108 protein-coding genes, 1 tRNA gene and 4 pseudogenes (2 of these 113 running past the window's edge) are annotated in these 111,895 nt (G+C 64.5%); 40 read left to right on the forward strand and 73 right to left on the reverse strand.

Annotated elements, in window-relative coordinates; translation table 11 throughout:
- Together ACVMB0_RS33675 and ACVMB0_RS33680 are read right to left on the reverse strand one after the other, a co-directional pair.
- On the reverse strand, window positions 1-844 hold the 5' portion of the coding sequence (locus ACVMB0_RS33675) for a hypothetical protein (protein WP_456753546.1). 251 nt of this gene lie to the left of the window's left edge; 844 of the gene's 1,095 nt are visible here — the first part of the coding sequence; the start codon lies at window positions 842-844; its stop codon lies off the left edge, out of view.
- A gap of 110 nt (window positions 845-954) precedes the next feature.
- Window positions 955-1,530, reverse strand: a complete 576-nt coding sequence (locus ACVMB0_RS33680) for an invasion associated locus B family protein (protein ID WP_456753545.1) — start codon at window positions 1,528-1,530, stop codon at window positions 955-957.
- A 161-nt stretch (window positions 1,531-1,691) separates the two neighbouring features.
- Here ACVMB0_RS33680 and ACVMB0_RS33685 point away from each other — a divergent pair, with 161 nt between their 5' ends.
- Window positions 1,692-1,820: a hypothetical protein gene (locus ACVMB0_RS33685; RefSeq protein WP_456753544.1), complete on the forward strand. Its 129-nt coding sequence runs from the start codon at window positions 1,692-1,694 to the stop codon at window positions 1,818-1,820.
- A 64-nt stretch (window positions 1,821-1,884) separates the two neighbouring features.
- On the forward strand, window positions 1,885-2,349 hold the full coding sequence (locus ACVMB0_RS33690; RefSeq protein ID WP_461348945.1) for a GNAT family N-acetyltransferase: 465 nt from the start codon (window positions 1,885-1,887) through the stop codon (window positions 2,347-2,349).
- 241 nt (window positions 2,350-2,590) lie between these two features.
- Here ACVMB0_RS33690 and ACVMB0_RS33695 read toward each other — a convergent pair whose 3' ends face one another.
- The 6 genes from ACVMB0_RS33695 to xoxF5 form a co-directional block, all read right to left on the reverse strand.
- Complete coding sequence (locus ACVMB0_RS33695) at window positions 2,591-3,733, reverse strand: epoxide hydrolase family protein (RefSeq protein WP_461348946.1); 1,143 nt, start codon at window positions 3,731-3,733, stop codon at window positions 2,591-2,593.
- 75 nt (window positions 3,734-3,808) lie between these two features.
- Window positions 3,809-4,762, reverse strand: coding sequence for a hypothetical protein (locus ACVMB0_RS33700; protein ID WP_461348947.1), 954 nt, complete (start codon window positions 4,760-4,762; stop codon window positions 3,809-3,811).
- A 183-nt stretch (window positions 4,763-4,945) separates the two neighbouring features.
- On the reverse strand, window positions 4,946-5,509 hold the full coding sequence (gene gfa, locus ACVMB0_RS33705; RefSeq protein ID WP_461348948.1) for an S-(hydroxymethyl)glutathione synthase: 564 nt from the start codon (window positions 5,507-5,509) through the stop codon (window positions 4,946-4,948).
- Between the two features lie 33 nt (window positions 5,510-5,542).
- Complete coding sequence (locus tag ACVMB0_RS33710) at window positions 5,543-6,652, reverse strand: S-(hydroxymethyl)glutathione dehydrogenase/class III alcohol dehydrogenase (protein WP_456753539.1); 1,110 nt, start codon at window positions 6,650-6,652, stop codon at window positions 5,543-5,545.
- A gap of 49 nt (window positions 6,653-6,701) precedes the next feature.
- Window positions 6,702-7,178, reverse strand: a complete 477-nt coding sequence (locus ACVMB0_RS33715; RefSeq protein ID WP_456756482.1) for a c-type cytochrome, methanol metabolism-related — start codon at window positions 7,176-7,178, stop codon at window positions 6,702-6,704.
- 123 nt (window positions 7,179-7,301) lie between these two features.
- Complete coding sequence (gene xoxF5 / locus ACVMB0_RS33720; RefSeq protein WP_456753538.1) at window positions 7,302-9,107, reverse strand: lanthanide-dependent methanol dehydrogenase XoxF5; 1,806 nt, start codon at window positions 9,105-9,107, stop codon at window positions 7,302-7,304.
- Window positions 9,108-9,528: 421 nt separating this feature from the next.
- Between xoxF5 and ACVMB0_RS33725 the strand changes: the two genes are divergently transcribed.
- Complete coding sequence (locus tag ACVMB0_RS33725) at window positions 9,529-10,503, forward strand: helix-turn-helix domain-containing protein (protein WP_456753537.1); 975 nt, start codon at window positions 9,529-9,531, stop codon at window positions 10,501-10,503.
- 25 nt (window positions 10,504-10,528) lie between these two features.
- A pseudogene (locus ACVMB0_RS33730) lies at window positions 10,529-10,949 on the forward strand (YkvA family protein).
- On the opposite strand, the gene ACVMB0_RS33735 reads toward ACVMB0_RS33730, so the two are convergent.
- Window positions 10,946-12,310, reverse strand: coding sequence for a histidine kinase (locus ACVMB0_RS33735; protein WP_456753535.1), 1,365 nt, complete (start codon window positions 12,308-12,310; stop codon window positions 10,946-10,948). The pseudogene ACVMB0_RS33730 and the gene ACVMB0_RS33735 sit on opposite strands and share 4 nt — an antisense overlap.
- A 194-nt stretch (window positions 12,311-12,504) precedes the next feature.
- Here ACVMB0_RS33735 and ACVMB0_RS33740 point away from each other — a divergent pair, with 194 nt between their 5' ends.
- Entirely contained in the window at window positions 12,505-13,125 is a 621-nt protein-coding gene (locus ACVMB0_RS33740) for a response regulator (protein WP_456753534.1), read from the forward strand.
- A gap of 24 nt (window positions 13,126-13,149) precedes the next feature.
- Complete coding sequence (gene fghA, locus ACVMB0_RS33745; RefSeq protein ID WP_461348949.1) at window positions 13,150-13,995, forward strand: S-formylglutathione hydrolase; 846 nt, start codon at window positions 13,150-13,152, stop codon at window positions 13,993-13,995.
- Window positions 13,996-14,177: 182 nt separating this feature from the next.
- Here the strand turns inward: fghA and ACVMB0_RS33750 are convergent, their stop codons facing one another.
- Entirely contained in the window at window positions 14,178-14,690 is a 513-nt protein-coding gene (locus tag ACVMB0_RS33750) for a DUF3280 domain-containing protein (RefSeq protein ID WP_461348950.1), read from the reverse strand.
- 187 nt (window positions 14,691-14,877) lie between these two features.
- Here ACVMB0_RS33750 and ACVMB0_RS33755 point away from each other — a divergent pair, with 187 nt between their 5' ends.
- The 6 genes from ACVMB0_RS33755 (at window position 14,878) to ACVMB0_RS33780 (ending at window position 19,730) form a co-directional block, all read left to right on the forward strand.
- The gene (locus ACVMB0_RS33755; protein WP_461348951.1) at window positions 14,878-16,059 is read left to right on the forward strand and encodes an ABC transporter substrate-binding protein; all 1,182 of its coding nucleotides are present in this window, start codon (window positions 14,878-14,880) and stop codon (window positions 16,057-16,059) included.
- Window positions 16,060-16,064: 5 nt separating this feature from the next.
- A complete protein-coding gene (locus tag ACVMB0_RS33760; protein WP_461348952.1) occupies window positions 16,065-17,042 on the forward strand; it encodes a YVTN family beta-propeller repeat protein in 978 nt (325 codons plus the stop codon).
- A complete protein-coding gene (locus ACVMB0_RS33765; protein ID WP_461348953.1) occupies window positions 17,039-17,854 on the forward strand; it encodes an ABC transporter ATP-binding protein in 816 nt (271 codons plus the stop codon). Before ACVMB0_RS33760 ends, ACVMB0_RS33765 begins: the two co-directional genes overlap by 4 nt.
- Window positions 17,851-18,699, forward strand: coding sequence for an ABC transporter permease (locus ACVMB0_RS33770; RefSeq protein WP_461348954.1), 849 nt, complete (start codon window positions 17,851-17,853; stop codon window positions 18,697-18,699). Before ACVMB0_RS33765 ends, ACVMB0_RS33770 begins: the two co-directional genes overlap by 4 nt.
- Complete coding sequence (locus ACVMB0_RS33775; RefSeq protein ID WP_461348955.1) at window positions 18,696-19,313, forward strand: hypothetical protein; 618 nt, start codon at window positions 18,696-18,698, stop codon at window positions 19,311-19,313. Before ACVMB0_RS33770 ends, ACVMB0_RS33775 begins: the two co-directional genes overlap by 4 nt.
- A gap of 120 nt (window positions 19,314-19,433) precedes the next feature.
- Complete coding sequence (locus ACVMB0_RS33780) at window positions 19,434-19,730, forward strand: copper-binding protein (protein WP_461348956.1); 297 nt, start codon at window positions 19,434-19,436, stop codon at window positions 19,728-19,730.
- Window positions 19,731-19,754: 24 nt separating this feature from the next.
- On the opposite strand, the gene ACVMB0_RS33785 is transcribed toward ACVMB0_RS33780, so the two are convergent.
- Together ACVMB0_RS33785 and ACVMB0_RS33790 are read right to left on the reverse strand one after the other, a co-directional pair.
- A complete protein-coding gene (locus ACVMB0_RS33785; RefSeq protein WP_461348957.1) occupies window positions 19,755-20,309 on the reverse strand; it encodes a PQQ-dependent catabolism-associated CXXCW motif protein in 555 nt (184 codons plus the stop codon).
- On the reverse strand, window positions 20,306-21,187 hold the full coding sequence (locus ACVMB0_RS33790) for a substrate-binding domain-containing protein (RefSeq protein ID WP_461348958.1): 882 nt from the start codon (window positions 21,185-21,187) through the stop codon (window positions 20,306-20,308). The genes ACVMB0_RS33785 and ACVMB0_RS33790 overlap by 4 nt, the downstream gene beginning before the upstream one ends.
- A 167-nt stretch (window positions 21,188-21,354) precedes the next feature.
- On the opposite strand from ACVMB0_RS33790, the gene ACVMB0_RS33795 reads away from it, so the two are divergent.
- Window positions 21,355-22,281: a quinoprotein relay system zinc metallohydrolase 2 gene (locus ACVMB0_RS33795; protein ID WP_461348959.1), complete on the forward strand. Its 927-nt coding sequence runs from the start codon at window positions 21,355-21,357 to the stop codon at window positions 22,279-22,281.
- A 44-nt stretch (window positions 22,282-22,325) separates the two neighbouring features.
- Window positions 22,326-23,150 carry a quinoprotein dehydrogenase-associated SoxYZ-like carrier gene (locus ACVMB0_RS33800; RefSeq protein ID WP_456753522.1) on the forward strand — a complete coding sequence of 275 codons (825 nt, stop codon included), beginning with the start codon at window positions 22,326-22,328 and terminating at the stop codon, window positions 23,148-23,150.
- 41 nt (window positions 23,151-23,191) lie between these two features.
- Here the strand turns inward: ACVMB0_RS33800 and ACVMB0_RS33805 are convergent, their stop codons facing one another.
- Complete coding sequence (locus ACVMB0_RS33805; protein ID WP_456753521.1) at window positions 23,192-23,533, reverse strand: hypothetical protein; 342 nt, start codon at window positions 23,531-23,533, stop codon at window positions 23,192-23,194.
- Between the two features lie 149 nt (window positions 23,534-23,682).
- Between ACVMB0_RS33805 and ACVMB0_RS33810 the strand changes: the two genes are divergently transcribed.
- The 4 genes from ACVMB0_RS33810 to ACVMB0_RS33825 are packed head-to-tail and all read left to right on the forward strand — an operon-like array spanning window position 23,683 to window position 26,450.
- Window positions 23,683-24,615 carry an ABC transporter substrate-binding protein gene (locus ACVMB0_RS33810; RefSeq protein ID WP_456756481.1) on the forward strand — a complete coding sequence of 311 codons (933 nt, stop codon included), beginning with the start codon at window positions 23,683-23,685 and terminating at the stop codon, window positions 24,613-24,615.
- A 2-nt stretch (window positions 24,616-24,617) separates the two neighbouring features.
- Window positions 24,618-25,355: an ABC transporter permease gene (locus ACVMB0_RS33815; RefSeq protein WP_456753520.1), complete on the forward strand. Its 738-nt coding sequence runs from the start codon at window positions 24,618-24,620 to the stop codon at window positions 25,353-25,355.
- Window positions 25,345-26,055, forward strand: a complete 711-nt coding sequence (locus ACVMB0_RS33820; RefSeq protein WP_461348960.1) for an ABC transporter ATP-binding protein — start codon at window positions 25,345-25,347, stop codon at window positions 26,053-26,055. The genes ACVMB0_RS33815 and ACVMB0_RS33820 overlap by 11 nt, the downstream gene beginning before the upstream one ends.
- Window positions 26,056-26,096: 41 nt before the next feature.
- Entirely contained in the window at window positions 26,097-26,450 is a 354-nt protein-coding gene (locus tag ACVMB0_RS33825; RefSeq protein ID WP_461348961.1) for a hypothetical protein, read from the forward strand.
- A 4-nt stretch (window positions 26,451-26,454) separates the two neighbouring features.
- Here ACVMB0_RS33825 and ACVMB0_RS33830 read toward each other — a convergent pair whose 3' ends face one another.
- The gene (locus ACVMB0_RS33830; RefSeq protein WP_456753517.1) at window positions 26,455-26,691 is read right to left on the reverse strand and encodes a hypothetical protein; all 237 of its coding nucleotides are present in this window, start codon (window positions 26,689-26,691) and stop codon (window positions 26,455-26,457) included.
- A gap of 259 nt (window positions 26,692-26,950) precedes the next feature.
- On the opposite strand from ACVMB0_RS33830, the gene ACVMB0_RS33835 reads away from it, so the two are divergent.
- Together ACVMB0_RS33835 and ACVMB0_RS33840 are read left to right on the forward strand one after the other, a co-directional pair.
- A complete protein-coding gene (locus tag ACVMB0_RS33835; RefSeq protein WP_461348962.1) occupies window positions 26,951-27,970 on the forward strand; it encodes an efflux RND transporter periplasmic adaptor subunit in 1,020 nt (339 codons plus the stop codon).
- Entirely contained in the window at window positions 27,963-31,091 is a 3,129-nt protein-coding gene (locus ACVMB0_RS33840; protein WP_461348963.1) for an efflux RND transporter permease subunit, read from the forward strand. The genes ACVMB0_RS33835 and ACVMB0_RS33840 overlap by 8 nt, the downstream gene beginning before the upstream one ends.
- Before the next feature lie 259 nt (window positions 31,092-31,350).
- Here the strand turns inward: ACVMB0_RS33840 and pqqA are convergent, their stop codons facing one another.
- Together pqqA and ACVMB0_RS33850 are read right to left on the reverse strand one after the other, a co-directional pair.
- The gene (gene pqqA / locus ACVMB0_RS33845) at window positions 31,351-31,431 is read right to left on the reverse strand and encodes a pyrroloquinoline quinone precursor peptide PqqA (protein ID WP_009031067.1); all 81 of its coding nucleotides are present in this window, start codon (window positions 31,429-31,431) and stop codon (window positions 31,351-31,353) included.
- 342 nt (window positions 31,432-31,773) lie between these two features.
- Window positions 31,774-32,172: an EF-hand domain-containing protein gene (locus ACVMB0_RS33850; RefSeq protein WP_456756480.1), complete on the reverse strand. Its 399-nt coding sequence runs from the start codon at window positions 32,170-32,172 to the stop codon at window positions 31,774-31,776.
- 218 nt (window positions 32,173-32,390) lie between these two features.
- Between ACVMB0_RS33850 and ACVMB0_RS33855 the strand changes: the two genes are divergently transcribed.
- The 4 genes from ACVMB0_RS33855 (at window position 32,391) to ACVMB0_RS33870 (ending at window position 35,817) form a co-directional block, all read left to right on the forward strand.
- On the forward strand, window positions 32,391-32,636 hold the full coding sequence (locus tag ACVMB0_RS33855) for a hypothetical protein (protein WP_461348964.1): 246 nt from the start codon (window positions 32,391-32,393) through the stop codon (window positions 32,634-32,636).
- A 229-nt stretch (window positions 32,637-32,865) separates the two neighbouring features.
- Complete coding sequence (locus ACVMB0_RS33860; protein ID WP_461348965.1) at window positions 32,866-34,530, forward strand: methanol/ethanol family PQQ-dependent dehydrogenase; 1,665 nt, start codon at window positions 32,866-32,868, stop codon at window positions 34,528-34,530.
- Window positions 34,531-34,543: 13 nt separating this feature from the next.
- Window positions 34,544-34,894 carry a c-type cytochrome gene (locus tag ACVMB0_RS33865; protein ID WP_461348966.1) on the forward strand — a complete coding sequence of 117 codons (351 nt, stop codon included), beginning with the start codon at window positions 34,544-34,546 and terminating at the stop codon, window positions 34,892-34,894.
- A complete protein-coding gene (locus ACVMB0_RS33870) occupies window positions 34,891-35,817 on the forward strand; it encodes a substrate-binding periplasmic protein (protein ID WP_461348967.1) in 927 nt (308 codons plus the stop codon). The genes ACVMB0_RS33865 and ACVMB0_RS33870 overlap by 4 nt, the downstream gene beginning before the upstream one ends.
- A gap of 9 nt (window positions 35,818-35,826) precedes the next feature.
- Here the strand turns inward: ACVMB0_RS33870 and ACVMB0_RS33875 are convergent, their stop codons facing one another.
- The 11 genes from ACVMB0_RS33875 to ACVMB0_RS33925 form a co-directional block, all read right to left on the reverse strand.
- Complete coding sequence (locus ACVMB0_RS33875) at window positions 35,827-36,735, reverse strand: flagellin (protein WP_461348968.1); 909 nt, start codon at window positions 36,733-36,735, stop codon at window positions 35,827-35,829.
- A gap of 16 nt (window positions 36,736-36,751) precedes the next feature.
- Window positions 36,752-38,533, reverse strand: a complete 1,782-nt coding sequence (gene flgK / locus ACVMB0_RS33880; protein ID WP_461348969.1) for a flagellar hook-associated protein FlgK — start codon at window positions 38,531-38,533, stop codon at window positions 36,752-36,754.
- Between the two features lie 27 nt (window positions 38,534-38,560).
- Window positions 38,561-39,016, reverse strand: coding sequence for a flagellar protein FlgN (locus ACVMB0_RS33885; protein WP_456753508.1), 456 nt, complete (start codon window positions 39,014-39,016; stop codon window positions 38,561-38,563).
- A gap of 19 nt (window positions 39,017-39,035) precedes the next feature.
- On the reverse strand, window positions 39,036-39,287 hold the full coding sequence (locus ACVMB0_RS33890) for a hypothetical protein (RefSeq protein WP_461348970.1): 252 nt from the start codon (window positions 39,285-39,287) through the stop codon (window positions 39,036-39,038).
- Entirely contained in the window at window positions 39,287-40,576 is a 1,290-nt protein-coding gene (flgE, locus tag ACVMB0_RS33895) for a flagellar hook protein FlgE (RefSeq protein WP_456753506.1), read from the reverse strand. The genes ACVMB0_RS33890 and flgE overlap by 1 nt, the downstream gene beginning before the upstream one ends.
- 19 nt (window positions 40,577-40,595) lie before the next feature.
- Window positions 40,596-41,267, reverse strand: a complete 672-nt coding sequence (locus ACVMB0_RS33900; RefSeq protein WP_461348971.1) for a flagellar hook assembly protein FlgD — start codon at window positions 41,265-41,267, stop codon at window positions 40,596-40,598.
- 250 nt (window positions 41,268-41,517) lie between these two features.
- Window positions 41,518-42,036 (reverse strand): hypothetical protein, encoded by a 519-nt coding sequence (locus tag ACVMB0_RS33905; protein WP_461348972.1) that lies wholly within the window; start codon window positions 42,034-42,036, stop codon window positions 41,518-41,520.
- Between the two features lie 94 nt (window positions 42,037-42,130).
- Window positions 42,131-42,574, reverse strand: coding sequence for a flagellar export chaperone FliS (locus ACVMB0_RS33910; RefSeq protein WP_461348973.1), 444 nt, complete (start codon window positions 42,572-42,574; stop codon window positions 42,131-42,133).
- Window positions 42,574-44,274, reverse strand: coding sequence for a flagellar filament capping protein FliD (fliD, locus tag ACVMB0_RS33915; protein ID WP_461348974.1), 1,701 nt, complete (start codon window positions 44,272-44,274; stop codon window positions 42,574-42,576). Before fliD ends, ACVMB0_RS33910 begins: the two co-directional genes overlap by 1 nt.
- Window positions 44,275-44,337: 63 nt before the next feature.
- Complete coding sequence (locus tag ACVMB0_RS33920) at window positions 44,338-45,162, reverse strand: flagellin (RefSeq protein WP_212016051.1); 825 nt, start codon at window positions 45,160-45,162, stop codon at window positions 44,338-44,340.
- A 140-nt stretch (window positions 45,163-45,302) separates the two neighbouring features.
- On the reverse strand, window positions 45,303-46,004 hold the full coding sequence (locus ACVMB0_RS33925; RefSeq protein WP_456753501.1) for an RNA polymerase sigma factor: 702 nt from the start codon (window positions 46,002-46,004) through the stop codon (window positions 45,303-45,305).
- A 667-nt stretch (window positions 46,005-46,671) separates the two neighbouring features.
- Here ACVMB0_RS33925 and ACVMB0_RS33930 point away from each other — a divergent pair.
- From ACVMB0_RS33930 to ACVMB0_RS33945, 4 genes are read left to right on the forward strand one after another with little or no spacing between them, the layout of a single operon-like run.
- Window positions 46,672-49,059: a hypothetical protein gene (locus ACVMB0_RS33930; RefSeq protein WP_461348975.1), complete on the forward strand. Its 2,388-nt coding sequence runs from the start codon at window positions 46,672-46,674 to the stop codon at window positions 49,057-49,059.
- 58 nt (window positions 49,060-49,117) lie between these two features.
- Window positions 49,118-49,291: a hypothetical protein gene (locus tag ACVMB0_RS33935; protein WP_461348976.1), complete on the forward strand. Its 174-nt coding sequence runs from the start codon at window positions 49,118-49,120 to the stop codon at window positions 49,289-49,291.
- Window positions 49,248-50,477, forward strand: a complete 1,230-nt coding sequence (locus tag ACVMB0_RS33940) for a hypothetical protein (protein WP_461348977.1) — start codon at window positions 49,248-49,250, stop codon at window positions 50,475-50,477. The genes ACVMB0_RS33935 and ACVMB0_RS33940 overlap by 44 nt, the downstream gene beginning before the upstream one ends.
- Before the next feature lie 35 nt (window positions 50,478-50,512).
- On the forward strand, window positions 50,513-51,238 hold the full coding sequence (locus ACVMB0_RS33945; RefSeq protein ID WP_456756479.1) for a formyltransferase family protein: 726 nt from the start codon (window positions 50,513-50,515) through the stop codon (window positions 51,236-51,238).
- An 18-nt stretch (window positions 51,239-51,256) separates the two neighbouring features.
- Here the strand turns inward: ACVMB0_RS33945 and ACVMB0_RS33950 are convergent, their stop codons facing one another.
- From ACVMB0_RS33950 to ACVMB0_RS33965, 4 genes are all read right to left on the reverse strand, one after another.
- Complete coding sequence (locus ACVMB0_RS33950) at window positions 51,257-52,210, reverse strand: aliphatic sulfonate ABC transporter substrate-binding protein (RefSeq protein ID WP_461348978.1); 954 nt, start codon at window positions 52,208-52,210, stop codon at window positions 51,257-51,259.
- A 24-nt stretch (window positions 52,211-52,234) separates the two neighbouring features.
- Window positions 52,235-52,465 carry a hypothetical protein gene (locus tag ACVMB0_RS33955; protein WP_461348979.1) on the reverse strand — a complete coding sequence of 77 codons (231 nt, stop codon included), beginning with the start codon at window positions 52,463-52,465 and terminating at the stop codon, window positions 52,235-52,237.
- Between the two features lie 372 nt (window positions 52,466-52,837).
- Window positions 52,838-54,292, reverse strand: a complete 1,455-nt coding sequence (locus ACVMB0_RS33960; protein WP_461348980.1) for a short-chain fatty acid transporter — start codon at window positions 54,290-54,292, stop codon at window positions 52,838-52,840.
- 51 nt (window positions 54,293-54,343) lie between these two features.
- Window positions 54,344-57,745: a molybdopterin-dependent oxidoreductase gene (locus ACVMB0_RS33965; protein ID WP_461348981.1), complete on the reverse strand. Its 3,402-nt coding sequence runs from the start codon at window positions 57,743-57,745 to the stop codon at window positions 54,344-54,346.
- A 143-nt stretch (window positions 57,746-57,888) separates the two neighbouring features.
- On the opposite strand from ACVMB0_RS33965, the gene ACVMB0_RS33970 reads away from it, so the two are divergent.
- The gene (locus ACVMB0_RS33970; protein ID WP_461348982.1) at window positions 57,889-58,566 is read left to right on the forward strand and encodes a GntR family transcriptional regulator; all 678 of its coding nucleotides are present in this window, start codon (window positions 57,889-57,891) and stop codon (window positions 58,564-58,566) included.
- 42 nt (window positions 58,567-58,608) lie between these two features.
- On the opposite strand, the gene ACVMB0_RS33975 is transcribed toward ACVMB0_RS33970, so the two are convergent.
- The 18 genes and pseudogenes from ACVMB0_RS33975 to ACVMB0_RS34060 form a co-directional block, all read right to left on the reverse strand.
- Complete coding sequence (locus ACVMB0_RS33975; protein ID WP_461348983.1) at window positions 58,609-59,769, reverse strand: acyl-CoA dehydrogenase family protein; 1,161 nt, start codon at window positions 59,767-59,769, stop codon at window positions 58,609-58,611.
- Between the two features lie 127 nt (window positions 59,770-59,896).
- Window positions 59,897-60,664: a crotonase/enoyl-CoA hydratase family protein gene (locus tag ACVMB0_RS33980; protein WP_461348984.1), complete on the reverse strand. Its 768-nt coding sequence runs from the start codon at window positions 60,662-60,664 to the stop codon at window positions 59,897-59,899.
- 31 nt (window positions 60,665-60,695) lie between these two features.
- Window positions 60,696-61,478, reverse strand: coding sequence for an SDR family NAD(P)-dependent oxidoreductase (locus tag ACVMB0_RS33985; protein ID WP_461348985.1), 783 nt, complete (start codon window positions 61,476-61,478; stop codon window positions 60,696-60,698).
- An 18-nt stretch (window positions 61,479-61,496) separates the two neighbouring features.
- Entirely contained in the window at window positions 61,497-62,747 is a 1,251-nt protein-coding gene (locus tag ACVMB0_RS33990; protein ID WP_456753490.1) for an acetyl-CoA C-acetyltransferase, read from the reverse strand.
- Window positions 62,748-63,011: 264 nt separating this feature from the next.
- A pseudogene (locus tag ACVMB0_RS33995) lies at window positions 63,012-63,269 on the reverse strand (helix-turn-helix domain-containing protein); the annotation flags it as partial.
- Between the two features lie 619 nt (window positions 63,270-63,888).
- Window positions 63,889-63,964, reverse strand: a tRNA-Lys gene (locus tag ACVMB0_RS34000).
- Between the two features lie 165 nt (window positions 63,965-64,129).
- Window positions 64,130-64,711 (reverse strand): Spy/CpxP family protein refolding chaperone, encoded by a 582-nt coding sequence (locus ACVMB0_RS34005; RefSeq protein WP_456753489.1) that lies wholly within the window; start codon window positions 64,709-64,711, stop codon window positions 64,130-64,132.
- A 238-nt stretch (window positions 64,712-64,949) separates the two neighbouring features.
- Window positions 64,950-66,233 (reverse strand): TRAP transporter large permease, encoded by a 1,284-nt coding sequence (locus tag ACVMB0_RS34010; RefSeq protein ID WP_456797810.1) that lies wholly within the window; start codon window positions 66,231-66,233, stop codon window positions 64,950-64,952.
- A complete protein-coding gene (locus ACVMB0_RS34015; RefSeq protein ID WP_456753488.1) occupies window positions 66,233-66,805 on the reverse strand; it encodes a TRAP transporter small permease in 573 nt (190 codons plus the stop codon). The genes ACVMB0_RS34010 and ACVMB0_RS34015 overlap by 1 nt, the downstream gene beginning before the upstream one ends.
- 200 nt (window positions 66,806-67,005) lie before the next feature.
- A complete protein-coding gene (locus ACVMB0_RS34020; protein WP_456753487.1) occupies window positions 67,006-68,010 on the reverse strand; it encodes a TRAP transporter substrate-binding protein in 1,005 nt (334 codons plus the stop codon).
- Window positions 68,011-68,068: 58 nt separating this feature from the next.
- Entirely contained in the window at window positions 68,069-68,299 is a 231-nt protein-coding gene (locus tag ACVMB0_RS34025) for a hypothetical protein (RefSeq protein ID WP_456753486.1), read from the reverse strand.
- 763 nt (window positions 68,300-69,062) lie between these two features.
- Window positions 69,063-69,635: a potassium channel family protein gene (locus tag ACVMB0_RS34030; RefSeq protein ID WP_456753485.1), complete on the reverse strand. Its 573-nt coding sequence runs from the start codon at window positions 69,633-69,635 to the stop codon at window positions 69,063-69,065.
- Complete coding sequence (cax, locus tag ACVMB0_RS34035; RefSeq protein WP_456753484.1) at window positions 69,632-70,735, reverse strand: calcium/proton exchanger; 1,104 nt, start codon at window positions 70,733-70,735, stop codon at window positions 69,632-69,634. Before cax ends, ACVMB0_RS34030 begins: the two co-directional genes overlap by 4 nt.
- Before the next feature lie 56 nt (window positions 70,736-70,791).
- Window positions 70,792-72,024, reverse strand: coding sequence for an HlyD family secretion protein (locus tag ACVMB0_RS34040; RefSeq protein ID WP_456753483.1), 1,233 nt, complete (start codon window positions 72,022-72,024; stop codon window positions 70,792-70,794).
- On the reverse strand, window positions 72,017-72,433 hold the full coding sequence (locus ACVMB0_RS34045) for a hypothetical protein (RefSeq protein WP_456753482.1): 417 nt from the start codon (window positions 72,431-72,433) through the stop codon (window positions 72,017-72,019). Before ACVMB0_RS34045 ends, ACVMB0_RS34040 begins: the two co-directional genes overlap by 8 nt.
- Window positions 72,434-72,551: 118 nt before the next feature.
- A complete protein-coding gene (locus tag ACVMB0_RS34050) occupies window positions 72,552-73,244 on the reverse strand; it encodes a glutathione S-transferase family protein (protein ID WP_456753481.1) in 693 nt (230 codons plus the stop codon).
- A 141-nt stretch (window positions 73,245-73,385) separates the two neighbouring features.
- Complete coding sequence (locus ACVMB0_RS34055; protein WP_456753480.1) at window positions 73,386-74,597, reverse strand: ABC transporter substrate-binding protein; 1,212 nt, start codon at window positions 74,595-74,597, stop codon at window positions 73,386-73,388.
- Window positions 74,598-74,698: 101 nt separating this feature from the next.
- On the reverse strand, window positions 74,699-75,337 hold the full coding sequence (locus tag ACVMB0_RS34060) for an exopolysaccharide biosynthesis protein (protein WP_461349761.1): 639 nt from the start codon (window positions 75,335-75,337) through the stop codon (window positions 74,699-74,701).
- 38 nt (window positions 75,338-75,375) lie between these two features.
- On the opposite strand from ACVMB0_RS34060, the gene ACVMB0_RS34065 reads away from it, so the two are divergent.
- Window positions 75,376-75,897 carry a hypothetical protein gene (locus ACVMB0_RS34065; protein ID WP_461348986.1) on the forward strand — a complete coding sequence of 174 codons (522 nt, stop codon included), beginning with the start codon at window positions 75,376-75,378 and terminating at the stop codon, window positions 75,895-75,897.
- A 264-nt stretch (window positions 75,898-76,161) separates the two neighbouring features.
- Here ACVMB0_RS34065 and ACVMB0_RS34070 read toward each other — a convergent pair whose 3' ends face one another.
- The 4 genes from ACVMB0_RS34070 to ACVMB0_RS34085 form a co-directional block, all read right to left on the reverse strand.
- A complete protein-coding gene (locus tag ACVMB0_RS34070; RefSeq protein ID WP_461348987.1) occupies window positions 76,162-76,872 on the reverse strand; it encodes a substrate-binding domain-containing protein in 711 nt (236 codons plus the stop codon).
- A 30-nt stretch (window positions 76,873-76,902) separates the two neighbouring features.
- Window positions 76,903-79,662, reverse strand: a complete 2,760-nt coding sequence (fdhF, locus tag ACVMB0_RS34075) for a formate dehydrogenase subunit alpha (RefSeq protein WP_461349762.1) — start codon at window positions 79,660-79,662, stop codon at window positions 76,903-76,905.
- A 184-nt stretch (window positions 79,663-79,846) separates the two neighbouring features.
- Window positions 79,847-81,559: an NAD(P)H-dependent oxidoreductase subunit E gene (locus ACVMB0_RS34080; protein WP_456753476.1), complete on the reverse strand. Its 1,713-nt coding sequence runs from the start codon at window positions 81,557-81,559 to the stop codon at window positions 79,847-79,849.
- Between the two features lie 203 nt (window positions 81,560-81,762).
- Window positions 81,763-83,016, reverse strand: a complete 1,254-nt coding sequence (locus ACVMB0_RS34085) for a molybdopterin molybdotransferase MoeA (RefSeq protein ID WP_461348988.1) — start codon at window positions 83,014-83,016, stop codon at window positions 81,763-81,765.
- Here ACVMB0_RS34085 and ACVMB0_RS34090 point away from each other — a divergent pair.
- Genes ACVMB0_RS34090 through mobA form a run of 3 tightly spaced genes read left to right on the forward strand, consistent with a single transcriptional unit; the run spans window position 83,015 to window position 84,691 of the window.
- Window positions 83,015-83,176: a hypothetical protein gene (locus ACVMB0_RS34090; protein ID WP_461348989.1), complete on the forward strand. Its 162-nt coding sequence runs from the start codon at window positions 83,015-83,017 to the stop codon at window positions 83,174-83,176. The two genes, ACVMB0_RS34085 and ACVMB0_RS34090, sit on opposite strands and share 2 nt — an antisense overlap.
- 20 nt (window positions 83,177-83,196) lie before the next feature.
- Window positions 83,197-84,081 (forward strand): formate dehydrogenase accessory sulfurtransferase FdhD, encoded by an 885-nt coding sequence (locus tag ACVMB0_RS34095; protein ID WP_461348990.1) that lies wholly within the window; start codon window positions 83,197-83,199, stop codon window positions 84,079-84,081.
- Window positions 84,074-84,691 (forward strand): molybdenum cofactor guanylyltransferase MobA, encoded by a 618-nt coding sequence (gene mobA, locus ACVMB0_RS34100; RefSeq protein ID WP_461348991.1) that lies wholly within the window; start codon window positions 84,074-84,076, stop codon window positions 84,689-84,691. Before ACVMB0_RS34095 ends, mobA begins: the two co-directional genes overlap by 8 nt.
- An 85-nt stretch (window positions 84,692-84,776) precedes the next feature.
- On the opposite strand, the gene ACVMB0_RS34105 is transcribed toward mobA, so the two are convergent.
- The 9 genes and pseudogenes from ACVMB0_RS34105 to ACVMB0_RS34145 all read right to left on the reverse strand — a co-directional run bounded on the left by ACVMB0_RS34105 (window position 84,777) and on the right by ACVMB0_RS34145 (window position 93,609).
- Entirely contained in the window at window positions 84,777-85,511 is a 735-nt protein-coding gene (locus ACVMB0_RS34105) for a hypothetical protein (RefSeq protein WP_461348992.1), read from the reverse strand.
- Between the two features lie 74 nt (window positions 85,512-85,585).
- Window positions 85,586-85,750: a hypothetical protein gene (locus ACVMB0_RS34110; RefSeq protein WP_461348993.1), complete on the reverse strand. Its 165-nt coding sequence runs from the start codon at window positions 85,748-85,750 to the stop codon at window positions 85,586-85,588.
- 91 nt (window positions 85,751-85,841) lie between these two features.
- Window positions 85,842-86,270 (reverse strand): GNAT family N-acetyltransferase, encoded by a 429-nt coding sequence (locus ACVMB0_RS34115; protein WP_461348994.1) that lies wholly within the window; start codon window positions 86,268-86,270, stop codon window positions 85,842-85,844.
- A gap of 444 nt (window positions 86,271-86,714) precedes the next feature.
- Window positions 86,715-86,855, reverse strand: a pseudogene (locus tag ACVMB0_RS34120) (ClpX C4-type zinc finger protein); the annotation flags it as partial.
- A 27-nt stretch (window positions 86,856-86,882) separates the two neighbouring features.
- Window positions 86,883-87,050 (reverse strand): annotated as a pseudogene (locus tag ACVMB0_RS34125) (glyoxalase superfamily protein); the annotation flags it as partial.
- A 277-nt stretch (window positions 87,051-87,327) separates the two neighbouring features.
- A complete protein-coding gene (locus tag ACVMB0_RS34130; protein WP_461348995.1) occupies window positions 87,328-88,938 on the reverse strand; it encodes a hypothetical protein in 1,611 nt (536 codons plus the stop codon).
- A gap of 34 nt (window positions 88,939-88,972) precedes the next feature.
- A complete protein-coding gene (locus tag ACVMB0_RS34135) occupies window positions 88,973-90,061 on the reverse strand; it encodes a LysR family transcriptional regulator (RefSeq protein WP_461348996.1) in 1,089 nt (362 codons plus the stop codon).
- A gap of 910 nt (window positions 90,062-90,971) precedes the next feature.
- A complete protein-coding gene (locus ACVMB0_RS34140; protein WP_456753470.1) occupies window positions 90,972-92,534 on the reverse strand; it encodes a 2-isopropylmalate synthase in 1,563 nt (520 codons plus the stop codon).
- A gap of 505 nt (window positions 92,535-93,039) precedes the next feature.
- A complete protein-coding gene (locus tag ACVMB0_RS34145) occupies window positions 93,040-93,609 on the reverse strand; it encodes a bifunctional transcriptional activator/DNA repair enzyme AdaA (protein WP_461348997.1) in 570 nt (189 codons plus the stop codon).
- Window positions 93,610-93,747: 138 nt separating this feature from the next.
- On the opposite strand from ACVMB0_RS34145, the gene ACVMB0_RS34150 reads away from it, so the two are divergent.
- Entirely contained in the window at window positions 93,748-94,182 is a 435-nt protein-coding gene (locus tag ACVMB0_RS34150) for a nuclear transport factor 2 family protein (protein WP_461348998.1), read from the forward strand.
- Window positions 94,183-94,538: 356 nt separating this feature from the next.
- Window positions 94,539-96,752 carry a spermine/spermidine synthase domain-containing protein gene (locus ACVMB0_RS34155; protein ID WP_461348999.1) on the forward strand — a complete coding sequence of 738 codons (2,214 nt, stop codon included), beginning with the start codon at window positions 94,539-94,541 and terminating at the stop codon, window positions 96,750-96,752.
- Between the two features lie 111 nt (window positions 96,753-96,863).
- Here the strand turns inward: ACVMB0_RS34155 and ACVMB0_RS34160 are convergent, their stop codons facing one another.
- The 6 genes from ACVMB0_RS34160 to ACVMB0_RS34185 all read right to left on the reverse strand — a co-directional run bounded on the left by ACVMB0_RS34160 (window position 96,864) and on the right by ACVMB0_RS34185 (window position 102,704).
- Window positions 96,864-97,802, reverse strand: a complete 939-nt coding sequence (locus ACVMB0_RS34160; protein ID WP_461349000.1) for a polyphosphate kinase 2 family protein — start codon at window positions 97,800-97,802, stop codon at window positions 96,864-96,866.
- On the reverse strand, window positions 97,768-98,778 hold the full coding sequence (locus ACVMB0_RS34165; protein ID WP_461349001.1) for a branched-chain amino acid ABC transporter permease: 1,011 nt from the start codon (window positions 98,776-98,778) through the stop codon (window positions 97,768-97,770). Before ACVMB0_RS34165 ends, ACVMB0_RS34160 begins: the two co-directional genes overlap by 35 nt.
- A complete protein-coding gene (locus tag ACVMB0_RS34170) occupies window positions 98,775-99,656 on the reverse strand; it encodes a branched-chain amino acid ABC transporter permease (protein ID WP_456753464.1) in 882 nt (293 codons plus the stop codon). Before ACVMB0_RS34170 ends, ACVMB0_RS34165 begins: the two co-directional genes overlap by 4 nt.
- Before the next feature lie 231 nt (window positions 99,657-99,887).
- Window positions 99,888-100,592 carry an ABC transporter ATP-binding protein gene (locus ACVMB0_RS34175; RefSeq protein ID WP_461349763.1) on the reverse strand — a complete coding sequence of 235 codons (705 nt, stop codon included), beginning with the start codon at window positions 100,590-100,592 and terminating at the stop codon, window positions 99,888-99,890.
- Window positions 100,593-100,597: 5 nt separating this feature from the next.
- Window positions 100,598-101,371: an ABC transporter ATP-binding protein gene (locus ACVMB0_RS34180; RefSeq protein ID WP_461349002.1), complete on the reverse strand. Its 774-nt coding sequence runs from the start codon at window positions 101,369-101,371 to the stop codon at window positions 100,598-100,600.
- Window positions 101,372-101,393: 22 nt separating this feature from the next.
- The gene (locus tag ACVMB0_RS34185; protein ID WP_461349003.1) at window positions 101,394-102,704 is read right to left on the reverse strand and encodes an ABC transporter substrate-binding protein; all 1,311 of its coding nucleotides are present in this window, start codon (window positions 102,702-102,704) and stop codon (window positions 101,394-101,396) included.
- Window positions 102,705-102,968: 264 nt separating this feature from the next.
- On the opposite strand from ACVMB0_RS34185, the gene ACVMB0_RS34190 reads away from it, so the two are divergent.
- Window positions 102,969-103,502, forward strand: coding sequence for a RidA family protein (locus ACVMB0_RS34190; RefSeq protein ID WP_461349004.1), 534 nt, complete (start codon window positions 102,969-102,971; stop codon window positions 103,500-103,502).
- A 75-nt stretch (window positions 103,503-103,577) separates the two neighbouring features.
- On the opposite strand, the gene ACVMB0_RS34195 is transcribed toward ACVMB0_RS34190, so the two are convergent.
- Together ACVMB0_RS34195 and ACVMB0_RS34200 are read right to left on the reverse strand one after the other, a co-directional pair.
- Window positions 103,578-104,279: an NUDIX hydrolase gene (locus tag ACVMB0_RS34195; protein ID WP_456753460.1), complete on the reverse strand. Its 702-nt coding sequence runs from the start codon at window positions 104,277-104,279 to the stop codon at window positions 103,578-103,580.
- A gap of 12 nt (window positions 104,280-104,291) precedes the next feature.
- Window positions 104,292-105,317: an ABC transporter substrate-binding protein gene (locus ACVMB0_RS34200; protein WP_461349005.1), complete on the reverse strand. Its 1,026-nt coding sequence runs from the start codon at window positions 105,315-105,317 to the stop codon at window positions 104,292-104,294.
- A 169-nt stretch (window positions 105,318-105,486) separates the two neighbouring features.
- Between ACVMB0_RS34200 and ACVMB0_RS34205 the strand changes: the two genes are divergently transcribed.
- Together ACVMB0_RS34205 and ACVMB0_RS34210 are read left to right on the forward strand one after the other, a co-directional pair.
- A complete protein-coding gene (locus tag ACVMB0_RS34205; RefSeq protein WP_456753458.1) occupies window positions 105,487-105,936 on the forward strand; it encodes a cupin domain-containing protein in 450 nt (149 codons plus the stop codon).
- Window positions 105,937-106,267: 331 nt separating this feature from the next.
- Complete coding sequence (locus tag ACVMB0_RS34210; protein WP_461349006.1) at window positions 106,268-107,593, forward strand: 4Fe-4S binding protein; 1,326 nt, start codon at window positions 106,268-106,270, stop codon at window positions 107,591-107,593.
- A gap of 83 nt (window positions 107,594-107,676) precedes the next feature.
- On the opposite strand, the gene ACVMB0_RS34215 is transcribed toward ACVMB0_RS34210, so the two are convergent.
- Window positions 107,677-108,402 carry an SDR family oxidoreductase gene (locus tag ACVMB0_RS34215; protein WP_461349007.1) on the reverse strand — a complete coding sequence of 242 codons (726 nt, stop codon included), beginning with the start codon at window positions 108,400-108,402 and terminating at the stop codon, window positions 107,677-107,679.
- Window positions 108,403-108,419: 17 nt separating this feature from the next.
- Complete coding sequence (locus ACVMB0_RS34220; RefSeq protein ID WP_461349008.1) at window positions 108,420-109,313, reverse strand: SDR family oxidoreductase; 894 nt, start codon at window positions 109,311-109,313, stop codon at window positions 108,420-108,422.
- Window positions 109,314-109,405: 92 nt separating this feature from the next.
- Between ACVMB0_RS34220 and ACVMB0_RS34225 the strand changes: the two genes are divergently transcribed.
- Window positions 109,406-110,254 carry a helix-turn-helix transcriptional regulator gene (locus tag ACVMB0_RS34225; RefSeq protein WP_461349009.1) on the forward strand — a complete coding sequence of 283 codons (849 nt, stop codon included), beginning with the start codon at window positions 109,406-109,408 and terminating at the stop codon, window positions 110,252-110,254.
- Window positions 110,255-110,453: 199 nt separating this feature from the next.
- On the forward strand, window positions 110,454-111,383 hold the full coding sequence (locus ACVMB0_RS34230; protein ID WP_461349010.1) for a phosphatase PAP2 family protein: 930 nt from the start codon (window positions 110,454-110,456) through the stop codon (window positions 111,381-111,383).
- 17 nt (window positions 111,384-111,400) lie between these two features.
- Here ACVMB0_RS34230 and ACVMB0_RS34235 read toward each other — a convergent pair whose 3' ends face one another.
- A protein-coding gene (locus ACVMB0_RS34235) for an ABC transporter permease (protein WP_461349011.1) crosses the window boundary here: on the reverse strand, window positions 111,401-111,895 show its 3' portion. 291 nt of this gene lie beyond the right edge of the window; the window shows 495 of its 786 coding nt (coding positions 292-786); its start codon lies beyond the right edge, outside the window; its stop codon occupies window positions 111,401-111,403.

Genomic DNA, 111,895 nt, shown 5'->3' on the forward strand with positions numbered 1-111,895 from the left:
ATGGCTTGCCCGCTAGGCCGCCCGGCGGCCGGCATTCGGCGAGATCGTATTTGGCAAGCTTGGCCTTGCGCGCCGCGCTGATCGCCGTCCCTTCATGATTGTCCGGATAGACATGGATGCCATACGCATCCACCAGCGTATCGAGACCGTGCGCACGCATGAAGCGCAGCGTGGTGTTGATGCCAACGACATCCCCCTTGGCCCAGTTCGGCAGCGGGCCATCGTCCTGGTCGTAGGTCCCGAGGCCTGCGGTGGTGATCGGCGTGTGCCGGTTCAGCGTGGAGTGGTCCCGCACATCCTTCAGCACCGCCATCACCTTGAGATATTGCAGGAAGCCCTTGGCGATCTGCTTGCCCTCCGGGTCATGATCGAGGTCGTCCAGGCTGAGCTGCCGCGCATTGCCGTGCCGGGCCACGAACTCCGGATTGGTGCCGGAGAGGTTGATCTCGTTGCCGAGCTCGAACGCGGCAAGGGTGATGCCCTTGGCTTCGATCGCCGCGAGGATTGGCGCGAAGGTCTCGCGGAACTGCTGCGGGTCCGCGGCAGACAACGGCTTTTTGCCGAACGGATCGTAGCCGCCGAAATGATAGATCAGCCACTCCACGCTGAGACCGTGTTGTGCCGCCCGCTCGGCGAAATCGACGCCCTTGGCGTCGAGCGTCAGGCTGGCACGGATCACCCGCACGCCGGCGGTGTGGATGTGGGCCAGCATCGCGTCCTGATCGGCAACGCTGAGCACATAGGGATTGATGACATTGACACCGACAGAGGCGCCTTGCGCGCGCGCATCCGCCGACCAGAGCGCCGCCAACAGTGCTCCGGCGGCAAGCAATCGAGCGATCACGCTAATCTCCTCTGTCCAGCCGCAAGTGGGTTCAGAGATTCGGATCGCGGCAACGCGACAATATGCCGGCCGGGTGAACCGGGGCTGAACGCAGACCTGGCGCCAGGCGGTCAGCTGCCAAGCTGGATGGTGCGCTCCAGCGCTGCAGCAAAACCGTTGAGGGGAACATTAAAGACGACAGCCTGCCCATTGCTGATGTTCTGCGCAGCGACGGTGAGCGTCTTCGCCTTGCTGATGGTATCGGTCACGGCAGTCGGAAACGAGACCGGAAGCAGGCAGCCTTGCGCCGTACACGTCGAGAAACGTGTCTGTTCCAGATCCTTGCCGTCGAGCTTGAGGACGGCGCCGGCGTCGAACTTCAGCCCGAACGGCATCAAGATGTTGCCTTCGGCTTTTCCCTCCCTGGCGATCAGCTCGATGGCGAAGATCTGCTGATTGGTCTCCTTGGAAAGCTGTGTCTGCCCGAGCGTGCACAGCTTGGCACCGCCGTCGAGCTGGCATTTGACGATCCAGTCTCCGTAAGTCTCGCTGATCGCGGAAGCGCCCTTGGGGAGCGGGACTGCCCGCACCGCACCATCCATCGCGGAGGTCTGGTGCCGCGAGTCGACTGGAATCGAGACGGTGTCGCCGGCGTCGGATTTATCGGAGGTGCGAGCCGCTTGCGCCGAACCGACGGCTGCAAGCACCACGAGAGCTGCGATGGCCCGAAGACGCCTGTCCGCTGTAACCCTCACCATGCACTCGCTCCGCCTCGTTAACGTCCCGAAACCGATTTCCGCTTTACGCGAACAATTCGTGGGTATAATTCCCACGTAACCGAGATAGGTCTACTTGGAGAACCGCGGACATGCAAGAGCTTATCGCCGCCAGCGTGATTGTTGCGATCGTTGCATTCTGCGGCGGGTATTTTTGGGCAATTGCACGCGAGGCCAAGGCATCGAACAGGGGTTCGAACAAGCAGCAGCGGAAGTGGTAGTCCTGCGCCTCCATTGCTCTTGCGAGATTTGCCCACCGGGCGCGTTTTCAACTAAGCTTGCCGGATGGACATGCTCGTCAAGCTCTACGCCCTGCCCGATTCCCGGCCCGCCTATGATCGATTGCAGCAGGGTGGAATCGTCATGCGCCGGGCGCTCGCGCCCGAAAAGCACAAGGTCACAGCCTGGGTGCGCGAGACATTCAGCGAGGCATGGGCGAGCGAGACCGATGTCGCGTTCAGCCGCCAGCCGGTATCGTGCTTCATCGCGACCCAGCACAAGACAATCGTGGGATTCGCCTGCTACGACGCGGCCTGCCGCAACTTCTTCGGTCCGACCGGCGTCGCGCCGAAAGCGCAACAGGTTGGAATCGGCAAGGCACTGCTGTTCGCCTGTCTCGAGGACATGAAGCACCAGGGCTTCGGCTACGCCATCATCGGCGGCGTCGGGCCGGCCGAATTCTATGAGAAGGCCGTCGGCGCGGTGACCATCGACGGCTCCGCGCCGGGGATTTATCGGGGACTGCTGTAGTTCGTGGCCTGTAGGATGGGTGGAGCGACTTGTCCGCCGTAGCTCGAAGAGCGAAGGCGGAAGCGATACCCATCAACTCAGATTCGAGGCGAGAATGATGGGTACCGCTTCGCTCCACCCATCCGCAGCTAAACCCATCGACCTCGCCCACGGGACCGATGATGGGTTTCGCTTCTGCCTTCCGCCTTCGCTATTCGAGCTACGGCGGACAAGTCGCTCCACCCATCCGCAGCTTCTATCTTCAACGCAGCGTGCCGAAGAACTTCCGCACCTCGCCGACGAACAGCTCGGGCTGTTCGAATGCGGAGAAATGTCCGCCCTTCGGCATCTCGCTCCAGTGCTGGATGTTGGTGAAGTTGGTCTCCATCCATTTGCGGACCGGCGTGACGATCTCCTTGGGGAATACGGCAACGCCGGTCGGCACGGCGACCTTGTGCGGGGTTCGCTTGCCCGGCCCAAAGCTTTCCCAGTAGAGTCGGGCCGACGACGCGGCCGTCGCGGTGACCCAGTACAACATGACGTTGTCGAGCAGTTCGTCGCGGCTCAGGATGTTTTCCGGATGCCCGTCGCAATCGGTCCAGGCCCAGAATTTCTCCAGGATCCAGGCCGCCTGCCCGCTCGGCGAATCCGTCAGGCCGTAGCCGAGCGTTTGCGGCCGGGTGGACTGCTGCTTCGAATAGCCGGAATCCCAGTCGGCGTAATATTTGATGCCGTCGAGCGCGCGGGTCTCTTCCGGCGTCGGCTGGCCCTCGACATTGGGCCGCGTCGACATCGCAAGCGTGATGTGGATGCCGCCGCAATGTGCCGCGTCCTGCGCGCCGATCGCGGTCGTGACCGCCGAGCCCCAGTCGCCGCCTTGCGCGAAATAGCTGGCGTAGCCGAGCCGCTGCATCAGGACGGCCCAGGCTTTTGCGATCCGGTCGACGCCCCATCCCGTCGCCATGGGCTTGGCGGAGAAGCCGAAGCCCGGCAATGACGGGCACACCACATGGAACGCGTCGGTCGCGCTGCCGCCATGCGCCGTCGGATCGGTCAGCGGCTCGATCACCTTGTGGAATTCGACCACCGATCCCGGCCAGCCGTGGGTGATGATCAGCGGCCGCGCCTCCGGATGCTTCGAGCGGACATGGATGAAGTGGATGTCGAGCCCGTCGATCTCGGTGGTGAACTGGCTGAAGCGATTGAGCCGCGCCTCGCGCTGCCGCCAATCATAGCTCTCGGCCCAATAGTGGCAGACGTCCTTGATCCATGTGAGCGGCGCGCCCTGGCTCCAGTCGGAGACCAGCTCGGCTTCCGGCCAGCGGGTCCGGCGCAGCCTGAAGCGGAGATCTTCGAGGACATCGTCGCTGACAGCGATGCGAAACGGGCTGATGGCGATCGTCATGGCGGCTCCCCGGGATGCAGGACTTTCCAGGGAAGATAGGGTCGGACGGTCAGCCGATCAAATCACCGCCTGACGCTACTTGCCGATTGCTACTTCGAGCAGCGCCTGGGCCTGCTTCGTGGCCTCAGTGAAAGCCGGCTGCTGTGGCGCCTGCTGAACGAAGCAGCGCTTGAAGGCATCGTCGCCCTGCTGGCGCAGGTCGCCGAGCTTGTCATATTCCTTCCTGGTGATCTGCTTGCGCGCGAGCTTGTCGGCCGCATCGTCGGCTTTCTTGTTGTAGTCGGCATGGATCGCCGTACACGCCGGGACTTTCACCGTCGGCTCGATCTCGCCATAGGCGATATAGAACTTGCCGTTGGCGAGAACAGCGACAAACACCTCGTCGGCGGCCTCGGGCGTCGAATCCTGGGTGCGGCCGGCCAGGAAGCCGTAAGTCAGACTGGCCGACGCCGGCTTGGTGACCGGCAGCGCGTTGAAATTGATCACCGCGGCATCGGTCGAGATCGCCTGGGTGTAGAGGCCTTCGAACTTCAGCGCCGCTTCGACCTGTTGCGGCACGTTCTTGCTGGCCTTGTCCCACCAGGTCTTGTGCTCATGCAGCCAGCGGGTGAACAGGGCCTCGGTGGTGACGACGATATGGGCCTTGGGCTCGACGAAACTGCCGTCGGCGCGCTTTTCGCCGATCCTGGTGCCGTCGCGGCCGGTGTCGGCATCGAAGCGCAGGCCGTCCAGCATGCCGAACCCCATGTCGCCCTTATATAGAGTATCGAGGTTGAGCTGGGCGGGTGCAAAGCCGGGCCGCGACGGCTCGGCCAGGATGGCCGCCAGCTGGGCCTTCAGCCCGTCGCGCGCGGCCGCCTCGGCCTTGTCGGCAGCCTCGTCGATCTTGTTGTCGTTCGACAGCTTGGCGAATTTGGCGATCGCGGCGTCGCGCGCGGCGATGTAGCGGTCCTCCGGCGACGCCGCGCGGGCGTGCGAGAGGACCAAGATCGGGGAAAGGACGAGGGCAAGGCGGAAAATAAAATGCATGCCCTGTGGTCGCCCGCAGGGCATGCAAGGTTCAAGGTCACGGGTACTACCAGCATATCCCTCGCCGGCAGGCCCGCTGCCGGCGCAGGATCTCTTCAGGGCCCGGCCATCAGGCCACAGCTGTCGGCTGCCTCTTCCTTAGGCCGCCCTCTTCTTTACGCCGCCTTGTTTACGCCGCCTTGTTTAGGCCGCCTTGGACTTCGCCACGTGGGTGGCGATCGCGTCCATCAGCGGCGGCGACAGGCAATCGTAAGGCTCGAGCCCAAGCTCCTTCAGCCGCGACCTGATCCCGGCCATATCGGCCGGCTTGACGCCGGATTCGATCACCGACGACACGAAGGCGGCAAATCCCGGAGCCGCCGAGCCGGACTCCTGGAACAGCTCGGGGTGGATGAAGTCGAGGCCGTAGAACGGATGGCCCTTGTTCTCGATCCGGCCGTACATGTGGGTGCCGCAGCCGGTGCAGGCGTGGCGCTGGATCACCGCCGCGCTGTCTACGATCTTCAGCTTGTCGCCGTTCTCCAGCACGGTGACGTTCTCGCGCGGCACCACCGCGACCACCGAGAAGGTGGCGCCCGACGGCTTCCAGCACTTGGTGCAGCCGCAGGCGTGGTTGTGGGCGACGTCGCCCTTGATCCCGACCTTGACCTTCTTGTCCGCGCATTTGCAGACCAGCGTGCCGCCGGCAAAACTGCCGGAGCCTTGCTTGACGCCATTGTCGACCGACGGGTGGATATGAACAGTCATTGACCTATCCTCCTAGTGCTTGGTGTTTTGATTTCAGAATACGACGACCGAACGGATCGATTTTCCCTCGTGCATCAGGTCGAAGCCCTTGTTGATCTCCTCGAGCTTCAGCACATGGGTGATCATCGGATCGATCTGGATCTTTCCGCCCATGTACCAGTCGACGATCTTCGGCACGTCGGTGCGGCCGCGCGCGCCGCCGAACGCGGTGCCCTTCCAGACCCGCCCGGTGACGAGCTGGAACGGACGCGTTGCGATCTCCTTGCCGGATTCCGCGACGCCGATCACCACCGAGACGCCCCAGCCGCGGTGACAGGCTTCCAGCGCCTGGCGCATCACGGTGGTGTTGCCGGTGCAGTCGAAAGTGTAGTCGGCGCCGCCGTCGGTCAGGCCGACCAGATGCTGGACGATGTCGCCCTGCAGCTTGGTCGGGTTGACGAAATGCGTCATGCCGAACTGCTTGCCCCAGGCTTCCTTGGAGTCGTTGATGTCGACGCCGACGATCTTGTCGGCACCGACCATCTTGGCGCCCTGGATCACGTTGAGGCCGATGCCGCCGAGGCCGAACACGACGACGTTGGAGCCCGGCGTCACCTTGGCGGTGTTGACGACCGCACCGACGCCGGTGGTGACGCCGCAACCGATATAGCAGCTCTTGTCGAACGGCGCGTCCTCGCGAATCTTGGCCACCGCGATCTCGGGCAGCACGGTGAAGTTCGAGAAGGTCGAGCAGCCCATGTAGTGGAACACCGGCTTGCCCTTGTAGCTGAAGCGCGAGGTGCCGTCCGGCATCACGCCCTTGCCCTGCGTCGCGCGGATCGCGGTGCAGAGGTTGGTCTTCTGGCTCAGGCAGCTTTTGCACTGCCGGCATTCCGGCGTGTAGAGCGGGATCACGTGATCGCCCGGCTTCACCGACGTCACGCCGGCGCCGACCTCGCGAACGATGCCGGCGCCTTCGTGGCCGAGCACCGAGGGGAAGATGCCTTCGCTGTCGAAGCCGTCCAGCGTGTAGGCATCGGTGTGGCAGATGCCGGTCGCCTTGATCTCGACGAGGACCTCGCCGGCCTTGGGGCCTTCCAGGTCGAGCTCGACGATCTCGAGCGGCTTCTTTGCTTCAAACGCGACTGCGGCGCGGGTCTTCATCTTGGTCTCCACTAGACGTCAAACAGGTTGTCATTCGCGCCGGTCACGCTCACTTCTTGTTGCCCATGCAGGCGTCTTCGGCCTTGCCATAGGCTTCCGACTTGTCTTCGTGCTTGGCCGGTCGAACGCGCCCAACCGCATCGTTGGCGCGGGCGCGCAGGTACACATAGAGGTCGTCCATGTAGCAGGCAACGTTCGGGTTATCGCCGAACGCCGGCATCACATTCTCCTGCGCCGTGGACACGTTCTTGCGTCCGCTCGCAACGATGCCCATGAAGTCGGGATAGCTCATGGTCTTCAGCGAATCCTTCAATGCCGGCGCATAAGTCGAGCCCATGCCATCGGGTCCATGGCAGACGTGGCACTCCGAATGATAGCGGCGGTAGCCCGAGTAGGTGTACCAGTCCACCGTGCCGTCGGCCGTAACCTTGAACGTCGGGTTTCCATCCTTGTCGAGCCATTTGCCGTCTTCGTTCTTGACGGCGGTCGGATCACCCACATCCTCGGCGGAGGCAACTCCGCCCATTGCCACGACCAAGATCGCAGCAGTCACAAACCAGATCTTACGCAAAAGCATATCCTCGCGTGCAGATTGAAGACGGACCGGCGCATGGAGTTCGCTCCATGCGCCGGAACGAGGTCGCTCAGCTCACTGCTGCGGCAGCGAGAACACGGTGAGCGTTCCACCGAGCGCGGTGTAGTTGCTCAGCGCGGCATAGCCGCCGACTGCACCGAGACCGGCCGTCGGATCGGTCAGACCAGCCGCGAGGCCGATGCCTGCCCAACCGCCAACACCCGACAGAACTGCGACATACTGCTTGCCGTTGTTCTCGTAGGTGGTGACGTTGCCGATGATGCCGGACGGGGTCTTGAACTTGTAGAGCTCCTTGCCCGTCTTGGCGTCGACAGCCTTCAGGTAGCCTTCCAGCGTGCCGTAGAACACCACGCCGCCGGCAGTCGCGAGTGCACCCGACCAGACCGAGAACTGCTCCTTGTTCGACCAGACGATCTTGCCGGTCTTGCCGTCCCAGGCGATGAAGTTGCCCATGTTGGTCTCACCGGGAGGCGGATACATCGACAACGTCGCGCCGACATAGGGCTGACCTGCGGTGTAGCTCACCTTGAACGGCTCGTAGTCCATGCAGACGTGGTTGGTCGGCACGTAGAACAGCTGCGTGTCGGGCGAGTAAGCCGCCGGCTGCTCGTCCTTGGAGCCGAGCGCTGCCGGGCAGATGCCCTTGACGTTGACGTCCTCGCCGGCCTTGTCGGTCGACGCTGCGTCAAGAACCTTCGGACGACCATAGGTCGGCGAGTCCTTCTTCATGTCGACGCCGGAGGTCCAGTTCACCTTCGGATCGTACTTCTCGGCGACCAGCAGTTCGCCGGTGGCGCGATCGAGGGTGTAGCCGAGGCCGTTACGATCGAAGTGGGTCAGGAGCTTGCGCGGCTTGCCATCGATCGACTGATCCGAAAGGATCATCTCGTTGATGCCGTCATAGTCCCATTCGTCATGGGGCGTCATCTGGTAGACCCACTTGGCGACGCCGGTATCCGGGTTGCGCGCCCAGATCGTCATCGACCACTTGTTGTCGCCGGGCCGCTGCTTCGGATTCCAGGTCGAGGGGTTGCCCGATCCGTAGTACACGAGGTTCAGTTCGGGATCGTAGGAGATCCAGCCCCAGGTCGCGCCGCCGCCGATCTTCCACTGATCGCCTTGCCACGTCTTCAGGCTCGAGTCCTTGCCGACCGGCTTGCCGAGCTCGGTGGTCTTGTCGTCGACCAGGATCTGATCATCCGGACCTTCCGAGAAGCCGCGCCAGACCAGCTTGCCGGTCTTGATGTCGTAGGCGCTCATATGCGCCTGCACGCCGAACTCGCCGCCGGAGATACCGATCAGGACCTTGTCCTTGATCACCATCGGTGCGGAGGTGCCGGTCGAGCCCTTGCTCGGATCGCCGTTCTTGACGCTCCATTCCACCTTGCCGGTCTTGGCATCGAGCGCGACCAGCGTGGTGTCGGCCTGGTGCAGGAAGATCTTGCCGTCACCGTAAGCGACGCCGCGATTGACGGTATCGCAGCACATCACCGGAATGACGTTCGGATCCTGCTTCGGCTCGTACTTCCAGACGATCTGGTTGTCCTTCGAAAGGTCAATAGCGTAGACCTTGTTCGGGAACGGCGTATGGACGTACATCATGTTGCCGATGATCAGCGGGCCGCCCTCGTGGCCGCGCAGCACGCCGGTCGAAAACGTCCAGGCGACCTGCAACTTTCCGACGTTCTGGGCGTTGATCTGATTCAGCTTCGAGTAACGCTGATTGGAGTAATCGCCGGTCGGCATCACCCAGTCTTTCGGGTTCTGCGCCATCTTGTGGAGTTCGTCATTGGCAGTGGCAGCTCCGGCGGCGAACACCGCCATTGCCCCAAGGCTGGTCGCGTATAGCAGCTTGCGCATCGTGGATTTCCTCCCAGGTTCAAGAGCTCAAGGGTTTCCGCCGAAACGGCCCCACTTCTTCCATTTTGGTGCCCCAGTCGTAGTCCGATCGAATCCGGCTGACTTGCCCAAAAGAGAAGAGCCGTTTGCTCAGAAGCGAACCTTCATGAGATTTTTCCAGCCCCGGTCGGAATTGGCAGCAAGGGTTGCTTCATGTTGCAGGGCATCAATCGCGGCTGACGCCATTCGAGCGCCAGTTTGACGCGTGCTAAGGTTGCGCTTGACGAGCCCAGAACTAAGTCGGAGGATCACCCGACATTGACCGGGAAGATGTCCCGTCGCCTCCCTAAGCTGTTCAGAATCAGGGAGAAGGCGCATCATCCCGGACCAGACTTAAGCTCTGTTGGCAGTCACGTTGGGGATCGAATCGGTGGCTGGAAAGATGTCCGATACAGTCCATTCACTCAGCACGAACGGATTGACGCCCAAGCGTCAGATCCAGCGCTGGTCGGATGCGCTCACTGACCTCTGCGGTCAGTTCGACGTCGATGCGCTGGAAGGATCCTCGCTTGAAGGCCGGATCAACTACACCACCGTGTCGCGGCTGAAGTTGTGCCAGATCGAGGCAAGCCAGCATCGCATCGCCCATGCGCTCTCGCGGATCAAGCTGAGCGAGCATCCCTACATCAAGATCGTCTTCCAGACCCATGGCGTCTCGCATTTCGAGCAGGACGGCCTGCACTTCGACATCATGCCGGGCGACTGCTTCGCCTATGACGTGTCGTGTCCGCATACGATCATCAGCCCGTCCCTGACGCGTCACGAGGTTGTCATCGTTCCAAAGGACCTGCTCAAGGAGCGCGGCTTCCAGCTCTCCAAGATGGCGCCATGCAAGCTGTCGGCGCGCAACGGCACCGGCCGCATCGCCTATGATTTCGTCCATGCTGCGTTCGGCGAGGCGCCGACGCTGACCCCGGTCAACGCGGTCGGCGTCGCCGATGCGCTGATCGACCTGCTGCTGCTGCCGCTGCGCGAGACCGGCGCGATGTTCGATCGCGGCAGCGCCGAGGCGACCTATGTGCGGGCCCAGGGCTTCATCCGCGAGCACCTGCGCGATCCCGATCTTTGCATCGACCGCATTTCCGCGGCGCTGGGCTGCTCCAAGCGCTATCTGCATATGCTGTTCAGCGATCGCGGCATGACTGTCAGCGACTACATCTGGAAGGCACGGCTGCAGAATTGCCGGCAGGAGCTGGAATCCCAGAACGGCAAGACCATCACCGATGTCGCGTTCTCGTGGGGCTTCTCGAGCTCCTCGCATTTCAGCCGCGTCTTCCGGAAGTATTTCGGCATCGCGCCCTCCTCCGTCCACAAGGGTCTGCACGGCGGCATACCGGTGGATGTGGTGCTGGAGTAGCGCTTCCGTCTGGCGTGCAGGCGCCATGCTGTCGGCCTTCAAACTCTCCTCACTCAAGCTGTCTTCGATCAGGCTTTGGGCGCGCAACCTCAAGCGTGACAGCGTTGCGCTCTACCTAGCATCGCGCGATCCACGCGTACCGTGGTACGCAAAGGCCCTTGCGATCGCCATTGCGGCCTATGCGCTCTCGCCGATCGACCTGATACCGGATTTCATCCCGGTGCTCGGCTATCTCGACGACCTGATCCTGCTGCCGCTCGGCATCTGGCTTGCGCTTTCGCTGATTCCGGACGAGGTCATGGCGGAATCCCGCACCAAGGCCGCAGCCATCTTGCAGCGCCCGATCAGCCGGGGCCGGCATGATCGCGATCGTCACGCTCTGGATCGCCGGCGCATTGGCGCTGGCATGGGCCGCCTTCACCTATTGGCCGCGGTCACCGGGCTAAGCGCGCACGGCCTTCGGCACCAGCGCCTCGACCGTCACACCATCATCGGCGGAATCGATCTTGAGCGTGCCGCCGAGCGCGAGGATTCGCTCCTGCATGCCGGTCAAACCGCGGCCAAGCCGGTGATCGGCGAGCAAGCCGCGGCCATTGTCGCGGACCCGCACCAGCGCGCAGCCGCGGCTGCCGCGCGCGCCCGCCTGCCGCTCCGCAGGTTCGATCGTGATATCGACCGAAGTCGCGCCGGCGTGGCGGAACACGTTGGTGAGCGCTTCCTGGACGATGCGATAGATCGTCAGATCGGCCATCTCGCCGGTATCGCCGAGCTCGGGCGATACGTTGCTGTCGATCTCCACCTCCGGGTGGGTTTCGCTCCACATCCGCACCAGCGCGCCGAGCGCCTCCGCAAGTCCGAGCTCGGCCAATCCGACCGGCCGCAATCGCTCCAGGATGCGGCGGGTGAACTGCTGCAGCGCGTTGACCTGCTCGAGGATGGCGTTGCCGTGCTTGCGCAGCGCCGCGGGATCGGGCTGTTCGACCTCCGCCAGCCGGGTCAGCGCGCCGGCATGCGCACGCAGGGCGAACAGATAGGGCCCGAACTCATCGTGCAGTTCGCGCGCGATTTCCTTGCGCTCGGAATCCTGCAGCGACACCGCGCGTTCGGCCAGCAGCCGCTTGCTGTCCACGGCTTCGCCCAGTGTCGCCGCCAGATGGTTCAGTTTGGCACAGATCGCGGCCAGTTCCGGCGACCCGCCAGGCTCGACGCGCGCGTCGTAATCGCCGGCCTCGATGCCGGTCATGGCCTGCGACAGCGCCTCCAGCGGCGCCAGCGCGCGGCCGACCACCAGCATGGTGACCAGCAGCAGCGCCACCGCGATCGCGGAGCCCACCTCGAGCTGGGTGACGATGCCATCCCAGATCTCGGCGATTTCATCGTCCGGATGCGAAGTGATGACAAGCGATTGCGGCTTGCCGTGAACCGAGATCGGTACCCGCACCGAGGTCTGCTCGGGATGGACCAGCGCGACGAACCATTCCGGCGCGGCGCGCAAGCCATCCGCGTCCTCGGGCCGTTCGGTGGACTTGGCGGTCGCGCCATCCTGTCGCGTGATGCTGACGTGACGCAGCCGGCTCAGGTCCTGGACGATCTGGTCGAGCCGCGCATCGGGGTCCGGTGCCTCGTCGAGACCGGCCACGATCGTCGCGACGAACTCGCGCGCCAGCCGGATCACGCTCTGGTCCTCGGCCTGGACGCGCGGACCTGCTTCGAGCACGAGCCGCGCAATATTGATGCCCAGCCCAAGCGCCAAGATCAGCGCCAGCAGCAGGTTGATCCGTGCGCGCAAGGATAGCTTTTGCCACATGACGTTGCCCCCGACCGCGATCCCTCCTCCGAGAGGATCGTTGACAGCCAAATTTGCCCGGCTATCTAATCGCACCCTATCGCAATCCCATGCGAGGTGCACAACCGGCCGGAACCGAGGTGTTCTTCGTGCAAGCCGATGTGATGAGCCGATGAGACGATGAGTGAACAGAAGCAGGTCGCCGGAACAACGCCATGCGCATTCTGATCGTTGATGATCATCCCATCGTTGCCTCCGGTTGCCGCACCGTGTTCGCCGACGATCCCGGGATCACCCTGCTCGAAGCCGCGGATGCCGAAAGCGGCGAGCGCGCGTTTGTCGCAGACAAACCCGATCTCTGCGTGATCGACATCAACCTGCCGACTGTCTCCGGCTTCGAGCTGGCGCGCCGCATCCTGACGCGCGATGCATCCGCACGCCTCATCATGTTCAGCATGAACGACGACCCGGTGTTCGCCGCCCGCGCCATCGACATCGGCGCCAAGGGCTACGTCTCGAAAACCGGCGATCCCAACGATCTGGTCGAGGCGGTGCGCGAAGTCGGCAATGGCGGCGTCTATCTGCCGCCGGCGATCGCACGCAACGTCGCGTTTGCGCGGCCGGGCTTTGCGCAAAACCCGCTGTCCAAGCTGACCTCGCGCGAGATGGAGATCCTGCGCCTGCTCAGTTCCGGCAAGAGCCTGTCGGAGATCGCCTGGCTGGTGCATTCGTCATACAAGACGGTCGCGAACACGTCATCGATCATGCGCCAGAAGCTTGGCGTGCGCACGTCGGCCGAGCTGGTGCGCCTGGCGATCGAGAGTGGCGTCGCCTGACGCTGCACTCCAACCGAGAGGAATATGGCAATGCAGACGGTTTCCCAGAACAAGTCGCATGGCGGTACGCAAGGTGTTTACCGCCATCCGAGCCGCGAGACCAAGACCGACATGACCTTCTCGGTGTTCGTCCCGGAACACGCGGCCGGCGCCAAATTGCCTGTGGTCACCTATCTCTCAGGCCTGACCTGCACCCACGCCAACGTCACCGAGAAGGGTGAATTCCGCCAGGCCTGCGCCGAGCTCGGCCTGATCTTCGTTGCGCCCGACACCAGCCCGCGCGGCGAAGGCGTTCCCGGCGATCCCGCCAATGCATATGATTTCGGCCTCGGCGCAGGCTTCTATGTCGATGCGACCGAACCGCCGTTCGCGACCAATTACCGGATGTGGAGCTACGTCACCGAGGAATTGCCCAAGCTGATCGCCGAGCATTTCCCGGTCGACACGACGCGGCAATCGATCCTCGGTCACTCCATGGGCGGCCATGGGGCGCTGACGGTCGCGTTGACCTATCCCGATCGCTATCGCGCGGCCAGCGCGTTTGCGCCGATCGTGGCGCCGTCGCAGGTGCCGTGGGGCAACAAGGCGCTCGGCGGCTATCTCGGCAACAACAAACAGGCATGGCGCAAGCACGACGCGGTCGCGCTGATCGAGGACGGCGCCCGCTTCTCCGACCTGCTGGTCGATTACGGCGATGCCGACGGCTTCCTTGCCGAGCAGCTGCGGCCCGAGCTGTTGAAAGTCGCCTGCGAGAAGGCCGGCATCCCGCTCACCCTGCGGCGTCAGCCGGACTACGACCACAGCTACTACTTCATCTCGACCTTCATGGCCGATCACCTGCGCTGGCACGCCGCACGGCTGAAGGCTTGAGCGTTCCCCGCGCGAAGTGTGAGTATCCGTCATCCTGAGGAGCCGCGCAGCGGCGTCTCGAAGGATGCACGGCCCGGCTGGTGGCCGTCGACCCTTCGAGACGCGCGCAAGGGCGCGCTCCTCAGGGTCACGGGGCTAAACTGGTGTCGCTCCATCAACGCTATTGCGAGCGAAGGGCTGATCTATCGGGCCTGCGGCAGGCCGTAGTTCGGCGCGAGCAGGCGGTTGCGCACGAGGTAATCGGTGGCCCGCGACCAGGATTCGTCGGTGTTGCCGCGCATGTCGGCGCTCGCGGCCGCCACCAATTGCCCGGTGTGCACGTCGCGCAGATAGAGATTGATGTTGAGGATCAGGTTGGAGACCTTCTGCACCACGCCGGTCATCGCAAGGTCAGCGCCGAGCTCGCCGGCCAGCTTCACGTCGCAGCCGCCGCAGGCCTGAAGATTGCTGCCGTGCGCCGCAACATTGACGGGCGCGATATCGAGCACACGGAACTTGCCGGAGTCCGCAAGCTCCTTGCGGACCTGATCGCCGGCCCGCAGCAGCCGTGCCTGCTCGTCGGTCCGCGGCCCGTTCACTTCCCCTTGCAGGCTTGTATCGATCATCTCGAGGTCGAACACCGCAAGCTTGGGCGGCTCGGCGCGGACCCCCGCAGACATCACCAGCAAAGATACGACGACGAACGCTGATCTCATGCAAACCCTGATCTCATGCAAAGCCTGATCTCATGATTGTGAACCAATCGAATATGTAACCTTGCAACGACAAAAAGCGGGGTTGCAAGCCAGGCCAATTCCGGCATCTTGCACATCAACGCTTGGCCAGAAAAGCGGAAGCTTTCGACAGTGCCATGCCGAGTGAGGAAAGACTGCGGGAGGAGTTATGTTCCGATGGCTGATCGGCACGATCGCGCTCAGCATGATGGCGACCGGAGCGCTGGCGGCTGATCCCGTCGAGATCCATATCGGCTATCTCGGCCATGCCGGCGTCAAATCGACGCTCTCGCTGGTCGAGCAACCGGCCGACAATGACGGCATCGCCGGCGCGCGGCTTGCGATCGAGGACAACAATACGACCGGCAAGTTCCTCAACCAGCGCTTCACGCTCGACGAGGTCAAGGTCAAGGACAGCGACGATGTCGCCAAGGCCGCGGCCGATCTCGCCGGCCGCAACGACTACATCATCACCGATCTGCCCGCCGATGCCCTGCTCAAGGTCGCCGACGCATTGCGCGATCGCGGCACCGTGCTGCTGAACGCGGGTGCGATCGACGACCGGCTGCGCGAGCAGGACTGCCGCGCCAACGTCATCCATGTCGCGCCGACCCGCTCGATGCTGGCGGACGCGCTCGGCCAGTACCTGGTATGGAAGCAGTGGAAACGCTGGCTGCTGGTGACCGGCTCGCATGATCAGGACAAGCTCTACGCCGATGCGCTGCGCCGCGCCGCCACGCGTTTCGGCGCCAAGATCGTCCAGGAGCGGACCTTCGAGGATACCGGCGGCGCCCGCCGCACCGACTCCGGCGTGACGCTGATCCAGCGCCAGATGCCGGTGTTCACCCAGCAGGCGCCGGCCTACGACGTGCTCGTCGCGGCAGACGAGAGCGAGGTGTTCGCGAACTACCTGCCCTACCGGACCTGGGACCCGCGGCCCGTGGCGGGCTCGGCCGGCCTGGTGCCGACCAGCTGGGACGCGGCACATGACCAATGGGGCGCGGTCCAGATTCAGAACCGCTTCGTCAAGCTGAACATGCGCCGCATGACGGCGCTCGACATGCAGGCCTGGACCGCAGCCCGCATGATCGGTGAAGCCACCTCGCGCACCAATTCGGGCGATCCCAAGAAGGTCACCGCCTTCCTCAAGGGCAAGGATTTCTCGATCGCCGCGTTCAAGGGCACGCGGTTGACCCTGCGCGACTGGAATTGGCAGCTCCGTCAGCCGATCCTGCTGGCCGATGGTCGTATGGTCGTTTCGGTCTCGCCGCAGGAAGGTTTCCTGCACCAGGTCTCCGAGCTCGACACGCTCGGAGTTGACCGGCCCGAAACGAAGTGCAAGCTGCAGTGAGGGAGATGAAACGTATGTGGCGCCGCTGTCTGTTGACCGGGATGCTCGTTTGGCTTGCCGCGACACCGGCGTCCGCCTTCGTTGCCTATGTCTCCAACGAAAAGGGCAACACCGTCACGGTGATCGACACCACCAGCTGGACGGTGACAAAGACCATCAAGGTCGGCCAGCGGCCGCGCGGCATCGAGTTCTCGCGCGACGGCAAGTTCGTCATGGTCGCGGTCGGCGACGACGACACCATCCAGGTGATCGACACCAAGACCCAGGAGATCGTCGACACCCTGCCCTCCGGCCCCGACCCGGAACTGTTCACCCAGGATGCGGCCGGCAAGACCATGTATGTCGCCAACGAGAACGACAACACGGTCACCGTGATCGATCTCGAGAAGCGCGCCCGGATCGGCGACATCCAGGTCGGCGTCGAGCCTGAGGGCATGACGATCAGCCCGGACGGCAAGATCCTGATCAACACGTCCGAGACCACCAACATGGCGCATTTCATCGATACGTCGACGCGCCAGATCGTCGCCAATGTGCTGGTCGATTCGCGGCCCCGTTTCGCCCAGTTCAAGCGCGACGGCTCCGAATTGTGGGTATCCTCCGAGATCGGCGGCACGGTGTCGATCATCGATCCGGTCAAGCACGAGGTCATCGGCAAGATCACCTTCGAGATCCCAGGCCTGCGCAACGAGGCGATCCAGCCGGTCGGCATCGGCATGACCAAGGACGGCAAGACCGCGTTCGTCGCGCTCGGACCCGCCAACCGCGTCGCGGTCGTCGACGGCGCGACCCACAAGGTGCTCAAATATCTCCTGGTCGGCCAGCGGGTCTGGCACATGGATTTCACGCCGGACGAGAAATATCTGATGGTCACCAACGGCGTCTCCAACGACGTCTCGGTGATCGATGTCGCATCCCAGAAGGTGATCAAGACCATTCAGGTCGGCGAACTGCCCTGGGGGATCACGATCGCGCAGCCATGACCGCAACCGACGCCCATATCGCGAGCCAGCCGTCGCCGGATACAGGCCCTGTAGCGGCGGTGCAGCCGGCACTGTCGATCGGCAATGTCAGCCACAGCTACGGTCCGCGACGCGCCCTGATCGACGTCAATTTCACGGTTCAGCCGGCAAGCTTCACCGCGCTGCTGGGCCTCAATGGCGCCGGCAAGAGCACGTTGTTCTCACTGGTGACGCGGCTGTTCGGCATCCAGAACGGCCAGATCAAGATCTTCGGCCACGACATCAGCCGGACACCGGGTGAAGCGCTGCGGCTGATGGGTGTCGTGTTCCAGCCGCGCACGCTCGATCTCGATCTCTCGCTGACGCAAAACCTGCTCTATCACGCCGCGCTGCACGGCATCTCGCGGCGCGAGGCGCGGCTGCGCAGCGCCGAGGTGCTCACGCGCATCGGGCTTGCCGACCGCGCCGGCAGCAAGGTGCGCGATCTCTCGGGGGGGCAGATGCGGCGGCTCGAGATCGCCCGCGCGCTGCTGCATCGGCCGCGGCTGCTGCTACTCGACGAGGCCACCGTCGGGCTCGATGTCAAGGCGCGCGCCGACATCCTCGACCATGTCCGCCAGCTCGTCACCGAACAGGGCATCGGCGTGCTGTGGGCGACGCATCTGTTCGACGAGATCATGCCGGGCGACGACCTCGTGGTGCTGCATCAGGGCCGGATGCTGGCGCACGGGCCGATGGCGCGCGTGATCGCCGATGCCGGCGCCCAGGACGTCAACACCGCGTTCATGCGCCTGACCGGAACGGCAACCCTCACCGGAAAGCCGCCCACATGAGCAGCACGACGGTCACGCCCGAGCGCAGCGGCTTCTCGCTGTCGCAATACATCGTCTGCCTGAACGGCATCGTGTGGCGCGAAGCGCTGCGTTTCCTGCATCAGCGCGAGCGCTTCGTCTCGGCGCTGGTCAGGCCGCTGGTCTGGCTGTTCATCTTCGCCGCCGGCTTCCGCCAGGTGCTCGGCATCTCGATCATACCGCCCTATGAGACCTACATCCTCTATGAGGTCTATATCGCGCCCGGCCTGATGGCGATGATCCAGCTGTTCAACGGCATGCAATCCTCGCTGTCGATGGTCTATGACCGCGAGATGGGCAACATGCGGACGTTGCTGGTCAGCCCGCTGCCGCGCGGCTATCTGCTGTTCTGCAAGCTGCTCGCCGGCACGGCCGTCTCGCTGCTCCAGGTCTACGCCTTCCTGCTGATCGCCTGGTTCTGGGACATCACGCCGCCGACCGTCGGCTATCTCACGGTGCTGCCGGCGCTGGTGCTGTCGGGCCTGATGCTCGGCGCCTTGGGCATGCTGATCTCGGCCAGCATCAAGCAGCTCGAAAACTTCGCCGGTGTGATGAACTTTGTCATCTTCCCGATGTTCTTCGCATCGTCGGCCCTCTACCCGCTCTGGCGGGTGCAGGAAGGCAGCCCGATGCTGTATTATGTCTGCCAGTGCAATCCGTTCACCCATGCGGTGGAGCTGATCCGGTTTGCGCTGTACGGCAAGATGAACTGGGTCTCCCTCGCGGTGGTCGGCGGCTGCACGGTGGTGTTCATGATCGGCGCGATCCTGGCTTACGATCCATCGCGCGGCCTGGTGCGCCGCGGTCCCGGCGGAGGCGAGGCATGACGATCTGGCGCATGGCACTGGGCGCGCTGCTCGCGATGGTTCTGTCGAACCAGGGCGCATCGGCTGCCGACCCGCGTTATCCGGACTGGCCCTGCCAACAGGCCAAGGTGCCGGAAATCTCGCTCGCCGCGGTGTGGGCCGGCCCGCCGCTCGGCGATGCCGAGACCAAATGGCGGGACGATCCGAAGGTCAGCGCGCTCGCAACCAAGCTTGCTGCGCGCCGCGTTCCGCTGGAGGACGCGCAGAAGGAGATCACCGAGTTCCTGCAAGCCTCCGCGGCCGACAAGGCCAATGCCGGAAAGCTGCTGTTCGCGGGCCTGTTCGATACGCTCAACGGCCAGCGCGCCTCGGTCATGAACGGGCTCGAGCGCGTGATGCGCAAGCAGCGCGAGGCCGCGGAAAAGATCCGCGACGATACGCTCGCGCTGCAAAAGCTGCAGGACGCCACCCCGCCGGACCAGGCCAAGGTCGACGAGCTCGGCAATCAGCTGGTCTGGGAGACGCGGATCTTCGAAGACCGCGGGCGCGTGGTGAAATTCGTCTGCGAGGTGCCGACCGCCATCGATCAGCGGCTGTTTGCGCTCAGCCGCACCATCCAGCAGGAGCTGGACTAAGGCTTGCCCCCGGTGATCACAGATACGCATCCCGACGCGCTCTTTTGGGCCGCGCTGTTGCGGAACCAACTGCGCTCGCCGCTCGTTGACTCCAACTATATCTGAAGTTGGGAGACCTCGATGAGAGCAGCCAAGATCGTCATGACCAGCCTCGCCGCCGCGAGCCTGATCACCTCAGCGGCTTTGGCCCAGCAACCGATGACCGGAATCGTCACCAAGATTGACCGATTGAGCGGAACCATCTCGCTCCAGCAGACGCAAAGCGGAACGGTGGGCGCAGCCGGCGGCGCGATGCAAGAATACAAGGTACCCAAGGGATTGTCGCTGGAGGACTTCCACGCCGGCGACAAGGTGACGTTCACCACCTCAGACAACGACGGCGGCAAGACCATCAACAAGCTCGACAAGCAAAAATAACCGGGACGACGTGTGAGGACGGGCTCAATGCTCGCCCTCGCGCGGCTCGGGCTCCGATTCCGCCAGCGGCAATTTGGCGCGCCCCCAGCCGTCGGTCCCCTCCGGATACCACGCCACGTTGCGGTAGCCGTAGGACAGCACGCGCTTGGCCGCGTTCCACGACATCCAGCAACTCTCCTGGCAGTAGATCACGAGCAATTTTGCCGTGTCGCCGCCGGAGGCGCGGACCAGACCGCGTCGCAGATAATCTTCGGTCGATGCGGCGAGCTTGCCGTAGCCGGTGTCGGGCAGCCAGATGCTGCCGGGGATGTTGAGATGCGGCCGCTCGCGCCACACCGTGCCGGCGGGAAGGTTCGGCTTCGGTGCGCGCGGCAGCACGTCGACGAAAGCGCCTGATTTGTCGCGCCAGATCGCTTCCGCCTCCGCAGTCGTGAGCACGCGTGCGCCGGCAAGCGATGTCGGCACTGGCGCACGGTAATCCTCGGTGCGATAGCCTTCCGGCTCTGGAGGCGGGTCCTGCGCGCGGACAGGCGAAGCGGCGACCAACATCACCGCAAGCATCGCCGCGAGGCGGATCATGGCGACTTGGTCGCGCTCTCCGGACCGATCGGACGGTCGTTCTCGTCGAGCAGCGGCACGCCGTAATCGAGCAGGATCTTGTTGATCGCCGGCTGGTTCTCCTGGATCAGGCGGTTGAGCTGCCGCTTCCAGTTCTGATCGGACCCGCGCACGCCCATGCCGATGCGATAGACCAGCTTCGGTCCGGTCGTCTCCTTCACCAGCGGCGTAATGTGCAGCGGCGGGTTCGCCTTCTTGGCATAGAAGCCCGCCATCGGTCCCCACAGGATGCCGGCATCGATCTCGCCCTTGGCGAGATCGTCCATCATGGCCTGGGCCGACGAATCGTAGCGGGTGTCGATCATCAGCGGATAGGGCTTCGCATTGCCCATCAGGCCGGCGGCGGCCATGTTGGTGGCGGGCGGCGTTCCCGCAACGATGCCGATATGCTTGCCCTTCAGCCGCTCGTCCTCGAGCGTCGTGACCTGATCGAGCTCGCCGCCCGCCTTGGTCACCAGCGCATAGGCCGTGCGGTAATACGGATTGGTGCCTTGGGCGAGGTCATCGCCCTGCGGAAAGCCCATGATCACGTCGCAGCGATGCGCCGCGAGCGTCATCCGCACGAAGCCGGTCGCCTGCGGAAAGAACATGTAGTCGAGCTTCTTCTGCAGCTTCTCGGCAAACAGCTCGCCGATCTTGTTCTCAAACCCCTCGCCCTTCTCGTTCGAGAACGGCAGGTTGCGCGGATCGGCGCAAATGCGCAGCACCTTGGCGTCGACCAGCTCGATCGAGAGTTCGCCCTGATCATTGATCTGCGCGCGCGAGATATCGCCGCCGGCGAGGCTTGCGATCAGGCCGGCAAGCGCGAGCAGAACAGGACGGCATCCGACAATTCTCATTACGTCGTCTCCTCGTGATCGGATCGATCGCCGCGATCCACCAATTGCCCGGCGCACCATGACGTGCAACAGGAATAATCATCGCGATTGCGCCGCGTTGCTTGCTGCAGCGCACACTGGCGCGCGGCGACATCGATCGCGCGCTCCGGAGAAACTGAGGCGGAAACATGGTTCATGGCGGATCGGTGCTTGCGCTGCTCCTGGTGCTTTGGACGCCGACCATAGCGTGGGCGCAAGAGGCGGAATTGCCTGTGAGCGAAGTCGCGCGCGGAATCTTCGTTCACAGCGGGGTCACCTCCTTGATGACGCGCGAGAATGAAGGCGCCATCGCCAATATCGGATTCGTGATCGGCGACAGCGCGGTTGCGGTCGTCGATACCGGCGGCAGCGTTCGCGAAGGCCGGCAATTGCTCGCCGCGGTCCGCAGTCACACCGACAAGCCGATCCGCTACGTGATCAACACCCACGCGCATCCGGACCACAGTTTCGGCAACGCGGCGTTCGTCGGTGACGGGACCCGTTTCGTCGGCCATAAGATGCTGCCCCGCGCGCTGGCGGCACGCGGGCAATTCTATCTCGACGGCTTTCGCCGGACGATGGGCGACGCCTTGATCGCCGAGGTGAAGATCATTCCGCCGACCGTGCTGGTCGAGGACACGCTTCAGCTCGACCTCGGCGGACGAAGCCTGACCTTGAAGGCCTGGCCGCCTGCCCATAGCGACAACGACCTCACCGTCTTCGACGCGCAGACCAGCACCCTGTTCGCGGGCGACATGGTGTTCCTGGTCCACATTCCCGTGGTCGACGGCAGCCTCAAGGGCTGGCTGCGTGCGCTCGACGACCTCGCGGCCATTCCCGCCGAGCGCGTGGTTCCCGGTCACGGACCCGTGAGCGCCTGGCCTGCGGGGCTCGCCGACGAGCGGCGTTATCTTGAGACGCTGGCCGCGGACGTTCGCGCCCTGGTCAAGAGCGGCAAGCCGATCACGGCCGCGGCCGAGCATGCAGCGGAGGCCGAGCGGCCGCGCTGGCAGTTGTTCGACGATTACAACGCCCGCAACGCAACTGCAGCATTTTCGGAAATTGAATGGGAGTAGCCGTTGGTCCTATAATGACGCGGCTCGCACAGGATCTCGCGAACATGACCGGACATCGCGCCCGCCTGCTCTGCATCGCCAGCCTCTTCACGATCGCGCTGGGCACACCGGCTGCGTCCGCGGCAGAGACCTATGATCCCTGGCCGGGCCTGGTCCAGGACATCTTCAGCAACCGCCCGATGAATGACGGCAACGACGTCATCGGCATCGAGATGCCGTCGCGGGCGGAAGATGCCGCGATCGTGCCGGTGACGCTGCGCAGCAAGCTTCAGCCCAGCGACAGTCGCCGCGTCGTCGCGATCACGCTCGTGATCGACGAGAACCCGGCGCCGATGGCCGCCAGGTTCACGCTTGGACCGGACGCCAACGTCACCGAGATCTCGACCCGCGTCCGGGTCAACAACTACACCAACGTTCACGCCGTCGCGGAGCTCAGCGACGGAAAGCTCTATGTCAGCAAGGTCTATGTCAAAGCCTCCGGCGGCTGCTCGGCACCGGCCGGCAAGAATGTCGAGGAAGCAAACAACCGGCTTGGCCAGATGCGCTACCGGCAATTCACCAGATCCGAACAGGGGCCGGCGAGCAGCACGCGGGACGCCCAGATCATGATCGGGCATCCGAACAATTCAGGCCTGCAGATGGACCAGGTCACGCAGCTCTATATCCCGGCCTTCTTCGTCAACGAGCTGCACATCTGGCAGGACGACAGCCCGGTGCTGGCGATGGAGGGCGGCATCTCGATTTCCGAGGATCCCAATATCCGCTTCACCTACGTCTCGAATGGCGCCAAGCGTTTCCGCGCCGAAGCCAAGGACACCGAAGGGCACGTCTTCGAGCACGAATGGAAGGTCGAGAATCCCGGGACCTGACCTGCCCGCTATCTGCCGATAGACTTTAGAAGCACCTGACTTCAGAAGCACCTGACTTCAGCCTCGGCCTGCGCGCGCCTGAGGTCGTTGAGCGCATTGGCGGCCTGCTCCGAGGAGCGGAACTGACCGCCCAGATTGCCGCGCACCTGCGCCATGCTCAGCACGGTCTCGGCGGTGACGTAGCGGTCATAGGGGATGATCGAGGCGACCACATCGATCGAGCAGGAACATTGCTCGATCGACTGCCGGGATTCGCCATTGGCCTTCATGCAGCCGAACACATATTCCGCCCGCGCCGAGGTCGGATAGTCATTGATCTCCTGGGCCCGCACGCCGATGGCGGTACCGGCGAGCGCCAGGACGGCGACAATCGGTCGTAGCATGCCAGCTCCTGCCATGGTCCTGCTTCCTCTTCTCTTTCCGCAAGCTATGCTATGGAGATTGATCAGAAAAGAAAACATTCGGGGAAGTGGCGCAAGAAACGATGATCATCTCTGTACGCACGGTGTTGGCTGCGGCAGTTCTGGCGGTCATGCAGTTCGGCACCTCGTGCAATGCGGAGACCGTCCGCGTTGCAGCGCAGAAGACCGGAACGCTGGCCTGGGAACTGGCCGTCATTCGCTCCCACGGTCTCGACAAGAAGGCCAATCTGTCGATCGACGTCGTCGAGCTCGCCAGCCCCGAGGCCGGCAAGATCGCGCTGCGCTCCGGCACGGCCGACGTGATGGTGTCGGACTGGCCCTGGGTGTCGCGCGAGCGCTCGCTCGGCGCCAGGCTGCAATTCTATCCCTATTCGAGCGCGCTGGGCGCCGTGATGGTCCCGGCCGCCTCGCCGCTCAAGACGCTCGCCGACCTCAAGGGGCGGAAGCTTGCGGTTGCCGGCGGCGCGATCGACAAGAACTGGCTGCTGCTGCAGGCCGCATTGAAGCAGGACGGCGTCGACCTGAAGTCGCAGGCGAGCATCGTCTACGGCGCGCCGCCGCTGCTCGCCGCCAAGACCCTCGACGGTGAGATGGACGCGACGCTCAACTACTGGAATTTCTGCGCCGCGCTTGAAGCCAGGGGTTTTCGCCGTCTTGCCGGCATGGAAGACGTGCTGAAAAAGCTGGGCAGCAAGGGCCGCATCGCGATGATCGGCTATGTCTTCGACGAAACCTGGGCCAACGCCAACAAGGACCTGGTGGCCCGCTTCATCGCCGTGACGCGTGCCGCGAAAGAGATTCTGGCGACCTCGGATGCCGAATGGGACACCATCGCGCCACTGACCGGCGCGCAGGATCCGGCGACGCTGCACGCCTACCGAGACCGCTACCGCGAGGGGATCCCGCGGCGTCCGATCGCGGACGAAGAAGCCGATGCACGCGTGCTGTACCGGGTGCTGGCGCAACTCGGCGGGCGTGATCTGGTCGGCACCGCGACCGAACTCGATCCCGGCACGTTCTACCAAGCGATCCCGGGAGACTAGCGGTGCTGCGTCTATTGTCCTTCGCACTGTTCATCGCGACCTGGTGGATTGCCTCGCTCGTGATCGGCGATGCCAAGCTGCCGGCCCCACCGGCGGTGCTGTCGGTGCTCGCAGCCGAGGCACGATCGGGGGCGTTGTTCGTCAATCTCGGCGCAACGCTCGCCCGTGTCGCGCTGGCCTTCACGCTTGCAATGGCACTCGGCTCGGCGATCGGCTATCTGATGGGCCGCGTCTCGCTCGCCAATCGCCTCGGCGATCCCTGGCTGATCCTTCTGCTCAATTTGCCGGCGCTCGTCGTCATCGTGCTGGCCTATATCTGGGCCGGCTTGACCGAGGTCGCGGCGATCGCGGCGATCGCCATCAACAAGCTGCCGACCGCCGTCGTCACGCTCCGCGAGGGCGCCCGCGCGCTCGATCCCGCGCTCGACGAGATGGCGACCGCCTTCGCCATTCCGCGCGGCCGCGCCTTCCGGCATGTGGTCCTGCCGCAGCTTGCACCCTATATCGCGGCGGCGGCGCGCTCCGGGCTCTCGCTGGTCTGGAAGATCGTGCTGGTCGCCGAATATCTCGGCCGCCCCAACGGCGTCGGCTTCGAGATCGGTGTCGCCTTCCAGCTGTTCGACATTCCCCTGCTGCTCGCCTATTCGCTGAGCTTTGCCGGCGTCGTGCTCATCATCGAGACCCTGATGGTGCAGCCGTTTGAAACCAGGCTAACCCGGTGGCGGCTCCGTGCAGCTTGAGGTCAATATTTCAGGCAAGAGTTTTGCGAGCGCAGCCGGCAAGCGGCACGACGTGCTCGACACCATCACCTTCACCTTGAACGCCGGCGAGGTTGGCGTGCTGTTCGGCCCATCCGGCTGCGGCAAGAGCACCCTGCTCCGGATCCTCGCCGGACTCGATGGCAACTACCAGGGCCACGTCACGCGCTCGCCCGGCATGCGCCTTGGCATGGTGTTCCAGGAGCCGCGGCTATTGCCCTGGCGCACCGTCGAGGAGAACGTGCGGCTCGCTGCACCTGATGTCGATGCCGGCACGCTATGCGCGCTGTTCGAAGTGCTCGAACTGGGCGCGCACAGCAACCACTTTCCCGGCGAGTTGTCGCTCGGCCTCGCGCGCCGCGTCGCGCTGGCGCGCGCCTTCGCCATCGAACCGGATTTCCTGATCCTCGACGAGCCGCTGGCCTCGCTCGACAATGCGCTGGCGGGGCGGCTGCGCGACCAGATCGCTACGCTGGTGGCCAGCCGGAAGATGATGACGCTGCTGGTCACCCACGATCTCGACGATGCCGTCCGCCTCGGCGACCGCCTGTTCTTCCTGTCGCCGCGGCCGGCGCGGATCCTTCACGTCGAAACCATCGCCGCGCCGCGCGCTGTGCGCGGCGAGGCCGAGATCGGCGACATCAAGCGGCAGCTCTCACAGTTGGACCTTGCAAATATGTGAGACGCCGTCATCCTTGGACAGAAACGGTAGGGAGAGATCGGATGTCGCGTGCGTTGATCGCTGTTGGTGTTGCGTTGCTGGTGCTGCCGGCAACCGTGCTCGCCCAAAGCAAGGGCAAGGGCATTCGGCTGTGGAATCTGACCAGCGCGACGATCTCGAGCTTCGAGCTGTCGCCGGCCGGCAAGAATGAGTGGGGGCCCAACCAGACGCTGAACGACAAGGACAAGGAAGTCGACCACGACGAGCGCCTGCGCATTACCGGCGTGGAGCCTGGCCGCTACGATGCCAAGGTCGGCTACAGCGGCGGCAAGCAGTGCGTCGCCCGCGACATCGAGATCAAGGCGGACGCCGTTTTTTCGGTTTCCGACAAGGATCTCAGGGATTGCAACAAATAAGGAGCTAGCCGGCCGGCGGTTCGCCGCCCGTGCTCGCACGATCATTGGTGTGCGGATATTCGCAGCGCCATCGCACCGCAGTCCATTTCGGATGTTCGCCGACCCATTGCGCGATGTACGGCGGCGCGGCCATGGCGCATTGCTGCAGCGAGCCGCTCCAGTTGAACACCAGATGCTGCTCCTCGCAGGTGGCGGGCGACAGCACGGCACATACAGTGACAATCAGATCAATCGGGTTCATGCATGAAACCTCGCGGGCGTCGTCAAAAGATAACATAAGCGCTACGCCCGCAGCAGCCGGAAGTTTCAACGCCGTGCGAGATCGAGCGGAACCAGGCGGTCACGGCCCCGCTAGAACGTCGACCTGGTCCGAGCCGGCAGCCGCAAGACCGGCGCCTTGCCGCCAGTTCATTTCGTCAATAAGCTGGTTCCCCACAACTGCTAACAGGCTGATGGCTCTTACGGAAACCTCCTGGCGTGGCGCCGCGATCGCTGTGTGCTTGCTGGCGCTCGCCGCAGGCGCTTGGCCTCTCACGGGTCAAGTCCGGCGTGCTGCTGCGGAGCCGCAACCGGACAAATCGGATTCGGGCCGTACCGAGCCCTCCCGCACCGCAAACAGCGACCAGGCCGTGGTCAAGCTGACGCCCAGCCAGCAGGGACAGATCGGACTCGAAACCGCGGTTCTGGAAGCCGCTCCGCATCCCGAGCAATTCCACGCATACGGCGCCGTGCTGGACATCTCCCGCATCACCGAGCTCACCAACAGCTACGCCAACGCACAGGCGCAGCTCCAGACCGCGCAGGCCAAGCTCGAAGTCGCGAAGAGCGCGTTCGACCGGACCAAGAACCTGGTCGACTCCGCCGCGCTGCCGAGAAAGGAAGCCGAAGCTGCGGAGGGAACGTTGCGGACCGACAAGGCCGCGCTTGCCGCCGCGGAATCGCAGCTCCGGACGCTGGCGGCGACGGCGCAGCAGGAATGGGGGCCGGTGATCGGCCGCGGCATCGTCGAGCGCTCGCCCGCCGTTGTCAGGCTGATCGAGCGCGATCAGTTTCTGGTCCAGGTGACGCTGCCGCCCGGCGTGAGCGTCACCGGGACTCCTGGAACGGCTCTGGCGCAGGCGCCGACACGAAATGCGAATATCGATCTTCAGTACGTCTCGCCGGCAACACGCACCGACCCCCGCGTTCAGGGACTGAGTTATTTCTTCTCGGCGCCGGGCGACAGCGGCCTGTTGCCCGGCATGAACACGACAGTCTATGTGCCGTCCGGCAACACGTATGAGGGCGTGTTCATCGAAGATACCGCGATCGTGCGATGGCAGGGCCGATCCTGGGTTTACCTGCGCGTGAGCTCCGACAGCTTCCGGCGGCTTCCGATCAGCACCGATCAGCCGGTCTCGGATGACGACTACGTCGTCCGGGATATCCCGTCGGGATCCGAAATCGTGATGCGGGGCGCGCAGGTCTTGCTGTCCGAGGAGGCCAAGAGCCAGCTTCGGGGCGGCGATGACAATGACTGACGGCATCGGCGCCAACAGGTCAGGGCCGCAAGCCGCTCTTGTCGCGTTCGCCATCCGCTTCCGCGGCATCGTGCTCGCGCTGTCGTTGGCGCTGCTGGGCTATGGCCTGTTCACGCTCGGCGAAGCCAAATACGGCGTCTTCCCCGAATTCGCTCCGCCTCAGGTTACGATCCAGACCGAAGCCCCCGGCCTCAGCCCGGAGCATGTCGAGCTTCTGGTCACCCAACCGATCGAAACGTCGATCAACGGCCTGGCCGGCGTCGAAAGCCTGCGCTCGTCGTCGATCCAGGGCCTCTCGGTGGTGACGGTCATCTTCCAGCCGGGTAGCGATATCTACCGGGCGCGGCAATTGGTGACGGAGCGTCTCGCGGTGGTGGCCGCGCGGCTGCCGCAGGGCGTGCAGCCGCCGTCGATGACGCCCTTGACCCCGCTGGCCGGCACGGTGCTGGTCATCGGCCTGACGTCCGACAAGCGCTCGCTGATGGATCTGCGCACCATTGCGGACTGGACCGTATCAAGACGGCTTCTGGCCGTACCGGGCGTCGCCCAGGTCGCCACCTACGGCAAGGATGTCAGGTCTCTGCAAGTGCAGGTCCGCCCCGACGACCTGATCCGGTTCAAGGTCGGCCTGAATGATGTACTGGCCGCCGCGCGCAAGGCCACCGGCGTGCGGGGCGCCGGCTTCATCGATACCGCCAATCAGCGCATCACGCTGCAAACCCAGGGCCAGTCTCTGACGCCCGAGCAGCTGGCCCGCACCGTGCTTCTGCACGAAGGCGGTGCTAGCGTGGTTCTCGGCGACGTTGCGACCGTCGTGACCGCGCCCGAGCCGCCGGTCGGGGCCGCCCTGATCGACGGCGTGCCGGGCATCATGCTCATGGTGAGCCAGCAATACGGCGCCAATACACGAGAGGTCACCACGCGCACCGAAGCCGCGCTGCAAGAGCTGCGACCGGGCCTTGAAGCCGACGGAGTTCGACTCCAGGCGGACATCTTCCGACCTGCCAATTTCATCGACGCGGCGACCGAGAACGTGCTCAACGCCCTGTTGATCGGCGGCGTGCTCGTGGTCGTCGTTCTCTTTCTATTTCTGTTCGACTGGCGCACCTCGATCATCAGCTGCACGGCCATCCCCCTGTCGTTGATCGCGGCCGTGCTCGCGCTGCAATGGATGGGTGAAACGCTCAACACCATGACGCTGGGCGGCCTTGCAATCGCGATCGGCGAAGTCGTCGATGACGCCGTGATCGGCGTCGAGAATGTCGTGCGCCGCTTGCGTGAAAACCGCCGGGCAATGGTGCCGAGATCCGAGGTTCGCGTCGTGCTCGACGCCTTCCTCGAAGTGCGTACCGCCGTTGCCTATGCGACATTTGCGGTGCTGCTGGTCTTCCTCCCGATCCTGACGCTCCCCGGCATTGCCGGCCGCCTGTTCGGACCGCTGGGCATCGCCTACATCTTCGCCGTGCTCGCCTCGCTCGCGGTCGCGCTTACGGTGACGCCGGCGCTCTCCATGCTACTCCTCGTCGGGAAGACCGGCGACCGGCGCCTGCATGAACCGCCTGCGGTGCGGTGGTCTCGTCGCTACTACCAGGCCTTGCTGCGCCGTATCGGCCGTTACCCGAAGCTGGTGATGACGTCGGCCGCCGCTTTGACGATCGCCGGCGCGGCGATGCTGCCTTTCTTCGGCGGGACGTTCCTGCCGGATCTGCGGGAAGGCCATCTGATCCTGCACGTCTCCGCGATTCCCGGCACCTCGCTCGACGAATCGCTTCGCATCGGCAAGCTGATGACGGATACGCTGCTGAAAATCCCGGGTGTACGCCGGGTGGCGCAGCATGCCGGCCGGGCCGAAGCCGGCATCGACACGGTCGGTCCGCATTCCAGCGAGTTCGAGGTCGACCTGGAGCCGGGGCTCTCGGGTAAGGCACAATCCGCGGCAGAAGCGCGCATCAGGGCCGCGCTTGCCGACTTCCCCGGGGTCTCCTTCTCGAGCAAGACCTATCTGACGGAACGCGTCGAGGAGACCGTCTCCGGCTTCAGCGCGGCGGTGGTGGTCAACATCTACGGACCCGATCTCGATGCGCTCGAGCGCGCGGCGCGCGACGCCGCGCGAGAACTGGATGAAGTCGGCGGTGCCGCCGACGTCCAGCAACGAACCCCATCAGGTATGCCGCAGGTCAACGTGACGCTGCGCCCGACTGACCTGCAACGCTGGGGGCTCGACGCGGTCGAAGTGCTCGAACTGATTCGGACCGCCTATCAGGGCGACGTCGTCGGCCAGGGCTACGAAGGCAATGCCGTCTTCAATGTCATCGTGATCCTCGACGCGCACGACCGCGCCCGGCTCACCCAGATCGGTGACCTGCCGGTGCGCACGCCGAGCGGCGCCTACATCCAGCTGAAGCAGATCGCCGACGTCTACGAGACGTCGGGCCGCTATCAGATCCAGCATCTCAATGCGCAGCGCGTTCAGACCGTGACGGCCAACGTCAGCGGACGCGATCTCGAATCCTTCGTGGCCGCCGCCAAACGCAAGCTGGCCCGCGAGGTCACGCTGCCGGCCGGCGCCCGTGTGGAATTTGCCGGGGCGGCCGAGGCTCAGGCCCGGTCGCGACACGATCTCATCGTCAACTCCTTGCTGGCCGGGACAGGCATCGTCGTTCTGCTCGCGATGGTGACCGGCCATTGGCGAAATTTATTGCTGGTCCTGATCAACCTGCCGTTCGCCTTTGTCGGCGGCGTGTTCGCATTGGCGCTGACCGGCGGCCTGCTTTCACTGGGATCGATGGTCGGCTTCGTCACGCTGTTCGGAATCACGCTGCGCAACTCCATCCTCATGATCTCGCACTACGAGCACCTTGTGCTGGTCGACGGTCGCGTGTGGGGACTGGATACCGTGATCGAGGGCGCAGCCGATCGGCTCGTCCCGATCCTGATGACGTCGCTCGTGACCGGCCTCGGATTGCTGCCGCTGGCGATCGGCGCGGGAGAACCGGGACGCGAGATCGAGGGCCCAATGGCGATCGTGATCCTGGGGGGCCTGATGACGTCGATGGCGCTTAGTCTGCTGGTACTGCCGACCCTCGCGCTTCGATATGCGCGCTTCAAGAGCCGCGCCTGAACACGTGCAAGGCGCGTGACGAGCTGGACCCGGTTTCGCTACACAAGCAGCGAACCGCGCGGGTCAGGCATTGGCCAGCGCGATCGGGCAATGACGGTTGAGCGATTTCTTTTTGGCGGGATCGCCGAAGCCGGTTCAGACCAGCTTTGCGCGCCGGCGCGGTCTATTCGACAGGCGCCCGGGGATCGAAAGACCCGCCGACACTGCCACGGCCTCCACTGCGTATGCCATCGAAGCCGCGGCAGGTCGTCAGGTGATGTTACTTGCGCGCTGCGCAGGCGTACATGTTGATTTCCATGCCCACCGGCACTTCGACGATCTTCGGTGTTTTCCAGGCCATTTCCTTCTCCCAAGTAAAAGTTGGCGCAAGCCTCGCGCCGCGCGGCAAGCTAAGACTGACTTTTCCAGGGCGCAAGCTGGGCTGGTCGGAACCCGACTTCGCTGCTGGACATGCCGACACGGGCGACGGCTCGCTGACGCCTGCCCGGCCTTGAGACGGCCGGGAAATCCCGACACTGATCTGTCAGGCATTTTCCGGCTGCCGGGCAGCGGCGCATCGATAAGCAAACCCGATTGCGCCGCGCCGGTCTTGCCCAAGAGCGAAATCGCAACTTTTTTTGTTATGCGCGGAATCCAGCATCGATATCCGGGATCCGCCCAGCCGGACTCGCCGGCAACGCGGCTATTTAAGCAGACGCAGCAGGGCCCGGCCGGCCCGCGACTTCAGCTCTTTCGCGTCCAGCGTTCCGTCACTGTCGGGATCGGCGGCCTTGAAGCGCTGCTCGACCACCGCGAGGTATTCGTCGAGCGTCAAGGTGCCGTCGTGATCCGGATCAGCCATCTTGAGTTCTTTCGCGGTGAGCCGTCCGTGCAACTCGCGCACGTCGAGCGTGCCGTCATGATCGGGATCGAGCTTCGCGAACAAATCGGCGGCAGCCTTCTTCGCTTCGGCAAGATCGACCGTGCCGTCATTGTCGGGGTCGAGCATCTTCAGCGCGTTGCGACTGCCGGATGCCGCCAATGCGGGGCCCGCGAGGGCGGCCATGGCCAAACTCAAAGCAAGCGATCGGCGCGAAATCATCATAGGTCTCCCTTGAGAGCCGCTCCTGCCGAGACTCCCGTCAAGACAAGAAACGGAGCCTGCCCTGCGTCGAACCCACCATAGCAGTTCCGACGAAGCTGCCTACCCGTCAAGGAGGCGGCAGACCGTGTCGGGTTTCGGGTGGAAAGCGATTGTCTCACGGATCATGTCTGGCATTCGGCAGATTGCATTGCACCGGGGATCAGCGAGGCGACCCCATGAGCGAGATTGACAGGACCACATTGGGCTCACTCGTAGCACTGATCCTGATCGCGCCGGTGTCCGCGCAGAACGCGGCCCCCGCCCCGACAACGGATGCGATCCAGCATCGCACCCTCACCGGCAAGGAGCGGCTCGGGCGCAAATGGACCGACGAGCAGCGCATCGACAACTGCAATGTGCCGCCGGACAAGCGCGGCACCAAGCCGCGGCCGAGCGCGTGTCCGCGTGCGCCGTCAAGCTGATCGAACGCTTCGCACTGCGACATAGCGACGGTCCCGCCTGGTGTTGAGTATTCCACACGACGGTAAGCCACGGACGCATTTGCGAAAAACCTGACGAGCTCAACCAGCCTCTCGAGCTTGGCTGGGGTTCGTTCACGTTTTCGTATTGACCCGTTTTGGTTTCAGGCGGATGGTTCCGCCCGCAACGTCAGGAATAGGCGTGCAGAAAAAGGTTCATTGGGAGGATAGGATGAGACGCATTGCGCTGGCCGCAAGCCTCGTGATTCTTGCATCGTATGGTGCAAGCGCCCAGACCAACGAGCAGTTGGTCAAGGGGGCGACCGATACTTCGAACGTTCTCAATTATGGAATGGGTTACAATCTTCAGCGCTTTTCGACGCTGAACCAGATCAACAAGGACACCGTCAAGAATCTGGTGCCGGTCTGGAATTACAGTTTGAACGACGACCGCAGCGAGGAATCGCAGCCGCTCGTCTACCAGGGCGTCCTTTACGTCACCACGCACAACGCGACGATCGCGGTCGATGCCAAGACCGGCAAGCAGATCTGGAAGACCAAGGTCGAGTATCCCGCCGAGACGCCGCGGATCGTCTGCTGCGGCATCATCAATCGCGGCGCCGCGCTGTATGACGGCAAGGTGTTCCGCACCACCCTCGACGCCAACGTGATCGCGCTCGATGCCAAGACCGGCAAGGAGCTGTGGCGCCAGAAGGCGGCCGACATCAAGGAAGGCTACTCGATGACGGTGGCGCCCTTGGTCGCCGACGGCGTCGTGATCACCGGCATCTCGGGCGCCGAATTCGGCACCCGGGGCTTCATCGACGGCTGGGATCCGGCCACCGGCAAGCAACTCTGGCGGACCTACTCGATCCCGACCCCGGACGAGCCCGGTGGCGACACCTGGAAGGGCGACACCTGGAAGCTGGGCGGCGGCTCGACCTGGATCACCGGCTCCTATGATGCCGAACTGAACACGGTGTATTGGGGCATCGGCAATCCGGGCCCGTTCAACTCGGCGGTGCGTCCCGGCGACAACCTCTACACCTGCTCGGTGCTCGCGCTCGACCCGAAGACCGGCAAGATCAAGTGGCATTACCAGTTCTCGCCGAACAATCCGTTCGACTATGACTCGGTGGCCGAGATGGTGCTTGCCGACATGAACGTCGAGGGCAAGCCGACCAAGGTGCTGATGGATGCCAACCGCAACGGCTTCTTCTACGTGCTCGATCGCACCAACGGCAAGCTGCTCGCGGCCAATCCCTATGTGAACGTCAACTGGGCCACCGGCGTAGACATGAAGACCGGCCGCCCGATCGAGACCGACGTCTCCAAGGATGCGCGTGACGGCAAGAAGGTCACGGTCTACCCGTCGATCCTCGGCGGCAAGAACTGGGAGCCGATGTCGTTCAATCCGCAGACCGGCCTCGCCTATGCCAACACGCTCGCCTTCGGCGGCCACTACAAGGCCGAGCCGGTGACGTTCAAGCAGGGCGAATGGTATCTCGGCATGGACCTCACCGATCCCTGGGAATGGGGCACCGGACCGCGCGGCCATCTCAAGGCGATCGATCCGATGACCGGCAAGGCGAAGTGGGAAGCGCCGAGCGACATTCCGCGCTTCTCCGGCGTGCTCTCCACGGCCGGCGGCGTGGTGTTCTCCGGTCAATTGACCGGCGAATTCGAGGCGTTCGACGCCGACACCGGCAAGAAGCTCTGGCAGTTCCAGACCGGCTCGGGCATCGAAGGACAACCCATCACCTGGCAGCAGGACGGCGTGCAGTATGTCGCCGTCACCTCGGGCTATGGCGGCGTCTATTCGCTGTTCTCCGGCGACGAGCGGCTTGCCAAGGTGCCACCCGGCGGCTCGCTGTGGGTTTTCGCGGTCAAGAACTGAGCGCGGAGCACACGTGACTGAACGCGTATCCCTGTTGACGGCGGCGATCTTCGCCGCCGTCGCGGCGACCTTGATCATATTGATCCCGGCGGCCGCACAGCAACCCAGTGCAATCGACCTTGAGGGTCAGGCCGACCAGGGCAAGGTCACCTACGCCAAGAACTGCTCGCATTGCCATGGACCCAACATGGTCAATTCCGGCACCATCACGCCGGATTTGCGCGCATTTCCCGACGACAAGACGCGCTTCGTGACCACCGTGAAGCAAGGCAAGAACGGCAAGATGCCGCCCTGGCTCGACATCCTGAGCGAGCAGGAGATCGCCGACGTCTGGGCCTTCCTGGTGACCCGGAGGCCGCAATGAGAGCAATCCTCGCGGGCACAGCGGCAGCCCTGCTGCTTGCGATGACGGCGGCGGCACATGCCGGCGACGCGCCGCTCAAGGTGTGCCTCGACGAGGATCTGCCGCCGCTGTCGGCGCATCATCGCGGCAAGCCGGATGCCGGCTTCGACGTCGCGCTCGCGCAAGCGGTTGCCGAGCGGCTCGGGCGGCCGCTCAAGATCCAGTGGTTCGAGAGCAAGCTCGACGAGGATTTGAGCCCGGCGCTCGAAGCCAACGCGCTGCTGTCGGACGGCCGCTGCGCGCTGGTCGGCGGCTACGCCCTCACCACCGACTCGCTGAAGGTGCCCGGCGTCACGACCGCAAAGCTGCCGGACTTCGACGGCGCGACGCGCGACGATCGCCGCCGGCGGATTCCGATCGGGGTGCTGGTGCCGAGCCAGCCCTACATCTATTCGCCGATGACCGTCGTGCTCGGGCCGAAAGCGAAACAGCGCAAGATCACTGATATCGGCGACCTCGCCGGGCTTCGGCTGACGATCGAAAGCGGCACGCTCGGCGATGCCATCCTGATGACGTTCGACAAGGGCAGACTGATCGAGGACATCACCCACCTGGTTCCCGGCCGCAGCGACCTGCTGGGCGAGCTCGAGCGCGGCGAATACGACGCCACGCTGCTCGACCTGCGCCGCTTCGACGCCTACCGCGCCGAGCATCCCGACACCAAGATCGCCGCCTCCGGCTATTACTATCCGATCGGCGCCAACCGCGGTTACGTCGCGCTCGACACCGACAAGGCGCTGCTGGAGGCCGTCAACAAGGCGCTGTCCGATCTGCAAGCCAAGGGCGCCATCGCCGAGCTCGGCAAGGCCGCCGGCCTCACCTGGCTCGCGCCGCGCGAGCCGATCGTCCTCGGCGATGTCTGGCTGAAGATCCTGAACCGCTGACGCCTGCGACTACCGCAGGTAGCTCGCCAGGTTCATGCTCTGGATCTTGGAGATCGCCGAATAGGACGCCGTCAGCTGGGCCTGATAGGTCGACAGCTGCGCCGTCACCGCGGCGACGTCGACGCTGGTGAGGTCGGTCGACAGGGTCTTGGCGAAGTTCTGGTAGTCGCTCTGGTCGGTGCTGGCGGTCTCGATCTGCGACGCCGCGGTCGAGAGCTTGGCCTGCACCGTCGACGTCGCATCCAGCGCGGTGCTGGCGAAGTCGAGCGCCTGCGAGATATCGCTCGACGACAGGCTCGAGCTGTTGCCGACATATTTCAACAGCCGCATGACCTGCTCGAACGCCGGATCATCCGCGGTGACGCCATAGGACACCGACTGGCTGTCGGAGACGCGCACGGTCGCGATCTCGCTGTCGCCCTTGTAGTAGCTGGTGTCCGATGTCGTCAGCGAGCCGGTGCCGGTGCCGAAGGTCGACATGTCCACCGGGGCGGTGTCGGTGCGGGCGCCGCTGAAGACGTATTCGCCGTCATACTGGGTGTTGAGCAGTCCCTGCATCTGCGCCATGGCCTGCTGGGCATAGTTGATCACCGATGCCGTCGCCGTGCTGCTCCCGGTGGTGGCCGCGCTGAGCTGGGTGCGCAGCTGGGTGATGATGTCGGTCACCGAGCCGACCGCCGAATACATCGCCTGCACCTTGTTGTCGGCGAGATTGGCGGCGTCGATATAGGACTGGGCGCGCGTCACCGAGACCTGCAGATTAATCACGCGCCCGGCGCCGGATCCGTAGCCGCCGAAATCCTCCGATTGCATCCCGGAGGATTCCTGCACCTGCTCGTTGGCCATCGCCGCCTGCAGCCGCAGCGCGCTCGTGATCATCTGGTCCGACTGCGCGAAGGTGGCAACACGCATCAACATGACGACGGCCTCACACTCAGCTTGCGGTCATCGCGGTCATCAGCGCCGAGAACATGGCGTTGATGGCCGTGATGATCTGGGACGCGGCGGCGTATTTGTTCTGCAAGGCACTCAGATTGGCGCTTTCCTGGTCGATGTTGACGCCGGATTGCGACGACAGCGAATTCGCATAGGTCGACTGCGCGGTCTGCTTGGCGGTGTAGGTCGACGACGCCTGGGTCGCCTTGCCGGCGACGTTGGCGACGATCGCAGCCGCATAGTCAGTGAACGAGCCTGTGGTGGCGCCGAGCCCGCCCGCCATCGCGAAATTGGTCGATCCCGTCAGCGCGCTCGAGAGCGCGTTGATCACCGTCGCCGAGCCGGGCGACAGCACCGAGTTTCCGGTCGTCAGCGTCGATGACGCATCGAGCGTCGCGGTCGGCAGCGCCGACGTGCCGTTGAGGATGTCGCTGCGCACCGCGATGTCGGAGGCGCTGGTCCCGTTGATCAGGTCGTTGAGTCCGAAATAGTCCGAAAATCCCTCGCCGGGACTGCCGACCGAGCTCGTCATCTCGTTGATGGCGACGCCGTAGCCGGAGCCGTTCGCCGAGATCGTCAAATGTCCGTTGGCATCGAGCGAAGCCGTGACGCCTGGCACCTTGCTGTTGATATCGCTGACGAGCGCGCTGACCGTGGTATCGGACGCGAGATCGAGATCCTTGTAGGACACCAGATTGCCACTCTTGTCCGTAACCGCAATCCGCACCGTGCCAGTCGCCGACAACGGCGTCGAATTGCTCACGGTCGCGGTTCCGGTCAAGGTCGCCGGCGGCGGCAGCGATGTGCCCTGGTTGGAGACGGCGTTGACGGTCGCGGTCAGCTGCTGGGCGAGCTCGTCGAGCTGCGACTGCGCGGCCGGCAGCGTCTGGTCTCGCAACGTGATCAGTGCACTGACCTTGCCGGACGTGATCTGCGAGGTGATGTCGACCCCGTTGACGGTGATCGCGCTGAAGCCGCTCGTCGCCGATCCCGCGGTGTAGGTCGTTGCCGCCGTGACACTGGACGCCGGCGTGTAGCTCAACGGATGCGCCGTGCTGTCGACCAGGGCCTGTCCCGAGCCGGTATAGACCTGCACGTCGCCGCTCGAGTTGGTGAAGTAGCTCACATTCATTTGCGATGCGAGGTCTTGCAACGCGCTGTTGCGCTGGTCCTCGAGATCGGCGGTCGGCTGGCCTGCGGCGGCTTCCTGCTTGATCTGCTTGTTGAGGTCCGAGATCTGCTGCAGATCGGAATTGATGTCGGTGACCGACGACGCGATATCCTGGTCCGCGTTGGAGCGCAGCTTCTGGATCCCGCTCGAGGTCTGCTGCAGCTGGTCGGTGACCGCGTTCAGCGCACTGACGGCGTTCGCCTGCAACGACGCGCTGCTCGGCGTGCTTGCCAGCGACGACAACGCCGACTCGAATGCCGCGATCGTGTTCGCCAGCGAGGTGCCCGTCGTCGAGCTGTCCGAGCTCGAGGTCGAGCCATAGAGCTGCTGAAGCTCGGTCAGATAGCTGTTGTTGGTGTCGGCGGCGCCGAGATCGGAATCGGCGCTGACCAGAGACTTCAGCAGCAGCTTGTCGACCGAGCTGGTAATCCCCGTGATCGTGACGCCGGTGCCGACACCGGCGGTAACGCTGCTGCTCTGGTTTGCGGTTTTCTCGGTATAGCCCTTGGTGTCGGCATTGGAGATGTTGGCCGAGGCTATGCTGATCTGCACCTGCGTGGCTGACAGCCCGCTGAATGCGATGCTTCGTGCGATATCGAGCGACGACACGGCCTACTCCCTCCGGCGCCGGCCCGATCAGGCCCGCACGTTGGTACCATAGGACATCGCGGGCGTAACGCGACGGCCGCCGGCCCCATACGGCGATACGTTGGCGATCTGCTCGCGGATCGCCTGCATGATCGCCTCGATCCGGCGGTTGCTGGCATCGATCGCCGCGCGCAGCCGCATCACGTTCTCGTCCATTGCGACACGCAGCTTCAGGATCCGGTCCATCAGCTGCTCGCGCAGCGCACGGTCCTGAACGTTGAGATTGGCGGCCTTGCCGACCGCCTCGGCCACACACTGCTCGAACAGGATGGCAAGGCGGTTCTTCTCGTCGACCTGCTTCAGTCGCGAGGCCGGCAGGCCCTTGGCGAGCTCGACGTTCTCCTCGTTCACGATCGCGATCAGATTGTCGATCAATGCGATCAACGACCTGGCGCGTTCGTCATTGCCCGCGGGATTGATCTTGATGTTACGTTCCGGTGTCATGTCATCACTCCCGTTCAAGCTAGTGTCCGCGGCGCAGGTCGCGAACCGATTGTGCGCTGCGCCCGTATGCGGTGATCGCGGTTATCCGGGCCGTGGCCCGGTTGAATTCCTGGTCGAGCCGCGCGCATTCGCGCATCAGCAAGTCGTGCAATGTTCCGATATCGTCGAGCAAAGCGATGATGTGCGCCCGATCGTTCGGCTGGACCGCAGCGGCCTTCGCCTTCAGCCGCCGAAGCCTGACCAGCAGGCGGTCATTGTTGTTGTCGGTCATCATCGCGACACCGCCGAGATCAGCGTATCGAACATCTTGTCGACGGTGGTGATCACCTGCGACGCCGCCGAATAGGCCTGCTGCGCCGAGATCATGTTGGAGAACTGGCCGCTGGTGTCGGTGGTGCTCGATTCCAGCTCGCTGCCGTAGATCGTCCCGGCGCCGTTGCTGCCCGAGGTCTGCAGCGTGGCGTTGCCGGAGGCGGCGGTCGCGGAGTACATGCCGTCGCTGGCCGCGCTCAATCCATTGGGGTCGCTGAAGGTCGCAACCGCGATCTTGTAGATCGCGATGGTCTGACCGTTGGAGTAGGTGGCGTCGACCACGCCGCCCTTTCCGATCGCGATGCTGCTCAGCTTGCCGTACGGCAGACCGTCCGAGGTGATGCTGGTGAGATCGACGGCTGGCGTGGTCTGGCCCGACGAATACTGTGTGAGGCCATCGGTCTTGCCGGCCGTACCGAGATTGAGCGTGATGGCGGTACCGTTGGCGGTGGAGCTGTCGGCTGCGCCGTCCTTCCATCCGGTGATCGAGATGGTCGGCGGGCTCGGGTTTGTCGAGGCGAGCGAGCCGTCGGCATTGAAGGTGATATCCACCGTATCAGTGATCGCGTTGGCACTTGCCGTGGTGGAGTCCGACGCGAGCTTGGGCTGCTCGAAGCTGGCCTGCCAGGTATTGTCGGCGGTCTTCTTCCAGTCGATCTGGATCGTGCTCGCCGTACCCAGCGAATCGTAGACCGTCATCGAGCTGTTGAAGGTCGCGCCGACGGCGGCATCGGCCGGCAGGTTCGCCGCGACCGTGGTCTTGGTGGTGGCGCTGCCGCTGGTGGAGGCCACCTGGGTGTTGATGGGCCCAAGGCTCGCGGCAGAGGCATTGCCGATGATGTTGCCGTCAGCGTCGGTACGCCAGCCTTCGAGGTAATTGCCGTTGTTGACGAGGTAACCCAGATTGTCGGTAGTGAACGCACCGTTGCGCGTATAGGAGGTGGTGCCGCCGGTCGTTGCGTTGGTGGTGACAAAGAAGCCGCTGCCCTGGATCGCGACGTCGGTGGCGTTGGTGGTCGCAGCCAGCAGGCCCTGCTGGGTGATATTGGCGCGGCCGGACACCGTGACGCCGCCGGACGTGTACGAGGTGGCGCTGTTCGACGCCGTCACCAGATCCTCGAACATCGCCGACGTGGTCTTGTAACCCGTGGTGTCGGCGTTGGAGATGTTGTCGGAAATCATTGCCAGCGACTGGCTCTGCGCATTGAGCGCCGAGATCGCCGAGGAAAGTGCACCAGTGAGACTCATGATAATACTCCGGAAGCAATCAGGACGTGACGCCGATGATATTGGCGGCGCTGACCGGGACGCCGTTCACGAGCAGCGACGGCGTCGAGCCGGAGGCATCGATCCCGGTCACCGTTCCCGTCATCGTGGTGTAGCTGAGCAGCGAGTTGCCGGCGGAGTCGGTCGCGGTCACCTGGATGGTGTACTGGCCGCCATTGCTGAGCTGCGTGCCGCTCGTGGTCTGACCATTCCAGGTGAAGCTGTTGGAGCCGGCGTTTCCGGTCCCCTTGCCGCTCCATACCGTGTTGCCCGAGGAGTCCTGGATCGTGATCGCGACGTTGGACGCGGCCGAGGTCAGCGAGTAGCCGAACGTCGCCGAGCCGTTGGTCAGCTCCGCCGTATTCGTCTTCGCCTCGACGGTGTGACCGATGTAGTTGACCGAGTTGAGCGTCACGAGGCTCGAGAACGAGCTCGCCAGCGACGTCATGCTGGCGTTGGTCGACTGCTGCTCGGTGAAGTTGGCGTAGGAGGTGAGCTGATTGATGAAGTCGGTCGTGCTGGTAGCGTTCAGCGGGTCCTGGTTCTGCAGCTCGCTGACCAGCAAATTGAGGAAATCGGTCGAGCTCATTCCCATCGAAGCAGTCGACGATGAGCTCGACGACGAACTCGAAGCGGCGGAGGTTGCAGCAGAGGTTGCCGAGGAAACGGTCATGACAAGGCTCTCTTCGTCGCGGGTCAGTGCGACGGAACGCGTTGGAACATTGGGGTCGTGAAGTCGTTCGCAGATAAAACGGATGACGCGCCGAATTCAGGCGCGAATTCATCTCGGTGGAATCACTTGAGTAATCGGCAGAATTTGCCGATCGGCCAGCGGTCATAAGGCGCTCCTCAGAGCTCGCAAAGGGTCGCCAGCGACCCGCCACGGAAACGCGCGGCGTCGTCGTCGGGCGAACGCAGAGAGCCTAGAGCGAAAGGTTGATCGGCAGATCCGGCTCGCCGAACAGCAATGCCGGCGGCGTCAGCGCGGGCAACAGGCACAGCGCCAGCAACAGCGCGGGCAGCACCTTGCCTTGCGGCGCGGATTCGCCCGCAGCTTGCGCATCGTTTGGCTGGTCTTCGGGCGCAGCCGGCTCCGAAGCCGGCTCGGGGGGCGCCTGTTGGGGCAGTTTCGCCGCTGCGGCCGTGATGCGGTCGACAAGCCCCTTGGGTGCGCGAACCGGCGGTGCCGCAAGGGCCCGCCGCACCGCGCTGGCCTCTTCATAGAGCGTCCGCGCCTCGGCCGAGGAGGCCAGCAGCTGGACGGCGGCAAGACGCTGATCATCGGGCCAGCGGGATAGATCCTCCCCCAGCCGGTCGATCAGGTCTTCGAATGTCGCAACGTCCATCCCGCGCGCAGATCCAGCCTCGTCGCCACGGCTGTCATAAAGCATTCGCGGGACGGCGGAAATCAATTTCCGCCGCCGGTCCGTCAGGTCCAGCATGGTGCTCACCGGGCGGCCTTTTTCCCCAACAGGACGCCCGCCCTGGCGCCCTGCCCCCTCCCGGCGAAACGGGTTCGCCGGCCGATTCGCCCGCTCAGCGGCCAACGGCCGATTCGAGCGCCTTGTCGAGCGTTTTGGCCTTGGCCGCCTTGCCGGCGGTCGCCTCGACATACGTCCAGGCGTCGCGAAGCTCAGTCAGGCTGGCGATGATGCGCCGGAAATTCTCCCTGGCGTGCGGCCGGCCGTAGGAGCGCAGGCATGCCATGATCAGGGCATTGTAGGTCCGGAACAGGCGATCGGCCATCGCGCCGCCGCGGGTGACGTCGAGATGGTGGCTCAGTCCGCGCAGGATCGCGGTCGCCCGCGTCAGATAGGCGTGCCCTTCCTCGAAGCGCTTCGCCTCGTGCGCATCCAGCGCCTTCTGCAGGAAGGTGATGGCGCCATCGCACAGCATCACCACCGCCTTCAGCGGCGGCACCGCCACCGCGGCGGATCGATAGGCATTGTTGGCGAGGTAGGCCGTGGCATTCTGGGTCATTATTTACTCGATGATGCGTTCAGGAGGGCACTCAGGTAGCCCAGCGTGTTGTTCGCGCTTTCGATGGCGGCCTGATAGTTGGCGTATTGAAGCTGCAGCTGCGCCTTGAACGTCGCTGCATTGCTCTGAATGTCATTGACCTGGGATTGCAGATCGGTGTCGCGCGACTGCAAATTGGTGATCAAGGTTTGCAGCTGACCGCTGGTCCCGGAATTGGTCTGCGCGAGTTGATAGATCTGCGTCGCAAGACCGGAGGTCGACGACACGGTGATCGATTGCGAGGTCGAGCCGGTATAGGTGAATGCCATGCCGGCATAGATCGTGCCCGCGTTGCCGATAATGGAGTTGCCGACAATCGAAAAGCCGGAGCTGTCGCCGCCGACCGAGGCCCCGCTCAGCGTGCCGGTCGAATCCACGGTCACGTCGAGCGTGAAGGATTGCGGGGACGTGCCGGTATTGACCACGCTGAGCTGGCTGGACGAGGTGGTGGTCTGCGCCGACAGCAGTTTGGTCACACCGGCCAGATTTTGCGTCAGCACCGTCGACAGCGTGCCCGTATCGAGCTGCAGCTCGTTGTTCTCGTTGAAGGACAGGCCGAGATCGGCCATCGTCATGCCGTTCACGGTCCCGCTCAGCACCTGCTGGAGCTGGGTCATGATATCGCGCATCGTGCTGTCGCCGAACAGCACTGCGGTCGATGCGGCGGTGCCGTCAGAATTCTGCGCGGACTGCGCGATCACCTGATCGCGAAACGCGTTGTAGTTGGTGACGAAGGTCTGCAACGCACTCGTGATCTGGCTGGTGTCGGTCTGGATGCTGATGTTCAGGCTGGTGCCGCTCGGCGTCGGCTGCAGCAGGTCGAAGGTGACGCCGGTCAGAACGTCGGAGATATCGTTGGTATTGCGGGTGAGCGCGATGCCATCGAGCGTGAACTGCGCGGACTGCGACTTCTGCAGCACGTCGGTGAATGCCCCCGACGTGTCGGTAACGCCGAGCTTGTTCAGGATATCGTCGCCCGACGTCGACGAATAGGTGATGTCGGCGGCGTCCTGGGTTCCCGTCAGCACCATCTCGTAGGACCCGCTCGACACCTGGACGATCGAGGCCTGGACATTGGTGGTCGATGTCTGCGCATTGATGGTGTCGACGACATCCTGCATCGACATGCCGCTGGTGATCGAGATCGCCGTGCTGGTGCCGCCGGCCAAGCCGAGCGAGAACGTGCCGGACAGGCCCAGCGCCGTCGACGAACTCGACTGCGTGGAGCCGATCACTTTCTGCGCGGTCGCCAGCTGGCTGATCTGGAGCGTATGATCGCCGGTCGCCGAGCCGCTGTTGACGCTCATGTTGAGCGCCGAGGAGGCGCTGACGTCGCCGGTGGACGAAATCGTCGCCGAGCGCGTGGCAAATGCGTTGGTCGCTATCGAATTGATGATCGAGGTGCTGAGCGACGACAGCCCGGTGGCCAGCGTCGACAATTCCGTCTGCAGCGATTGGTAGGCGGTGATCTTGGCCTGGTTGGCGGTGATCGACGTCGTGATCGTGGTCGCCTGCGTGAGCTTGGCGTTGACCTCGGCTTCGATCAGGGCATCCCAATCGATACTGGTCGAATTGGTCGTGCCGGTGGTTGTCACCGTGCTGGCAGAACTGGGCGACGTCGTGCTGGATGTGCTGCTCGAGGTGGCGCTGCTAACCGTCATGTCGACACTTCCGCCGCAATAGGAATCGGGCCGGCATCATGCCGGCCCGATCTGTCTGTCGAATTAGCCGAGCAGCTTCAGCAGGTACTGCGGCATCTGGTTCGCCGCCGTTTCCGCCGAAACCGCGGCCTGGGTCTTCACTTCGGCCGAGGACAGCGTCGCCTGCTCGGCGGCGATATCGACGTCCTTGATCGCCGAGTTGGCGGACTGCAGGTTCTGGGTCTGGGTCGAGATCGAGTCGGCGCTGAAGTTGAAGCGCGATTCCTGGGCACCGATCTCGGCGCGGGCGGACGACACGGTGTCGATCGCGCTGTCGAGCGCCGACATCGCGCTGGTGGCGGTCGAGAGGCTCGAGACGTCGAGCGAGGTGACGCCGAGCGAGGACGCCGTCAGGCTGGTCAAGGTGATCGTGATGGTGTCGGCCGAGGTCGAGCCGACCAGCACCGAGACGCCCGAGGAGAACACGCTCGAACCGTCGAGCAAGCTCTGGCTGCTGTAGCGGGTGCCGCTGGCGATCGAGTCGATTTCGCCCTTGAGCTGCGTGAATTCCGAGTTGATGTAGGCGCGGCTGGAGTCAGCCACGGTGCCGGAGGCGGACTCCGAAGCCAGCGACTTCATGCGGGCCAGGATGTCCGAGATGTTGGAGGCGCCGCCGTCGGCGGTCTGCAGGATCGAGGTCGCCTGCGCCGCGTTGGTGGCGGCCTGCTGCAGCGTCGTGATGTCGGAAGAGATGCGGGTCGAGATCGCGAGGCCGGCGGCGTCGTCGGAAGCCGAGGTGATGCGCGAGCCGCTCGACAGCTTCGACAGCGCGCTGGTTTCCTGCTGCGAGTTGATGTTGAGGTAACGGACCGCGGAGTTCGCGGCGGTGTTGGTGGAAATTGCGGGCATGAGTAGCTCCTGTGATGATGGGGCATGGCATGCCGCATCGGGAAGAAGAGAGGTGACGCGGATCCAGCCCCCGTCCGCCCGATCAAACGGGTCGGCCGCCGGTGGTCAGGCGCGAAATCTTCAGAAGCCGAAATTTATGGTTAGCAGTCGGTAAACGCGCCGCGCAGGTCCCGCTCGTGCCGCTTGAGCATCTCGCGCAGCTGTTGCCGCCCGCGCTTCAAGAGCGATTCGACCGCCGCGACGGTCGTGTCCATCACGTCGGCGATCTCGCCGTTGCTCATGTTCTCGTGGTAGGAGAGGATCACCGCGACGCGCTGCTGCTCCGGCAGGCGCTGCATCGCGAGCTCCAGAAGATTGCCGATTTCGTTGCGCTCGATGACGGTCGAGGCGTCGAGCTGCGTGTCGGCGACCTCGGGCACGACATCGACATTCTCGGTGCGCGGCTTGCGGCGCAGATCGATGCAACGGTTGCTGACGACGCGATAGAGCCAGGTCGAGAACTTGGCGCGGCCGTGCTGCCAGCGGCCGCGATGCGTCCACACCTTGAGCATCGTGTCCTGCACCACGTCTTCGGCGTCGGCGGCGTTACCGACGATGCGCAGCGCGATCGCGTAGGCGCGATCGACATGGCGTTCGACCAGAGCACGAAACGCCGCCTCGTCGCCGGCGGCGAGGCGGTCGAGCAGTTCCTTGTCCTCGTCCTGGATCTCGACGGTGTCGAGCGGGCCCGCATCGGCAACCGTGGGGACGTTGCTCCAGGGAGCCGCCGCTTCGACCGGCGCAGCCGCGACCGTCGTCGCCTCCACCTCGACCGCTGCCATCACATCAAGCGCGTAACTCATCCGCCGCTCTCCAACCAACGCCGCTGGCACACATCCCATGCGGCTTCTGAGCGTTGAACGGAGGCGCCAGGCAAACCAGGCGAACTTTTTTCGTTATTTTTCAAGTGCTTAGCTGGATCTTTTTGCCGACCGCCCGGCAAAAGCTGCCGCTGCGCAAAGGCGCAACCGGCAATTCTACGGAGAATGGAGCAGTCGTTCAGCATCGCCTCGCATGCCCGCGGAAAAGTTCGTCGCGCCGGAAAACGCTGTTGTCACATCAACTAACGCCACGCGAACACGTGCATGCGCGGAGCATGCGAGTGATCCATTGCCGTTGGTCGCCATCTTGCATTCGACGATTGCGACTAGGCAATTTTTTCCGAATCACCATTTCGACGTTATCGGATTTTTTGAGTCTGTCAGTCGCGAAGCGCGCGTTTTCGAATCTCGCGTCAACTTTTTTGAACCGACGCGCCTGATTTGTCTCATGCACGCGTTCAATGCATGAGGACCGGCGGGAATTTTGCGCATGACGATCATGACGGTCGACGCGACGCGTCGAGCGCAGAATGTTTCTGCATGTTCATTCGATGTTTTCGATACATTTCTGCTGCGCGCCTGCACGGCGCCAGATGGCGTATTTGAAAGGGTTTTTCAGCTTTCTCGCATTGCTGAAAAATTTCCGAATATGTCCGTCAGTTTCGTTCAGCATCGAATCCAGGCTGAGGCGCGCGCGCGCAAGCTCGCGCTGGAGCGCAACGGCTCCACTGAAGTGCGCATCGCCGATATCTATAAGTACTTTCCGTTCAGGCTGTTCGGCCTGAAGCGCGACGCGTTGCAGGATCTCGCGCGAATCGAATTCCAAGCCGAGCTCGAGCTGTGCCGCGCCAATCCGGAAATGCTCGAGCAATATCTGGACATGAAGCGTGGTGGCTTTCGCGTCGGCTTCATCTCCGACACCTACTGGAGCACCGAGCAGCTCGCGCAATTGCTGCGCAGCTGCAGTCCCGGGCTGAGCTGGGATTTCCTCTACGCATCCTGCGATCACGGCAGCAGCAAGAGCGAAGCGCTGTTCGAGGCCTATCTCGCCGAGCAAGGCGTCGATGCGGCGAGCTCGTTTCATGTCGGCGACAATCACGACGCTGATATCAAGGGCGCGCGCCGTCACGGCATCCGCCCGCGCTACTATCCGCAGGCCAGCGCGGCGCTGGCCTCGAAGTTTCAGCGCGAAACAGCGATGTACGAACTGCTGTGTCCCGATCAGCCGTCGCGACTCGATCGCGGCGCCCGTACGCTGCGGCGTGCGGTGGCGGCGCGGAGCGCTGAGCATTCGCCAGCCTTCAGCCTCGGCGTGACCGTGCTCGGCCCCGTCATGGCGGCGTTCGACGCCTTCATCGAGGCCCGGCGTGCGGCGCTGGTGCGCGCGGGCGCGCGCGTGGCGATCGGATTCCTCGGCCGCGACGGTCTGCTGCCGCATCGCGTCTGGCAAGCCGGCCATGGCGAGAGCCAGGCAGGCCATGGCGAGAGCCAGGCCGGCCATGGCGAGACCGGCGCTTATATCGAGATCAATCGCCGTGTCAGCCTGGTCGGATCCGCCGATACGCTCGAGCCGCTGATCGAGCTGCTGAGCCGTGTCGTCAAGATCGACGCGCCGACCTTTGTCGATATCGTCAAGGTGCAGCCGCCTGCGGTGATGAATTTCTTTGCCCGGTATCCGGACGGCATTGCGAGCGGTCGCGAACTCGCCGACGCCCTGCCCGATCTGATGGACCCGCGCGAGATCACCGATATCGCGGCCGGCGTGCGCGACCGCCTGCTCACCTATTTGCGCGCCCGGATCCCGGACTTCGATCACTGTACCGACCTGATCCTGGTCGATCTCGGTTATTCGGCGAGCGTGCAGAAGTCGCTGCGGCGCATCTTCGATCGCGAGGGCATTCGCATCCGCCTGCACGGCGCCTATCTGCTGACGCTTGACGACGCCTTCGACGATATCGCCGATGACGACAGCGCGGAAGGCCTGATCTCCGATCGCATCGTCACGCCGCACGTCAAGCGCATGCTGATCCGCAACGTCGCATTGCTGGAGCAGCTCTGCTGTTCGGCGGAGGGATCGGCGCGCGACTATCGCGGCGGCGAGGTGCTGCGCGAGGGCGATCAGCGCCCCGCCGCCCAGCTCGCACTGGCGACCGAGGTGCAGTCCGGGACGATCGCCTATGCATCGCGCGCCCGCGAGCTGGCGCCGCGCTATGCATTGCAGCCCGACGCGGACCCGATAGTCGCCGCGCGCTGGGCCGCTGCGGTGCTCGGGCGCCTGCTGCTGCTGCCCAACGATGACGAACTGGTGCTGCTCGGCGGCATCAAGCATGACGTCAATCTCGGCACCCAGGCGCTCGCGCCGCTGCTCGATGCCGACTTCATCAATGATAGCATCAGCGCCCGCGGCCTCGTGGCCGCCTGCACGGCGCCGGCGCCGCCGATGTGGCTGGCCGGCAGCTTTGCCGCGTTGTCACCGTCGCACGCCTATCTCTACACGCTGTTCGGCGCCAATCGCCTGCCCGCCAACGTGTTCGGCGAGTCGCACTGCGGGACCTTGCAGGTCGGCCTGTTCGGGCGGGACGGCCAGGCGTCGCTTGAGGCGATCACCGTCTATCACACCGGGCTCGGTGATCTTCGGCTGCGGATCCCACTGTCGCGCCGCATGGCGGTTGCGACCATCGCGCTGCCGTTGCCGAAACTTGCCCGCAACGGGCTGCTTCACGGCATCACCGTCCAGTACGGTGAAAGCGCGGCGAAAGCTGCGGCCAGTCCTAACCTGACGGCGATCGCCGGGGAACGGCTCACCGATGCCGGCATCGAGCGGAACGGCCGTCAGTTCCGCGCCACCAGCGAAGACGGCATGCTGCTGATCCCGGTCGACGGCTTCGAGGACGACGTTGCGATCTACACGATCGCGCTGACCGCCCTCGACCATGACCGCATCCTCGCGGTCGAGACCCGTGACGGCAACCGAGCCCCCTCGGCCACGCTGTCCTGGCGCGCCGGTAATGGCGCGCCGCCAACCAACGGCAGCTGATTTGTCCGCCTGATCTGGCCGCCTCGCCCGTAGAAGGTTAACGAAGGGCAGTGCGGGCATGATTTCGGCTGACGCGGCGCAAGCGGACGGCTTGCAGACGAATTTCGACCAATTGCTGGCGGCGAACGGCATCCGGATGAGCGCGGCGCAGCGCCGGCGGCTGGCATGGCTATCCGGGCGGCTCGGGCGTGTGTCGATCCACCGGGGCCGGCTCGGTGACGGCGCGGGATGACGGCGTCATCATGGTCGTCGAGCCGCCGAGCGGCCCCGCCGCCGAGATGCTCTACCGGTCGCTTCGCGCCGACAGCGCGGTCGTCATTCCGTTCGGCGAGAACCCGGCGTTCGATTTCCTGAAATCCAAGCTGACCGACTTCGGCACCGTCGGACCAAGCTACGATGGCCCGCACGAGATGTGGTGGGGTGGCCTCAACTGGCGTCTGATCGCGCCCGAGGCAGGCGCAAGCTCCGAGGCCGCGCTGCGCGTGGTCTCCTGCTATCCGCGCGCCCTGGGCGACGATCATGCCCGCGCGCTGCGCGAGAAGCTTGCCGAATTCCAGATCGCGAGCGAGATCGTGCCGATCGACACCGCGGACGGCGCGCACATAAGCGCATCCGACAAGTCCGCGTTCATGCTGCGGATGTGGGAGGCGCACGACGAGCCGCTGCTCTTCATCGAAGCCGATGCAACACTCAGCGAGCCGCCGCTGCTGCCCTCCCACCTCGCTTGCGACGCCGCGCTCCACAAATGGAATCGGTGGGAGATGTCGGCGCGCACCCTGTATCTCGGCCGCTCGCCTGGCGCCGAAGCGCTGCTGCGCACCTGGCATCACATCGCGACCGCCTATCCCGCGGTGTGGGACGGCTACTTGCTCGACCAGGCCTGGAGCCTGACGTCGTCGCAGATGGCGCTCGACACCGCCTGGCTGCCGCGCTCATACCACGCTCCGGCCGAGGACGCCGGCACGCCCCGCCATACCACGATCGTTCACAACCTGCCGACCGACAACAGCGATCTCGGTCCCGACGCCGAATTCGGCGTCGCGATGCGGCCCGCGCGGCGCGCCAGCCGCAGCGGCGGCCGCGATGCCATGATCGTGGTCACGTCGCAGGCGGCCTCGAACGATGCGATCACCGTGATCATGCGCGATATCGCGACCAGCGACGCGCGCGAGATGGCCGCCAGCATCGAGGCCGTCACCGGCGCATTCGCCGCCGATTGCGGCGGCTTCGGCCGGCTCGAACTCGCGCTCTGCCCCTGGCAGGACGACATCCGCGCGGCGAAATCGGCAGCCAAGAGCGCCAACAACCGGATCATCGAGATCGCGCCGTGGCAGACGCTGCCGGCCGATCTGTTCCGCACCGTAGGCCAATCCCGCGATGCCGGCAGCGTCGTCATCATGGCCGGGCAGCGCGGCTGACGGACGGAAAGAAAAAACAAGAGAAGGACACCCGCATCATGAAGACCATCATCCTTCTCACCGGCGTCGCCGACCAGCAATTCGCGCTCACCGAACTGTTGAAGGCGCACAACCCGGCGCTGTCGTTCCGCTGCGCGGTGACGGCTGAGGAACTGGCCGCGATCGAGCCCGAGGTGTTGCGCGAAGCCCGGCTGCTCGCCTTCACCACCAGCGTCATCGTGCCGGAGAGCATTCTGACGGCGCTCGGCCACGGCGCCTATAATTTTCACCCCGGCCCGCCGCAATATCCCGGCTGGGCGCCGGCGCATTTCGCGCTCTATGACGGCGCGCGCAGCTTCGGCGCGACGGCCCATGTGATGGCCGCGCGCGTCGATTCCGGTCCCGTCGTCGGGGTCGAGTCCTTCATCATTCCCGACAAGATCGGCGTGCGCGGGCTCGAGCAGATCGCCTATGTGCGGCTGGCCCATCTATTCTGGCGGATGTCGCGCGATCTCGCCTGCAATCCGGCGCCGCTGGCCGAGCTGGAGATCGCCTGGTGCGGCGTCAAAAGTACAAGGCAGATGTACCGCGACATGTGCGAGCTTCCCGCCGGCATCAGCCCCGGTGAGCTGGCACGCCGGATCCGCGCCTTCCACGACGATTTCCGCGGCATCCCGCTGACCGTCTCCGTGCACGGCATCCGCTTCCAGCTCGCGACGACGACGACACAGACGCCCGAGGCGCCCCAAGTGATCGCGCCGCCGCTCGCCGCGGCTTCCTGACCACGCCACCAAATCGGCTCACGAGCCGGGTGTCCATTTCCAGACGATATCGGAAACATTGATCGGCTTTGGGATCAGCCCGATCGCCTTGAAGCGGTCGGCAATCGCCTGCTGGCTCCTGATGATCTCGGCGTCGACCGGCACCACCTGGTAGTTCGAGCGCGCGACGAAGCGCCTGACCGCCTCGATGTCGACGCCGGTGGCCTCGGCCTGCGCACGAGCCACCTCCTCGCGGTGATCGGCGGCCCATTTTCCTTCGGCGGCAAAGATGGAGTTCAGCTTCGCGACGATGGATGGATACTTCGCAACAAAGTCCGATCCCGCGATGTAGAACGCGTTCGGCCTGTGCACGTCCTTGTCGAAGGCGATCACGCGGACCTTGTCCTTGATCTCCGCCAGCGCCAGATAGGGATCCCAGATCGACCATGCGTCGACGATGCCCCGGGAGAACGCGACGGTCGCGTCCGCCGGCGCCAGCGGCGTCGGCGTGATGTCGCTCCAGGACAGGCCGGCCTTGTCGAGCGCGGCGACGAGCAGATTGTGCGCGCTCGAGCCCTTGCCGAACGCAACGCGCTTGCCCTTGAGGTCGGCGAGCGTCCGGATCGGGGAGTCCGCCGGCACGATGATCGCCTGGTTGCTGCCATCAGAGGTCACCGCCGCCACGTATGTGATCTTTGCCGCACCGGCCTGCGCAAAGATCGGCGGCGTATCGCCGACGAACCCGAAATCGACGCTGCCGACATTGATCGCCTCGAGCAGCGGCGGGCCGAACTGGAAGTCGATCCACTTCACCTCGATGCCGAGCGGCTTGAACGCATCCTCGACGGTGTGACGCTGGCGGACGGCCGGAAACAGGCCGCCCTTCTGCGTGCCGATGCGGATCTCGGCCGGCTTGTCTTCGGCCCGGGCCGGCGCGACGGCGAATGCGGACAATGCCAGCGCGGCCGCAAGAATGGTACGTCTGGTCGTCATGACAGTCCTTTCAAAGGTTGTCTTTCAGATGTTGCGTGAGTTCGATGACGGTCGGCCGCGCACCTGGCGGCGCTGCAAATGCGCCCTCACCGCGCGCTCTGCGGCGCGGGCGGAGCCGAAATGCCCGCCGTCGAGGCCATCGAAGGCCCGGTCCGAAGAGAAGAAGCAGAAGCCGCTGTTATCGCCGACGACGATACCCGCGGTGCGATCCGATACTTCGATGACGTAAGCTTGGGATGTTTGCGCTTGGGACATGCGTGCTCCATCGCCGAATGACGGCGTCCTGTCTGATTGTCGGGTGCTTTGGATTTGTCGAAGCGATCAACAACAGACGCCGGTCGCCGCCGAGACGCAGCGGTGCTGCATGCGGCTTCGCATGTCGCACATCAAGCTGCGGTGGATATGTCTCATTGCGGTGACCTCGGACAACACGGATATCGCGCATCAATATCCGGCCGAACCGCGCGGCGGTCAATGAAATGGCTGACCAAAGATCAGGGCCCGGCGCGATAGCTCATTCGCCGCGGGCCGAAAAACAGCACAGTTTTGATGATGCCGGGCGCGAACGGCATGAACTGGCGGAACGTTGGCCGGGCACCGTGCCTCGCGGTGCCCGGCCCGCATCGCTCAGGGCAGGATCGGCGGATGATAGGTGAAGGTCGCCATCAGGATCGCGGCCAGCAGCATCACGATCGGGAAGTGGATGAAGAACTGCACCGATGTATAGCCGATCAGATCCTTCGACTTCAGGCCGAGAATGCCGAGCAGCGGCAACATCCAGAACGGGTTGATGAAGTTCGGCAGCGTCTCAGCGATATTGTAGACCATCACAGTCCAGCCGAGATGCGCGCCGATATCGTTGGCCGCCTTCATGATGTAGGGCGCCTCGATGATCCATTTTCCGCCGGCCGACGGCACGAAGAAGCCGAGCAGCGCCGAATAGACTCCGACCAGGAACGAGAACACCGTCGAATTGCTGGAGGCGCCGACGAACCAGTGCGCGATCGTGTCTGACAGCGTGGTGCCGCTGCTGTTCGGCACCTTGGTCAGGATCTGCGCGACGCCGGCATAGAACGGAAACTGCAACAGCACGCCGGAGACGCTCGGCATCGCCTTGGAGAAGGATTCGACCAGGCTGCGCGGCCGCCAATGCAATACGATGCCGAGAATCAGGAAGACGAAATTGTAGGTGTTGAGCCCTGACAGCGTGATCAGCGGATTGCCCGACTGGAACGTCTGCCACAGCCAGCCGGCGGCAAGCAGCGCGATCAGGATGGTCAGCAGCGGGCTGAATTCCAGCCAGTCGCCCGGCCGGGCCGGCTTCCTGGCTTCGATGCGGTCATCACCGAGCGCTACACCGAGCTCTTCCGCGGTCTTGGCCTGCTCGGGCGCGGGCGTCGTGAAATAGCAGATCGCGGCCGACACGACAGTGACCATCACGACGGTGACCATGTTCTGCCAGGTCAGGATGGTCTCCGAGAAGCCGATCACGCCGGTGATCGGCAGCAGCGACGCCGGGATGCTGCCGGCATTGGCCTGCAGCTGCGCGGCCGACGAGGTGATGCCGAGGGTGAAGCCGCAGCCGAGCCCGAGATAACCGGCCGCGCCGGCCGCCCGATAGTCGAGCCGGATATCCGTGCGCCGCGCGATCTCCCGCACCAACAGGCCGGAGAAGATCAGGCTGAGGCCCCAGTTCAGCAGCGAGAGGAAGATGCTGAGCACGCCGACGAACACCACCGCGCCGCGGCCGGTCTTCGGCACGCTCGCGAGCCGCGCCAGCACGGCCGCGACCGGCGGCGACATCGCCACGACGTAGCCGCCGATCGCGACCAGCGCCATCTGCATCGTGAACGGGATCAGATTCCAGAACCCGTCACCAAAGGCGCGGCTGACGGCGAGCGGCGAACCGCCATGCAGGATCGCGCCCGCGGCGACCGCAATCACCGCGATCAGCACGAAGACATACGCATCCGGAAACCAGCGCTCCGCAAACGTCACCAGGGCCTGCGAAAAGCGCGCGATGATGTTGTCCGCGACCGGTTTTCGTAAGTCCACGGTTTGATCGTGCGTAGCATTCGTCATCAATTGATCCCCTTCCGGCGATGCGGTTCGTCTTCAATCCTGATTGGTCATTCAAAGTGCGAGCGTCAGATCGGTCAGCGGCACGGCCTGGCAGGCGAGGCATTGTCCCTCGCTGCCATCGACGGGGCCGAGATGGGTGAACTGCCCATCGACGACCTCGACCGCACAGCTCTCGCATTGCCCGACACGGCAGCCGCTCGGCAGCGCAATGCCTGCCGCGGTCGCGGCGTCGAGCAGCGTCCCCTGCTCCGGTCCCCAGGAGAAGCTCTGCTTGCTGCTCGCAAGCCGGACGGTCCGCGGCGCAAGGTTGGTTGGCACCGAGGGCGGCGACACGAAGCTCTCGGCGAAGATGTCGAAGCGCGGCACGCCGAGCGCCGCCACGGCCGCAATCTGCGCCGTGACGAAGTCCGGCGAGCCGCAGATGTAGACCAGCGGCCGGCGCGATGTCAGCGGCTTGACCTGTTCAAGGTCGAGCCGCCCCTTGCGCAGCGCATCCGACTCGATCGGATCACCCGCGAGCGGCGCGGAAAAGAAGGTCACCCGCGTCAGTCCCGGCGTATTCGCTTCCAGCTCCGCAAGCCGCTGTGCAAACGGATGCTCGCGGCTGCTGCGGCAGCCATGCAGCAGCAGGATTTCGGCAACACGATCCTGCGGCGCGATATGTTGCAGCGTCTCGAGGTAGCCGACGAACGGCGTGATGCCGATGCCGGCTGCGAGGAAGACCAGCGGCCGCGGTCCCTTCAATGGCGGCGTGAAGATGCCGCCCGGCGGCTCCAGCAACACCTCGTCGCCGACCGCAAGGCCATGCAGACGATCCGGCATGAAGAACGGTGCGTCGCCGCTCCGTGCTTCATCAGAGAAGCGCCCCTTCACTGCGATCGACAGCGCATCAGGCAGATCGCCCGATCCGGTCAGCGAATAGGCCCGCGCCTCCGTCGTGCCGGGCAGCGAGATCATCACATGCTGGCCCGGCAGGAAATCGGGCAGCGCACCGCCGTCAAGCGGCCGCAGGCTGAGAGCGACGACGTTTTCGGCCTCGGCCCGGCGCGCCGCAACCACAAAGCGGCGCTGGCCGCTCCACACGCCGCGGCTTGCCATGGCATCGCGGCTGATCTCGCAGACGATCGCGCGCAGCGGGACCGAGCCGCTGACGGGATCGCGCGCATCGTCATGCAGCACGGCGTTGATGTTGCGCGTGCGGATGCCAGCCGCAGCCGACCGGTCGCGGCCGAGCGGCGGACAATCCTCCCACCAGCCGAACTCGGCGACGACGACGCGATCGTCGAGCGCCGCATTGAGCCGCACCTTCAGACGCACGGCGCCACCCGGCGTCTCGACCACGGCCCAGTCGCCTTCGACGAGCCCGCGCCGCGCGGCGAGTTGCGGGCTGATCTCGACCGCCGGATCCGGCGACTTGCGCCGCAGCGAAGCGATATGCCGATGCGAGGAGTGAACGAACCAACCGCTCTTGGCGGTGGAGAGCACCAATGGAAAGCGTTCGTCCGCCGCTGCCGTGAGCGGGCTACCAACCGGTTCGACGTGATCGGGCAACGGATCATGCCCGTGTCCCAGCATCAGCTCCGAATAGATCTCGACCCGGCGGGTCGGCGTCGCGAAACCGGCCACCGTGCCGTCCTCGCGGGTGACGGCGTATTTTTCATTGCGGAAGGCCTGCGGGAAGCGGCGTCCTCCGGGATATTCGCGCAGATCCTCGACGCCGATACCGAGCGGCGCGAGCTGATAATTCCAGCCGGCCTTGATGTCACCGCCGAAGAACAAGTCGCCCATGCCGAGCTTGAGCGCGAGCGCCGCGGCAATCTCGTAATCGGCCTTGACCGCGCCGACCGGCTCGACCATGCGCGGGCGAAACTGCACGGTCTCGACAGCTTCCTGGGTGATCTCGAACCCGATCTTGAGCGCATCGCGCTCCCAGGGCGTGCTGGCCGGCAGCACGAAGTCGGCGCTCTCCGCGGTCGGGTTCATGAACATGTCGATATGAACCTGGAATTCCAGCGCGTTCAGCGCCGCACGGTTGCGCTCCGAATGGCCCTGCGAGACCACGAAATTGGTGCCGAAAGCAACCAGCGCACGCACGCGGTAAGGCTCGCCCTCGAGCACGGCCCGGCTGAAATCGCGCGCCGTGATCCAGCCCTTCGCCGGCGGACCGAGCGGCAGTTCGGCAAGGCCAAGCGCCTTGGCCTGCTGCTCCGGCGGCAGGATGTTGTAGTCGTTGAGCGGACGCGTCGGCGGCGGCACCGGCCAGCGATTGCCGCCGGGCCGATCGCAAGCGCCGGTCAGCGCATAGAGCGCGGCGATCGCGCGCTCGATTGCGGTGGCGTTGGTGTGCTGGCCGACGCCGGTCCAGGAATGATAGGCAAGCCGCGGCCTGCTCGCGAGCAGCGCGTTGAATGCGTCGATCTCAGCGACATCAAGCCAGGTCAGTTCCGCCACACGCGCCGGCGTGTAAGGCGCGGCGCGCTCGACGAGCAGTTCGAACGCGGTTGCCGCCGCAATCATGCGGCCGTCGCGTACACGGATCGACAGCGCGCCACGCAGCAGGCCGCCGCTCTCCGGCGCATAGCGCGTATCGCAAGTCACTGCCGAGCCCGATGCATCGAGGCGAACGAAAGCGTCCGCCGCACCGTCCGGCCACAACATGTCGGCGCGCAGGAAGCGGCCAGTCGCGCGATCGACCAGCAGCGATCCGTTGGTCCAGGCGTCGACGAACTCAGCATCGAAATTGCCGGTCGCAATAAGATGACGGATCGCGCCCATCGCGAGCGCGCCATCGGCGCCGGGACGGATGCGCAGCCAGAGATCGGCCTGCTGGCCGGAGCCGTTCGGCTTGGGATCGACGACGACGACCTTGGCACCGCGCCGCCGCGCATCGGCGATCCGCGTCGCTTGCGCGAGCCAGGTGCGCGCGGGATTGTGCCCCCACAAGATGATCGCATCGGCATTGTCGTAATCGGGAAAGCCGATGCCGCGACCGAAGGTCAGCGCGTGCGCAAAGTCCTTGTGCCAGCCGCAGATCTCGACCGCATAGATCAGGTTCGGACTGCCGAAGCCGCGGATGAAGCGCTCGACCCACTCGAAGCTGTCGACCATCGGCGTGCCGCTCGGCGTGGTGACACCGAACGCCACCGCCTCGGCGCCGCTCTCGGCGCGGATGCTGCCAAGCCGGTCGGCGATCTCGGTCAGCGCCTCGTCCCACGACACCTCGACCCAGCCGGGATCGGCAGCGTCGCGCGGGCGGGTCCGCTTGAGGGGGACGGTCAGGCGGCGCGGGCTGCCGACGATTTCCGGTGCCGCCCGGCCCTTAGCACAGAGCGCCCCACCGGTCGGGTGGTTACTTAATACCTCCACGCCGACGAGACGGCCATCCTCGATCACGGTGACAGCACCGCAGCGCGAACGACAAAGCGTGCAATAGCCGGGTAGCCGCTGTTTCACCGCCGCCTCGTGGTCAGGTTAATCCATGTGACGCGTTTTTGTAATGCGTTACACATTTACGTCATACGCTACCGCTGCCGTCAAGGCTAAGTAATAATCAGGGACGAATCGGAGTTCCCGGCGAGAGGCGGCTGCGACCCCCCATGGACCAGAATTTGCGCGAACAGGTGCTGCAGCGGGTGCGCGCGGAGATCATTTCCGGGCAGAGCCTTCCCGGCACGATGTATTCTGTGCCGAGTCTCGCGGCGAGCCTCGGCGTCTCCTCGACGCCGGTGCGCGAGGCGCTGCTCGAGCTCAGCCGCGGCGGCCTGGTCGAGCCGATGCGCAACCGCGGATTCAAGGTGGTGGAGCCGACGCTGACCGAGCTGCGCAATCTGTTCGATATGCGCGAGGTACTGGAGTTGCACGCCGCCGTGCTGGTCGCCGCCAATCCGCCGAAGGACCTACCGGCGGTGCGCGGCTGGGCCGATCAGATCGCGCGGGCCGTCGAGACCGACGACGTCCAGCTCTATCTCGAAGCCGACCGCAACTATCATCGCGAATTCATCGCCGCCGCCGGCAACGAGCTCCTGACCGAGATGGTGATGGGCCTGCGCGACAAGATGCGGCTCTACGGCATCAGTTCGCGCGCCGGCCACGAGCGGCAGCAAGCCTCGGTGCCGGAGCATTACACACTGATCGAACTCGCGCTCGCCGGCGAGACCGAGGCGCTGCCGACCCTGCTGCGCAGCCACATCCGCTCTTGGGAGCCGATCTTCGTCGATGCCTTGATGCGCTCGAAGGAGCATGCGCGCGAGCCGCTGCGGCAGGCGCGCGGCTGACGCGCGACCGGTGCTGGATAGATCGTCTGCTGCGGCGACCGCCTAGTCCAGGATGCTTTTGTAGTGCTCCGAGAAGACCTCGCGGCCGATGATCAGCCGCATCACTTCGGAGCTCCCCGCCAGGATCCGATTGACGCGCGCATCGGTGAACATCCGGCTGATCGGATATTCATCCATGTAGCCCGCGCCGCCGTGCAGCTGCACGCCGAGGTCGAGCATCTTCCACTCGACTTCCGAGGACATCATCTTGGCCTTGGCGCCCATATTGCTGGTCAGCCGCCCCGCATTGTGCTCGGCCACGCAGTGATCGACATAGACCTGCACGAGATCGATCTCGGCATCCATCTCCGCCATGCGGAACTGGGTGTTCTGCTGCTCGGCGAGCGGCCTGCCGAACAGCTTGCGATCCATCACGTAAGCGCGCGTGATATCGAACGCCCTGCGGCCATTGGCGATCGATCCGACCGCGGAGATCAGCCGCTCCTCGGCAAGGCCCTCCATCAGATAGTAGAAGCCCCTGCCCGGCTCTCCCAGCACGTTGGCCTTGGGCACCTTCACATTCTGGAAGAACAGCTCGGCGGTGTCCTGCGCCGGCATGCCCATCTTCTTCAGATTGCGGCCGCGCTCGAAGCCCTCCATGCCGCGCTCGACGATCAGGAGCACCATGGCGTGCTTCTTCTCGGCGCCTGCCAGCTTGGCCGCCACGATCACGACGTCGGAATTGATGCCGTTGGAAATGTAGGTCTTCGAGCCGTTGAGCAGGAAATGATCGCCCTTGTCCTCCGCCGTCGTGCGCATGCCCGCGAGGTCCGAGCCCGCGCCCGGTTCGGTCATCGCAATCGCCAGGATGGTCTCGCCGCTGACGCATTTCGGCAGGAAGCGGTCACGCTGCTCCTCGGTGCCGAAGCGCTTGAAATAGGACCCGACCAGGCGGCTGTGCAGCGTGTTGAACCAGCCCTTGCAGCCGGCACGCGCGGTCTCCTCGATGATGATCTGCTCGTAGCGGAAGTCCTCGTCGCCCATTCCGCCATACTTCTCTTCAGGCCAGATCATCAGGAAGCCGAGGTCGCCGGCCTTCTTGAACGCGCTGCGGTCGACGATGCCGGCCTCCCGCCACTCCTCCATATGGGGCGTGATCTCGCTCGCAAGGAACTTGCGGTAGGAGTCGCGGAAGATGACCTGATCTTCGGTAAAGCTGCGCATCATTCACCCAATAGCGCTCTCACGTGATTTGGAAGCCGGCCGGCGTGCGGCGGGGCACTCGCAAAAAATGGAGCGCCGGTTCTGCTGCAATCAAAACCGGCGCTCCGTCATCGAAACAGTCGCTGCCTTACTTGCCCTTCCAGTTCGGCGCGCGCTTTTCCGCGAAGGCCGCCGCGCCCTCGCGGGCATCCTCCGAGACGAAGACCGGACCGACGATCTCCTGCTGCCTCGTCCACATCTGGTCTTCCGGCCAGAGCCGGGATTCGACGACCACCTGCTTGGAGGCCTTGACTGCGAGCGGGCCGTTGGCACCGATCGCGGCCGCAAGCTCGAGCGCGGCGTCGAGTGCCGGGCCATCGGTCACGCGGTTGATGATGCCGAGTTGGTGAGCACGCTCGGCACCGAAGAATTCGCCCGTCAGTGCGAACTCCATCGCCACACGGACCGGCATCTGCCGCGGCATCCGGATCAGGCCGCCGGCCGCAGCCGCCAGCCCGCGCTTCACCTCGGGGATGCCGAACTTGGCATTGCGATTGGCGACGATCATGTCGCACGACAGCGCGATCTCCATCCCGCCGGCGAGCGCGTAGCCGTCGACCGCCGCGATCAGCGGCTTCTTCGGCGGCGCCTCGGTGAGGCCGGCGAAGCCGCGGCCGGGGATCGACGGCCGCTCGCCCTTCAAAAACCCCTTGAGGTCCATGCCCGAGCAGAACGTGCCGCCCGCACCAGCGATGATGCCGACGCTCAGCGCATCATCGGCGTCGAGCCGGTCGATTGCCGCAGCGACGCCCTTGGAGAGGGCGAGGTTGGCTGCGTTCTTGGCTTCCGGCCGGTTCAGGGTGATGATCAGGATCGGTCCGCGGACTTCAGTGAGGACCGGAGCTTCTTCGGACATCGCTTTCGCCTCCCGTTACGCGCGCAAACGCCTATCGCGGAGCCATGCGGATGGCGCCGTCGAGGCGGACGTCTTCACCGTTGAAATAGCCGTTGGTGATCATGGTCAGCGCCAGATGCGCATATTCCTCCGGCATGCCGAGACGCTTCGGGAACGGCACCGACGCGCTGAGCGCGGCCTTGACGTTCTCTGGCGCGCCCTGCAGCAGCGGCGTGTTGAAAATGCCCGGCAGGATGGTGTTGACGCGGATGCCCTCAGCCATCAGATCGCGCGCGATCGGCAGGGTCATGCCGACGACGCCGGCCTTGGAGGCCGAATACGCCGCCTGCCCCATCTGGCCGTCCTCGGCCGCGACCGAAGCGGTGTTCACGACCGCACCGCGCTCGCCGTGCTCCAGCGGAGACAGCGACAGCATGCCCTGCGCCGACTTGGCGATGCAGCGGAAGGTGCCGACCAGGTTGATCTGGATGATGCGGTTGAAGGCGTCGATCGGGAAGTGCGTCGGCTCGCCGGTCTTCTTGTCGCGGCCGGCGGTCTTCACCGCGTTGCCGGTGCCGGCGCAGTTCACCAGGATGCGTTCCTGGCCGTGCGCCGCGCGGGCCTCGGCGAAGCCCGCATCGACCAGCTCGTCGGAGGTGACGTCGACCTTGCAGAACACGCCGCCGATTTCCTTGGCGATGGCTTCGCCCTTGTCTTCGTTGAAGTCGAAGATCGCGACCTTGACGCCTTGCGCGGCGAGCGCCCGCGCGGTGGCTGCGCCGAGGCCGGACGCGCCGCCGGTGACGACGGCGGCGACTGATGAATCGAGTTTCATGGCAGTGTCCTTTCGCGATCAGATGCGTTCGATGATGATGGCCGGCGCCATGCCGCCGGCGGCGCACATGGTGACGAGACCATAGCGACCGCCGCTGCGCTCCAGTTCGTCGAGCGCGGTGCCGATCAGGATCGATCCGGTTGCGCCGATCGGGTGACCGAGCGCGATCGAGCCGCCGTTGATGTTGACCTTCTCGCGATCCAGCTCGAGGTCGCGGATGAACTTCTCGGCGACAACCGCGAACGCCTCGTTGATCTCCCAGACGTCGATGTCGTCCTTGGTCAGGCCGGCCTTGGCGAGAACCTTCTTGGCCGCCGGAACCGGCGCGTTGAGCATCAAGGTCGGATCGTCACCCTGGTTGGCATAGGCCACGATGCGGCCGCGCGGCTTGAGGCCGTGCTTCTCGGCATATTCCTTCGACGTGATCAGCACCGCGGCGGCGCCATCCACCACACCCGAGCTGTTGCCGGCATGATGCACGCCCTTCCACTCGAGGCCCGGGTAACGGCGCTGGATCTGCTTCCTGAAGGTCACGCCGTTGCCGAGATCGAAATCGGCAAGCTGCTCGAAGCTCGGCTTCAGCGACGCCAGGCCTTCGGCGGTGGTCTCGGGGCGCGGGAATTCCTCACGATTGAGGGCGACGCTGCCGTCGTCGTTGAGCACGGGGATCACCGACTTGGCGAAGCGGCCTTCATCGATCGCCCGCTTGGCGCGCTGCTGGCTCGTCAGCGCCAGCGCATCGCAGGCCTCTCGGCTGATCCCCTCGCGCGTCGCGATGGCGTCGCCGCACACGCCCTGGTGCGACTGCGGGTGGATCTCGTCGAGCGCCGGATTGCCCGAACCCATCATCCGCGCCGGCTGTCCCGCCTTGGAGCGCTCGGCGGCGAGGGTCTGCTGATAGCTCATCATCTCGGTGCCGCCGGCGATGACGCAATCTTCCATCCCTGACATGACCGAGGCTGCCGCGAGGTTCACCGAGGTGATGCCGCCGCCGCAGAAGCGATCCAGCGTCGTGCCGCTCGCGTTGATGTCGTAGCCGGCCGCGAGCGCCGACATGCGTCCGAGATCGCCGCCCTGCTTGCCTTCCTGGGTCGAGGTCGACCAGATGATGTCGTCGACGGTCGAGGTATCGAGCTTGTTGCGCTCCTTGAGCGCGCCGAGCACGGTCGCGGCCAGCTGCTGCGGATGCAGGTGCGACAGCGCGCCCTTGCCCGGCTTGCCGATGCCGCGCGGCGTGCGAACGGCGTCGATGATGTATGCCTCAGACATGCGTTTCCCCTTGCTTTGGATGCTTCGTTGCTGTGAGCCCGTGCCGATGCCGATGACCGCTTCCGCAGCACCGTCTGCCCGGAACGAGCCGGGATGTCAGCGGTGTGGCGTCACCGCAAGCGGCTCGGCGACCGGGCTGCGCTGATCGTCGAAATAGTCGAAGCGCGCATTGATTCCCCGCAGCACCGACGATTGCGCGTTGTCGCGCTGCCGCTCGTCGGCACAGTCGGGCTTGTCCGCAAACAGCGGAGCGCCGGGCCCGGCGGCGTGCGGACCCAGCGCATATTTCTGCTCCTGCGGCAGATAGATCAACTGGCCGATCTGGGTCAGCGTCAGCGTCAGACGGGAGACCGTCGATCGCGGCAGACCGCAGCGATCGGCGATGTCACGATTGCCGAGGCGTATGCTTCGACCTTCGAAGCAACGCACGATGTCGAATGCGCGCGACACCACCTGGATCACGCGCCGGTTGTCCGTGCCGGCGGCATCTTGCGCCATCAGTACCTCAGATCGACGTCCCATCGTTTACGCCTCACTCCTCATGTTTTCGTACGGGTGAACGAAGCCCACTCTGCTTGCCGCAGAGGGCGTTGATCCGCGCCGGCGGTCGCTGTGATGCCGGGCCGTGCATGCGCGACGAAGCTTGTGGCCTGCTGGACGAGGCCGTTGTCGGGCTGCTTGAGACCGATCCGCGTGGACGCGGTCAATGCCTGGTCTCCTGGACAAACGACGCCGCGCCCGAGTGGGGCAAGCAGCTTCGAATGTCTTTGGCCGGCCAGCATCAGGCGGATTCTTTCCCTAGGTTTCGGACCTTAATTAATTGATTAATTAGCCGAGTGATTAAAGTGGGCGCTTCGCCCTGTCAACCGCGCTCGCCGCAGGGCCCCCCGCGCTGGGATGATGACAGCTCGCGCACCGCTCAAGCCAGCGGGGCAGATTTACGGGATTGCGGATCCGTTCGTGGCGAACTTCATCCCGCTGCCGAATGATGGTCGGGCGGAACGGCCGACGCCATCCGCAGCAAGCGCATGCGGCCTGATCGGGAAATGTGGAAGCCAACAAAAAGCAGCCGGGGTGTCCGAACAGACGCGACTGCTGGCCGGCGTGGCCGATACGAGGGCGAACCTAAGCTTTGAAAGCTTGGTGGGCGCACCAGGGCTCGAACCTGGGACCCGCTGATTAAGAGTCAGCTGCTCTACCAACTGAGCTATGCGCCCGGAACTTGTCCGGAAATGACCCTCGCAAGAGAGGCCGTCGTTTAGCAAAGCGATTCCGCGATGTCCAGCAAGCTGGCGCAAGTTTTCCCGACTTTTACGAAGCCGAAAGGCCGCCGGATTCCGGCGGCCTTTCATGGGCTTGGCGATGCTGTTCGCGGCCAATGCTCAGAGCCGGCCGGAGCGCTCCTGGTCCGGACCGTCGTCGCGGTCGAAATGATGGTCGCGGCCGCCGCGCTCCCAGCGATCCATGCCGCGCTCGAGGCGGTGGCGGCGCCAGCCCTCGGCACCGAAACCGCGGCCTTCCATGTGGGTGAGCATGGTCAGGCGCCGCTTCTGGTTGTCGTCGAGCGTCTTGTAGAGCGGGTCGGCGGCATCGGCGATCTTCTTCAGCGAAGTAGCGGTCGCCGCCATGTTGTCGGCGCGCTCGCGCAGACGCGCAACCGGATCATCGGGCTTCTGCGCCTTGTCGGCATCGGCCTTTTCCGCGGCCATCCGCGCATTGGCGCGATCGAGCCGCATCTTGGCGAACTCGCGGACCGCGGTCTCGACCGGCGGCCACAGCTTCTCCTGATCAGCGTTGAGCTTCAGCCCGGCGTGCACCGCAGCGATGCGCGCATCGAGGAATGCGGCCCGGTCCTCCGGGCTCATCCGTGTCTGGCCATGAAACCAGGGGCGATGCTGGGCATAGACCGCAGTCGAGCCGGCTATCGAGAGTGCCGCGAGACCGGCGAGCAGAACTTTCTTCATCCAAACCTCCTTTGAAGTTTCCCTGAGGATGATGCTGCCCGGTGCCGCCTTCAACTTACGGATTGGACAGAGAGAGCTTTCTTGCCAAGATGTAATCCGTTCCATTGCCCATCAGAAACATCCAGCGCGCGAGCTCGCGCGTTGGATTTCTTGTTTGTTTTTGCGCATGATCTCCGCGCAAACGCTCCGCGTTTGTCGCGAGGGAAACCGCTTCTCATTTTTCCGGATCATGCGCGCGTCAAATCATTCCCAACAACCGCGGCAGCCACAGCGAGATCTCCGGCACGTAGGTGATCAGGCCGAGGAACACCAGCATCGCGCACAGCCACGGCAAGACAGAGATCGTGATCTCGCTGATGCCCATCTTGGCGATACTGCTCGCGATGTAGAGATTGAGTCCGACCGGCGGATGGCACAGCCCGACCTCGGTGTTGACGATCATCAGGATGCCCAGATGCACCGGATGCACGCCGAGCTTGGTCGCCAACGGAAACAGGATCGGCGCCATGATCAAGAGGATCGATGACGGATCCATCACGTTGCCGGCGAGCAGCAGGATGATGTTGACGACGAGCAGGAACATCCAGACCGAGAAGTTCTTGTCGATGATCCAGGCCGCCATCTCCTGCGGGATCTGCTCATGCGTCATCAGGAACGAGAACAGCACCGCGTTGGTGATGATGTAGAGCAGCATCGAGCTCATGCTCGCCGCCTGCAGCAGCACCTTCGGTACTTCGGAGAGCTTCAGCTCCTTGTAGACGAACACGGTGATGAAGAAGGCATAGGTCGCGGCGACCGCGGCGGCCTCGGTCGGCGTGAAGATGCCGCCATAGATGCCGCCGAGCACGATCGCGATCAGCAGAAGGCCCCAGATGCTCTCACGGAACGCCGTGAACTGCTGGCCGATGGTGGCGCGCGGCATCTTCGGGTAGCCGTTGCGCTGCGCGACGAAGAAGGTCACCGCGGCCAGCATCAGCGCGAGCAGCACGCCCGGCACGATGCCGGCCATGAACAGCGCACCGATCGAGGTGTTGGTCGAGACGCCGTACAGCACCAGGATGATCGAGGGCGGCACCAGGATGCCGAGCGCGCCCGAGGTCGAGATCACGCCGACGCCGAACCGCTTCGGATAGCCGTGATCGACCATCGCCGGCATCATGATCGAGCCGATCGCGACCACGGTTGCAACGCTCGAACCCGAGATCGCCGCGAACATCGCGCAGGCCGCGACGCCGGCCAAGCCAAGGCCGCCGGGCAGATGCCCGACCAATGATGTCGTGAACGCGATCATGCGCCGCGCGACGCCGCCGCGGGTCAGGAAGGTGCCCGCCAGGATGAAGAACGGGATCGCCATGATGCCGAAATTGTCGAGGCCGGAAAACAGCTTCAGCCCGACGCTCTCGATCGGCACCTCGGTCATCGTGAACAGGAAGGTCAGCACGGTCAGGCCGAGCGAAATCGAGATCGGCATGCCCGTCAGCATCAGGGCAAACAGCAGTCCGAAAATCAATGCGGCGCTCATCACGCTTCTCCAAGCGCGACGGGCGCGGTCTTGCTGGTTTCGACGCCGTCGACATGGGAGGCGTCATGGTGCGGCAGCTCGCCGGTCTTCCAGTAGGTCCAGCACACCTGCAGGAAGCGGAAGCACATCAGATAGGAGCCGAGCGGGATGCAGGCGTAGACGATCCAGCTCGGGATCTCCATGTCGGGTGACACCTGGTCGGTGTGCATCAGCTCGAACACGAACTTGGCGCCCATGGTGCCGACGATCGCGGTGAACAGCGCGCCGCCGAGCAGGCCGAAGGTGATGGTGCGCTTGCGCCAGAAATCATTGAGGCGGTTGATCAGCACGTCGACGCCGACATGGATGCCGGTGCGCACGCCGTAGGCGGCGCCGAACTTCGCCATCCAGATGAACATGTAGATGCACAGTTCCTGCGACCAGGCGAGGTTGATGCCGAACAAATACGGATAGAGCACGGGCACGTCGACCAGGAAGCGATGCACCACCGTGACGAAGGTCAGGAGCGTCGCGGCCCCCATCAGGCTCGCGATGATGATTTCCTCGAGCCGGTCCAGAATCTTCAGCAGCATTGATCTCCCCTGTCATGGCCGCCCCCCGCGGCCAGAGCGTTGTCTCCCTCGCCCCGTTCTTACGGGGAGAGGGTTAGGGTGAGGGGCTTCTTCCTCGCGCACGTTGATAGTTGCGCTGGCGGAGACTCCCCCTCACCCGGAATTCAAGCTGCGCTTGAATTCCGACCTCTCCCCGCAAGCGGGGCGAGGTAAGGCACGCCTCAGTTCATCGGGCTGCGGCCCGTTTCCTTGAGGAATTCGTCGATCAGCGGCTGACCGACCCGCGAAGCGACGTCCTTGTAGACCGGCATCATCGCCTTGCGCATCGCCTCGTCCTGCTCGGGGGTGAGCGAGATGATCTCGGTCTTGCCGGCCTTCTTGATTTCGGCGAGCGCGTCGTCGTTTTCCTTGGCGGACTGGTTGTTGCCGAACTCGGTGGCTTCCTTCATCGCCTTGGAGAGCTCGTCGCGGATATCGGCCGGCAGGCCGTCCCAGAACTTCTTGTTTACGACCACGACGTAGCCGATGTAGCCGTGATTGGTGACGGTGGCGTACTTCTGCACCTCATGCATTTTCTGGGTGTAGATGTTCGACCAGGTGTTCTCCTGGCCGTCGACCACGCCGGTCTGCAGCGCCTGGTAGACGTCGGAGAACGCCATCACCTGCGGGATCGCGCCGAGCGCGCGGAACTGGGCCTCCAGCACCTTCGACGACTGGATGCGGAATTTGAGCCCCTTGTAGTCTGCAGGCGCGACCAGCTTCTTGTTCGCGCTCATCTGCTTGAAGCCGTTGTCCCAGTAGGCGAGACCGGTCATGCCCTTGGAATCCAGCTTCTTGAGCAACTGGGCGCCGAGCGGGCCGTCGGTCACCTTGCGCAGCGATTTCAGGTCCGGGAGGATGTAGGGCAGATCGAAGACTTCGAATTCCTTGATGCCGATCGGACCGAACTTCGAGTTCGACGGCGCCAGCATCTGGACCGCGCCGAGCTGGAGCGCCTCGAGCTCTTCCTTGTCCTTGTAAAGCGTCGAGTTCGGGTAGACCTCGACCTTCACCTTGCCGCCGGTGTACTTCTCGGCCAGTTCCTTGAACTTGTCGGCCGCCTTGCCCTTCGGCGTGTCCGAGGCCACCACGTGGCTGAATTTGAGAACGATCGGCGCCTGCGCCGAGGCCGGTCCGACAAAGCTCAAAGCTGCGATCGACGCCGCCGCCAATATGAATCTACGCATGTTTCCTCCCGCGTATTGCGGAGCACGAATTCCGGCCCCGAGACATCCGGCCGCACCATTACAGAGAAGCCACGACGATTGCCATTGCCCCTTTAGCAGGGGCTATTTGCGCCGTTGCTGCACTGCAAAATCCGATGCGACGGTATTCCTTTCGGCTCTTGCGACCGTTCAATGACACCGCCCGCACGCTGTGCCCGGCCATGGCGATGCGGTCAATGCGGGTTTCGGCAATGGCGGATTCGCCGGGCGCGAATGCTGGTACCGCAGGATTGCTGGGATAGGTGACCATCGCCAAGCACGCGGTGTCATCACTCGCGAAAGCGGGTGATCCAGTATTCCAGAGACGGCAGTACTTGAGTCGAGAGGCCACGGCGTACTGGATCGCCCGGTCCCGTCTTCGCCAAGGCTTCGACGGGGCTTGCGGTCTTGGGCTCGCCGAAGCTTCAGCGGAGGCGGCGAGCCGGGCGATGACAGTTGTAGATGAGGATATAGCTTCGCATTCTCGCGACATGAATTGTCCGAGCTTTGCTCTTTCGTTCCGCCCTCTCCGTTGGTGAGGGCGCAGGGAAAGCCGGGTGCCGATCGCACCCATGGGCCCCGAGCAATGGGGTAGAAAGCTCGGGGGTAGGACCACAGGTGTAACCGGAGCAATCCGGCTTTCCCTGCGCGATGGCTTACGGCTTATACGTGCTCTCCCCGGCGAGACTTGGCTTTGTTGTCACCGTCTTCACAACGCGCATTGCGCAATCGGAAGAGACACCTACCACTAGGGCGTCAGGCCTGCACGATTTCGCCGTCCGCCTCATGCGCGTTCGTCAACTGCGCATTCGGCGTCCACCGCATCTCGACCCGCGTTCGTGACGACCGCGAAGCGCCCCTCGATCGGGCGAGACGCGCAGACCATACACTGAGTTGCGCTTCGGATAAAGCGAAATATTTTTGCCGCGGGCACTTGACGCGTTTCGCTGATTTGCCCGTCGTGTCCAATCGGCAACAGCTCTGCCGGCGGCGACATCAGCAACGGGCCAGGCGCGAAACCGGTCGCCGCCGAGTCACCCTTCCCGCCTGCGCCCGGCGAGCCCTGCGAAGATGGAAAAGAACAGCACGTTGTAGAGGACACCAAACATGATTTGCACGCACACAGCCGTCTTGGCCCAGCCCGATTTGGGAAAGATGTCGCCGTACCCCGTGCTCGTCATCGTCACGATGCTGAAGTAGAGCGCGTTGCCGAGAGTGAGCTGGGCGGAGAAAGCGTCGGTGTCGCGACGAACGATAACCGTATAGATCACGGCAAAGCAGAATGCCGCCAGGGCGTAGGCTGCCGTCACCCGAAGCAGGATTCTCCAGACCGGTGTCTGGTCGAGGTAGTGAACGCTGTCAGGGCCGTAGATGCCCTGCAGCGTCTTGACGATGCGCCAGGCCAGATAGAGCCAGATCGCGAATACGCCCGCCTTGGCGACGCCCCCCACCGACGCCGTGACGGCGTTTTCAGGCAGCAGATGCGGCACCGCGGCTTCGACCAGCAGTCCGAAAACGCTGCAGGCAAACACCACCGGAACGACAAGCCGGACCCATCCGCCTGTCAGGTCTCCCCGGCCCACCGCGTTGTCCGGCTGCCCGCTCATGAACGCGCGGCGCCCGGCGGAAGCGCATAAAGCGTCATCGCGAATATCGCATAGATCAACAACAGCATGACGCCGACGAACCATGCGGAGCGGCCACCGCTTGTGATGAAGCCGCAGGTAATGGTCGCTAACAGCACCATCGCCACCGCACCCGGCCAGAACTGCAAGTCCATTGGCGCAGGACCGATGACATAGCTGAGGATCACCAGCACCGGCGCCACAAACAGAGCAATCTGGGACGCGCTGCCGAGCGCGATGCCGACACTCATGTCGAGCCGGTTCTTGCCGGCCGCCGAAAATGCCACGGCCATTTCTGCGGCTCCTCCGACGAGCGAGACAACAATGAAGCCGATGAAGGCCGGGCTCATCCCCAGGGCCTGTCCTGCGCTCTGTACGGATCCGACGAATATCTCGCTGACCAGGGCGACCAGCACGGTGACAGCGACAAGCGTACCGACCGCGAGCCGGATCGGCCAGTTCGCTTCATGCTCCGGGTCGCCATGGTCCTCTGACGCAAATAGACCCTTGTGCGTCCGCAGCGAAAATAGCAAACCAAGTCCATAGGCAACGATCAACAGAAGCGCGAGGCCAAGGCTAAGCTTCCTGGTCACCGCATCACCTTGCGCCAGCTCGCGTTCGGCGATTGCCGCTGGAGCGAACAGCGCGATCGAGGCCAGCAGCAGCAAGGCCGCCTGCAGCCGCGCGCCGGCACGATTGAATTCCTGGATCGGGTAGCGCAATCCCCCGAGCAGAAAGCAGCCGCCCAGCATGAAGAGCGAATTGGTGACGATGGCGCCGACGATCGACGCCTTCACCAGCAGATACTCGCCCGCATGAAGCGCTGCCAGGGCAATGATCAGTTCGGTCAAATTTCCCAATGTCGCGTTGAGCAACCCGCCGATCGCATCGCCGGTTCTGGCCGCGACGCTCTCGGTGGCGTGACTGAGCAGCGCGGCCAGCGGCACGATCGCCAGCACCGCCAGCACGAAGAGTGCGGTATGTGCGGAGGGGGCCACGAGTTCTGCCGCCAGTACGGCAGGAACGAAGATCAGCATCCAGAGCAGTGGGCTGCGGCGAATTTCATCGAGCAAAGGAGCCATTATCCGTCCCCCGCATGAAACAAACTTCCGGGCGGCCGGTAGCCGCCATGGCAAACTCAGTGGCCGCTCAGCACCAGTGTCTTGACCGGCAGCAGCAAGGCCTGGATGCGCAGCAGCAGCGCGTGCACCAGCCCGGTCGCGTCGACGACATGCAAGGCGAAGCCCTTGAGCGCGCCGGTCTTCGGATCGGCGATCACGTCGTGGTTGCTGGTGTAGGCGTTGACGATGCAACTGGAGCCCGGCGTGACGCCTTCGAGGCCGCCGGCATAGAGCGGCTCCAGGAATGTCAGGATCGAACCCGGCTGGCGCAGCGCTTGCGGATCGATCAGTTGCTCGCCGGAGCGGAATTGACCGGCGGCGATGTAGTCCTGCACGCCGGTGACGACGAGCGGAATGATCACCCAGGGCTTCGAGATGCAGGTCGCCTCGGCGATCATGCCGGGCTTCATGACCTGGGCCTCGATCTGGCCAAAGCCGGCCTGTAGCACGCTCCGGCCGGCGCCCTCGGGGATCAAGATGCCGGCCGGGCGCATCATCTGATTGACGACGTCGCCGGTCCGCAAGGTGAATTGCTCGACCCGCCCGTCGACGCCGGCGCGAATATAGGTCTTGTCGAGATCGACCTGCGCCTCCGCCATCGCGGCCTCGGCGCTCGCCTTCTCGGCGGGCAGCAGCGTGGAGACGCGCAGCGCCGCGGTCTCCCGCGCCGCGCTCGCAGCGTCGATGCCCGCCTGTCTTTGATCGACGGCGACCTGCAGCTTCTCGATGTCGCGCTGCGGCACGATGCCGGGATTGCGGCGCTGCAATTCGCTCTTGCTGTCCAGCTCGTCCTTGGCCTGCTGCCAGTGCGACCGGGCCTCGCCGACCTGGGCCTCGGCCTTGACCACATCGGCCCGCGCGCTGGTCAGCGACGCGTCGACCTCGGCGACTTTGCGCTTCGCGGATTCCAGCGCGGCCTGCTGCTTCGAATGATCGAGCCTGAACAGGACATCGCCCATCTTCACGGGGGCGCTGTAGCCGACATTCACTTCGGCGACTCGGCCGGCCACTTCAGGCAGGATCGGCACGGTGCGGAAGTAGATCGCCGCCGAATTGGTGGAGGGATGGTAGTAGAAGATCATGGTGATCAGCGCGATCGTCAGCATCAGGCAGCCGGTGATGCCCCATCTGAGCTCGTGCCACACGGAAAAGAAGGTGATCTCCTTACCGAAGCGCTTGCCCTGCCGGTAGCGGCGATAGAGATAGTCCGGCAGGATCGTGAACAGGGAGCACAGCAGAAGCTCAAGCATGGCCCTGTCCCTCCTCTGCGGCGGAGCTTGCATCCGGCTCCGATAGCGGCGCGGGCCGCGGCGGCGTGGCGTCGGCAATCCGCTCCACCGATCCCGCGATCGTGCGCAGCGGCGTGCTGAAATCCGGCAGGTCGATCATCGCGAGCAGCAAGCCGGCGATCCAGAAGACGTGCATATGGGTGAACAGCGAGATCAGGCCGAGCACGGCAACGATCTCGAACTGCAGCTTCTGCGACTTGTGCGCCATCCGCTCAGGCAGGCTGTGCAGCTTCCAGTACAGCGTGCCCACATACAGGATGGTCGCGACCAGGAAGATGCCCATCACCACCATCAGGGTGTCGGCGCCGTCGGGACCCGGAACGAAGAACGGCAGATGGTGCGGTGCCGCCGGATGCATTTGTCCGCTCACGACCGTCCTCCCTGCGCGCAGAGCGCGGGCCTTTGCATGGCCCTCTGGAGGCATGGTTCCCTAATGTCGGCGCTTTATCAAGAACCGTAGTTCCACGGATAGGACAGTCGCGCCTGGATCAAAGGGCGAGGGCCGCATGGATGGCACGGCAATGTCGTGCCAGGGCATCATGCGAGACCACGAATGTCTTCAGCGGCGTTGCGATGTCGTAGAAATAGATGTTGGCAATGAATCCATAAATGCCGGCGTCGATCGAGGTCGGTTTGTCGCCATGCAGATAGCCTTGCGCCGGAATCAGGCTCGCGAGGGCCGCGAGATCGGCGAGCCCGCGGGCCATCGCGGCGTCGGGCGCAAAGCGGCCGATGCCTTGATAGTAGTAGCGCTGGGCGTTGAACGCCTTGGCCTTCATCAGGCCGTCGTCGGTGAGATCAGGATGCTCGCGCTTGAGCGCATCGCGGAACTGGGGCCAGTAGCGCTCGTCCTGCCAGCGCGAATAGGACATCACCCAATAGAGATCGTCGAGCGTACGGGTGACGAGGAGATTGGTCGTGCGTTGTGCCGGCGTCAGCGCCGCGTCCAGTGTCACGCGATATTTTTCGGTGACATAGGCGAAGATGGTCTCGCTGTCGCCGACGGTGTCATCGCCGTCGACGATATAGGGCAGTTGCTGGCGCGGCGCCTTGGAGGCATCGAAAATGTGCTCGTGCCGGAACGGCACACCCGCGAGCCTCAGAAAGGCGAACACCTTCAGCCCATAGCCATTGTTGTCGGCGACGCCGAACAATGGCGGATAGGAATAGAGCGTGAGCATGGCGGCTCCGTCGCGTTCAAGCCGGCAACAGGCTACCTCAAGATTGATCGGCTGGAAATGTCAGCCGGGTACGCCCGGGTCGGGACGCAGCCGGTTGGTGGCTGCGCCCCGATATGCCGACCGGCACGGCCGGCGCTCACCTTACCGCGACGCGGTGCTGATGTTCTCGCCGAAGAACTTCCAGGTCTTGCCGTCGAACTTCGCGAGCTTGAAGGTGTCGAAGGTCGAATAGTCGGTCGGCGACACCGAGACCGTGATGCCGGGCAGCAGCAACGGCAGCGAGACCTTGCTGAGGTTGGTTGCCTGCTTCAGCAGGTTCTCGCGCGTCAGCTCGTCGCCGCAGTTCTTCAGGATGATCGCGGTGAACTGCGCCGAGAGATAGCCGATCTGGTTGCTGCCATCGATCGGATTGCCTTCGGGATACCATTGCTTCATGAAGGCGAGATAGTCCTGCACGCCCTTGTCGGTATCCCACGCCGGGTCGCCGACCACCTTGGTGGCGAGCGCCGTCATCAGGCCGGTGGACGCTTCGAGGCCGGCAGGCTCGAGCACGCCGCCGATCGAGCTCGCGACCGAGACGATGAAGTGCGTCGGCTTCCAGCCGAGATCGGCCACCTTGCGGATCGCCTGCGCGCCGAACTTCGGCGTCGTGATCGTCATCAGCACGTCGGCGCCCGCGGCCTTCAGATTGACGATCTGGGAATCAATCGTGGGATCGGTCACCTCGTAGCTGAGCTCCTTGACGATGAGACCGGCCTTCTCGCCCAGCGCCTCCTTGAAGCCCTTCAGATAGTCCTTGCCGAAATCGTCATTCTGATAGATCACGCCGACCTTCGCGTTCGGCAGCTCCTTGAGGATGTACTTGCCATAGATCTTCGCTTCCTGCGCATAGGGCGGATAGAACGGCGTGGTCCAGGGAAACTCCTTCGGATCATTCCACTTCGAGGCCCCGGTGGAGATCAGGAGATGCGGGATCTTCTTGCCGTTCAGATATTTTTGGATCGACGAATTGGTCGGCGTGCCCAGTGAACCGATATCGGCAAGGATCTCATCCTGCTCGACGAGCTTGCGCGTCTGCTCCACCGTCTTCGGCGGGCTGTAGCCGTCGTCCATGCTCAACAGCGTGATCTTGCGGCCGTTGATGCCGCCCTGGCTGTTGATCATCTTCCAGTAGGCGGCTTCGGCCCTGCCCTGCGTGCCGTAGGCCGAGGCCGGACCGCTGTAGGGCATGGTCTGCCCGATCTTGATTTCGGTATCGCTGGCGCCGGGATCGTATTTCTTGTCGGCGGCGAGCAGCGCCGAGGTGGAAACAAGGCTGAGCGCGGCGATCGCCGCGAGCGTGATGCAACGCATGTGTTCTCCCCATTCGCGCCGCTGTTTGCCGCGGCGTCGGGCGAGATAATGATCATGCCCGCAGGGGATGTCGACCCCTTAAGTCCGGACTGCCCTCGCCCTCACAGCCCCGTCCAAGCCATCACGGCGGTGAACGAGGCCCAGAGCGTCCATCCGAGCCCGGCCAGGGAAATCAGCGCAGCCGCCATCGCAACCGCCAGCAGCAGGCCGTCCTCCTGCAGATATGCGATCGCGATCAGCACGACCACCATTCCGGGAATGACGTTGACCAGGGGCAGCGGCCAGCCGGCCGAAAAGGCCAGCAGAAAGACCACCAGCCCGACGAGGCGGTCGATCACGTCGCGGCGCGCATCCCAACGCGGCCGGCTGATCCGCTCGATCGCCTGCAGCATCGGGCGGACAAACACGGTGAACCGCTTGAAGCGCTTGAAGTCGAACTGCCGCTTCGAGATGAAACGCGGAAACGACGGCGCGCTGTGGCCAAGCATCATCTCGACCGCCGGAAACAGCAGCGCCAGCGTCGCAATGGTCGCGACGCCGGGAATGATCACCAAGAGCCCAAGCAGCAGCAGGAGCAGGCCGAACGACCGCTTGTCCAGATTGCCGAGGAGCCATTCGAGGTCGACGGGGCCGTCCGGCGCTTGAGCGACGAGTTCCTCAAGAAGCTGGGACGTGTGCGTGGGCGCCAATGGGGCTCCGGACGAAAGGGACATGGACGCCAAAGTGGTCAGACTCGGCATCGATTGCAACCGTCGCCGAAGCAGACTAGGAAGCATGGGTGACCCACGATTCCGATCAGGCATGGCACAGCCATGCGCCATCAAGTCCGGATCCTGCCGCGCGCCGCCGCTGGCCGTGGTTCCTGTTGATCGTCGTCATTCTGGCGCTTGCGGGCGCAGGCGGCGTCTACGCCTGGCCGCAAATCGCACCGCTGGTACCCTCGCTCGGCAACGCCGCGGCCGGCGACAAGGCGGCGGCCGACAAGGAGGCGCTGCCGGATCTGCTCGCCGCCCAGCAGAAGCTCGAGGATGACGTCGGTGCGCTCGGCAAGTCGGTGGCCGACCAACAGGAGCAGTTGAAGACGATCGCCGACCAACTGGCGGCCCTGACGTCGAAGGTCGACGCGCTGCAGCGTCCCGCCCCGGCTCCCGTGCCGCCACCGGCCGCGGCCGAGCAACCGCATGCACCGGTGGCGCAGGCAGCCCCGAAGCCGCGCAAGCCGCCGGTTCGGGCGCCAAAGCCGTCAGGTCCGATTTCGACCGGCGGCGCCCCGCTGAGCGCGGCACCGAGCAACAACTGAGCCGCAGGTCTCCGTCAGGCTGACGGAATTGACTTACTCAGCTTGCTCAGTGTCATCACTCGCGCATGCGGGTGATCCAGTATTCCAGAGACGGCTGTGCTTGGCCGATAAGCCGCGGCGCACTGGGTCGCCCGGTCCCGTTTCCGCCAAGGCTTCGACGAGGCCACTGGTGCCTGGCACGCCGAAGCTTTAGCGGAGGCGGCGAGCCGGGCGACGACAACAGTGGATGAGGACAAAGCTTCACATCCTCTCAGCAGCGGCAGGTCAGCCGCGTGCCGGCTCCATGCCCGCCCGCTTGATCGCCGCGAGCAAGCGATCGCTGTCCGACGACAGAAAATCGATCAGCCGCTTGGCCGCTTCCGGCGCTTTGGCGTCGTTGACAATGGCGGCCGTGAAGGTCTGGACCAGCTGGAGGTCGGCAGGCAGCAGGCCGACCAATTCGATGCCGGTCTCCTGAACCAGTTCGCTGGTCGGCCCGATCGAGAGATTTGCCTTGCCTGCCCGCAGCGCCTCGGCCGCCTCGGTGCCGCGCGCCTCGAGGGTGAGCCGCACCGTGTCCGGCAAGTTCAGCTTCGGCAAGATTTTGTCGCGAACGAACTGTCCGCTGGTGCTGCTCGGCGCCACTATTCGGCCCGCGTCGATCAAGGCGTTCCTGAGCGCGAGGTCACTGCTGATATCAGGCTTGCGATCGCCGGCCCGAACCGCGGCGGCCAGCGGCGCCGTCGCCAGCCCGGCGTCGGACCCCGGACGAATCCGACCGTCTTCGATCAGCGTGCGAAGTCCCTCGCGCGAAAGGATCACCACATCCGCTTGGGTGCCGTGCGCAAGCTGGTGCCGGATGGTTTTCGGACCGGTGCCCTCCGACGCGCCGGAGCCGGTTTCCACCTTGATGCCGGTGCTTCGCTCGAATTCAGGCAGCACCGCCCGGTAGACTGCAGCAAAGCCGCCGGAGATGATGACCTTGATCGTCGTCAATGCAGCGGCTCCCATTCCGTCCCGCGACCGCTATTCGGCCGCGGTCCGGATATCGATCTTCTCGGCGCGGACCGCGCAGAACTTGAACTCCGGAATCTTGCCGAACGGATCGAGCGCCGGATTGGTCAACAGGTTCGCCGCCGCCTCGGCGTAGCAGAACGGCATGAACACCATGTTCTCGGGCACGTCGCGATCGGCGCGCACCTTGACCTCGACCGCGCCGCGGCGGGTCTCGAGCCGGATGAAGTCGCCGGGCGCGAGCCCCTTCTTGCGCATGTCCTTCGGCGTCATGAACGCGACCGCCTCGGGCTCGATCTGGTCGAGCACCTGGGCGCGGCGGGTCATCGAGCCGGTGTGCCAATGTTCGAGCACGCGTCCGGTCGACAGCACCATCGGATACTCGTCGTCGGGCAATTCATCCGGCGGGATCACCTTGGCCGGCACGATCTTGCCGCGGCCGCTCGCGGTCGGGAAGCCGGTGGTGAAGATGATCTCGTTGCCGGGCTTGTCGGGATCGTCGACCGGATAGGTCACCGCGCCCTCGCGCACCAGGCGCTCCCAGGTGATGTTCTTCAGCGACGGCATCAGCTCGGCCATCTCGGTGAAGACCTCGCCCGGTCCGGCATAATTCCACGGCAATCCCATCCGCTTGCCGATCTCCTGGATGATCCAGAGATCCTGCCGCGCATCGCCCGGCGGCTTGATCACCTCGCGCGCCAGCTGCACGCGGCGATCGGTGTTGGTGAAGGAGCCGGATTTTTCGGCGAATGCCGAGGCCGGCAGGATGACGTCGGCGTGGAACGCGGTCTCGGTGACGAACAGATCCTGCACCACGAGATGGTCGAGCTTGGCCAGCGCCTCGCGCGCGTGCTGCAAATCCGGGTCCGACATCGCGGGATTCTCGCCCTCGACATACATGCCGTGGATTTCGCCGGCGTGGATCGCTTTCATGATCTCGACCACGGTCAACCCGCGCACCGGATCGAGCTCTTGCCCCCACAATTTCTCGAACGCGCCGCGCATGTCGTCGCGGCCGACCGGCTGGTAGTCCGGCAGAAACATCGGGATCAGGCCGGCGTCGGAGGCGCCCTGCACGTTGTTCTGGCCGCGCAGCGGATGCAGCCCGGTGCCGGGACGGCCGACCTGGCCGGTGATCAAGGCCAGCGCGATCAGGCAGCGCGCATTGTCGGTGCCGTGGACATGCTGGCTGATGCCCATGCCCCAGAAGATGATCGACGACTTGGCGCGGGCATAGGCGCGCGCCACCTCGCGCAGCGTCTCGGCGGGAATGCCGCAGATCTGAGACATGCGTTCCGGCGTGAACTCCTGGATCTTGGCTTTGAGGTCGTCATAGCCCTCGGTATAGCCGGCGATGTACTGCTCGTCGGTCAGGCCTTCGGTGATGATGGTGTGGATCATCGCGTTCAGCATCGCGACGTCGCTGCCCGGCTTGAAGGCGAGGTGCTTGGTGGCATGGCGCGACAGCGTCTGCCGGCGCGGGTCCATCACGTAGAGCTTGGCGCCGCGCTTGGCGGCGTTCTTGATGTAGGTCGCGGCGACCGGATGGTTCACGGTCGGATTGGCGCCGATCACCCAGATCACCTCGGCATCGGCGGCCGCCGCGAACGGCGCCGACACCGCGCCGGAGCTCAGTCCTTCGAACAAGGCCGCGACCGACGAGGCATGGCACAGCCGCGTGCAGTGATCGACATTGTTGGAGCCGAAGCCGGTGCGGACCAGCTTCTGGAACAGATAGGCCTCTTCATTGGAGCCCTTGGCCGAGCCGAAGCCGGCGAGCGCCTTGGCGCCCTTCTCGTCGCGGATTTTTCGCAGGCCCGCCGCTGCAAGATCGAGCGCCTCTTCCCAGGTCGCTTCGCGGAAATGGGTGTAGGGATTGGCCGGGTCGACTTGGTCGTTGGCATCCTTCTTGACGCCGGGCAGCCGCACCAGCGGCTTGGTCAGGCGATTGGGATGATGGATGTAGTCGAAGCCGAAGCGGCCCTTGACGCAGAGCCGGTTGTGATTGGCGGGACCATCGCGGCCTTCCGCGTAGATCACCTTCTCGTCCTTGACCTCGTAGGTGACCTGGCAGCCGACACCGCAATACGGACAGAGCGAGTCCACCTTCCTGTCCGGCCAGGTGACGCGGGTCTGCTTGTCGTCGAGCATCACGGCCGGCATCAGCGCGCCGGTCGGGCAGGCCTGCACGCACTCGCCGCAGGCGACGCAGGTGGATTCGCCCATCGGGTCGTCGAAGTCGAACACGATCTTGGCATCGTGATTACGATAGGCCATGCCGATCACGTCGTTGACCTGCACCTCGCGGCACGCCCGCACGCACAGGCCGCACTGGATGCAGGCGTCGAGATTGACGCGCATCGCCGGATGGCTGGTATCGGCGTGCCAGCGCTCGGTCGCCGGGAAGCGGCTTTCGGTGACGCCGGTCTTCTCGGCCCAGTGCCAGAATTTCGAATCCGGATCGTGCGAGGTCTCGCGCGCCGGCTGGTCGGCGACGAGCAGCTCCATCACCATCTTCTGCGCCGCCACCGCGCGCTGGCTCGCCGACTTCACCTTCATGCCGACCGTCGGCGTCCGCTTGCAGGATGCCGCCAGCACGCGCTCGCCTTCGATCTCGACCATGCAGGCGCGGCAGTTGCCGTCCGGCCGATAGTCCGGCGCCGGCGAATAGCAGAGATGCGGGATCTCGGTGCCCTGGCGCTTGGCGACCTGCCAGATGGTCTCGCCGGCCCGCGCCTCGACCTGATGACCGTCAAGTTCGAACTGGATCATCTGCGGGCCGCCGCCCGTTCCGCCGACCTTGCCGATCGGCTCGCTGTGCGTGACGGTGACGCGACCATCTGGGGCATTGCTTCCTCCGGCCGCGCCCTTGGCGTCGTGACCGTAGCCCTGCGGCGGAGAGTTCTTGTCCTTGCTCATTCAAAATCCTCGTCGAAATTCGCCCTACTCGCCCCGCCTATTCGGCGGCTTGCTGCGGACGAAAGCCGTCCGGAAAATACTTGATCACTGAGGTCAGCGGATTGGACGCCGCCTGACCGAGGCCGCAGATCGACGCATCGCGCATCGCCTGGCTCAATTGGTCGAGCAGTTCCTTGTTCCAGACCGGCTGCTGCATCAAGAGCGCCGCCTTCTCGGTTCCGGCGCGGCACGGCGTGCATTGCCCGCAGCTCTCGTCCTCGAAGAACTTCATCAGGTTCAGCGCAGCCTCCCTGACGTCATCGGCCTGCGAGAGCACGACCACGGCGGCCGAGCCGATGAAGCAGCCGTATTTCTCCAGCGTACCGAAATCGAGCGGGATGTCGTCCATCGATGCCGGCAGGATGCCGCCGGACGCGCCGCCCGGCAGATAGGCCTGCAGTGTGTGGCCGTCGGCCATGCCGCCGCAGAACTCGTCGATCAACTGGCGCAGCGTGATGCCGGCCGGCGCGAGCTTGACGCCGGGATGCTTGACGCGACCCGACACCGAGAAGCTGCGCAGGCCGTGGCGCTCGTTGCGGCCATGGCTCTTCCACCAGTCGGCGCCCTTCTCGACGATGTCGCGCACCCACCACAAGGTCTCGATGTTGTTGATCAGCGTCGGCAGGCCGAACAGCCCGACCTGGAACGGATAGGGCGGCTTGTGCCGCGGCAGGCCGCGCTTGCCCTCGATCGATTCCAGCAGCGAGGATTCCTCGCCGCAGATATAGGCGCCGGCGCCGCGCCGCAGATGCAGCACCGGACCGCCCGGCGGGAGCTTGGCGATCTCGCGCGCGAGGATGTCGCGGCAGGCCGGATACTCGTCGCGGATGTAGATGTAGACGTCTGGCGCCTCGACCACGCGGGCGCCGATCAGCATGCCCTCGAGGAAGCGATGCGGATCGGTCTCGAGATAGTAGCGGTCCTTGAAGGTGCCGGGCTCGCCTTCGTCGCCGTTGACCGCCATCAGCCGCGGACCGGGTTCGCCGAGCACGGCGCGCCACTTGCGGCCGGTCGGGAAACCGGCGCCGCCGAGACCGCGCAGCGAGGCATCGTCGAGCGCCTTCAGCAGATCCTCGCGCGGCAGCTCGCCGGAGCGCAGCCGCGCCAGAAGCTGGTAGCCGCCGCCGGCGACATAGGCGTCGTAGTCGACGTAAGAAGGAAGATGCACATGGGTGTCGCCGTTCTTTGCCGCCGCGAGCACGGTGCTGACGGTGGCATGATCGACGAAGTTGTGGCCCACCTCGGCCGCGGGTGCGGTATCGCAGCGGCCGACGCACGGCGCGCGCACGACGCGGATGCCGGGGCCGGCGCGGGACTGAAGATCCCTGAGCAGCTGCTCGCCGCCGAGCATCGCGCAAGTCAAGGAATCGCAGACCCGCACGGTGAGCGGCGCGATATCCGGCTCGCCCTCCTTCACGATGTCGAAATGCGCATAGAAGGTCGCGGTCTCGAACACCTCGGCGAAGGACAGCTTCATCTCGTCGGCGAGCGCGGCCAGATGCGCCGCCGAGATCTGATGGTACTTGTCCTGGATCAGATGCAGGTACTCGATCAGCATATCGCGCCGTCGCGGCCGGTCTGCGAGCAGCGCCTCGATCTCATGCGCGGCCACCGGGTCGACCTGGCGTCCCTTCGGCGTGGCTTTCGCCCGCTTCCTGCCCTGCCCGGGATGCTCGAACGCGCGAACCTTGTGAACGTCGCCTTGGCTCATGAATCCTCGCCTTGAAACCGCGTCTTTGAAACCGCGTCTTGGAACTCCGCTTTGCACTGACAGCGTCGGTTCAATCCAACTCTATTCACTGGCATGCCACAGGCAAGCAGATTTAGAACGCCTCTAGCAGCGTCGGGTTGCCGCGCAGGCCATTGTTAATGTTTACCTATCGAGCGATCTGAATTTCAAATCGCGCGATCCGCTCACAGCAGATCGGCGTAGCCGAGAAAGCCGACGGCATCGCCCGGCTCGACCCGCACGACGGCCTCGCCGAGCTCGATCAGCCCATCGGTCTCGACCAACGACGACAGCAGGCCGGCGCCCTCGCGGGGAAACTTGGTCGCCTCCAGCGCACCGTCCGCCGCCCGGCGCAGCGAGGCGCGAACATATTCGCGCCGCCCGCTCTTCTTCTTGTAGCCGAAGGCGGCTCGCACCGGCATCGGCAGCAACGGCGTCGGCACCGCGCCCGACAGCGCCAGCACGGTCGGCCGCACGACGTGCACAAAGGTCACGAAGCTCGCCACGGGATTGCCGGGCAGACCGATCAGCGGCGTGCCGTCGATGATGCCCATCGCCACCGGCCGGCCCGGCTTGATCGCCATCCGCCATAGTACCAGCGAGCCGGCCTGTTCGATGCCGGCCTTGACGTGGTCCTCTTCGCCGGTCGAGACCCCGCCGGTGGTCAGGATCAGGTCGTAACGCCGCGCGACCTGCTTCAGCGCATCGGCAAATTCGGCCCGCTCGTCGCGCAGGATGCCGAGATCGCCGACCTCACAACCGAGCCGCCGCAACATCGCCATCAGCATGAAGCGATTGGAATCGAACAGCTGTGCCTCGCTGCGTACGCTCCCGGGCGCCGCCAGCTCGTCGCCGGTGGAGAATACCCCGACGCGCAGCCGCCGCACCACATCGAGCGTGGTGAGCCCGAACGCCGCAGCGACGGCGATGTCCTGCGGGCGCAGGCGCCGGCCCGCCGCCAACGCGACATGGCCGCGTGCGATGTCCTCGCCGGCCGGACGCACATTGGCGCCGGCCTTCAGGCCGGACGGCAGGATCACGTTGCCGGCATCGTCGATCCGCACGTCTTCCTGCATGAACACGGTATCGGTGCCGTCAGGCATCGGCGCCCCGGTGAAGATCCGCACCGCCTGGCCACGCTGTGCGGGCGCTGCCGGCGCGCCCGCCTGCACCCGCCCGGCGACCGGGAACGCGCGCTCGCTGCTCGCCGGCACATCGGCGCCGGATACCGCGTAACCGTCGACGGCGGAATTCATGAACGGCGGCAGCGGCAGCGGCGCGGCGACGTCGCCGGCCAGGATACGCCCGTCGGCGTCAACCAGCGCAACGGTCTCCGTCTCGCCAACCGGCTCGACGCGCGCAGCGATGATCGCGACGGCTTCGTCGACCGACATCATCGGTCCGCCGAATGCGAAGCAGTCGTCCGAAAGCTGCGCCATGATCTTAGTCCTCGGCCATCGACAGGATTTGTTCGACCCGGATCGCAAACTGCGGCGTTATCCTTCAAGCCGGACCAACCATGCCGGTTCCGGCAAGCCGGCGGAGAGTGGCCAGTCGGTCTCCGACCGTGCTTATATCCCCAGCTTCGCCACCATGTGAACCCATCGGGACTGCGACCTGTGACCGCGAAAACCACCGCTCCCATCATCGTTCCTGATCCGGACGACCCGCGCCTGACCGAGCGCGTGGTCGGCGTCGATCAGACCGGCGCGCGGACCGAGATCAAGGTGCCGGTGGAGCGGCCGTTGACGCTGTACCTCAACGCGCAGGAGATCGTCACCATGATGACGATCAACGACTATCCCGAATACCTCGCGCTCGGCTACCTCTTGAACCAGAACATGCTGAAATACGACGACGTCGTCACCGAGGTCGAATATGACGACGATCTCGAGGTCGTCGTGGTGCGCACCGCGCACCACACCAATTTCGAGGCCAAGCTGAAGAAGCGCACGCAGACCTCGGGCTGCGCCCAGGGCACGGCGTTCGGCGACCTGCTCGAGGCCGTCGAGAAGGTCGCGCTGCCGAAGGCCGAGCTGCGCACCTCCTGGCTCTACCGGATGACGCACACCATCAACACGATGCCGTCGCTCTATCTGGAAGCCGGCGCCATCCACGGCTGCGTGCTGTGCAAGGAGGCGACGCCGATCTGCTACACTGAGGATGTCGGCCGGCACAATGCCGTCGACAAGATCGCGGGCTGGATCTATCGCCACAATGTCGATCCGGCCGACAAGATCCTCTACACAACAGGGCGGCTCACCTCGGAGATGGTGATCAAGACGGTGCGGATGGGCATCCCGATCCTGGTGTCCCGCTCCGGCTTCACGGCATGGGGCGTCGATCTGGCACGGCAGGTCGGATTGACGCTGGTCGGACGCGCCCGCGGCAAGCGCTTCGTCGCGCTGTCGGGTGAGGAGCGGATCGTCTACGACCAGAACCTCGACTATGTCGAAGAGGAATCGATGCGGCACAAGCGCAAGGGCGAGACCGACAATGACTGAGATTCCGGGCGTGCTGCTGGCCGGCGGGCTCGCGCGGCGGATGGGCGGCGGCGACAAGCCGATGCGCACCATCGCCGGCCGCACCATCCTGCAACGGGTGATCGACCGCCTCGCCCCGCAATGCGGCGGGCTGATCATCAACGCCAATGGCGACCCTGCGCGGTTCGCCGCGTTCGGCCTTCCCGTCGTCGCCGACGATGTCGCCGATTTTCCCGGCCCCCTCGCCGGCATCCTGGCCGCGCTCGATTGGACTGCCGCCAACCGGCCGGATGCGAACTGGGTGCTGAGCGCGGCGGGTGACTGCCCGTTTCTGCCGCGCGATCTCGTTACACGCCTGGAGCAGGCGCGCGCGGCCGAGAATGCCGAGCTCGCGGTCGCATCATCCGGCGGGCAGACCCATCCGGTGATCGGCCTCTGGAGCGTGCGCCTGCGGAACGAATTGCGCCACGCGCTCGTCGAGGAGGATATTCGCAAGATCGACCGCTGGACCGCGCGCTATCCGCTGGCGACGGTCGAATGGCCGACCGAGCCGCTGGACCCGTTCTTCAATGCCAATACCGTGGAAGACATCGCGGAAGCCGACCGCCTCGCCGCACTTGATGGCGGCTGACGTCCGCCGCCGCTCAGCTCGGCGACGACGTATTGCGGATCAACTGCAAGCGCTGCGCCGGTGAAACCCGGCGGAATCGCGGCGCTCAGTGCTTTGTTGTAGTGGCTGCAAGCACCATTTCAACTGCGGCGGATGAGCTCCCCAATTGAACGGCGTCACCGTTTCGTCTGCGCTTTTCAAGCTCGCGATCAACAGCGGCCCAATCGCCAGGATAGCGTGCGATGAAGGCCGCTTCATCAAAGTCGAAGATCGATCGCCACGGCTCACCTTTCGCAACCTTCAGCGTGCCCATATTCAGCGGGTCGGCTCGCGTCGGTCCACCTCCGATAAACGCCTGCTCATCGATCGCCTTGAGACTTGGATCAGCCGTATACAGCAAGAACGACAGTGAGCTTTCTCCCTTGCGCGCCTCGGGTCGCGGCCGCTGCATCTGATAGATCCCGGCGGTTTGATCCGGCCGAATTCCGGCGAGAGGATCGCGCGGCGGCTTTCCGTTGGGGAATACCGGCCAGGCATTGACGTAAGCCTGCAGCAATCGGCCCGCAGCGTCATAGTCAGCGGAAATATTCCATCGCCATACGTAGTACTCACACAGATTGATGTCGTAGATGTACTTTTCGACGCCGACCTGCGTGGGATGAATCTTCAGCGTTGCCCGCCCGGCCTCCGCAAATGTCCGCCGCATCGCGTCACGACCGGTGCCGAGCGGAAGCTTCGCTCGGATGAACTGCTCCATCTCGTCGAGCGATACGATCGATTCGAATGTGAAGTGGTCGTTCGCCGGCAGCGCCGCGGCGCGCCGTCTCCATGGAAATTTCAAGGCGCCGTCCTCCGGGCGTTTCCCGGAGGATAGCAGCGCAAGGCGGGTTCGCGAAGCCTGACCCGTCCTGGAAGCTACTGGGCGCGGCCGCCGACTCGTCCTGCTCCCTCGGCTTCCGCCGCGCGCAGATAGTCGAGCATCAGGCGACCGGTTGCGGACAGGCCGGCCGTATCGCGGACCACGATCTTCAGCTCGCGGCGGCCCCACGTGTCGCGCAGCGGAATGGCACGAAGACCCATGCCGGCACGGACGACCGCGAAGGCGCGATCGGGGATCGACCGCAGAATCGAAATTGACGGGGTCGAATGTGGTCTGCAGACTGTCTGTCGCTCAAACCGGCGGAATCGTAAACGCGAACATCGTCAGCTCGACCTCAGGCGAAAACACGAACGGCGTGGCGCCGATCTTGCTCGCACCGAGGCGAGCGTAGAAATCGACCGAGCTCGGGCTCGAATTGATCAGGATGACGTTTCCCGCCAGCTTTCGCGACAGCCCGACCGCATTTGAAAAAAGCTTGCTGCCGATGCCCCTTCGCGCATGCGCCGGATCGACAAAGATACCCTCGAGGAGGACCAGCCCGCCAATTCCGGTCGGTCGCAGCGACACCCACCCCTGCAAGACGCTATCGTCTCCCTCGGCCACGAACACCAGCCCTGCCGCGACGAGCGCAAGGTTGACCCTGAGCCCGGGCATGAAGCGTGCGACAGCGTTGTCGTCGAAGCCGTCATTCTTCACCGCCCGCACGGCGATCTGCGTCAACTCCACAGCGTCGTCGACACGTGCCGGCCTGATCTGATTCACGCTCATGATGCCCTCTCCCGCGGCTATCCCGTCGAGATGGCCGCGGGGGGCCGAACTTCAAGAGGCATGACAGCGCCCGGTGTGCTACGCAGACCGTTCGGCAATGACGGAATTCGCCGTTCGTAGCGCCTGCTCATAACGGCTCAGCTGGTCCTGAGAATAGGTCCTCATGGTCATGAGCTCGTCGGACGTCCTTTGCATCAGCTTTGCAAAGCCCGATGAGGACGGCTTGTCGTCATTTGCAACGGATGCGTTCTCCCGGCGCCTGAAAATCTCGTCGATTTCCTGCAGCACGAGACGGTTGCGCTCCGCTCCCTTGTCTGCCAGCTCCACGTAACGGACCAGTTCGTCGGTCGACATCGCGCGAGCACTCGCAGCATCGCCCTCGATGAGGCGAAGCAGCTGCTCGTCGACGATTTCGCTGCACAGGCCGATGCATTTGTCGCAGATGAAGACCGCCGGCCCCGCGACCAGCTTGCTCACCTCGTTCTGGTCCTTGCCACAGAACGAGCAATGCAGCAGCCTGGCCGGCGGCTCCGGCATCTTGGCGCCGACAGGCGGCTGCGCAGCATCGATCCTGGCCGACAGGACATTCCAACTCTCAAGGCTGAATGCCTTGGCGATCAACTCCAGGGATTCACTGTGAGTGGTCTGCTCGGCCCCGGTTTGCAGCGCCTTGGCGTTGAGAGCATCGCGCAGGGAACGCGCCATAGCCTTCGCGTCACGAAAATCGCGCATGGTAGCACCCGTATCGACGAACGGAGAAAATCGGAGCCTGCCTTGCCGACCCGTTCGCCAATAGCGAGGGTGAGGGCGTCGCTGATACGTTCGCCATCCCCGAAGGGCGCAGGCGGCGGGTGTATCGACCCTAAGCGATATTCGAACGCGACCTGGATTTTGTCAACACGAAGCGCGCGAACGCGCGATCGGGATCGACCGATCGCGCGCTGCCGTTGGATCAATCCGCGAAGCCTGACCGGAAGCAGCCGGCCAAGGCTCCGCCGGTTGCGGGCGATCAATGCCCCGCGGCGATCCTGGTCGGGCCGCAGACGTCGTCCGCGTCGTGGTCGTTGTCGTGGCCACGGCCATTGTCCTTGATGTGGCCGTGGTCGCCATCGCAATTGACCGGCGCGAACGAGACGCCGCGGTAGACCATTCCGAATGCGGGCGCCGCGACGACGTCGAAGGCTTCATACGCGGGAAGCTGCGTTGCCGCGACCTTGTCGGTGATCGCGACCACCGAATTCGGATCGGCGCCGGGCTCGACCGAAGTGCCCACCGTCGACGTCACCGCGAAGATCGTCGCGGTGCCGTCGCGATTGAGGCGGCCGGTGATGTTGCGCAGGCCGCCGGTCGCCGGATCGGTCGGATATCCGTTCACGTGATAGGTCGCACCGAGGCTCAAGCCCCTCTGCAGCGTGTAGGCGAGGCTCCAGCTGCCATTGGCATAGACCCATTTCTGCAAGCCCGCGGTCGTCGACGTGGCCGCGTCCGCCAGAACGCCGTCGCCTTCCTGGGCGACATAGAGCGTCGTCGCATTGGCGAACCAGATGCCGAACGGATAGAAGCCGTTGGCGCCGGAGTTCGCCGAGGGATTGTTCGGGAAGCCCGGAAGAATGCTGAACGTCGTCGAGGCGGCGGTATCGCGGGTCGGCAGCACGCCGGCCTGGCCGACCTGATAGACCGTGTTGATACCGTTGCTGCCGCTGCCCTTGGTCACGTAGAGCGTGTTGCCGGAGATCGCGAGGCTGCGGAAATTGTTGTCCTTGCCGGATTTGTCGACCGCAAAGCCGAGCTGGGCAACCGAGAAGCCGAACTGGAAGCCGTTCTTGCTGCCGGGCGTTCCCTGCTGCACGCCAACCACGGTGTCGGACCCATCGACACCGGGCGTCGCGAGCTGCACGCCGGTGTCGTTGACGACGAGCACCGGCTGGATGCCGCTGCCGTTGCCGGCATTGCCGACCGTGAAGTACTGGTCGGCCTGGGTGCCATTGACCTTGTTGGCGCGGATCGCGCCGCGGCCATTGTCTCCGCTGTAGACGTTCACCTTGGTCCGGTGCAGCGAGCCGTCGAAATCGAGCTCCGCCACCACGCGGGCATGCACGCCGGTGTCCGGATTGGTGGGATCGACATGGTTCGGCGAATTGGAGTTGGAGATGTCGAGCTGGTTCACCGCGGCGTCATAGCCCATGAACGTCACGGCCTTGCCGTCGGGCGACAAATGCAGCGACAATTCCGACTTCGAGCTGAAGCTCGTCACCGCCACATCCGCCGGAACGCTCAGCGCGCCGATTTCGCGAAGCCTGTGGCCTTCCAGATGGAATTTCTTGATCACCACCGGCGCCGTCACGCCGAAATTCGAATCGACGGACACGTTGTTGAAGACCTCCGGATAGCCGCCGTCGGCCACCGCCTTCGCGCCGGTCGGCAGGGTTTGGCCCACGACGACGGTCGACGGCTTGCCGGCATAGACCGCGGTGCTGACCAGCAATTCATGCGGATTGCCGACGGTCTGCGCGAGCGCCGGATGGACCGCAAACAGCAGCGGTGAGAGCGCCGTCCCGGCGATCAGGCGCCGGACAATGACGCGGTGGGTGGTTTGCGACGTGGCGATTGATTTGAACATGAGCCCCCCATTCTTGAAAATCGGAATGGGTTCGTCATACGGGGCCGATCGCAACACCCTTGTGACAGATTGCCGCACACGTGTTCACGTTGTGGAAATCTTGCCGCGCGCGGGCTTGCAGGAGAGCAAGTGCTAGCTGGCTCGCCCGCCAAGGCGCTCGCCCCGATCCCGTTTCGATCGTGCGCAGATAGTCCAGCATCAGACGGCTGGTTGCGGACAGATGCGCGGCATCGCGGACCACGATCTTCAGCTCGCGCCGACCCCAGTCGTCGCGCAGCGGGATCGCGCGAAGGCCCATGCCGGCGCCGATGACCTGGAAGGCGCGATCGGGGATCAAGCCGAGCCCCATATTGGCCTGCACCATGCGGCAGACCGCGTCGAAGCCGGGCACATTGATCCGCAACCGCATGGTCTTGCCGGCTTGGGTCGCCGCATATTGCGAGCGCAGATAGATCGAGCTCGCGGTGTGGAGGCCGATCTGGTCGAAATCGAGCGTCTCGGCGAACAGCAATGTGTCGCGGCCGGCCAGCGGATGGTCCGGTCGCATCACGACCACCAGATTGTCGTAGCGGTAGTGGAAGGCGTCGAGCGCGCGGCTGTCGGCCTCGGCCGAGCAGATGCCGAGCTCGGCCGCGCCCTCCTCGATGCCGCGCACCACCTGCCCGCTCGGCCGCTCCTGCAGATCGACGCGCAGCAACTCATGCGCCGCGAAGAAGGCCGAGAGATCCTCCGGCAAATACTGCACGATCGCCGAAAGATTGGCGAGCATGCGGACATGGCCGCGCACGCCTTGCGAATATTCCGACAGCTCGACTGCGATCTTCTCGACATTGAGCAGCGTGACCCGGGCGTGATGCAGCAGCGCCTCGCCGGCCGGCGTCAGCGCCATGCCCTTGGCGAGCCGCTTGAACAGCGTGACGCCGAATGCCAGCTCGAAATCGTTCATCCGCTTCGAGACGGCAGAGGCCGCGATCCCCTCACGCAGCGCCGCGCGGGTCAGGTTCTGCTCGTCGCAGACCGCGACGAACAGGCGAAGCGTCGTGAGGTCGACGCGGCGGGTGAGCGCGGTCTCGGCCGGCGTGGCGGGGCGTGGAAGGTCGACGGCGACGGAGGAGATCGGCATGGGCGGCGTCCCCGGAAATAGGCACAGGTTAGCGCCGGGGATGGCGCGGAAGATTCCAAAGCAGTGGGGGATGGAGCGGATTGTTGGGATAAGATTCCAACAATCCGGCAGAAAGGCACTTTTGATTCCAGGATGCGGGACGTAGGTCGAGCAAGGCGCGATTGGCCAAATGAAATGATACTCCCGCAACGTTTAGCGTTAACACGTGGTGTCGGAAGAGATTTAGCTGGCTGGCACAAACTGCCGATATCAACGCCATTTATGGAGACACAAAGCTGTTCTCGTCCGGAGAACACCGGTTACGGTTTGTGCCATCACTCTTCGCTTCAGTGGCCCAAATTGAGACCATCGCAATCAGGAATGTAAGGGGAGTTGGCGACGCGTAACCTGCCCTACGAACCAATTGAAGTCTTTAAAGCAGGGCGACGGGACTAAGGCAGACTTGATTTCCACCCTTAGTTGCGGAATCAGTACGTCAGGGGTGGGCAAGTTTATGCGAAATACAGTTATTTTGGGTTGCGCCGTCGCATTGTCTGGGTGCGCTTCAAGCACCGGAATATTACCAGCAGGACCTGATACCTACACCATAACGGAGCGTTTCGCTCCGGTACGAGGTGGCGGAGATGAGGCGCAGCGAGATGCGCTCACCAAAGCAAATGAGTTTTGCGCTCAAAAAGGACGTCAGTTTGTCCCAAACAATATGGGTCCAAATGCAAATGTACCTAATCCATATGGTCCGACGGGTTACTCGGTAACATTTAGATGCTTGCTGCCGAATGATCCCGCCGTTGCCGGCTATCAGCTGCAGCAAGCGCCCAATGTAATCATTGAACAAAGAAATCGGTGACGACGCGGAGCAAGAACGCAGGGCGGGTTAGCAACGCGTAACCCGCCTGACGATCTCTCACCGTCAGCCCGCAGCCTTGGCCGGGACGTCGTCGCGCTGGCGCTTCATCACGATCTTGTTCAGGGCGCCGAGATAGGCCTTGGCGGAGGCGACCAGCGTGTCCGGATCGGCGGCGCGCGCGGTCATCGAACGGCCTTCATGGGCGAGACGCACCGAGACCTCGGCCTGCGCGTCGGTGCCTTCGGTCACCGCGTGGACCTGGTACAGCTCGAGCTTGGCCTCGTGCGGCACCAGGCGCTTGATGCAGTTGAACACGGCGTCGACCGGACCGTTGCCCTCGGCTTCCTCGATCTTGATCTGGCCGTCGACGTCGAGCTTCATGGTCGCGCGCTGCGGGCCATGGGTGCCGGCGATCACGGTCAGCGAGGCCAGCTTGATGCGGTCGTGGGCGGCCGCCATCTCCTGGTCGACCAGCGCCTCGATGTCCTCGTCGTAGATGTCCTTCTTGCGGTCGGCCAGCGCCTTCATCCGCGTAAAGGCATCCTCCAGCTGGTTGGCGCCGAGCTTGTAGCCCATCTCCTCCAGCTTGTGGATGAAGGCGTGGCGGCCGGAATGCTTGCCGAGCACCAGCGAGGACTGCTTCAACCCGACCATCTCGGGCCGCATGATCTCGTAGGTCGAGGCGTCCTTCAGCACGCCGTCCTGATGGATGCCGCTCTCATGGGCGAAGGCGTTACGGCCGACGATCGCCTTGTTGTACTGCACCGGGAACGAGGTGGCGGCCGACACCACCTTCGAGGCGCGGGTCAGTTGCGTGGTGTCGATCTTGTTCCAGTACGGAAACTTGTCGTTGCGCACATTGATCGCCATCACGATCTCTTCCAGCGCGGCGTTGCCGGCGCGCTCGCCGATGCCGTTGACGGTGCACTCGACCTGGCGCGCGCCGCCGACAATGCCGGCCAGCGAGTTGGCAACCGCCATGCCGAGGTCGTTGTGGCAATGCACCGAGAAGATCGCCTTGTCCGAGTTCGGCACCCGCTCGATCAGCGTCCGCATGAAGTGGGTGTATTCCTCCGGCACGGTGTAGCCGACGGTGTCCGGGATGTTCACCGTGGTGGCGCCGGCCTTGATGACGGCTTCGACGATCCGGCACAGATAGTCCATCTCGCTGCGGGTGCCGTCCTCGGCCGACCATTCGACGTCATCGATCTGGTTGCGGGCGCGGGCGACCATCGCGACCGAAGTCTCGATGACCTCCTCCGGGGTCTTGTTCAACTTGACGCGCATATGCAGCGGCGAGGTCGCGATCACGGTGTGGACGCGGCCGCGGCGGGCGAACTTCACGGCTTCGGCGCAGCGGTCGATGTCGGCCGGATGGGCGCGGGACAGGCCCGCGATCACCGAGTTCTTGGAACGGCGGGCGATCTCGCTGACCGCCTGGAAGTCGCCTTCCGAGGTGATCGGGAAGCCGGCCTCGATGACGTCGACACCCATATCATCCAGGAGCTCGGCGACCTCGAGCTTCTCCTCGAAGGTCATGGTGGCGCCGGGGCACTGCTCGCCGTCGCGCAAGGTGGTGTCGAAAATGATGACGCGGTCCTTCTCGGACTTATCAGCGGTGGCCATGTCAGAAATTCCTTTGAGCTTTTGCGCCCGTCATTTGCTGCTTCGAGCGATTGGTTGGGCGATGATCAGGGTCCGGTGATCTCGTACAAACCCCTGAGTGCCCAGGCGCAGACGCCCAGCCGGCCCTCAGGGGCAGGTAAGAAGCAGGCCGCCAATAAGCAGGGTGGGCGTTCCGGCCGGGATCGTGGCGGTAGCCTCGGCCACCTCCCCCGAAATCCCATCAATTTGGCCGCGAATCAGCATTGCCGGACCCTGTTGAGCGCCAAAATCCTCGGCCAAAACCATTGACGGTTGGTTGCCGGGAGCGCTTGAGCGCCGCCGTTCTAGACGATTATGGCAAGCCGCCGCAATGGGTAAAGAGGGACAGCGGGGTTGACCTATATGCAGCCGGCGGAGGTGATTGGACGTCGCTGCGCGTGACGGACGCACCGGCAGATGGGTTCCCTCCCCCTGAGTGGCGTGCTCACCTTACGCGAGTGACGACGCGGCTTACGACTGCTCCCCCTCACCTGCGTCCGCGCGAGCTCGCGCGCAGGCTCGACGGCGAGCGGCCATAGAGAGTCGCGAAGGCGGCGTTGAAACGGCGGACGCTGCCGAAGCCGGCGCGGAAGGCGATCTCGGTCATCGCCTCGTCGGTGGTATCGATCAGGCGCTTGGCGCGCTGCACCCGGCGCGTGGCCGCGACCTGCTGCGGGCTGGCGCCGACATGGCGCGCGAACAGCCGCGCCAGATGGCGCGCGGTGATGCCGAGCCGGTCGGCCAATGCGGCGACCGAACCGCGCTCGAGCGCGCCGCCGTCGATCAGTTTCAGCGCGCGCGCAACCGTGGAACGGGTGCCGTTCCAGGCCGGGCAGAATGGCGCGGTTTCGGGACGGCAGCGCAGGCATGGCCGATAGCCCGCCGCCTCGGCCGCGGCGGCGGTCGGGTAGTAGGTGACGTTGCGCGACAGCGGATGCTTCACCGGACAGACCGGGCGGCAATAGATCCGCGTGGTCTTCACCGCGGTGAAGAAGCGACCGTCATAGCGCGCGTCGCGCCGCAGCCGCGCCGCGTTGCAGACCTCGAAGCTGAGCATGGCCGGACACTAGCGCATCATACGATGAGGAAAAGTGGCCGGCGGTGATGAGGTCCGATTCCGGCCAGCACGTCGCGCCGCGCTGACCTAGATCGAGCCGATCGATCAACCCTGCACCCATCCCCCGGAGACATCGCAATGACCAGCCCGACTGCAAAGGACATCGTCCTCAACGCCTGGCAGACCTTCAGGACCCGCGACCCCGGCCAGATCGCCGCATTGTTCGCGCCGGACGCCGAATGGATCGCTCCGGGGCGCAACGCCACCGCGGTCGCGCTCGATCATACCGATCACATGGTCGGCACGGATGCGATCGCCCGCTTCATCTCGACCGAGATGCACCGCCTGTTCTCCGAGATCGACATCACCTTCCGCGCGGTTCACGCCGACGGCAACAGCGTGATCGTCGAGGAGCGCATGCGCGCGACGCTGCCGGGCGGCCGCGCCTACGATAACGACTACTGCTTGGTGTTCGTGGTCGAGGACGGCCGCATCAAGCAGGTGCGGGAATACATGGATACCCGCAAGGGGAGAAGCTATGGCGTGAAGGCTGCCGCGCAACGCCAAGACTAACCCAGGACTGACGCCAAGACTGACGCCAAGGCTAACACCAAGACTCTGGCGCGCCCGCGCCAGCACTCTCGTGAGGGGCGCACGACGAAAGGGTTCCCTCCCCCGTTGCGGGCGAGGGTTAGGGAGCCGCCGAGGGGTGCTCTCCTCACCTAACCCGGTCGCTCCCCATCGGCCGTCGATACCGGGCAAAGCTGCGTGGCACGCATGCAGCGAAACCTGTCATACACCATGGCCCCATTCGTGCCGCCGCCACCGACAACCAAGGCGCGTGCGCCCGGACAAATCAATCTTTGCTCAACAGGTTGAATCTAGTCTGCCGTCGCTTCAGCGATGATGGTTAAGGAGATATGGGGATCATGCCTGCGACGAAAATGGCCGAAGGGCTCAATCAGCGACAAGCCGGCTTCAATCTCTTCCTCGTCGGATTCCTGATCCTGTTCCTCGAACTGGCCTGCATCCGCTGGTTTTCGGCCAAGGTCGTTTTCCTTCAGTTCTTCACCAACGTCGTCCTGCTCGCGTCCTTTCTCGGCATGTCCTGCGGCTGCCTTGCCGCGCGTCGCAGCACCAACTGGCTTGCGCTGTTTCCGGGCCTCGTGCTGCTGACATTTGCCGCGGTCTTCTTGATCATGGTGACGTATTCCAACTGGGGCGGGCTCGCGATCGATGTCGGTCACCAGGCTTCGCCGCAGGAGGTGTTTTTCGGCACCGAGGCGCGCAAGCCCGATCTTGCCCAATTCGTCGTGCCGATCGAGGCGATTGCCGGCCTGTTCTTCGTCCTGATCGCGCTGATGTTCGTCGGCCTCGGCCAGACGCTGGGCCGCGCCTTTGACGCCTATCCCGACCGCGTCGGCGGCTACTCCCTGAATATCGGCGGCAGCCTCGCCGGCATCGTCGGATTCTCGCTGCTGTCGTTCGCGCAGGCGCCGCCGGTGGTCTGGTTCCTGGTCAGCTTCGGCGGGATAGCCTACCTGCTCTATCAGGACAAGGGCCTGTCGATCATGCGTTTCGCGACGCTCGTCATCGTGCTGGCCTTTACCGGGCTTTACACCGGCGTCGACGATTCCGACGTCCATCAATTCCGCTGGTCGCCGTACTACGCGGTCGACTGGAACAAATCGAACGACATCATCACCGTCAACAACATCGGCCATCAGGAGATGATTCCGTTCGCCGAACGCGGCGCGTCCTATTCGCTGATTCACCTGCTGCAAAAGCACAGCGGCGGCGCGCCGTTCAAGGATGTCATGGTGATCGGCGCCGGCTCCGGCAACGACCTGGCGCACGCCTTGCATTTCGGCGTCGAGCGCATCGACGCGGTCGAGATCGATCCGGTGATCCAGAACATCGGCATCCACAACCATCCCGACAAGCCCTACCAGGACCCGCGGGTGGTGCCGCATCTCGACGACGGCCGGCATTTCCTGCGCACCACCGACCGCAAATACGATCTCGTCATCTACGCGCTGGTCGACTCGCTGATCCTGCACAGCGGCTACGCCAATATCCGCCTGGAAAGCTATTTGTTCACCGAGCAGGCATTCCAGGACGTCCGCCGCGTGCTGAAGCAGGACGGCATCTTCGTGATGTACAACTACTATCGTCAGGGCTGGATCGTGCAACGCGTGGCCGCAATGGCCAAGCAGGTGTTCGGTTGCGATCCGCTGGTGCTGCCGCTGCCCTACAAGGAAGCGCTGACCTCGTCGGAGGCGGTCGGCTTCACGACCATCATCGCGGGCTGCAATCCGCGCATCTCCACCGCGTTCCGCGACCGAGGCCCGTTCTGGCTGAACAGCGTGCCGCCGGAGAACCTGGCAATCGACGGCTTCGACAAGCCGCAGGACAAGGCAAAGGACAAGGCAGCCGCCACGCATGGCGACTGGGTGCCGCTGGCGCCGTCAAAGCTCGTGGTCGACAATGAGGGCGCCAAGCAATCGACCAGCGACGACTGGCCGTTCCTCTATGTCAGCGGGCGGCTGATCCCCGACCTGACCATCCGCTCGATGATCCTGCTCGGCGTGCTCGGGCTTGGTCTCGTCTATCTGTTCAAGCCGAAGGGCGCCTGGCGGCCCAACAGCCGGATGTTCTTCCTCGGTGCCGCCTTCATGCTGCTGGAAACCAAGGCAGTGGTGCAGATGGCGCTGCTGTTCGGCAGCACATGGCTGGTCAACTCGGCGGTGTTCTTCACCGCGCTCGTGCTGATCCTCGCGGCCAATCTCTATGTGATCAAGGTGCCGTCGACCCGGCTGGTGCTGCACTATGCCGGGCTGTTGCTGCTGCTGGCCGTCTCGGTGCTGGTGCCGCTCGACACCTTCCTCAGCGGCGGCATCGTCTGGCGCTACGTGATCCCGTGCGCGCTGGCGCTCGGCCCGATGTTCTTCGCCGGCGTGATCTTCGCCCGCAGCTTCCGCGACGAAGCCAATCCCGATCAGGCGTTCGGATCCAACATCGCGGGATCCGTGATCGGCGGCCTCGCCGAGTCGTGTTCGACTTTGCTCGGCTTCCGCTACCTCCTGCTCGTCGCGATCGGCTTCTATCTGCTGTCGGCCTGGATGCCGTCGCGCAAGGGGTAGCGCGTAAGGGACGCACCAGCGGCCGGGTTCCCTGCCCCGCAAGGGGGGAGGGAGCCTGACAGGTGTGCGCACCTCACGTATTCGAGCGCGAGCGGCAGACCATGGTCGCTACTACTTCTTCGACGCCTTCTTCTCCGCCGCGCCCTTGCCTTCCGCCTCCAGCGCTGCGCGGACGCGCTTGAATTCGCTCAGGTCGGCCTTGTCGACCTCGGGGAATTTCAGGTCGAGCTTGTCGAGCGCATTGACGATGGTCGAGCCGATCACGACGCGGGCGAACCATTTGTGATCGGCGGGCACGATGTGCCACGGCGCGTCCGCGGTCGCGGTGTGGTGGATCATGTCCTGATAGGCCGCCTGGTATTTGGCCCACAGCTGCCGCTCGGAAATGTCGGCCATGGAGAACTTCCAGTTCTTGGCCGGCTCCTCGAGCCGGTCGAGGAAGCGCTGGCGCTGCTCCTCCTTGGAGACATGCAGGAAGAACTTCAGGATCACGGTGCCGTTGCGCGACAGATAGCGCTCGATCGCGGAGATGTCCTCGAAGCGCTGGCGCCAGATATCCTTGGTCACGAGCTTCTTCGGAATCTTCTGCTTGCCGAGCACGTCGGCATGCACGCGCACCACCAGGCATTCCTCGTAATAGGAGCGGTTGAAGATGCCGATGCGACCGCGCTCCGGCAGCGCGATCATGGCGCGCCACATATAGTCGTGGTCGAGTTCCCTGGTCGAGGGCTGCTTGAACGAGGAGACCTCGCAGCCCTGCGGATTGACGCCCTCGAACACGCTCTTGATCGCCGAGTCCTTGCCGGCGGCGTCCATGCCCTGGAAGATCAAGAGCAGCGACCAGCGGTCCTGGGCGTAGAGCCTCTCCTGGTAGTCGCTGAGCCGCTTGCGGTTGGCTTCGATGATCTTGCCGCCGGCGTCCTTGTCGATGCCGCCCTTCTCGGCGGTCGGATACGACTTCAGGTGAAATTCGCCCGATCCATCGAAGCGGAACGGCGCGACGTAGGGCTTCAGTTCATCGGCGAGCGATGGGGACGGTTTGTTGCTCATGGCCTCTCGACGGCTTGCGTGGCGATTTGATCCGGTCGATCACGCTACCAAGAATGCCCTTGGGCAGGAAGATGATGAACAGCACCAGAAAGATGCCGTAGACCAGATTGTCCCAGCCGACCGCCTTGGTGCCGAACGAGATCCGCAGCACCTCGGCCAGCACGATGGTGATGACGGCGCCGACCGTCGGCCCCAAAACGACATAGACGCCGCCGACGATCGCCGCGAATACCATCTGCAGCGAGACCGCGATGCCGCTCACCGTGTCGGGCGAGATGAACATCTGGTACTGGCAGTACAGCGCGCCGGCGAGCGCGGTCATCAGCGCGCTGATCAGGGTGATCTTGAGCTTCTCGGCGGTGACGTTGACGCCGGCCGCGGCTGCGGCGTCCTCGTCCTCCGAGATCGCCTCCATGGCGTGGCGGATCATGCTGCGGTCGATCGCGCGCCAGATCACGAGGCCCAAAACCCAGACCGCGAGCGCGATCAGGTACCAGGTGGTCTTGTCGTCGAATTGCAGCGCGAACGGCCCCTTGCCGCTCGGTGCGCGCTGCGGCGTATAGCCGAGCGAACCGCCGGTATAGTCGCGAGTCGCGGTGATGACCTGCAGCACGATGCCGGACAGCGCCAGCGTCACCAGCACGAAATAATGCCCGGTGATGCGGAAGCGGAAGCACGGATAGGCCACGATCAGCGCGAGCACGCCTGCGGTCGCCATGCTCAGGGGAATGCCGATCCAGGGCGACACGCCGAGGTGGTTCCACAACAGCGCGGTGACATAGGCGCCGATGCCCATGAAGCCGCCATGGCCGAGCGAGACCAGGCCGAAGCGGCCCATGATCGACCACGAGGTGTAGGCGAACGACCAGATCAGGATCAGCACCAGCACGTGCAGATGATAGGGATCGCGATGCAGGAACGGCAGCGCGACCAGCACGAGCAGCGCGATGATCCAGCCGGCGAGCTTGCTGTTCACGAGCGCCTCGCGAGCAGGCCCGCGGGCCGGATGAACATCATCACGATGAAGAAGGCGAACGCCAGCACGTAGCCCCATTCGAGATCGGAGAACAGGCCGCCGAGCGAGATGATCTCGGCGAACACGAAGGCGGCGATGAAGCCGCCGATGAAATTGCCGAGGCCGCCGAGCACGCAGATCAGGAACGTGATCGGCCCGAACGACAGGCCGACGAACGGATGCACGTCATATTGCAGCACCAGGAGGCAGGCGGCGAGCCCGGCGAGGCCGCCGCCGATCGCCGAGGTGACGAGATAGATCCGCTTGGGGTCGACGCCCATCAGCGGCATGATCTGGCGATCCTGCGCGATGGCGCGGATCGCGGTGCCGGTGAAGGTCCGGGTCAGGAACAGATAGACGCCGATCATGCCGACCAGCGCCGCCGCAAACGACAGCAGCCGCGCGTAACTGAAATTCATCTCGCCGAGCGCCAGCACCGGCAGGCGGATGCCGAGATTGCGGAAGTCGATGCCGAAGGCGACGGTGGCGAAGCTCTGCAGGATGAACAGCACGCCGCCGGTGGCCAGCAGCTGGTTGATCGGCGGCGCGGTCAAGAGGGGCGCGATCACCAGGAAATGCAGCGCGGCCCCTAACAGCGCCACCAAGAGGATGACGAGCGGCGCGGCGGCCCAATACGGCAAATGGAACACCTGCACGAGGTAATACATGCCGTACATGCCGATCATCACCAGCTCGGCGTAGCAGATCCAGGTGACGTCGATGACGCCGAAGATCAAATTGAGCCCGAGCGCCAACAGCGCCAGCACGCCGCCAAGCAGGATGCCGTTGATGACGGCTTCCAGCAGGTAGATGTCGAAGATGTTGAGGAAGGATTGCATGGTTGCTCTGTCTTAGACGGTGGCGTCGTCTGGCTGATCTGGCAGGACCGTCATCCTGAGGCGCGAGCGGAGGGAGCCTCGAAGGATGGACGGCCACCAGCCGGGCCGTGCATCCTTCGAGACGCCGCTGCGCGGCTCCTCAGGATGACGGGAGAAGACGCCGCTCCGCTCGCACCTCGGGATGACGGGAAACTGTGTGGGCGCACGGGCTCGATTCACGATCATCATCCCCTACACTCCCAAATACGCCTGCTTGATGGTCTCGCTCGCCGCGAGCTCCGCCGCCGTGCCGGCGGCGCGGATGCTGCCTGCCTCCAGCAGATAGGCGCGGTCAACCACGCGCAGCACCTGCTGCACGTTCTGCTCGACGATCAAGACCGTCAGCCCCGAGGCGCGGATGCGCTTGACCAGCTCGAACACCTGCTGCACCACGACCGGCGCGAGCCCGGCCGACGGCTCGTCGAGCAGCAGCAGTTTCGGGTTCGACATCAGCGCGCGGCCGATCGCGCACATCTGCTGCTCGCCGCCCGACATCGTGCCGGCCATCTGCTGCAATCGCTCCTTCAGCCGCGGAAACAGTTCGAACACGAACTCCAGCCGCTCGGCGTAATGCGCGCGGGCGGCGGGCATGTAGGCACCCATCTTCAAATTGTCGGCGACCGTGAGCCGCGGAAACAGCCGGCGGTTTTCCGGCACATGCGCGATGCCGAGGCTGACGATGCGATGCGCAGGCGTCGCCACGACGTCGCTGCCCTCCATCGCGATGGTGCCGCGGATCGGCCGGATCAACCCCGAGATCACGCGCATCAGCGTGGTCTTGCCGGCGCCGTTCGGGCCGATCACGCCAACCGCCTCGCCCGCCTTGACGTTAAGGCTGACGTCGAACAACGCCTGGAAGCTGCCATAGCCCGCATCGATCGATTTCAGTTCCAGCATGCCGATCACGCCCCGATCCGGCGGCGCGCTTGCGCGGCGGCGGCCGCCGCAAGGCTCGCGTCCGCATCGGTGCCGAGATAGACCTCGATCACCCGTGGATTGCCGGCGACATCGGCCGGCAGCCCTTCGGCGATCTTCTCGCCATGATCGAGCACCATGACCCGATCGACCACGCGCATCAGCACGCCCATGATGTGCTCGACCCAGATGATGGTGACGCCGAGTTCGTCGCGGATCCGCCGCAGCATGTCGGCGGCCTGGTCCATCTCGGTCTCGTCAAGCCCGCCGAGGCTCTCGTCGGCGAGCAAAAGTTTTGGCCCGGTGGCAAGCGCCTTTGCCAGTTCGAGCTTCTTCAACCCGGCGGCGCCGAGCCCCTCGACGCTGGAGTGACGATCGGTCGGCAGCCCGACCATCGCCAGTGCGCGCTCGGCTGCCTCCTCCGCCTTGGCGCGGCTGTGGCGGCCCTGCCCGTAGAATCCGGCGAGCACGACGTTCTCGAAAATGCTGAGCCGATGGAACGGCCGCGGGATCTGGAAGGTGCGGCCGACGCCGCGGTTGATGATCCGGTGCGGGGCAAGCCCCGCGATCTCGCGGCCGTCGAACAGGATCGAGCCCTCGGTCGGCGGCAGCGTGCCCGACAGCATGTTGAAGATCGTGCTCTTGCCCGAGCCGTTCGGCCCGATCAGGCCGAGGATCTCGCCCTGCTCGACGCGGAACGAGACGTTGTTGACGGCGCGAAAGCCGCCAAACCGCTTGACCAGGCCTTCCACGGCGAGCACGGCAGTCCCTTTCGCGAGCGAGCTATTTATAGCTGTAGGTGGTGCCGGCCGGCAGCGGCAGCACGGTCTCGCGCTGCATCTGGCTCTTCGGCCACACCACATAGGATTTATCGTCGATATATTGCAGCACCACCGGGAACGAGCGCGCGTTCTGCCCGGCATACTGCTCGCCGTCGCCGTAGAACTTCACGCCGTAGCCGAGCATGGTGCCGCCCTCGGGAATGTCGGTGTCGAGCGCGGCCTTGCGCAGCGCATCCGGGTCGACGCCGCCATAGGTCTTGATCGCCCGCGGCAGCACATCGTCGAGGAACACATAGGCGTTGGCCGCGCCGATGCCGACATGGGCGGAGCGAATCGGCACCCCGGGCTTCAACCGGTCGAACTCCTCGCCGACCATCTTGATGACTGGCGGCAGCTTCGGATCCATGTCCTTCTGATTGGCAAGCCAGATCGAGATCGGATCGGTGTTGAACAGATAGTTGGCGTCGGCGCCGAGGCCTTCCTTGAGCTTCTCATAGACGCCATAGCCCGCGCCGTGGCCGACGATGGCGCCGAATTTCAGGCCTTGCTCACGCGCCTGGCGGAACAGCAAGGTGATGTCCGGATTGTAGCCGGTGTGGAAGATCACGTCCGGCTTGGCGCGCTTCAGCTTGGTGACCAGCGCCGACAAATCCGGCGCGGTCGCCGAATAGCCTTCCTTGAGCACGATGTTGAAGCCGGCCTTCTTCGCGCCGGCCTCGTTGCCCTTGGCGACGTCGACGCCATAGGCGCCGTCCTCATGGATGATGGCAACGCGCAGGTCCTTCGGCTCCTTGCCGAACTTCGGCAGCGAGTATTGCGCGATGAAGTCGGTCGTCATCATGCCGTATTGGTTGCCGGCGGCCTGCGGGCGAAACACATATTTGTAGTTCTTGCCGTCGAACACGCCCGAGGAGATGCAGGTCGTGATCCACATGAACTTCTTCATCTGGTCGACCCGGGCCGCAACCGGCACGCATTGTGCCGAGGAGAAGAAGCCCATCACCATGTCGACCTTCTCCTGCTCGAGCAGGCGAACGGCCTCGTTGATGGCGATATCAGGCTTGCTCTGCGCGTCGGCATAGACCGCCTCGACCTTGTAGCCCTCGACGCCGGTCTTGGCGTAATGGTCGAGCATGATCTTGACGCCGGTATATTGCAGCTCGGAGCCGCCGCCGGCCAGCGGGCCGGTCAAGTCGAAGATCACGCCGATCTTGATCTTCTTATCCTGCGCCTGCGCGGCAGCGGCCACGCCGAGCGCCGCAACCACGACAGACAGACCCGCGAGCCAGCGGGCAACCCTCCTGACCGGCATGAATCCCTCCCCAGAGATTGTGCACTGCATTTCTTATTGTCGTGCCGCCCTATCACAGGGGGCGCGGCCGGTGATGTCAAGCACGATGGCTGCGTCGCCACGGCGCAGGCTTGCGCAAAGTTTCGGCGAACCAGCGGAGACGACTTTTCAGACCGGAGAACTACGGAAGGCAGCTTTGCTATTTCTGCCTTATCCTGAGCGCTGCGAAGTAGCTGTCATTGGAGGCGACACATGACTCATATGCTTTGCAGAGCGAGACCCATCTTGTGGTTCGGTGCGTGCGTGATTGGATTCGGAGCGTGGATTGCCGCTTCGTCGGGCGCGCTGGCGCAGAATTCGCCGTCCGCCGAGGCCAGGCTGAAGGAGCTGAACATCACACTGCCGCCCGTTCCGACACCGGTCGCCAACTACGTCGATGCGGTCCGGGTCGGCAATCTGCTCTTCCTCGCAGGAAACACTCCGGCCGCGGACTGGAAGTACAAGGGCAAGGTGGGCAAGGACCTCACCGTGCAGGAAGGCTACGACACGGCCCGTCAGGTCGGCCTGATCATGCTGGCGAAAGTGCGCGTCGCACTGGGGAGCCTCGATCGCGTCAAGCGCGTGGTCAAGGTCTTCGGGATGGTCAATTCAGCCGACGGGTTTGGCGAGCAGCCGAAAGTCGTGAACGGATTCTCCGATTTGATGGTCGAGGTCTTCGGCGATGCGGCCGGCAAGCACGCGCGATCTGCTGTCGGGATGGCGGGACTTCCGTTCAACAACGCTGTTGAGGTCGAGATGATCGTTGAAGTGGCCGAATGACCGGCCGTTGCTCCTGGTCGGGAGCCGTCAATGACGGACAGTGTTAGTCACGCGCGCCCCCAAGTGAGCCTCACCCTACGCCGGCAGCTGCGTTTCGATGAACGCGGTGACGAAGCGCGGCATGGCGGGGGTAAGATCGGCGCGGCTGCGCACCAGGTGGATACCGGCGAGTTCGGGATTGTCCTGCCGTGCGAGATTGGCCTCGATCCGAGCACGCAGCGCATCGCCTGGCATATCGACGCGCAGGATCTGCATCATCGCCAGCGCAACGCCGGTGTAGATGCAGTGCCAGTCACTATCGGCATGGCAATCCGCTGCGATGAGCCCGGTCTCTTCCTCGAGCTCGCGCATCACGCTGCCCGCGATATCGACGGTCTCGCCCCTGATGTCGTCGAGATCGGGCGTGCCTGACGGAAAATAGATCCGTCCGGCATTCGCGGTCTGCTCGCCCATCACCCCGCAGACGAAGGCGCCGTCGCTCGAGAGCAGCGCGCCCATGCCGAAGCCGTTGAATATCTCCTTGTCCGGGAATCCCCAGTCGCGCCAGGCGAGGAAGCTTGCGAAATCGGTCTCGAAATAGCTCGCGCTGAGCCGCTCGCCGGCAAACACCGGATCGCGCCCGAGCAGCACGCGGCCGTTCCACAGGTTCGGGTTCAGCCGCTGCTGCTCGGCGAAATGCGCGTCGATCTCGACGCGCCGCTGGTCGGCGAACGGCCAGGGCCGCCGCTGCAAGGCGAGGTCGAGCGCAGTGACGCGACAAATCAGCGGGGACTGCATGTCTTTATGAACTTACTTCGCGCTTCCGGTCGTCTTCTTGACCTGATCGACGAACTTGTTGGTGTAGGTCTTGGTGACGTCGATGCCGGCCTTCGCGACCTCGGGCGAGCCTTCGCTGAACACCGCGAGCACGGCCTCGGCGCCCTTGGGGTCCATCTTGCCGGTTTCCGAGAACATCGGGATCGTGTTCTTCAGCGCGGCCAGATAGAGGTCCTTGTTCTTGCCGACGATCTCCTCCGGCATCTTGGCCATGATGTCTTCGGCGGAATGCGAATGGATCCAGGCCAGCGTCGCCATCATCGCATTGGTCAGCGCCTGCACCTCCTTGTCGTGGCCGTTGACCCAGGCCGCGGTCGAATAGAGCGCGCCGCCCGGATATTCGCCGCCGAACACCGCGAGCGTGTCGTGCTGGGTGCGGGTATCGCTGAGGATCTTGAGGTCAGCGTGGCTGCCTTGCAGCACAGTGACGGAGGGATCGAGCATCACGGCGGCATCGATCTGGCCCTGCTCCATCGCGGCCACCGCGGTGGCGCCGAGGCCGACGCCGATCACGGCGGTGCCGGCCGGATCGAGGCCGTTCTTCTTCAACAGGTATTTCAGGAAGAAGTCGGTCGAGGAGCCCGGCGCGCTGACGCCGACCTTCTTGCCGGCAAGATCCTTGATCGAATTGATCTCGCCGGTGTGCTTCGGCGACACCACCAGCACGAGGCCGGGATAGCGGTCATAGACCACGAAGGCCTGCAGCTCCTGTTTCTTGGCGGCGAGATTGACGCAGTGATCAAAATAACCGGAGACGACGTCGGCGCTGCCGCCGAGCACGGCTTTCAGCGCATCCGAGCCGCCCTTGAGGTCGACCAACTCGACCGCAAGCCCGGCCTTGTCATATTCGCCGAGCTGCTTGGCCAGCACGGTGGGCAGATAGCACAGGCAGGCGCCGCCCCCGACCGCGATGGTGATTTTGCTTTGCGCCGCGGCAAGGCCCGTGGACAGGGTCAGCGTCAGCAGCGTTCCGGCAAGCCTGCCAAGCCATTTGTTCATGACGTCCTCCGATCGAATTGACCGGCAAGATAGAGGAGCCGGCATGGCTTGAGAAGGCGACTTTCCGGGTGCTGGTCAAGCCTGCGGCGGCGGCATAGCATCGCGACTACAAGAAAACGCCGAAGAAGCACCAAGAATGCTTCAAGGCAGACATCAAGGGAGGTTTTCCATGAATCGGATTGCGACCGCGCTGTCGATTGCCGCCGCTTTTGCCGCCGGCTGCGGCGTCACCCATCTGCTGCGGCCGGCACTCGCCGCCGAAAGCATCACCGCGCAGGTGATCCACACCGGTGAGATGGAGGGCGACAAGCTCGGCGACGCCAACAAGGTCGGCTTCCGCTCGAAAATGTTCGTCTCGGCCGACGGCGCCACCGTCTCGATCCAGGACGGCAATGTGCCGAAGCACATGCACCCCAACACCAACGAGATGCAGTTCATCCTGGAAGGCACCGGCACGGTCTGGCTCGGCGACAAGGAAGTGACGGTGAAGCCGGGCGATTTGATCGTGATCCCGAAGGGCACGCCGCATGGCGGCACCAAGCCGAACGGCCGCGCCTTCAAGGCGATCGCGATCAAGACGCCGCCGCAGGCGCCTGACGATACCAAGCTGCTGGATTGATCCGGACTTAACAGACCTTCCCCGTCATCCTGAGGTGCGCGCCCGGCGGCGCTCTTGCGCGGCTGGGCTCGCCTCGAAGGATGAATCGGCATAGCTTGGGCCGTGCATCCTTCGAGGCTCGCTCCGCTCGCACCCCCAGCGACAAAGGCGAAGCCTTTGCGCGGGGATGACGGTGCTGACTTCGCTGGGTTGCGCATGAGCGTCATCCGGGCATGTGCAAGTCTCCCCGCATGACGCCAGTTCCATTACATGGCGACTGACAGATAATTCACTTGCCTCGTATCGGCTCGCTCCATAATATGATGATCGTCATTTATAGAGAACATGGACCATGAGCCTCGACGATCACCCCACGGTCAGGGCTGTGCGGGCGCGCAGCAGCCAGCCGGCCCCCGACCTCCCGGTGTCGGCGGAGCTGATCAAGGAGATCGCGCGCAATTGCGGGGCCGACGATGTCGGCGTCATCGAATTCGAACGCGCCGCGATCGCGCCGCAGCGCGACTTCATCCGCAAGGTCTACGGCCGGACGCGTTCCCTGCTCGCGATCGTCTGCCACATGAACCGCGAGCCGGTGCGCTCGCCGGCGCGGTCGGTCGCCAATGAGGAATTCCACTCGACCTACGATCACGTCAACGAAACCGCCCGCGCCATCGTTCGCGCGCTCGACGAGCACGGCATCCCGGCCTGCAACTCGGTCGCCGCGTTCCCGATGGAGATGGACCTGCCGCGGATCATGATGGTCCAGCACAAGCCGATCGCGGTCGAGGCCGGACTCGGGCGGATGGGAATCCATCGCAGCGTGATCCACCCGAAATTCGGCAGCTTCGTGCTGCTCGGCACCATCCTGCTCGGCTGCGAGGTCGACGCTCACGACCAGCCGATCGATTATAATCCGTGCCTGGAATGCAAATTGTGCATCGCGGCCTGCCCGGTCGGCGCCATCAAGCCGGACGGCGGCTTCGATTTCCTGTCCTGCCACACCCACAATTATCACGACTTTCTCGGCAACTTCGCGCAGTGGGTGGAGAAGGTCGCGGACGCGAAGGACGCGAGCGATTATCGCGCCCGGGTGCCGCGCACCGAGACGATGAACGTCTGGCAATCGCTGTCGTTCAAGCCGGGCTACAAGGCGGCCTATTGCATCTCGGCCTGCCCGGCCGGCGAAGACGTGATCGGGCCGTTTCTGGACAATCGCGAGGCGCATTTCGCCGACGTGGTGCAGCCGCTGATCGACAAGGACGAGTTCGTCTATGTGATCCCGGACACCGACGCCGAGGACACGGTGACCCGGCGCTTTCCGCACAAGAAGGTCCAGCAGGTCACGTCCGGCCGCCATACCGGCAGCATCCAGGCCTATATCTTCTCGCTCTCGCTCGGATTCCAGCGCGGCCGGGCGCGCGGCCTCGATCTCGTGACGCATCTGCGCTTCACCGGAGCCAGCGCGCTGGACATGACGGTCACGATCAAGGGCAAGGAGCTTCAGGTGGTGCCGGGGCGGCATGTCGGAGAGGCGACCCTGACCATCACCGGCGACACAACGGCATGGCTGCGCGTGCAGAATCGCGACCTCGACCTTGCCGACGCGATCGCCTCGGAGCTGGTGAGCGTCAGCGATGAGAAGCTGTTCGCGGCCTACATGCGGTGCTTCCCGCTCTGAGTCGAATGCTTCCCTGCGTAGGGGCGGGTTAGGCGCAGCCGTAACACGCCTCTTTGCATGCGTGACATCGGCGGGTCACGATCTCACACCAACAGCCCGCCGCCATCGACCGCAAGCGTCTGCCCGGTGACGTAGCTGTTCAGCATCAGATAGACATAGGCGGTGGCCGCCTCGCTCGGCGATGCCGCGCGCGGCAATGGTAAGCCTGCTACATAGCCACGCACCCGCTCCTCCGGCATCTGCCTGACGCGCTCGGTGAGGATGAGCCCCGGGCACACCGCATTGACGCGCACCGGCGCCAGATCGACCGCAAGGCCGCGGGCCAGGCTCTCCATGGCGCCTGCCGCCGCGGTCACGAACGGCATCGCCTTTTGCGGACGATGCGCCAGCATGCCGCCGGTCAGCGTGATCGATCCATTCGCAGCGATCGCGCGGCTGGCGTGCTTGACCGCCGCGAGCGAGCCCCAGAAACGAAGATTGAGAGTCTCGCGCGCGACAGCGAGGTCGAGATCGCGCGTCGCACCGAACACCGGCAGGCCTTGATCGCCTGCCGTGATCGCGAGGTGATCGAAGCTGCCGACCTGGTCGAAGAAGCGCGACACACTGGCTTCGTCGCGCAGATCGACGGTCGTGCCTGATGATCCCGGCAGCCGCGCAACCGCCGCATCGACGTTGGCCGGGTTGCTGGAGGCAATCACCACCTGCGCGCCCCGCTCCTGCACGAGCGCGGCGACGGCGAAGCCGATCCCCGACGATCCCCCGATTGCGATCACGCGCTTGCCGGCAAGCGACATCATGGCTTCCGTCATGGTTCTTGCTCCGCCGCTTACTGTGCGAAATAAGCGGGATGATCGATGTCGGCGAGCAGCCCCGCCTGCTGCGGCTGCCAGTCGAGCCGCGCGCGCGTTCGGGCGCTCGAGGTCGGCACATCGAAAGCGACGAACCTGCTGAACATGCCGAAATGCTCGGCCGCCTCCTCCGGCGATTTCGACAGCAGCGGAACGTTGAGCCGGCGGGCGATGACCTCGGCGATCGCCTTGAACGGCACGCCCTCATCGGCGACCGCATGGAACGGGCCGCCTTCGACGCCGCGTTCGAGCGCGAGCCGATAGACGCGTGCCGCGTCGAGGCGATGCACGCCGGGCCAGCGATTCTGTCCCTCGCCGATATAGGCCGAGACGCCCTTCTCGCGCGCAAATGCCACGAGGCGCGGCACGAAGCCATGATCGCCGTGACCATGCACCGAGGGCGGCAGGCGCACGACCGCGGCACGCACGCCGCGCGCGGCTTGCGCCATCGTCGTTTCCTCGGACGCACGCGGATAGGCCTCGGAGACCGGAATCGGTGGATCCTCTTCGGTCGCGACGCGGCCCTGTGCCACCCGCGCGACGCCCGAGGTGGTGATCAGCGGACGCGTCGAGCCTTCGAGCACGCGACCCAGCGTCTCGATCGCGCGCCGGTCGTCCGCGCAGTTCTGCGCAAACCTCGAAAAGTCGTGATTGAACGCGCAGTGGATCACGGCATCGGCCTGCGCGGCGCCGCTCTTCAAGCTGTCGAGATCTTCCAGCGTTCCGTAATGAACCCCGGCACCGGCGGCAGCGAGCGCTTCCGCGCCCTTGTCGGATCGGGTCATGCCGAGCACCTGATGGCCGGCAGCGATCAGATCGTTGGTGACGGCGGAGCCGACCCAACCGGTGGCTCCAGTGACAAACACGCGCATCAGAAAGTCTCCATGTTTTGCTGGAGACAAATCTGGGGCGCCGCGCTATCGTGGTAAAGTAGTGACCTTATCATGGTATAATGGCTAACAGGATGAGCGAACCGCTCACGCAAGAGAATCTGCTCGGCGCTTACCTGAAGGACCGCCGCAGCAAGCTCGATCCGGCGACATTCGGCTTTCCGCCGGAGCGGCGCCGCACGCCGGGCCTGCGGCGCGAGGAAGTGGCGCAGCGCGCCAACATCTCCGCGACCTGGTACACCTGGCTCGAACAAGGACGTGGCGGCGCGCCGTCGGCCGACGTGCTCGACCGCATCGCGCGTGCGCTGATGCTGACCGAAGTCGAGCGCGAGCATCTGTTCCTGCTCGGCCTCGGCCGCACACCCGAGGTGCGCTACCAGAAAAGCGAAGGCGTGACGCCGCGGCTGCAACGCGTGCTCGACGCGCTGGAGCCGCAACCTGCCGTGATCAGGACCGCGATATGGGACATCGTCGCCTGGAACCGGGCGGCGACGGTGATGCTGACGGACTACGGATCGCTGCCGCCGCGCGAGCGCAACGTGCTGCGCTTCATGTTCCTCGATCCGCGCGTCCGCGCCGCGCAACACGACTGGGCCAGCGTCGCGCGTTTCGTGGTCGGCGCCTTCAGGGTCGATGCGGCACGCGCCGGCGCGGCCGCCGAAGTGCAACCGTTCGTCGACGAGCTCTGCCGGCTCAGCCCCGAATTCGCGACGCTGTGGCGCGACAACGACGTGCGCGCCCATGGCGAGGGCGTCAAGCAGCTCCGGCACCCGATCCTGGGCACGGTCAAGTTCGAATATTCGGCGTTCGCGGTCGACGGCCGATCCGACCTCAGCATGATCGTCTACAATCCGATCGACCCGGAGGTGACGGAAAAGATCCGTCGGCTGATCAACGCTGTGCCGGCGGATCAACCGACCTGATCGTTGCCGCCGCAGCGACGTTTCCGCGCAGCCGAGAACCGTTAACCATCGCCTGGCCGCCTTTCACCCGATTTATCCCCGCGCCGAAGGCCGACCACCGCATCGCCGAACGCGGCATTCTCCGCATTTTTAACGAATGAGGGTATGCAACCTTAAGGCGCAGATGCGATGCAGCTTCCACGCAGCGGGGTAACGACGTATGACCAGTCAAGTCATCGAGACACGGGCCTTGTGGCTTGTCATCGCCGTCATTGCCGTGATCGATCTGGTGTGGCTGCGCATGTCGGGAATGTCGGTCGCGCTCCCCCCTGCCAAGGCGGTCATGTTCGTGATCGTTGCGTCGCTCGCGCTGGTCTACGTCCGGTTCAGGCCTGATCGACGCATCGCCGAACTCGCCATCGCATGCGCACAACTGATCGCCTTCACCGCGGTCGCCGCGGTGTTGAGCTATCTGACGGTCACCTCGAAATTCCCGTTGATCGATCGCCAGCTCGCCGCGATCGACGCCGCGTTGTATCTGGACTGGCCGGCCTATTTCAATTGGGTCGACAAACACCCCGCGATCAAGAGCATCCTCGATACCGCATACGATAGCTGCCTGGCGCAGACCGCGGTGCTGCTGGTGTCGCTGAGCGCGTGCGAGCGGTTCGAACAGATGCGCGAGTTCGTCTGGCTGTTCATGATGGCGCTGCTGGTCGCGATTCCGATCTCGTGGATCTTCCCCGCCGTCAGCGCCTGGGTCCAGTTTGACGTCGTCGCCCGCGCCGACGCCTATCACCTGGCCGATTTCAACGCGCTTCGCGCCGGTCAGATGACGCGCATCCCGCTGGCGGACGTGAACGGTCTGATCACCTTTCCATCCTTCCATACTGCGCTGGCCGTCATCCTGATCTACGCCAGCAGGGGCATGAAGCTGCTATTCCCTGTGTTCCTCGTGCTGAACCTGCTGGTGATCGCCTCGACGCCCACCATCGGCGGCCATTATTTCATCGACGTGATCGCGGGTGCGGCCCTCGTCCTGTGCCTGATCGGCCTGCGCCGGATGTCGTGGCGGACATTGTTTGCGCACCGGGCCGCCTCGCCGTCATACCAAGTCGAATATGTCGGGGCCGATCAGCGCCGCCGCTGAAGCCTGATCTCGCGGCCCTAGTCCCGCGCCGCCGCCGTCGGCCGCCAGACCAGCAGCCGCTTCTCCACCACCGTCACGCCCATGTCGATCAGGATGACGAACGCCGACAGCACGAACATGCCGGCAAACACGCCGGCGACGTCGAACACGCCTTCGGCCTGCTGGATCAGATAGCCGAGACCGGCCGCCGAGCCGAGATATTCACCGACCACGGCGCCGACCACCGCGAAGCCGACCGAGGTGTGCAGCGACGAGAACATCCAGGACAGCGCCGACGGCCAGTAGACGTGGCGCATCAGCTGCCGCTCGTTCATACCGAGCATGCGGCCATTGTCGAGCACCGTGGTCGGCACCTCCTTGACGCCCTGGTAGACGTTGAAGAACACGATGAAGAACACCAGCGTCACGCCGAGCGCGACCTTGGACCAGACGCCGAGCCCGAACCACAGCGCGAAGATCGGCGCCAGCACGACGCGCGGCAGCGCGTTGACCATCTTCACATAGGGATCGAA

The sequence above is a fragment of the Bradyrhizobium sp. USDA 4451 genome (genome assembly GCF_054822585.1).

What these genes read in the sequence shown, in the direction of transcription:
- ACVMB0_RS33685 (WP_456753544.1), top strand. Translation starts at nt 1,692, where the DNA reads ATGCAAGAGCTTATCGCCGCCAGCGTGATTGTTGCGATCGTTGCATTC.
- ACVMB0_RS33690 (WP_461348945.1), top strand. Translation starts at nt 1,885, where the DNA reads ATGGACATGCTCGTCAAGCTCTACGCCCTGCCCGATTCCCGGCCCGCC.
- ACVMB0_RS33695 (WP_461348946.1), bottom strand. Translation starts at nt 3,733, where the DNA reads ATGACGATCGCCATCAGCCCGTTTCGCATCGCTGTCAGCGACGATGTC.
- ACVMB0_RS33700 (WP_461348947.1), bottom strand. Translation starts at nt 4,762, where the DNA reads ATGCATTTTATTTTCCGCCTTGCCCTCGTCCTTTCCCCGATCTTGGTC.
- gfa (WP_461348948.1), bottom strand. Translation starts at nt 5,509, where the DNA reads ATGACTGTTCATATCCACCCGTCGGTCGACAATGGCGTCAAGCAAGGC.
- ACVMB0_RS33710 (WP_456753539.1), bottom strand. Translation starts at nt 6,652, where the DNA reads ATGAAGACCCGCGCCGCAGTCGCGTTTGAAGCAAAGAAGCCGCTCGAG.
- ACVMB0_RS33715 (WP_456756482.1), bottom strand. Translation starts at nt 7,178, where the DNA reads ATGGGCGGAGTTGCCTCCGCCGAGGATGTGGGTGATCCGACCGCCGTC.
- xoxF5 (WP_456753538.1), bottom strand. Translation starts at nt 9,107, where the DNA reads ATGCGCAAGCTGCTATACGCGACCAGCCTTGGGGCAATGGCGGTGTTC.
- ACVMB0_RS33725 (WP_456753537.1), top strand. Translation starts at nt 9,529, where the DNA reads ATGTCCGATACAGTCCATTCACTCAGCACGAACGGATTGACGCCCAAG.
- ACVMB0_RS33735 (WP_456753535.1), bottom strand. Translation starts at nt 12,310, where the DNA reads ATGTGGCAAAAGCTATCCTTGCGCGCACGGATCAACCTGCTGCTGGCG.
- ACVMB0_RS33740 (WP_456753534.1), top strand. Translation starts at nt 12,505, where the DNA reads ATGCGCATTCTGATCGTTGATGATCATCCCATCGTTGCCTCCGGTTGC.
- fghA (WP_461348949.1), top strand. Translation starts at nt 13,150, where the DNA reads ATGGCAATGCAGACGGTTTCCCAGAACAAGTCGCATGGCGGTACGCAA.
- ACVMB0_RS33750 (WP_461348950.1), bottom strand. Translation starts at nt 14,690, where the DNA reads ATGAGATCAGCGTTCGTCGTCGTATCTTTGCTGGTGATGTCTGCGGGG.
- ACVMB0_RS33755 (WP_461348951.1), top strand. Translation starts at nt 14,878, where the DNA reads ATGTTCCGATGGCTGATCGGCACGATCGCGCTCAGCATGATGGCGACC.
- ACVMB0_RS33760 (WP_461348952.1), top strand. Translation starts at nt 16,065, where the DNA reads ATGAAACGTATGTGGCGCCGCTGTCTGTTGACCGGGATGCTCGTTTGG.
- ACVMB0_RS33765 (WP_461348953.1), top strand. Translation starts at nt 17,039, where the DNA reads ATGACCGCAACCGACGCCCATATCGCGAGCCAGCCGTCGCCGGATACA.
- ACVMB0_RS33770 (WP_461348954.1), top strand. Translation starts at nt 17,851, where the DNA reads ATGAGCAGCACGACGGTCACGCCCGAGCGCAGCGGCTTCTCGCTGTCG.
- ACVMB0_RS33775 (WP_461348955.1), top strand. Translation starts at nt 18,696, where the DNA reads ATGACGATCTGGCGCATGGCACTGGGCGCGCTGCTCGCGATGGTTCTG.
- ACVMB0_RS33780 (WP_461348956.1), top strand. Translation starts at nt 19,434, where the DNA reads ATGAGAGCAGCCAAGATCGTCATGACCAGCCTCGCCGCCGCGAGCCTG.
- ACVMB0_RS33785 (WP_461348957.1), bottom strand. Translation starts at nt 20,309, where the DNA reads ATGATCCGCCTCGCGGCGATGCTTGCGGTGATGTTGGTCGCCGCTTCG.
- ACVMB0_RS33790 (WP_461348958.1), bottom strand. Translation starts at nt 21,187, where the DNA reads ATGAGAATTGTCGGATGCCGTCCTGTTCTGCTCGCGCTTGCCGGCCTG.
- ACVMB0_RS33795 (WP_461348959.1), top strand. Translation starts at nt 21,355, where the DNA reads ATGGTTCATGGCGGATCGGTGCTTGCGCTGCTCCTGGTGCTTTGGACG.
- ACVMB0_RS33800 (WP_456753522.1), top strand. Translation starts at nt 22,326, where the DNA reads ATGACCGGACATCGCGCCCGCCTGCTCTGCATCGCCAGCCTCTTCACG.
- ACVMB0_RS33805 (WP_456753521.1), bottom strand. Translation starts at nt 23,533, where the DNA reads ATGCTACGACCGATTGTCGCCGTCCTGGCGCTCGCCGGTACCGCCATC.
- ACVMB0_RS33810 (WP_456756481.1), top strand. Translation starts at nt 23,683, where the DNA reads ATGCAGTTCGGCACCTCGTGCAATGCGGAGACCGTCCGCGTTGCAGCG.
- ACVMB0_RS33825 (WP_461348961.1), top strand. Translation starts at nt 26,097, where the DNA reads ATGTCGCGTGCGTTGATCGCTGTTGGTGTTGCGTTGCTGGTGCTGCCG.
- ACVMB0_RS33830 (WP_456753517.1), bottom strand. Translation starts at nt 26,691, where the DNA reads ATGAACCCGATTGATCTGATTGTCACTGTATGTGCCGTGCTGTCGCCC.
- ACVMB0_RS33840 (WP_461348963.1), top strand. Translation starts at nt 27,963, where the DNA reads ATGACTGACGGCATCGGCGCCAACAGGTCAGGGCCGCAAGCCGCTCTT.
- pqqA (WP_009031067.1), bottom strand. Translation starts at nt 31,431, where the DNA reads ATGGCCTGGAAAACACCGAAGATCGTCGAAGTGCCGGTGGGCATGGAA.
- ACVMB0_RS33850 (WP_456756480.1), bottom strand. Translation starts at nt 32,172, where the DNA reads ATGATTTCGCGCCGATCGCTTGCTTTGAGTTTGGCCATGGCCGCCCTC.
- ACVMB0_RS33855 (WP_461348964.1), top strand. Translation starts at nt 32,391, where the DNA reads ATGAGCGAGATTGACAGGACCACATTGGGCTCACTCGTAGCACTGATC.
- ACVMB0_RS33860 (WP_461348965.1), top strand. Translation starts at nt 32,866, where the DNA reads ATGAGACGCATTGCGCTGGCCGCAAGCCTCGTGATTCTTGCATCGTAT.
- ACVMB0_RS33870 (WP_461348967.1), top strand. Translation starts at nt 34,891, where the DNA reads ATGAGAGCAATCCTCGCGGGCACAGCGGCAGCCCTGCTGCTTGCGATG.
- ACVMB0_RS33875 (WP_461348968.1), bottom strand. Translation starts at nt 36,735, where the DNA reads ATGTTGATGCGTGTTGCCACCTTCGCGCAGTCGGACCAGATGATCACG.
- ACVMB0_RS33885 (WP_456753508.1), bottom strand. Translation starts at nt 39,016, where the DNA reads ATGACACCGGAACGTAACATCAAGATCAATCCCGCGGGCAATGACGAA.
- ACVMB0_RS33890 (WP_461348970.1), bottom strand. Translation starts at nt 39,287, where the DNA reads ATGACCGACAACAACAATGACCGCCTGCTGGTCAGGCTTCGGCGGCTG.
- flgE (WP_456753506.1), bottom strand. Translation starts at nt 40,576, where the DNA reads ATGAGTCTCACTGGTGCACTTTCCTCGGCGATCTCGGCGCTCAATGCG.
- ACVMB0_RS33900 (WP_461348971.1), bottom strand. Translation starts at nt 41,267, where the DNA reads ATGACCGTTTCCTCGGCAACCTCTGCTGCAACCTCCGCCGCTTCGAGT.
- ACVMB0_RS33905 (WP_461348972.1), bottom strand. Translation starts at nt 42,036, where the DNA reads ATGCTGGACCTGACGGACCGGCGGCGGAAATTGATTTCCGCCGTCCCG.
- ACVMB0_RS33910 (WP_461348973.1), bottom strand. Translation starts at nt 42,574, where the DNA reads ATGACCCAGAATGCCACGGCCTACCTCGCCAACAATGCCTATCGATCC.
- fliD (WP_461348974.1), bottom strand. Translation starts at nt 44,274, where the DNA reads ATGACGGTTAGCAGCGCCACCTCGAGCAGCACATCCAGCACGACGTCG.
- ACVMB0_RS33920 (WP_212016051.1), bottom strand. Translation starts at nt 45,162, where the DNA reads ATGCCCGCAATTTCCACCAACACCGCCGCGAACTCCGCGGTCCGTTAC.
- ACVMB0_RS33925 (WP_456753501.1), bottom strand. Translation starts at nt 46,004, where the DNA reads ATGAGTTACGCGCTTGATGTGATGGCAGCGGTCGAGGTGGAGGCGACG.
- ACVMB0_RS33930 (WP_461348975.1), top strand. Translation starts at nt 46,672, where the DNA reads ATGTCCGTCAGTTTCGTTCAGCATCGAATCCAGGCTGAGGCGCGCGCG.
- ACVMB0_RS33935 (WP_461348976.1), top strand. Translation starts at nt 49,118, where the DNA reads ATGATTTCGGCTGACGCGGCGCAAGCGGACGGCTTGCAGACGAATTTC.
- ACVMB0_RS33950 (WP_461348978.1), bottom strand. Translation starts at nt 52,210, where the DNA reads ATGACGACCAGACGTACCATTCTTGCGGCCGCGCTGGCATTGTCCGCA.
- ACVMB0_RS33955 (WP_461348979.1), bottom strand. Translation starts at nt 52,465, where the DNA reads ATGTCCCAAGCGCAAACATCCCAAGCTTACGTCATCGAAGTATCGGAT.
- ACVMB0_RS33960 (WP_461348980.1), bottom strand. Translation starts at nt 54,292, where the DNA reads ATGACGAATGCTACGCACGATCAAACCGTGGACTTACGAAAACCGGTC.
- ACVMB0_RS33970 (WP_461348982.1), top strand. Translation starts at nt 57,889, where the DNA reads ATGGACCAGAATTTGCGCGAACAGGTGCTGCAGCGGGTGCGCGCGGAG.
- ACVMB0_RS33975 (WP_461348983.1), bottom strand. Translation starts at nt 59,769, where the DNA reads ATGCGCAGCTTTACCGAAGATCAGGTCATCTTCCGCGACTCCTACCGC.
- ACVMB0_RS33980 (WP_461348984.1), bottom strand. Translation starts at nt 60,664, where the DNA reads ATGTCCGAAGAAGCTCCGGTCCTCACTGAAGTCCGCGGACCGATCCTG.
- ACVMB0_RS33985 (WP_461348985.1), bottom strand. Translation starts at nt 61,478, where the DNA reads ATGAAACTCGATTCATCAGTCGCCGCCGTCGTCACCGGCGGCGCGTCC.
- ACVMB0_RS33990 (WP_456753490.1), bottom strand. Translation starts at nt 62,747, where the DNA reads ATGTCTGAGGCATACATCATCGACGCCGTTCGCACGCCGCGCGGCATC.
- ACVMB0_RS34005 (WP_456753489.1), bottom strand. Translation starts at nt 64,711, where the DNA reads ATGAAGAAAGTTCTGCTCGCCGGTCTCGCGGCACTCTCGATAGCCGGC.
- ACVMB0_RS34010 (WP_456797810.1), bottom strand. Translation starts at nt 66,233, where the DNA reads ATGAGCGCCGCATTGATTTTCGGACTGCTGTTTGCCCTGATGCTGACG.
- ACVMB0_RS34015 (WP_456753488.1), bottom strand. Translation starts at nt 66,805, where the DNA reads ATGCTGCTGAAGATTCTGGACCGGCTCGAGGAAATCATCATCGCGAGC.
- ACVMB0_RS34020 (WP_456753487.1), bottom strand. Translation starts at nt 68,010, where the DNA reads ATGCGTAGATTCATATTGGCGGCGGCGTCGATCGCAGCTTTGAGCTTT.
- ACVMB0_RS34025 (WP_456753486.1), bottom strand. Translation starts at nt 68,299, where the DNA reads ATGGTCACCTATCCCAGCAATCCTGCGGTACCAGCATTCGCGCCCGGC.
- ACVMB0_RS34030 (WP_456753485.1), bottom strand. Translation starts at nt 69,635, where the DNA reads ATGAGCGGGCAGCCGGACAACGCGGTGGGCCGGGGAGACCTGACAGGC.
- cax (WP_456753484.1), bottom strand. Translation starts at nt 70,735, where the DNA reads ATGGCTCCTTTGCTCGATGAAATTCGCCGCAGCCCACTGCTCTGGATG.
- ACVMB0_RS34040 (WP_456753483.1), bottom strand. Translation starts at nt 72,024, where the DNA reads ATGCTTGAGCTTCTGCTGTGCTCCCTGTTCACGATCCTGCCGGACTAT.
- ACVMB0_RS34050 (WP_456753481.1), bottom strand. Translation starts at nt 73,244, where the DNA reads ATGCTCACGCTCTATTCCTATCCGCCATTGTTCGGCGTCGCCGACAAC.
- ACVMB0_RS34055 (WP_456753480.1), bottom strand. Translation starts at nt 74,597, where the DNA reads ATGCGTTGCATCACGCTCGCGGCGATCGCCGCGCTCAGCCTTGTTTCC.
- ACVMB0_RS34060 (WP_461349761.1), bottom strand. Translation starts at nt 75,337, where the DNA reads ATGCCGAGTCTGACCACTTTGGCGTCCATGTCCCTTTCGTCCGGAGCC.
- fdhF (WP_461349762.1), bottom strand. Translation starts at nt 79,662, where the DNA reads ATGATCCAGTTCGAACTTGACGGTCATCAGGTCGAGGCGCGGGCCGGC.
- ACVMB0_RS34080 (WP_456753476.1), bottom strand. Translation starts at nt 81,559, where the DNA reads ATGAGCCAAGGCGACGTTCACAAGGTTCGCGCGTTCGAGCATCCCGGG.
- ACVMB0_RS34090 (WP_461348989.1), top strand. Translation starts at nt 83,015, where the DNA reads ATGATCTTAGTCCTCGGCCATCGACAGGATTTGTTCGACCCGGATCGC.
- ACVMB0_RS34085 (WP_461348988.1), bottom strand. Translation starts at nt 83,016, where the DNA reads ATGGCGCAGCTTTCGGACGACTGCTTCGCATTCGGCGGACCGATGATG.
- mobA (WP_461348991.1), top strand. Translation starts at nt 84,074, where the DNA reads ATGACTGAGATTCCGGGCGTGCTGCTGGCCGGCGGGCTCGCGCGGCGG.
- ACVMB0_RS34110 (WP_461348993.1), bottom strand. Translation starts at nt 85,750, where the DNA reads ATGGGTCTTCGTGCCATTCCGCTGCGCGACACGTGGGGCCGCCGCGAG.
- ACVMB0_RS34130 (WP_461348995.1), bottom strand. Translation starts at nt 88,938, where the DNA reads ATGTTCAAATCAATCGCCACGTCGCAAACCACCCACCGCGTCATTGTC.
- ACVMB0_RS34135 (WP_461348996.1), bottom strand. Translation starts at nt 90,061, where the DNA reads ATGCCGATCTCCTCCGTCGCCGTCGACCTTCCACGCCCCGCCACGCCG.
- ACVMB0_RS34140 (WP_456753470.1), bottom strand. Translation starts at nt 92,534, where the DNA reads ATGGCCACCGCTGATAAGTCCGAGAAGGACCGCGTCATCATTTTCGAC.
- ACVMB0_RS34145 (WP_461348997.1), bottom strand. Translation starts at nt 93,609, where the DNA reads ATGCTCAGCTTCGAGGTCTGCAACGCGGCGCGGCTGCGGCGCGACGCG.
- ACVMB0_RS34150 (WP_461348998.1), top strand. Translation starts at nt 93,748, where the DNA reads ATGACCAGCCCGACTGCAAAGGACATCGTCCTCAACGCCTGGCAGACC.
- ACVMB0_RS34155 (WP_461348999.1), top strand. Translation starts at nt 94,539, where the DNA reads ATGCCTGCGACGAAAATGGCCGAAGGGCTCAATCAGCGACAAGCCGGC.
- ACVMB0_RS34160 (WP_461349000.1), bottom strand. Translation starts at nt 97,802, where the DNA reads ATGAGCAACAAACCGTCCCCATCGCTCGCCGATGAACTGAAGCCCTAC.
- ACVMB0_RS34170 (WP_456753464.1), bottom strand. Translation starts at nt 99,656, where the DNA reads ATGCAATCCTTCCTCAACATCTTCGACATCTACCTGCTGGAAGCCGTC.
- ACVMB0_RS34175 (WP_461349763.1), bottom strand. Translation starts at nt 100,592, where the DNA reads ATGCTGGAACTGAAATCGATCGATGCGGGCTATGGCAGCTTCCAGGCG.
- ACVMB0_RS34185 (WP_461349003.1), bottom strand. Translation starts at nt 102,704, where the DNA reads ATGCCGGTCAGGAGGGTTGCCCGCTGGCTCGCGGGTCTGTCTGTCGTG.
- ACVMB0_RS34195 (WP_456753460.1), bottom strand. Translation starts at nt 104,279, where the DNA reads ATGCAGTCCCCGCTGATTTGTCGCGTCACTGCGCTCGACCTCGCCTTG.
- ACVMB0_RS34200 (WP_461349005.1), bottom strand. Translation starts at nt 105,317, where the DNA reads ATGAACAAATGGCTTGGCAGGCTTGCCGGAACGCTGCTGACGCTGACC.
- ACVMB0_RS34205 (WP_456753458.1), top strand. Translation starts at nt 105,487, where the DNA reads ATGAATCGGATTGCGACCGCGCTGTCGATTGCCGCCGCTTTTGCCGCC.
- ACVMB0_RS34210 (WP_461349006.1), top strand. Translation starts at nt 106,268, where the DNA reads ATGAGCCTCGACGATCACCCCACGGTCAGGGCTGTGCGGGCGCGCAGC.
- ACVMB0_RS34215 (WP_461349007.1), bottom strand. Translation starts at nt 108,402, where the DNA reads ATGACGGAAGCCATGATGTCGCTTGCCGGCAAGCGCGTGATCGCAATC.
- ACVMB0_RS34220 (WP_461349008.1), bottom strand. Translation starts at nt 109,313, where the DNA reads ATGCGCGTGTTTGTCACTGGAGCCACCGGTTGGGTCGGCTCCGCCGTC.
- ACVMB0_RS34225 (WP_461349009.1), top strand. Translation starts at nt 109,406, where the DNA reads ATGAGCGAACCGCTCACGCAAGAGAATCTGCTCGGCGCTTACCTGAAG.
- ACVMB0_RS34230 (WP_461349010.1), top strand. Translation starts at nt 110,454, where the DNA reads ATGACCAGTCAAGTCATCGAGACACGGGCCTTGTGGCTTGTCATCGCC.